The sequence below is a fragment of the Methylophilus sp. E2MeOHC9 genome (assembly GCF_058744375.1).
In genome coordinates, this window is the sequence record NZ_CP196024.1 from 2,240,144 (window position 1) to 2,355,486 (window position 115,343).

General features: G+C 49.2%; 96 protein-coding genes and 6 tRNA genes (1 of these 102 cut by a window edge). 63 read left to right on the plus strand and 39 right to left on the minus strand.

Annotation, left to right across the window (positions count from 1 at the left end):
- A protein-coding gene (tpx, locus tag ACSSVF_RS10865; RefSeq protein WP_442586541.1) for a thiol peroxidase crosses the window boundary here: on the minus strand, positions 1 to 210 show its start. 291 nt of this gene lie to the left of the window's left edge; 210 of the gene's 501 nt are visible here — the first part of the coding sequence; its start codon is at positions 208 to 210; the stop codon falls past the left edge of the window.
- 105 nt (positions 211 to 315) lie between these two features.
- Entirely contained in the window at positions 316 to 831 is a 516-nt protein-coding gene (gene tpx, locus ACSSVF_RS10870) for a thiol peroxidase (protein WP_442586540.1), read from the minus strand.
- A 180-nt stretch (positions 832 to 1,011) separates the two neighbouring features.
- On the opposite strand from tpx (ACSSVF_RS10870), the gene dnaE reads away from it, so the two are divergent.
- The 7 genes from dnaE (at position 1,012) to ACSSVF_RS10905 (ending at position 12,963) form a co-directional block, all read left to right on the plus strand.
- Positions 1,012 to 4,491: a DNA polymerase III subunit alpha gene (dnaE, locus tag ACSSVF_RS10875; RefSeq protein ID WP_492403481.1), complete on the plus strand. Its 3,480-nt coding sequence runs from the start codon at positions 1,012 to 1,014 to the stop codon at positions 4,489 to 4,491.
- Positions 4,492 to 4,514: 23 nt separating this feature from the next.
- On the plus strand, positions 4,515 to 5,510 hold the full coding sequence (locus ACSSVF_RS10880) for an acetyl-CoA carboxylase carboxyltransferase subunit alpha (protein ID WP_442586538.1): 996 nt from the start codon (positions 4,515 to 4,517) through the stop codon (positions 5,508 to 5,510).
- Complete coding sequence (gene tilS, locus ACSSVF_RS10885; RefSeq protein WP_492403483.1) at positions 5,500 to 6,969, plus strand: tRNA lysidine(34) synthetase TilS; 1,470 nt, start codon at positions 5,500 to 5,502, stop codon at positions 6,967 to 6,969. Before ACSSVF_RS10880 ends, tilS begins: the two co-directional genes overlap by 11 nt.
- 198 nt (positions 6,970 to 7,167) lie before the next feature.
- Entirely contained in the window at positions 7,168 to 9,678 is a 2,511-nt protein-coding gene (locus ACSSVF_RS10890; RefSeq protein ID WP_492403484.1) for a TonB-dependent receptor, read from the plus strand.
- A gap of 22 nt (positions 9,679 to 9,700) precedes the next feature.
- The gene (locus tag ACSSVF_RS10895) at positions 9,701 to 11,119 is read left to right on the plus strand and encodes a sigma-54-dependent transcriptional regulator (RefSeq protein ID WP_442586535.1); all 1,419 of its coding nucleotides are present in this window, start codon (positions 9,701 to 9,703) and stop codon (positions 11,117 to 11,119) included.
- 211 nt (positions 11,120 to 11,330) lie between these two features.
- Entirely contained in the window at positions 11,331 to 12,527 is a 1,197-nt protein-coding gene (gene purT / locus ACSSVF_RS10900; RefSeq protein WP_492403485.1) for a formate-dependent phosphoribosylglycinamide formyltransferase, read from the plus strand.
- 7 nt (positions 12,528 to 12,534) lie between these two features.
- Positions 12,535 to 12,963 (plus strand): group II truncated hemoglobin, encoded by a 429-nt coding sequence (locus tag ACSSVF_RS10905; RefSeq protein WP_492403486.1) that lies wholly within the window; start codon positions 12,535 to 12,537, stop codon positions 12,961 to 12,963.
- 50 nt (positions 12,964 to 13,013) lie between these two features.
- On the opposite strand, the gene ACSSVF_RS10910 is transcribed toward ACSSVF_RS10905, so the two are convergent.
- Both ACSSVF_RS10910 and ACSSVF_RS10915 read right to left on the minus strand, forming a co-directional pair.
- The gene (locus ACSSVF_RS10910) at positions 13,014 to 14,522 is read right to left on the minus strand and encodes a DEAD/DEAH box helicase (protein ID WP_492403487.1); all 1,509 of its coding nucleotides are present in this window, start codon (positions 14,520 to 14,522) and stop codon (positions 13,014 to 13,016) included.
- A 9-nt stretch (positions 14,523 to 14,531) separates the two neighbouring features.
- Positions 14,532 to 16,193: a DEAD/DEAH box helicase gene (locus tag ACSSVF_RS10915; RefSeq protein WP_442586958.1), complete on the minus strand. Its 1,662-nt coding sequence runs from the start codon at positions 16,191 to 16,193 to the stop codon at positions 14,532 to 14,534.
- A gap of 412 nt (positions 16,194 to 16,605) precedes the next feature.
- Between ACSSVF_RS10915 and typA the strand changes: the two genes are divergently transcribed.
- The 4 genes from typA (at position 16,606) to ACSSVF_RS10935 (ending at position 21,517) form a co-directional block, all read left to right on the plus strand.
- Positions 16,606 to 18,411, plus strand: a complete 1,806-nt coding sequence (gene typA / locus ACSSVF_RS10920) for a translational GTPase TypA (RefSeq protein WP_442586531.1) — start codon at positions 16,606 to 16,608, stop codon at positions 18,409 to 18,411.
- A 178-nt stretch (positions 18,412 to 18,589) separates the two neighbouring features.
- On the plus strand, positions 18,590 to 19,408 hold the full coding sequence (locus ACSSVF_RS10925) for a polyphosphate kinase 2 family protein (RefSeq protein ID WP_492403490.1): 819 nt from the start codon (positions 18,590 to 18,592) through the stop codon (positions 19,406 to 19,408).
- 141 nt (positions 19,409 to 19,549) lie between these two features.
- Positions 19,550 to 20,851: a HAMP domain-containing sensor histidine kinase gene (locus tag ACSSVF_RS10930; protein ID WP_492406349.1), complete on the plus strand. Its 1,302-nt coding sequence runs from the start codon at positions 19,550 to 19,552 to the stop codon at positions 20,849 to 20,851.
- Positions 20,852 to 20,875: 24 nt separating this feature from the next.
- Positions 20,876 to 21,517 (plus strand): response regulator, encoded by a 642-nt coding sequence (locus ACSSVF_RS10935; protein WP_379029576.1) that lies wholly within the window; start codon positions 20,876 to 20,878, stop codon positions 21,515 to 21,517.
- Here ACSSVF_RS10935 and ACSSVF_RS10940 read toward each other — a convergent pair.
- Entirely contained in the window at positions 21,514 to 22,371 is an 858-nt protein-coding gene (locus tag ACSSVF_RS10940) for a DMT family transporter (protein ID WP_492406350.1), read from the minus strand. The genes ACSSVF_RS10935 and ACSSVF_RS10940 overlap by 4 nt on opposite strands.
- Positions 22,372 to 22,455: 84 nt before the next feature.
- Positions 22,456 to 23,607, minus strand: a complete 1,152-nt coding sequence (locus ACSSVF_RS10945; RefSeq protein ID WP_492403492.1) for an aromatic ring-hydroxylating oxygenase subunit alpha — start codon at positions 23,605 to 23,607, stop codon at positions 22,456 to 22,458.
- Positions 23,608 to 23,879: 272 nt separating this feature from the next.
- On the opposite strand from ACSSVF_RS10945, the gene tal reads away from it, so the two are divergent.
- From tal to hxlB, 3 genes are all read left to right on the plus strand, one after another.
- Positions 23,880 to 24,833, plus strand: a complete 954-nt coding sequence (gene tal / locus ACSSVF_RS10950; RefSeq protein WP_442586527.1) for a transaldolase — start codon at positions 23,880 to 23,882, stop codon at positions 24,831 to 24,833.
- Positions 24,834 to 25,013: 180 nt separating this feature from the next.
- Positions 25,014 to 25,646 carry a 3-hexulose-6-phosphate synthase gene (hxlA, locus tag ACSSVF_RS10955; RefSeq protein WP_442586526.1) on the plus strand — a complete coding sequence of 211 codons (633 nt, stop codon included), beginning with the start codon at positions 25,014 to 25,016 and terminating at the stop codon, positions 25,644 to 25,646.
- A gap of 102 nt (positions 25,647 to 25,748) precedes the next feature.
- Complete coding sequence (gene hxlB / locus ACSSVF_RS10960) at positions 25,749 to 26,285, plus strand: 6-phospho-3-hexuloisomerase (protein ID WP_492403494.1); 537 nt, start codon at positions 25,749 to 25,751, stop codon at positions 26,283 to 26,285.
- A 42-nt stretch (positions 26,286 to 26,327) separates the two neighbouring features.
- Here the strand turns inward: hxlB and ACSSVF_RS10965 are convergent, their stop codons facing one another.
- Positions 26,328 to 27,032 carry a HisA/HisF-related TIM barrel protein gene (locus ACSSVF_RS10965; protein WP_492403495.1) on the minus strand — a complete coding sequence of 235 codons (705 nt, stop codon included), beginning with the start codon at positions 27,030 to 27,032 and terminating at the stop codon, positions 26,328 to 26,330.
- Here ACSSVF_RS10965 and ACSSVF_RS10970 point away from each other — a divergent pair.
- Genes ACSSVF_RS10970 through ACSSVF_RS10985 form a run of 4 tightly spaced genes read left to right on the plus strand, consistent with a single transcriptional unit; the run spans position 27,027 to position 31,253 of the window.
- Positions 27,027 to 28,106 carry an ATP-grasp domain-containing protein gene (locus tag ACSSVF_RS10970; protein ID WP_492403496.1) on the plus strand — a complete coding sequence of 360 codons (1,080 nt, stop codon included), beginning with the start codon at positions 27,027 to 27,029 and terminating at the stop codon, positions 28,104 to 28,106. The two genes, ACSSVF_RS10965 and ACSSVF_RS10970, sit on opposite strands and share 6 nt — an antisense overlap.
- Positions 28,103 to 29,155, plus strand: a complete 1,053-nt coding sequence (locus ACSSVF_RS10975) for a hydantoinase/oxoprolinase family protein (protein ID WP_492403498.1) — start codon at positions 28,103 to 28,105, stop codon at positions 29,153 to 29,155. The genes ACSSVF_RS10970 and ACSSVF_RS10975 overlap by 4 nt, the downstream gene beginning before the upstream one ends.
- Positions 29,146 to 30,573 carry an aminodeoxychorismate synthase component I gene (pabB, locus tag ACSSVF_RS10980; RefSeq protein WP_492403499.1) on the plus strand — a complete coding sequence of 476 codons (1,428 nt, stop codon included), beginning with the start codon at positions 29,146 to 29,148 and terminating at the stop codon, positions 30,571 to 30,573. Before ACSSVF_RS10975 ends, pabB begins: the two co-directional genes overlap by 10 nt.
- 17 nt (positions 30,574 to 30,590) lie before the next feature.
- Positions 30,591 to 31,253, plus strand: coding sequence for an amino acid kinase family protein (locus ACSSVF_RS10985; protein ID WP_492403501.1), 663 nt, complete (start codon positions 30,591 to 30,593; stop codon positions 31,251 to 31,253).
- Here ACSSVF_RS10985 and ACSSVF_RS10990 read toward each other — a convergent pair.
- The 4 genes from ACSSVF_RS10990 to ACSSVF_RS11005 form a co-directional block, all read right to left on the minus strand.
- Complete coding sequence (locus ACSSVF_RS10990; RefSeq protein WP_492403502.1) at positions 31,219 to 34,374, minus strand: efflux RND transporter permease subunit; 3,156 nt, start codon at positions 34,372 to 34,374, stop codon at positions 31,219 to 31,221. The two genes, ACSSVF_RS10985 and ACSSVF_RS10990, sit on opposite strands and share 35 nt — an antisense overlap.
- A 36-nt stretch (positions 34,375 to 34,410) precedes the next feature.
- Entirely contained in the window at positions 34,411 to 35,475 is a 1,065-nt protein-coding gene (locus ACSSVF_RS10995) for an efflux RND transporter periplasmic adaptor subunit (protein ID WP_492403504.1), read from the minus strand.
- Positions 35,472 to 36,890, minus strand: a complete 1,419-nt coding sequence (locus ACSSVF_RS11000) for a TolC family protein (RefSeq protein WP_492403506.1) — start codon at positions 36,888 to 36,890, stop codon at positions 35,472 to 35,474. The genes ACSSVF_RS10995 and ACSSVF_RS11000 overlap by 4 nt, the downstream gene beginning before the upstream one ends.
- Before the next feature lie 62 nt (positions 36,891 to 36,952).
- Positions 36,953 to 37,189, minus strand: coding sequence for a hypothetical protein (locus ACSSVF_RS11005; RefSeq protein ID WP_442586516.1), 237 nt, complete (start codon positions 37,187 to 37,189; stop codon positions 36,953 to 36,955).
- A 151-nt stretch (positions 37,190 to 37,340) separates the two neighbouring features.
- On the opposite strand from ACSSVF_RS11005, the gene ACSSVF_RS11010 reads away from it, so the two are divergent.
- From ACSSVF_RS11010 to ACSSVF_RS11055, 10 genes are all read left to right on the plus strand, one after another.
- Positions 37,341 to 37,425 (plus strand) — tRNA-Leu (locus ACSSVF_RS11010).
- Between the two features lie 166 nt (positions 37,426 to 37,591).
- Complete coding sequence (locus ACSSVF_RS11015; RefSeq protein ID WP_492403508.1) at positions 37,592 to 37,972, plus strand: RidA family protein; 381 nt, start codon at positions 37,592 to 37,594, stop codon at positions 37,970 to 37,972.
- A 274-nt stretch (positions 37,973 to 38,246) separates the two neighbouring features.
- Positions 38,247 to 39,554, plus strand: coding sequence for a trigger factor (tig, locus tag ACSSVF_RS11020; RefSeq protein WP_442586514.1), 1,308 nt, complete (start codon positions 38,247 to 38,249; stop codon positions 39,552 to 39,554).
- A 3-nt stretch (positions 39,555 to 39,557) separates the two neighbouring features.
- Positions 39,558 to 40,202: an ATP-dependent Clp endopeptidase proteolytic subunit ClpP gene (gene clpP, locus ACSSVF_RS11025; RefSeq protein ID WP_442586513.1), complete on the plus strand. Its 645-nt coding sequence runs from the start codon at positions 39,558 to 39,560 to the stop codon at positions 40,200 to 40,202.
- A 34-nt stretch (positions 40,203 to 40,236) separates the two neighbouring features.
- The gene (clpX, locus tag ACSSVF_RS11030) at positions 40,237 to 41,526 is read left to right on the plus strand and encodes an ATP-dependent Clp protease ATP-binding subunit ClpX (RefSeq protein WP_442586512.1); all 1,290 of its coding nucleotides are present in this window, start codon (positions 40,237 to 40,239) and stop codon (positions 41,524 to 41,526) included.
- 135 nt (positions 41,527 to 41,661) lie between these two features.
- The gene (gene lon, locus ACSSVF_RS11035; protein ID WP_442586511.1) at positions 41,662 to 44,097 is read left to right on the plus strand and encodes an endopeptidase La; all 2,436 of its coding nucleotides are present in this window, start codon (positions 41,662 to 41,664) and stop codon (positions 44,095 to 44,097) included.
- 117 nt (positions 44,098 to 44,214) lie between these two features.
- Positions 44,215 to 44,487 carry an HU family DNA-binding protein gene (locus ACSSVF_RS11040; RefSeq protein WP_055825077.1) on the plus strand — a complete coding sequence of 91 codons (273 nt, stop codon included), beginning with the start codon at positions 44,215 to 44,217 and terminating at the stop codon, positions 44,485 to 44,487.
- Positions 44,488 to 44,545: 58 nt separating this feature from the next.
- Positions 44,546 to 44,621, plus strand: a tRNA-Val gene (locus ACSSVF_RS11045).
- A gap of 166 nt (positions 44,622 to 44,787) precedes the next feature.
- A tRNA-Asp gene (locus ACSSVF_RS11050) sits at positions 44,788 to 44,864 on the plus strand.
- Positions 44,865 to 45,167: 303 nt separating this feature from the next.
- On the plus strand, positions 45,168 to 47,066 hold the full coding sequence (locus ACSSVF_RS11055) for a SurA N-terminal domain-containing protein (RefSeq protein WP_492403510.1): 1,899 nt from the start codon (positions 45,168 to 45,170) through the stop codon (positions 47,064 to 47,066).
- A 97-nt stretch (positions 47,067 to 47,163) separates the two neighbouring features.
- Here the strand turns inward: ACSSVF_RS11055 and ACSSVF_RS11060 are convergent, their stop codons facing one another.
- From ACSSVF_RS11060 to gloB, 8 genes are all read right to left on the minus strand, one after another.
- Positions 47,164 to 47,514: a YciI family protein gene (locus tag ACSSVF_RS11060; RefSeq protein WP_492403512.1), complete on the minus strand. Its 351-nt coding sequence runs from the start codon at positions 47,512 to 47,514 to the stop codon at positions 47,164 to 47,166.
- A gap of 91 nt (positions 47,515 to 47,605) precedes the next feature.
- Positions 47,606 to 48,619 (minus strand): acyltransferase family protein, encoded by a 1,014-nt coding sequence (locus tag ACSSVF_RS11065; protein ID WP_492403514.1) that lies wholly within the window; start codon positions 48,617 to 48,619, stop codon positions 47,606 to 47,608.
- Positions 48,620 to 48,944: 325 nt separating this feature from the next.
- Positions 48,945 to 49,730 carry an enoyl-ACP reductase FabI gene (locus ACSSVF_RS11070; protein WP_442586507.1) on the minus strand — a complete coding sequence of 262 codons (786 nt, stop codon included), beginning with the start codon at positions 49,728 to 49,730 and terminating at the stop codon, positions 48,945 to 48,947.
- Positions 49,731 to 49,761: 31 nt separating this feature from the next.
- The gene (locus tag ACSSVF_RS11075; protein ID WP_492403516.1) at positions 49,762 to 50,586 is read right to left on the minus strand and encodes an ABC transporter permease; all 825 of its coding nucleotides are present in this window, start codon (positions 50,584 to 50,586) and stop codon (positions 49,762 to 49,764) included.
- A 15-nt stretch (positions 50,587 to 50,601) separates the two neighbouring features.
- On the minus strand, positions 50,602 to 51,627 hold the full coding sequence (locus tag ACSSVF_RS11080) for an ABC transporter permease (protein WP_492403518.1): 1,026 nt from the start codon (positions 51,625 to 51,627) through the stop codon (positions 50,602 to 50,604).
- A gap of 2 nt (positions 51,628 to 51,629) precedes the next feature.
- Positions 51,630 to 53,276 (minus strand): peptide-binding protein, encoded by a 1,647-nt coding sequence (locus tag ACSSVF_RS11085; protein WP_492406351.1) that lies wholly within the window; start codon positions 53,274 to 53,276, stop codon positions 51,630 to 51,632.
- A gap of 66 nt (positions 53,277 to 53,342) precedes the next feature.
- Positions 53,343 to 54,896, minus strand: coding sequence for a transglycosylase SLT domain-containing protein (locus ACSSVF_RS11090; RefSeq protein WP_492403520.1), 1,554 nt, complete (start codon positions 54,894 to 54,896; stop codon positions 53,343 to 53,345).
- Positions 54,897 to 55,132: 236 nt separating this feature from the next.
- The gene (gloB, locus tag ACSSVF_RS11095) at positions 55,133 to 55,912 is read right to left on the minus strand and encodes a hydroxyacylglutathione hydrolase (RefSeq protein WP_442586503.1); all 780 of its coding nucleotides are present in this window, start codon (positions 55,910 to 55,912) and stop codon (positions 55,133 to 55,135) included.
- A gap of 177 nt (positions 55,913 to 56,089) precedes the next feature.
- Here gloB and ACSSVF_RS11100 point away from each other — a divergent pair, with 177 nt between their 5' ends.
- Genes ACSSVF_RS11100 through dnaQ form a run of 3 tightly spaced genes read left to right on the plus strand, consistent with a single transcriptional unit; the run spans position 56,090 to position 57,910 of the window.
- A complete protein-coding gene (locus ACSSVF_RS11100) occupies positions 56,090 to 56,770 on the plus strand; it encodes a class I SAM-dependent methyltransferase (RefSeq protein ID WP_492403521.1) in 681 nt (226 codons plus the stop codon).
- A gap of 1 nt (position 56,771) precedes the next feature.
- Positions 56,772 to 57,197 carry a ribonuclease HI gene (gene rnhA / locus ACSSVF_RS11105; RefSeq protein ID WP_492403523.1) on the plus strand — a complete coding sequence of 142 codons (426 nt, stop codon included), beginning with the start codon at positions 56,772 to 56,774 and terminating at the stop codon, positions 57,195 to 57,197.
- 32 nt (positions 57,198 to 57,229) lie between these two features.
- Positions 57,230 to 57,910 (plus strand): DNA polymerase III subunit epsilon, encoded by a 681-nt coding sequence (gene dnaQ / locus ACSSVF_RS11110; RefSeq protein ID WP_492403524.1) that lies wholly within the window; start codon positions 57,230 to 57,232, stop codon positions 57,908 to 57,910.
- Between the two features lie 48 nt (positions 57,911 to 57,958).
- Here dnaQ and queD read toward each other — a convergent pair whose 3' ends face one another.
- Both queD and ACSSVF_RS11120 read right to left on the minus strand, forming a co-directional pair.
- On the minus strand, positions 57,959 to 58,399 hold the full coding sequence (queD, locus tag ACSSVF_RS11115; protein ID WP_484180881.1) for a 6-carboxytetrahydropterin synthase QueD: 441 nt from the start codon (positions 58,397 to 58,399) through the stop codon (positions 57,959 to 57,961).
- 56 nt (positions 58,400 to 58,455) lie between these two features.
- Positions 58,456 to 58,629 carry a hypothetical protein gene (locus ACSSVF_RS11120; protein ID WP_200934417.1) on the minus strand — a complete coding sequence of 58 codons (174 nt, stop codon included), beginning with the start codon at positions 58,627 to 58,629 and terminating at the stop codon, positions 58,456 to 58,458.
- Positions 58,630 to 58,860: 231 nt separating this feature from the next.
- On the opposite strand from ACSSVF_RS11120, the gene ACSSVF_RS11125 reads away from it, so the two are divergent.
- A complete protein-coding gene (locus ACSSVF_RS11125; protein ID WP_442586498.1) occupies positions 58,861 to 59,391 on the plus strand; it encodes a glutathione peroxidase in 531 nt (176 codons plus the stop codon).
- 143 nt (positions 59,392 to 59,534) lie between these two features.
- Here the strand turns inward: ACSSVF_RS11125 and ACSSVF_RS11130 are convergent.
- The 3 genes from ACSSVF_RS11130 to queF form a co-directional block, all read right to left on the minus strand.
- Positions 59,535 to 59,610, minus strand: a tRNA-Glu gene (locus ACSSVF_RS11130).
- Positions 59,611 to 59,698: 88 nt separating this feature from the next.
- A tRNA-Ala gene (locus ACSSVF_RS11135) sits at positions 59,699 to 59,774 on the minus strand.
- A 157-nt stretch (positions 59,775 to 59,931) separates the two neighbouring features.
- On the minus strand, positions 59,932 to 60,378 hold the full coding sequence (gene queF, locus ACSSVF_RS11140; protein ID WP_442586487.1) for a preQ(1) synthase: 447 nt from the start codon (positions 60,376 to 60,378) through the stop codon (positions 59,932 to 59,934).
- A gap of 80 nt (positions 60,379 to 60,458) precedes the next feature.
- Between queF and smc the strand changes: the two genes are divergently transcribed.
- The 8 genes from smc (at position 60,459) to ACSSVF_RS11180 (ending at position 73,893) form a co-directional block, all read left to right on the plus strand.
- Positions 60,459 to 63,968 (plus strand): chromosome segregation protein SMC, encoded by a 3,510-nt coding sequence (smc, locus tag ACSSVF_RS11145; protein WP_492403527.1) that lies wholly within the window; start codon positions 60,459 to 60,461, stop codon positions 63,966 to 63,968.
- Positions 63,969 to 64,019: 51 nt separating this feature from the next.
- Entirely contained in the window at positions 64,020 to 65,459 is a 1,440-nt protein-coding gene (locus ACSSVF_RS11150; protein ID WP_492403529.1) for a cell division protein ZipA C-terminal FtsZ-binding domain-containing protein, read from the plus strand.
- Between the two features lie 2 nt (positions 65,460 to 65,461).
- Positions 65,462 to 67,528, plus strand: a complete 2,067-nt coding sequence (ligA, locus tag ACSSVF_RS11155; protein WP_492403530.1) for an NAD-dependent DNA ligase LigA — start codon at positions 65,462 to 65,464, stop codon at positions 67,526 to 67,528.
- A gap of 115 nt (positions 67,529 to 67,643) precedes the next feature.
- Complete coding sequence (locus tag ACSSVF_RS11160) at positions 67,644 to 68,420, plus strand: hypothetical protein (RefSeq protein ID WP_492403532.1); 777 nt, start codon at positions 67,644 to 67,646, stop codon at positions 68,418 to 68,420.
- Positions 68,421 to 68,698: 278 nt separating this feature from the next.
- A complete protein-coding gene (locus ACSSVF_RS11165) occupies positions 68,699 to 69,592 on the plus strand; it encodes a DUF4394 domain-containing protein (RefSeq protein ID WP_492403534.1) in 894 nt (297 codons plus the stop codon).
- 161 nt (positions 69,593 to 69,753) lie between these two features.
- Positions 69,754 to 70,704: a protein-methionine-sulfoxide reductase catalytic subunit MsrP gene (msrP, locus tag ACSSVF_RS11170; protein ID WP_492403535.1), complete on the plus strand. Its 951-nt coding sequence runs from the start codon at positions 69,754 to 69,756 to the stop codon at positions 70,702 to 70,704.
- A gap of 41 nt (positions 70,705 to 70,745) precedes the next feature.
- Positions 70,746 to 71,366, plus strand: coding sequence for a protein-methionine-sulfoxide reductase heme-binding subunit MsrQ (msrQ, locus tag ACSSVF_RS11175; protein WP_492403537.1), 621 nt, complete (start codon positions 70,746 to 70,748; stop codon positions 71,364 to 71,366).
- 250 nt (positions 71,367 to 71,616) lie between these two features.
- Entirely contained in the window at positions 71,617 to 73,893 is a 2,277-nt protein-coding gene (locus ACSSVF_RS11180; protein WP_492403538.1) for a putative bifunctional diguanylate cyclase/phosphodiesterase, read from the plus strand.
- Between the two features lie 8 nt (positions 73,894 to 73,901).
- Here ACSSVF_RS11180 and ACSSVF_RS11185 read toward each other — a convergent pair whose 3' ends face one another.
- Genes ACSSVF_RS11185 through flhB form a run of 7 tightly spaced genes read right to left on the minus strand, consistent with a single transcriptional unit; the run spans position 73,902 to position 81,746 of the window.
- A complete protein-coding gene (locus ACSSVF_RS11185; protein ID WP_492403539.1) occupies positions 73,902 to 74,792 on the minus strand; it encodes a flagellar motor protein MotB in 891 nt (296 codons plus the stop codon).
- Positions 74,792 to 75,544 (minus strand): flagellar motor protein, encoded by a 753-nt coding sequence (locus tag ACSSVF_RS11190; protein ID WP_492403540.1) that lies wholly within the window; start codon positions 75,542 to 75,544, stop codon positions 74,792 to 74,794. The genes ACSSVF_RS11185 and ACSSVF_RS11190 overlap by 1 nt, the downstream gene beginning before the upstream one ends.
- Positions 75,544 to 76,281: an RNA polymerase sigma factor FliA gene (locus ACSSVF_RS11195; protein WP_442586476.1), complete on the minus strand. Its 738-nt coding sequence runs from the start codon at positions 76,279 to 76,281 to the stop codon at positions 75,544 to 75,546. The genes ACSSVF_RS11190 and ACSSVF_RS11195 overlap by 1 nt, the downstream gene beginning before the upstream one ends.
- Positions 76,282 to 76,297: 16 nt before the next feature.
- The gene (locus tag ACSSVF_RS11200) at positions 76,298 to 77,107 is read right to left on the minus strand and encodes a MinD/ParA family ATP-binding protein (protein WP_492403543.1); all 810 of its coding nucleotides are present in this window, start codon (positions 77,105 to 77,107) and stop codon (positions 76,298 to 76,300) included.
- The gene (gene flhF / locus ACSSVF_RS11205; RefSeq protein ID WP_492403544.1) at positions 77,100 to 78,458 is read right to left on the minus strand and encodes a flagellar biosynthesis GTPase FlhF; all 1,359 of its coding nucleotides are present in this window, start codon (positions 78,456 to 78,458) and stop codon (positions 77,100 to 77,102) included. The genes ACSSVF_RS11200 and flhF overlap by 8 nt, the downstream gene beginning before the upstream one ends.
- Position 78,459: 1 nt before the next feature.
- A complete protein-coding gene (gene flhA, locus ACSSVF_RS11210; RefSeq protein ID WP_442586473.1) occupies positions 78,460 to 80,547 on the minus strand; it encodes a flagellar biosynthesis protein FlhA in 2,088 nt (695 codons plus the stop codon).
- A gap of 26 nt (positions 80,548 to 80,573) precedes the next feature.
- Positions 80,574 to 81,746 (minus strand): flagellar biosynthesis protein FlhB, encoded by a 1,173-nt coding sequence (gene flhB / locus ACSSVF_RS11215; protein WP_492403546.1) that lies wholly within the window; start codon positions 81,744 to 81,746, stop codon positions 80,574 to 80,576.
- 608 nt (positions 81,747 to 82,354) lie between these two features.
- On the opposite strand from flhB, the gene flhD reads away from it, so the two are divergent.
- The 20 genes from flhD (at position 82,355) to cheZ (ending at position 106,585) form a co-directional block, all read left to right on the plus strand.
- The gene (gene flhD, locus ACSSVF_RS11220) at positions 82,355 to 82,678 is read left to right on the plus strand and encodes a flagellar transcriptional regulator FlhD (RefSeq protein WP_379029762.1); all 324 of its coding nucleotides are present in this window, start codon (positions 82,355 to 82,357) and stop codon (positions 82,676 to 82,678) included.
- A 46-nt stretch (positions 82,679 to 82,724) separates the two neighbouring features.
- Complete coding sequence (gene flhC / locus ACSSVF_RS11225; RefSeq protein WP_442586471.1) at positions 82,725 to 83,291, plus strand: flagellar transcriptional regulator FlhC; 567 nt, start codon at positions 82,725 to 82,727, stop codon at positions 83,289 to 83,291.
- Positions 83,292 to 83,358: 67 nt separating this feature from the next.
- A complete protein-coding gene (locus tag ACSSVF_RS11230; protein WP_492403548.1) occupies positions 83,359 to 84,237 on the plus strand; it encodes a class I SAM-dependent methyltransferase in 879 nt (292 codons plus the stop codon).
- Between the two features lie 187 nt (positions 84,238 to 84,424).
- Positions 84,425 to 85,285 carry a flagellar motor stator protein MotA gene (gene motA, locus ACSSVF_RS11235; RefSeq protein ID WP_442586469.1) on the plus strand — a complete coding sequence of 287 codons (861 nt, stop codon included), beginning with the start codon at positions 84,425 to 84,427 and terminating at the stop codon, positions 85,283 to 85,285.
- 40 nt (positions 85,286 to 85,325) lie between these two features.
- Positions 85,326 to 86,276 (plus strand): flagellar motor protein MotB, encoded by a 951-nt coding sequence (gene motB, locus ACSSVF_RS11240; RefSeq protein ID WP_492403549.1) that lies wholly within the window; start codon positions 85,326 to 85,328, stop codon positions 86,274 to 86,276.
- 91 nt (positions 86,277 to 86,367) lie between these two features.
- Entirely contained in the window at positions 86,368 to 86,910 is a 543-nt protein-coding gene (locus tag ACSSVF_RS11245; RefSeq protein WP_442586467.1) for a chemotaxis protein, read from the plus strand.
- Positions 86,911 to 86,952: 42 nt separating this feature from the next.
- Positions 86,953 to 87,321, plus strand: coding sequence for a response regulator (locus ACSSVF_RS11250; RefSeq protein WP_379055762.1), 369 nt, complete (start codon positions 86,953 to 86,955; stop codon positions 87,319 to 87,321).
- Positions 87,322 to 87,350: 29 nt separating this feature from the next.
- Complete coding sequence (cheA, locus tag ACSSVF_RS11255; protein ID WP_492403551.1) at positions 87,351 to 89,705, plus strand: chemotaxis protein CheA; 2,355 nt, start codon at positions 87,351 to 87,353, stop codon at positions 89,703 to 89,705.
- A 12-nt stretch (positions 89,706 to 89,717) separates the two neighbouring features.
- Positions 89,718 to 90,230 carry a chemotaxis protein CheW gene (locus ACSSVF_RS11260; RefSeq protein ID WP_442586466.1) on the plus strand — a complete coding sequence of 171 codons (513 nt, stop codon included), beginning with the start codon at positions 89,718 to 89,720 and terminating at the stop codon, positions 90,228 to 90,230.
- 62 nt (positions 90,231 to 90,292) lie between these two features.
- The gene (locus ACSSVF_RS11265) at positions 90,293 to 92,911 is read left to right on the plus strand and encodes a methyl-accepting chemotaxis protein (RefSeq protein ID WP_492403553.1); all 2,619 of its coding nucleotides are present in this window, start codon (positions 90,293 to 90,295) and stop codon (positions 92,909 to 92,911) included.
- 530 nt (positions 92,912 to 93,441) lie between these two features.
- Positions 93,442 to 96,156, plus strand: coding sequence for a methyl-accepting chemotaxis protein (locus tag ACSSVF_RS11270; RefSeq protein ID WP_492403554.1), 2,715 nt, complete (start codon positions 93,442 to 93,444; stop codon positions 96,154 to 96,156).
- 265 nt (positions 96,157 to 96,421) lie between these two features.
- Positions 96,422 to 96,646 (plus strand): hypothetical protein, encoded by a 225-nt coding sequence (locus ACSSVF_RS11275; RefSeq protein ID WP_492403556.1) that lies wholly within the window; start codon positions 96,422 to 96,424, stop codon positions 96,644 to 96,646.
- Between the two features lie 217 nt (positions 96,647 to 96,863).
- Positions 96,864 to 99,524: a methyl-accepting chemotaxis protein gene (locus tag ACSSVF_RS11280; protein WP_492403557.1), complete on the plus strand. Its 2,661-nt coding sequence runs from the start codon at positions 96,864 to 96,866 to the stop codon at positions 99,522 to 99,524.
- A 336-nt stretch (positions 99,525 to 99,860) separates the two neighbouring features.
- On the plus strand, positions 99,861 to 101,972 hold the full coding sequence (locus ACSSVF_RS11285) for a methyl-accepting chemotaxis protein (RefSeq protein WP_492403559.1): 2,112 nt from the start codon (positions 99,861 to 99,863) through the stop codon (positions 101,970 to 101,972).
- 54 nt (positions 101,973 to 102,026) lie between these two features.
- On the plus strand, positions 102,027 to 102,734 hold the full coding sequence (gene fae, locus ACSSVF_RS11290) for a formaldehyde-activating enzyme (RefSeq protein WP_442586462.1): 708 nt from the start codon (positions 102,027 to 102,029) through the stop codon (positions 102,732 to 102,734).
- Between the two features lie 42 nt (positions 102,735 to 102,776).
- Positions 102,777 to 103,673: a CheR family methyltransferase gene (locus tag ACSSVF_RS11295; RefSeq protein WP_492403560.1), complete on the plus strand. Its 897-nt coding sequence runs from the start codon at positions 102,777 to 102,779 to the stop codon at positions 103,671 to 103,673.
- 2 nt (positions 103,674 to 103,675) lie between these two features.
- Complete coding sequence (gene cheD, locus ACSSVF_RS11300) at positions 103,676 to 104,284, plus strand: chemoreceptor glutamine deamidase CheD (protein ID WP_442586460.1); 609 nt, start codon at positions 103,676 to 103,678, stop codon at positions 104,282 to 104,284.
- 27 nt (positions 104,285 to 104,311) lie between these two features.
- Positions 104,312 to 105,385: a protein-glutamate methylesterase/protein-glutamine glutaminase gene (locus tag ACSSVF_RS11305; RefSeq protein ID WP_442586459.1), complete on the plus strand. Its 1,074-nt coding sequence runs from the start codon at positions 104,312 to 104,314 to the stop codon at positions 105,383 to 105,385.
- Between the two features lie 112 nt (positions 105,386 to 105,497).
- Positions 105,498 to 105,896 (plus strand): chemotaxis response regulator CheY, encoded by a 399-nt coding sequence (gene cheY, locus ACSSVF_RS11310; RefSeq protein ID WP_055831421.1) that lies wholly within the window; start codon positions 105,498 to 105,500, stop codon positions 105,894 to 105,896.
- Between the two features lie 2 nt (positions 105,897 to 105,898).
- Positions 105,899 to 106,585 carry a protein phosphatase CheZ gene (gene cheZ, locus ACSSVF_RS11315; RefSeq protein WP_492403562.1) on the plus strand — a complete coding sequence of 229 codons (687 nt, stop codon included), beginning with the start codon at positions 105,899 to 105,901 and terminating at the stop codon, positions 106,583 to 106,585.
- A 51-nt stretch (positions 106,586 to 106,636) separates the two neighbouring features.
- Here the strand turns inward: cheZ and ACSSVF_RS11320 are convergent, their stop codons facing one another.
- The gene (locus ACSSVF_RS11320) at positions 106,637 to 107,014 is read right to left on the minus strand and encodes a DUF779 domain-containing protein (protein WP_442586457.1); all 378 of its coding nucleotides are present in this window, start codon (positions 107,012 to 107,014) and stop codon (positions 106,637 to 106,639) included.
- 95 nt (positions 107,015 to 107,109) lie between these two features.
- Positions 107,110 to 108,630, minus strand: coding sequence for an acetaldehyde dehydrogenase ExaC (exaC, locus tag ACSSVF_RS11325; protein ID WP_492403564.1), 1,521 nt, complete (start codon positions 108,628 to 108,630; stop codon positions 107,110 to 107,112).
- Positions 108,631 to 108,978: 348 nt separating this feature from the next.
- Here exaC and ACSSVF_RS11330 point away from each other — a divergent pair.
- Positions 108,979 to 109,068, plus strand: a tRNA-Ser gene (locus ACSSVF_RS11330).
- 497 nt (positions 109,069 to 109,565) lie between these two features.
- Here ACSSVF_RS11330 and ACSSVF_RS11335 read toward each other — a convergent pair.
- Positions 109,566 to 109,949, minus strand: coding sequence for a DUF6232 family protein (locus tag ACSSVF_RS11335; RefSeq protein WP_492403566.1), 384 nt, complete (start codon positions 109,947 to 109,949; stop codon positions 109,566 to 109,568).
- A gap of 178 nt (positions 109,950 to 110,127) precedes the next feature.
- Between ACSSVF_RS11335 and ACSSVF_RS11340 the strand changes: the two genes are divergently transcribed.
- Both ACSSVF_RS11340 and ACSSVF_RS11345 read left to right on the plus strand, forming a co-directional pair.
- Positions 110,128 to 110,283, plus strand: coding sequence for a PEP-CTERM sorting domain-containing protein (locus tag ACSSVF_RS11340; RefSeq protein WP_492403567.1), 156 nt, complete (start codon positions 110,128 to 110,130; stop codon positions 110,281 to 110,283).
- Between the two features lie 194 nt (positions 110,284 to 110,477).
- Positions 110,478 to 110,732, plus strand: a complete 255-nt coding sequence (locus ACSSVF_RS11345) for a hypothetical protein (RefSeq protein ID WP_442586453.1) — start codon at positions 110,478 to 110,480, stop codon at positions 110,730 to 110,732.
- Positions 110,733 to 110,894: 162 nt separating this feature from the next.
- On the opposite strand, the gene ACSSVF_RS11350 is transcribed toward ACSSVF_RS11345, so the two are convergent.
- The 5 genes from ACSSVF_RS11350 to rpsA form a co-directional block, all read right to left on the minus strand.
- The gene (locus tag ACSSVF_RS11350; RefSeq protein WP_492403569.1) at positions 110,895 to 111,209 is read right to left on the minus strand and encodes a ComEA family DNA-binding protein; all 315 of its coding nucleotides are present in this window, start codon (positions 111,207 to 111,209) and stop codon (positions 110,895 to 110,897) included.
- Between the two features lie 111 nt (positions 111,210 to 111,320).
- Positions 111,321 to 112,016: an orotidine-5'-phosphate decarboxylase gene (gene pyrF, locus ACSSVF_RS11355; RefSeq protein ID WP_492403570.1), complete on the minus strand. Its 696-nt coding sequence runs from the start codon at positions 112,014 to 112,016 to the stop codon at positions 111,321 to 111,323.
- Positions 112,017 to 112,048: 32 nt separating this feature from the next.
- On the minus strand, positions 112,049 to 113,275 hold the full coding sequence (gene lapB / locus ACSSVF_RS11360; protein ID WP_492403572.1) for a lipopolysaccharide assembly protein LapB: 1,227 nt from the start codon (positions 113,273 to 113,275) through the stop codon (positions 112,049 to 112,051).
- Between the two features lie 170 nt (positions 113,276 to 113,445).
- The gene (locus ACSSVF_RS11365; protein WP_379029822.1) at positions 113,446 to 113,730 is read right to left on the minus strand and encodes an integration host factor subunit beta; all 285 of its coding nucleotides are present in this window, start codon (positions 113,728 to 113,730) and stop codon (positions 113,446 to 113,448) included.
- Positions 113,731 to 113,745: 15 nt separating this feature from the next.
- Positions 113,746 to 115,242: a 30S ribosomal protein S1 gene (gene rpsA / locus ACSSVF_RS11370; RefSeq protein WP_379055711.1), complete on the minus strand. Its 1,497-nt coding sequence runs from the start codon at positions 115,240 to 115,242 to the stop codon at positions 113,746 to 113,748.
- Between the last annotated feature and the right edge of the window lie 101 nt (positions 115,243 to 115,343).

Here is a 115,343-nt window from a genome sequence, read left to right on the forward strand (position 1 = left end):
TTCTTTATTGAAGGTGCGCACAGAAGTGGCACACGTAGGCGTATCAATACTAGGAAAAATGTTGAGCACTTTACGTTTGCCTGCGTAGGCATCCAGTCCTACCAGCGTGCGTTTGGCATCGGCCAGTTGAAAGTCAGGCGCTGTGTCACCCGCTGTTAAAAATTTTCCGCCAACAGCGACCGGGTTACCTTTAAGCGTTACGCTTGCCATAGTGTTCTCCAAAACGGGTTAAGTGATAAAAGTAGCTACTGTAGCGCTTCGCGGGTTGGCAATCAACCTTATAAAAAATAAGTTAATCAGGCCGCCAGTGATCAGTTAGTTGCCTGCCAGTGACTTGAGTGCTGCCTCAAAGTCTGGCTCACTGGTCAGGTCTTCTACTAATTGCACATGTAATACGGTGTCATTCTCGTCGGCGACCATCAGGGCGCGCGCAGGTAATCCGGCCAGTTTGCTCGACGTGATCAGCACCCCATAATTTTTAAACATGTCGCGACCACGCAGGGTGGACAGATTAATAGTATGCAGCAGATGTTCCGTTTCAGAGAAACGTGACATGGTAAACGGTAGGTCAGGGGAAATATTCAGGATGGCAGTGTTAGGCAGGGTTTGAGCCAGTGCGTCCAACCTGCGCACGCTGTCCGCGCTGGCAGGGGTATCTATACCAGGGAAGAAATGCAGAATCTTGCGCTTGCCCTGGAAGGATTCCAGGGTGATATCTTCCAGCGCATGGTTTACCAGCTGGAAAAAAGGCAGCACGTCGCCCACGCGCGGTAAGTTGTCTTCTACAAGGATAGGTTCATCAAGCAGTGAAATGGCGTGAGACATAATCATGAGTGCTCGGTTATCAATAAGCCTGACATCATAGTGCATATTAGCAGTCAGCTTAAGTGTTTTTTGCAACTGTTAAGGCAGCAGTTGATGCTTAGAGCGCGCGGTCATTTTAACCCTGTCAACCACATTATTTGCATCACAAGCCGTCACAAAAAAGGGGATGGCAGGTAAAATAACTGCATGGAAGCACCCCTCACACCAACCGTATCACCCGCATTTATTCATCTGCGTTGCCATAGTGAATATTCTATTGTGGATGGCACAGTGCGCATTGGCGATTATGTCAAAGCAGCCAAGCAAGATGGCATGCCTGCCCTTGCGCTGACTGACCTTGCCAACCTGTTTGGTGCAGTGAAGTTTTATAATGCCGCCCGTAGCAAAGGCCTTAAACCTGTATTGGGATGCGATGTGTGGGTGGAAAACACAGTGCAGCGGGACAAGCCGCAGCGCATGTTGTTGCTGGTGCAGACCGCGCAGGGCTATCGCCATCTGTGCGAGCTACTCAGTCGTGCCTACCTCGAAAACCAGTACCGCGAGCGGGCAGAAATAAAAGCCGAGTGGTTACAGGAGAAGAATGCAGGCTTGTTGATGTTATCCGGCTTTCTCGCGGGTGATGTCGGCCAGGCGTTGCAAGCCGGTAACCGGGCACAGGCGTTACAGTCAGCGCAACAATGGGCACACATATTCCAGGGTCGCTACTACCTGGAAGTGCAACGAGTGCATGAACCTGGCAGCCAGGAGTCACGCGCCCAGGAACAATGCATACAACAAACAGTGCTGATCGCGCAGCAACTCGATTTACCATTGGTGGCCACGCATCCCATCCAGTTCCAGACGCCTGATGATTTCATGGCGCATGAAGCGCGTACCTGCATCGCTGAAGGCTATGTGCTGGCAGACAAGCGCCGGCCTAAACGCTTCCTCGCCTCGCAGTATGTGAAAACCCAGGCAGAAATGCAGGCCTTGTTTGCCGATATGCCGATTGCTTTGCAAAATGCGGTAGAGATCGCTAAACGCTGTAATCTGGCACTCACGCTGGGTAAAAACTACCTGCCGGATTTTCCGACGCCGAATGGTGAGAGCCTGGATGCTTTCCTGATCGAACAATCAAAACAAGGGTTGGAGAAAAGACTTTCTTACCTTTACCCGGATGAAAGCAAGCGCGAGCAAAAGCGCACAGAATATGAAGACCGGCTGCAATTTGAGTGCGGCATCATTATCCAGATGGGATTTCCTGGCTACTTCCTGATCGTGGCCGACTTTATCAACTGGGCGAAAAATAATGGTGTACCGGTAGGGCCGGGCAGGGGTTCCGGTGCCGGGTCACTGGTGGCTTACAGCCTGGGCATTACCGATCTCGATCCGCTCAAATACAACTTGCTGTTTGAGCGTTTCCTCAACCCTGAGCGGGTATCCATGCCCGACTTCGATATTGACTTCTGCCAGGAAGGGCGTGATCGCGTCATTGATTACGTGAAAAACAAATACGGCCTGGCATCGGTATCTCAAATCGCCACCTTCGGTACCATGGCGGCCAAAGCGGTGATCCGCGATGTGGGCCGCGTACTAGATCTACCGTTTAACTTTGTGGATGGCATAGCCAAGCTGATACCTTTAGAGCTTGGCATCACGCTAGAGTCTGCGCTGGAAAAAGAACCCCAGTTGCAGGAGCGCCGTGAAAAAGAAGAAGAGGTCTCAGAATTACTTTCCCTGGCATTGCGGCTGGAAGGCCTGGTACGTAACATTGGTATGCATGCGGGCGGCGTATTGATCGCACCGGGCAAGATTTCAGATTTCTCGCCTATCTATTGCCAGCCCAATGGCGACAGCCTGGTCAGCCAGTATGACAAGGACGATGTTGAAGCAGTAGGCCTGGTCAAGTTCGACTTTTTGGGCCTGCGTACACTGACCATCCTCAATATGGCGTTGGAAAATGCCAACGCGCAACGCGCCCAGGAAGAACTGCCGCCGCTTAGTTTCGAGACCATCCCACTGGATGACAAGCGCAGTTACCACCTGCTGAAAACCGCCAATACCACCGCGGTATTCCAGCTGGAATCGCGCGGCATGAAGGACATGCTCAAGCAAGCCAAACCCGACTTGTTTGAAGATATTATCGCCCTGGTGGCGCTGTACCGTCCTGGCCCTATGGACCTGATTCCCGATTTCTGCCGACGCAAACACGGCACGCAGCGCGTGGAATATCCGCATGCCTCTACCGAGTCTATCCTGAAAGAAACCTATGGTATTGCGGTTTACCAGGAGCAGGTGATGCAGATTGCGCAGGTGGTGGCCGGGTTTAGCCTGGGCGGCGCCGACTTGCTGCGCCGCGCCATGGGTAAGAAAAAACCGGAAGAGATGGTCATACAGCGTGAAATCTTTAACGAGGGTGCGCTGAAAAATGGCCTGACATTACAGCAATCCAATGACCTGTTCGACTTGCTGGAAAAATTTGCCGGCTATGGTTTTAACAAATCGCACGCTGCGGCTTATGCGTTAGTGGCTTATCACACTGCCTTCCTGAAAGCGCATTATCCGGCTGCATTTTTGGCCGCCACCATGTCTGCCGATATGAACAACACCGACAACGTGCATACGTTCTTTGATGATTGTAGCGGTAACCATGTGGATGTATTGCCACCGGATGTGAACGCCAGTATTTTCCAATTCAAACCCATGAGTTCGCAGCAGATTTTATACGGCCTGGGTGCCATCAAAGGTACTGGTGGCGCGGCGATTGATCTGATCGTCGCCTCGCGCGAGGCTGAGGGGCCGTTCAAGGATATCTTCGATTTCTGTCAGCGCCTGGATTTACGTAAAGTGAACCGGCGTGTGATGGAATCGCTGATCCGGGCGGGCGCCTTTGATAAGCTAGAGCCAAACCGTGCCGCACTGCTGGCAGGCCTGGATGGTGCGATCAGTGCGGCTGAGCAAAGAGCCGCGCATGCCGGGCAGGATTGCCTGTTTGGCGGTGTTGTGGAGACAGAACATCAATTACCTGCGGTGATCGCATGGAGCCCTGAACAGGCCTTGCAAGAAGAAAAGTCAGCGCTTGGGTTTTACCTCAGCGGCCACCCATACCTGAGTTATAAGTCTCAGCTGGGGCCGTTTATTAAAGGCAACCTGAGTGATCTGGCGCCGCAAAACGAACCCAAATTGCTGGCAGGGGTGGTGATGAGTGTGCGCGTGCGCATGACGCAGCGCGGCAAAATGGCGATCGTCACACTCGATGATGCAGTGGGGCGGGCAGATGTGGTGATCGGTTCCGAATTGCTGCAGCAAAATGCACAGTGGATCAAGGAAGACCAGCTATTGATTGTAGAAGGCCGTATCTCAAATGACGATTTTTCCGGTGGTATCCGCGTCAGCGCCAGAAAATTGTATGACCTGACCGCCGTGCGTAACCGGTTTGCGCAGATGCTGACCCTGAGTTGTAACGGGCAATCTGACCTGCAGCGTTTAATGACGGTGTTAACGCCTTATCGCTACGCCAATGAGGAACAAAAGCGTTGCCCGATCAAAGTCGACTACCACAACCAGGCCGCGCAGGTCAGTTTAATGCTGGGCGAAGACTGGCAAGTGGTCTTGCATGATGACCTGCTGCTGAATTTACAGGGCTGGTTATCAAAAGAAAATGTCAAAATCCTTTATAATGCCTGAACTTTTTAACTAAAGAATTCATAATGAGTGCCAAACGTTTAACGCCTAGTAAACTGACTTATCTGGATTTCGAGCAAGCAATTGCCGGACTTGAAAAGCGTATTGAGGCTCTGCAATCATCTCACGACGAGCATGATTCACTGGATATCTCCAAAGAGCTGGATTTGTTACAAAAGAAGAATAGCAAGCTACTGCAAGACACCTACCAGAGCTTGACCGCCTGGCAAATCTCACAGGTCGCCCGCCATCCCCAGCGGCCTTACACCATGGATTACATCAACGCCTTGTTCACTGATTTCCAGGAACTGCATGGCGATCGCGCTTTTGCGGATGATCCGGCGATTGTCGGTGGCATTGCGCGTTTTAAAGGCATCCCGGTCATGGTCATGGGCCACCAAAAAGGCCGCGATATCAAAGAGCGCCAATACCGTAATTTTGGCATGCCGCGCCCTGAAGGCTACCGCAAGGCCTTGCGCCTGTTCCGCCTGGCAGAAAAATTCAATCTGCCTATCATCACGCTGATCGATACACCCGGGGCTTATCCAGGCATCGGTGCTGAAGAGCGGGGCCAGTCTGAGGCGATTGCACGTAACCTGTATGTGATGGCTGAATTGAAAACACCTATCATCGGCATCGTCATCGGTGAGGGTGGTTCAGGCGGTGCGCTTGCATTGGGCGTGGTTGATCACTTGAATATGCTGCAATACTCTACTTACTCTGTCATCTCGCCAGAAGGGTGTGCCTCCATTTTGTGGAAAAGCGCCAGCAAGGCATCGGATGCCGCAGAAACCCTGGGCATCACCGCAGATCGCTTGAAATCATTGGGGCTGATCGACACCATTATCAGCGAACCATTAGGCGGCGCGCACCGTAACTACGAAGAAGTGATGGAGCGCATTGGCCAGACCATTGCCCTGCAACTCAAGACATTACAATCCAAAAAAATACCGCAACTGCTGGAAACGCGCTATCAACGCCTGATGAGTTACGGTAAATTTAAAGCCACTAGTGACAAATAACAGCGTATTTTCTGCGCGGTTTGAGAAGGGCATTGCCTCTTTTTTGGCTGCGCAAAAGCCTCAAGCCTCACCTTTACACCTGCTGCTGGCCTTAAGTGGCGGTGTGGATTCCATAGTGCTGCTGCATGCCCTGTCACAGCTTTCCACACGCCTGCCATTTAAATTATCTGCCATGCATATCCACCATGGGCTGAGCCCGCATGCCGATGAATGGCTAAGCCTGTGCGAGCGCGTGTGCGTGGCGCAAGGCATCCCGTTTTATTCAGATAAAGTGCATGTCAATCTGCGCAGCGGACAAGGCATTGAAGCCACAGCGCGCGAGGCGCGCTATCAGTCACTTGAGCAGATGCGCCAGCAATTGGGTGCGCAGGCGATTGTCACCGCGCATCACATACAAGATCAAAGCGAAACCTTGCTTTTGCAGCTCATGCGAGGCGCAGGGGTGAAAGGCTTATCTGCCATGAGCGAATGGGATGCCGAGCGCAGCCTGTACCGGCCGCTGTTACAGGTAAGCAAAGCCGATATTTTGCAACAGGCAACCGACTTGCAGTACCAATGGGTAGAAGACGAAAGCAATACTGATATCAGTTATGACCGCAACTTCATGCGGCAGACGGTGATGCCTGTGATGCGTGAACGTTACTCGCAGCTCGATAACGCCCTGGCACGCAGTGCCGGCCATATGGCAGAAGCGCAATCCCTGCTTGATAGCCTGGCCAGCCAGGATGTGACCGCATGCGATGTGCGGGAAGAGTGGCTGGGGCAGTCGGTAGATATCCAGCGCTTGCGCGCGCTGGGTGACGCGCGTGCGAAAAACATGCTGCGCTACTGGTTTCAGCAACTTGATCTGCGCATGCCCAATACCGAACAGTTGCAAAATTACTGGCAACAATTATCAACAGTCAAACCGCACCGCTATCTGCACCTGCCGTTGCAAGGGCAGGCAGTCAAACGCCAGGCTTACCTGCATCATTACCAGCAACGGCTGTATTGCGTGGGTAAACCCGCAGCACTTCCAAAAACACCATTGATCTGGCAAGGCGGTAAAAGCCAGATCTGGGGTGACTGGCAAGTGCAGTTCAAAGTCAGCAAAGGCCACGGCATCGCCCTGGCTCGCCTGGGCGTGAATCCAGCCGCCATTACTTTACACAAGCGTTACGGGCAAGCCGTTCCATTAACTGATGGCTTAGAACTCATGTTGTTTGCAAGATCCGGTGGCGAGAGCCTGCAACCGGATGCCAAACGCCCGCGCCGTGAATTAAAAGTGATTTTCCAGATGCTGGCCATCCCGCCATGGCAGCGGGCATTCTACCCATTGGTCAATGTGGTCTCCTCACAACCTTCACCTACCCAAACCCTGGTTTCACTTGCCTCTCTTGCAATAGACGCCGCCTGGCGTCCTGGCCGTAATGCTTACGGCGTTGAGATTTTTCTGCAGCCCCTTTCAAACAACGCATAAATTGGTTGTCAACAACCAATTATAGCCATAAAATTGGCTGTAATTAGCCATATTTTGTGACTGTAGTCTTTCGCTGATTTTTAGCCTGTTGATTTAAAAAGTCTTTTTTCGCAATGCAGTTGAGGAACAGTAATTGCATAGTAGAGAATGCTTTATATAAGTTATTAACTAAACATTCTCGGGAAAAGGATCGTTTCTATGAACAAAAATGCTATTAAGCCTTTGCTGCTAGCGATTGTGTCTGCTTATTCAGCACAAGCATCACTAGTGGTTGCTGAAACCATTAATTTAGACAAGGTAGAAGTCATCAGTACAACTCCGTTGCAAAGCGTAGGTGTACCGATTGAACAAATACCATCCGCAGTGCAAACAGTTAAAGCCAAAGATATTGAAAAATCGCAGTCTTTAGATATCACTGACTATATGAACCGCAATATGGCAGGCGTGTATGTCAACGAGATACAAAACAACCCATTACAAGCTGATGTAAATTATCGTGGATTTACTGCCTCACCATTACTGGGTACACCGCAAGGCCTTTCCGTGTATATGGATGGTGTACGTATGAACCAGGCTTTTGGCGATATTGTTAGCTGGGATTTGATTCCGAAAATTGCAATACAAGGCATGCAAATTATGCCAGGCTCCAATCCATTGTTCGGCTTGAATACATTAGGTGGTGCTTTATCCATTCAAACCAAAGATGGTCGTACCGCTCCAGGTGGTGCAGTACAAGCTACGTTAGGTAGCTATGGTCGTAAGCTCGGTGAGTTTGAATATGGCGGAGTAGCGGACAGTATTGATTATTATGTAGCTGGTTCATTTTTTGATGAAAACGGATGGCGTGATAAGTCTGAATCTGATTACCAGCAGTTATTTGGGAAATTAGGCTGGCGCGGTGATAAAACAGATTTGAAACTGACTTATGCATATGCTAATACAGACTTAAACGGTAACGGCTTGGTACCGGAGAGTTTTGCGCGTCGTGATTACAGCAGTGTTTATACTTATCCAGACAATACCAAAAATGAATCGCATTTAGTCAATTTAAATTGGTCTCATTTCTTTACGGATAACGTGCAGTTGTCAGGTAATACTTATTATCGAAGAATCAAGTCCAGCACTTACAACGGCGATCTAAATGATGAGGCGTTGACTGAAGCTGTAGGAGGGGCTGGACAAAATATTCTGCTTGCTCCTGGAGGTGCATATACTTTAGCGGGCAACCAGGCTGCATGTGCTGCTGAGTTGAATCCGGGTGGCGAGCCTGGTGAAAAATGTACCGGCATTATCAATAGAACTAGAACCTTGACTGACAATATGGGTATTTTTGGTCAAGTCTCTGTAACAAATACACTTTTTGACAAAAACAATAAATTTGTTCTTGGTGGTGGTGTAGATCATAGCCGTATCAAGTTTGACCAAACTGCCGAGTATGGCTCGATTGATCTAAGCCGAGGGATTGTTGGCTCTGGCTTTTTTGCTAATGCTGCTACATTAGGTAATTTGGATGGTGAGTTGGATGATAGAAGTGCCAAACTAAAAAGCAATGTAACCACATATAGCCTGTTCGGTACTGACACATTGGCATTGCAAGACAATTTGCATCTGACTGTTTCTGGTCGGTATAACCAAACGCGTATTCGCAATAGAGATGGACAAACACATTTTGAATTAAATGGTGCAGGTAATGCTTTAACTAATGTGGTTGATGACGACGCGTCACTTGATGGCAGGCACAATTTCCAACGCTTTAATCCAGCGGTTGGTTTGACATTTAACCCAATCCCTAATTTGAATACTTATATTGGTTATAACGAAGGTAGCCGTGCACCTACGTCTATTGAATTAAGTTGTGCGAATGAAAATGCGCCATGTAGTTTGCCTAACTCTTTCGCAGGCGATCCTCCACTAAAACAAGTAGTATCAAAAACTTGGGAAGCTGGCTTGAGAGGACATGATTCAGGCTTTATATGGGCAGCGGGTGTGTTTAGAACTCGCAACGTTGATGATATCCTGTTCGTTGCTGCTAATGCATCACAAGGGTTTTTCCAGAACTTTGGTGAAACCTTACGTCAAGGCTTTGAGGGCTCGGTTGCGAAGAACTTTGGTGATTTTGGTTTGGGCGCAAATTATACTTTCATTGATGCTACGTATCGCAGTGCCGAGTCTGTTTTAGGCAATGCGAATAGCAGCCAAGATGCTAATAGCGAAATACAAATTAAATCTGGTGATCGCATCCCACTAATACCTCGAAATATTTTCAAAGTTTATGCCGATTACCGTGTTAATGATCGCTTAAGTTTTGGTGCAAATAGCTTATCTGTTTCTGGAACAAATATCCGCGGTAACGATAATGGAGATCAGCAAGCAGGGGGCAGTTATTTTGGCGATGGGAAAATTGCTGGTTACACCATTTTCAATGCGACTGTTGCGTACAAACTTCATCCTGAATGGTCGCTATTTGCTCGAGTTAACAATATATTTGATAAGGAATATGCGACGGCAGGCCAGTTAGGTCAAAACCCATTTAACGCAAATGGAGTGCTGCGTACAGATGGTGTTAACGGAGGTGGTGTTGCAAACGCACGAAGAAGTGCAACTGTTGGCGAGGACTTTATTGCCCCAGGTGCGCCAAGAATGGCTTGGGTTGGCGTTCGATACGAGTTTGGCGGCAAAAAATCTGCCGTTAATTACGACAAAGACTAAAGTAAAACAATAAGGAGGATGCGTGCTTTCACAACTTTCATCATCAACAGATAAATCGATCATTCCAGGCTTCAAAAAGAAAATTTTGTTGGTCGAAGATGAGGTGCTTTTTGCTCGGGCGGTAGTCAAGCGCTTGCAGAAAGCCGGTTTTGAGTGTGAGCACGCAGAATCTCTGCATGACGCCAGATTGCTGGTCAAGCAGTTTGAACCAGATATCGTGTTATTGGATATGCGTCTGCCTGATGGCAATGGCATTGATTTATTGCCTGAGTTTGTCGCTAAGAATATTAATACTATCGTCATGACCGCTTACGGCGATGTCACTGATGCGGTGAGCGCCATTAAATTGGGCGCCATCGATTACCTGAAAAAACCGATTGATCTCGAAGAGTTGTTGTTGATCATTCAAAAAAATGAAAAGACTACTGAACTACAGACCAGCCTGGATTACTCGCGGCAGCGGGATACGCTGGCAAATGAATCCATACAACTGATCGGCGAGAGTGCTGCCATGCAAAGCGTGCGCCAGCAAATCACGCGTATTGCACAACTGAGTTCACTCAGTGATGCGGCGCAGCCGACCGTGTTAATTACTGGTGAAACCGGTACCGGTAAAGATGTGGTTGCACGTTATCTGCACGCCAGTTGTGTTAATCACGACAAACCGTTCGTGCATGTGGATTGTGCCTCGCTACCGGCAGAGTTGATTGAAAGCGAGCTGTTTGGCAATGAGAAGGGTGCTTTTACCAATGCGGTTACTTCGCGCCCTGGCCTGATCGAATCTGCCGAAGATGGGACGCTGTTTCTGGATGAGATTGGTGAGTTGCCATTAGGGTTACAGGCCAAGTTGCTCAACGTGTTGGAAAGACGCATGGTGCGCCGCCTGGGCTCTACCAAGGAAAGGCCGGTGCATGCACGTATTATTGCTGCAACTAACCGTGATCTATACCAGATGTCTAACGAGGGCCGGTTTCGGTCAGATTTGTATTACCGCCTGAATGTGATCACCATGCAGATGCCGCCATTGCGCGATCGTAGTCAGGATGTGATGTTGCTTGCCAATTATTTTCGGCAAATGACTGAAAAACGGTATGCCTTACCGCACCATGAGTTCAGCCCGACTGCACTGATTGCCATACAGCAATACCGCTGGCCAGGAAACGTACGCGAAATGCGCCACCAGATCAGCCGTGCGGTACTAATGTGCACGCAGCCGGTGATTTCAGAGCATGATCTGGGTTTGCCACAAGTAGGCCATACCTCAGCCAGCGCAGCATTAGTCACGAATGATGCACAGTTAACGTTAGATGGTGCTGAAAAAGCCATGCTGTTAAATGCGCTGGAACAGGCACGGAATAATGTGTCTAAAGCGGCACGTACCTTGGGCATTACCCGCATGACTATGCGTTACCGTATGGATAAGCACGGGATAGCGGTTTAATGCCATGCGTTTAATCATCGAAGCTAGTGACTCTTCAATGACTTGAAAATGGATTTGTATAGAATGTCAAAAGACCTCGCAACTGCGGGGTCTTTTACTTTCCAGGTAGCAACGATTGTCTATGCCGCTTGCGTATGATTTAAATCAATGTTGACCAGCCGTCATACAAATGCCACATGGTAGAATTGCACTTTTACATCGGAGTGCAGCAATGATAGGGACCCCATTAAGCGCAAACGCGACCAAAGTCATGCTGCTGGGCAGCGGTGAACTCGGTAAAGAGGTGATTATTGCCTTGCAGCGTTTAGGGGTTGAAGTGATTGCCGTGGATCGCTATGCAAACGCACCCGGTCATCAGGTAGCACATCATGCGCATGTGATCGATATGACAGATGCCAATGCCCTGAAAGCATTAATCAACCAGGTCAAACCGCATTTTATCGTGCCAGAGATTGAAGCGCTGAATACAGATGCGCTGGCTGAAATCGAGGCTTCTGGCGTCACAGTCGTGCCAACCGTGCGTGCGGTACAGCTGACCATGAATCGTGAAGGCATACGCCGCCTGGCAGCTGAAGAGTTGGGTTTGCCCACTTCCCCTTATGCATTCGCGCGTTCAGAAGCCGAATTACAAGCTGCGATTGATGCGGGCATTGGCTATCCATGCTTTATCAAGCCGACCATGTCTTCCTCAGGCAAAGGCCAATCCCGTATTACCCAGGCATCTGAAGTGAAAACTGCCTGGGAGTATGCCGCCAGTGGTGGACGGGTTAACCAGGGTGTCGTCATTGTAGAAGGCCAGATTGATTTCGATTATGAGATCACCTTGCTGACCGTGCGTGCCAAAAATGCAACAGGGCAGGTCGACACCTATTTTTGTGCGCCGATTGGACATGTGCAAAAGCAGGGCGATTATGTAGAAAGCTGGCAGCCACAAGCCATGCATCCCAAAGCGTTGGAGAACGCTCAGGAAGTCGCCAGGAAAGTGACTGATGCGTTGGGTGGCCAGGGTTTGTTTGGTGTTGAATTGTTTGTGAAAGGCGAGCAGGTATGGTTCTCTGAAGTCAGCCCGCGTCCGCATGATACTGGCATGGTCACCATGTGTACCCAGCGTTTGAATGAGTTTGAATTGCATGCCAGGGCAATCCTGGGCTTGCCGGTAGATGTGACACAACGTGATGCCGGAGCGAGTGCCGTGATTTATGGTGGCGCCGATGCGACTACGCTGGCATACCACGGGCTGGAAGCGGCATTGTCAGTGCCTGACAGTGAAATCAGGCTGTTTGGCAAGCCGGAATCTTTTATCCGCCGCCGTATGGGTGTCGCGCTGGCAACGGCTGAGAGTGTTGAACTGGCACGTGAACGCGCCAAGCAGGCAGCATCGCTGGTCACGCCTAAAGTCTCAGGGTAGGTAAGGCATGGCTTTAACTGAAATCCAAGAGCCAAACTCACCTAAACAATCATTGTTTGAGTGGCTGGGCGGCGCGGAGAAGGGCACTGAGAATATCCGCCTGCTGGTGGAAACCTTTTACGACATCATGGATAGCGACCCGAAAGCGGCAGGGCTGCGTGCCATCCATCAGCCAGATTTAACCGAAACACGTGAAAAACTGTTTATGTTTTTTATGGGTTGGACAGGTGGTCCTCAGCTCTATATTGAGCGCTATGGTCATCCACGCTTGCGTGCACGCCATATGCCGTTCACGATTGGTGAGGCAGAGCGCGACCAATGGATGTATTGCATGATCAAGGCCATGCACCAATGCCAGTTTGAGGAAAGCCTGATACGTCATATGGCCAACCAGTTATATGGTGTGGCTGACTTTATGCGTAACCGTGAAGGTTAAACGCAGCTTCGCCAAGCATAAAAAAAGCCCCGTTTTCACGGGGCTTTTTATTAAGACTGCGAACTTTCGACTTCTGCTTCTGGTAACGCTGTTTGCTCTAAACCCTCTTTTTGACGGGTTTTAGCAGCATGCTGGCGTTTGCTTTCTGCAGGACGTCCTTTGGCTTTAGGGGTAGCCTTGAAGCCAAAACCACCGAGTAATGCAGCAACGACTTTACGCTTTGCCGCCGATGGCTTGGTCACAGGTACAACGACCGATTTAGTCGGCTCAACAAACCCGCTTGACTGGTAAGGTTGATAGAACCAGGCGTCATCTGCATTTTTAGATTTAGATGAACGTTGGCGTGGCGCGCGTTGACTTGCTGTATTGCCTGTATTCTGGCTACTTGAGTACTGACTTGGCGTACTGCTGGTAACAGCTTTCTCTTTAGGAATCTGCTTTTTAATCAGCTTTTCGATTTCATCAAAGTACTTGGTTTCTTCTTCATCAATCAAGGAAATCGCAATGCCTTTGGCGCCAGCACGGCCAGTACGGCCTATCCTGTGCACATAATCTTCAGGCGCTGTAGAAATTTCGTAATTAATGACTAAAGGCAAGTCGCTGATATCCAGGCCACGTGCAGCCACATCGGTGGCTACCAGGGCATGAATCGTACCGGCTTTGAATGCATCCAGCGCTTCAATCCGTTCTTTCTGTGATTTATCACCATGGATCGCGCTACACGGGACTTCAGCGCGTTCCAAAGCACGTGCCAGTTTGCTGGCAGACAGTTTGGTTTTGGTGAAAATAATCACTTGCTGGCTGGCATATTGTTTCAATAGCTGCACCAGGAAACGTTCTTTTTTGTCTGTATTCACCAGATAGGCTTTTTGCTCCACATTGTCGTTAGTGGCATTGCTGCGCGCCACTTCGATCAATGTTGGCTGGTTCAAAAAAGCATCGGCCAATTTTTTAATCTCATCCGAAAACGTGGCTGAGAACATCAGGTTCTGGCGTTGTTTAGGTAATAAAGCCAAGATACGCTTGAGATCAGGCATAAAGCCCATATCCAGCATACGGTCAGCTTCATCCAGCACCAGAAACTGCACTTGGCTCAAAGAAAGCGTTTTTTGTTCTACGTGGTCTAGCAGACGACCAGGCGTGGCGACCAAAATTTCAACACCGGTCTTCAAGATAGGTGTCTGTGTTTTGATATCTACGCCGCCGTACACCACCAGGCTACGCAAGGAGGTGTGTTTGGCGTAAGTTTTAATGTTGTCATACACCTGAATTGCCAACTCACGCGTTGGTGCCAGCACCAGCGCCCGGATCGGGTGTTTCGCCGGAGAGGTGCTGGTACTTGCGTGAGGGAGCAATGTGTGCAGAATCGGTAGCGAAAATGCAGCCGTTTTTCCTGTGCCAGTTTGTGCGCCGGCCATCAAATCTTTGCGCTCTAGCGCCAGCGGGATGGCTTTGGCCTGGATGGGCGTTGGTGTCGTATAGCCGGATTCTTCAATGGCTTTTAACAACGGCTCGGCCAGGCCTAGCGAACGAAAATCTACAGTAATTTGCTCTGACATAGTCTTGGCTTATGCAAATGAACGAGGGCGTTTGATACCACCGGCTTCACCGAATGGCTTGCCACCGGTGCGCGGTTTGTTTGCGCCACGAGTGTTGTTGCCGCCATTAGGGTTACCAAAGCGTTCTTGTGGTTTTGCCGATGGGTTGCCTGCAGAAGAACGCGGGCGACGTTGACCAAATTCTTCTGTCAATGCGCGCGCAAACTGGAAGTCGGTATCTTTGGTGTAGCTTTTGCTATTGCCATTGACTTCGCGGTCTGTCCTTTGCTCAGTATTGCGTGGTTCGCTGGCGCCGGTAGCTGCACGTGGTTCGCGCGGCTTGTTCGGCTGGCCTTCACGCATCACGCGGTCACCAAAAGAACTGTTCTCACGGTTGCCACGGAATTCGCGGTTCTCACGACCACCTTGGTTATCGCTGCGACCATCGCGGCTGTTACCACGGAAGCCACCTTTGTTTTGTGGGCGGCCATTGCTGCTGCCATGACGTTTGCCGCCATTGCCACGTTTGTCACCACCACCGTCATCCATGCGGATAGCGCGTTTAGGTTCAAAACCGGCAATCACCGCTGGCTGGAATTTATGGCCAGTGTATTGCTCGATTTTGCGCAACAGGTGACGGTCAGTATTAGAAGCAAAAGAAATCGCAATGCCGGAGTTGTTGGCACGGCCAGTACGACCGATACGGTGTACATAATCTTCAGCGAATTTTGGCAGGTCGTAGTTGATCACATGCGTAATACCATGCACATCAATACCACGTGCTGCAACGTCTGTCGCAACCAGTACTTTGACATCACCATGACGCAGTTTGGTCAGGGTACGGTTACGTGCGCCTTGTGTCATATCACCGTGCAGGGCAGCAGTGCTGTGACCAGCGGCATATAAATCTTCAGCCAGCAAATCGGCGTGACGTTTGGTGCTTGTGAAAATAATGGCCTGGTTCACGTCCGGGGCAATCAACAGATGCTCCAGCAGTTTGTTTTTGTGGTTCATGTCGTCCACAAAGTGCAGGCGTTGTTCGATATTGGCGTGTTGTTCTTTTTGACCAGCCACTTGAATCGTCAATGGGTTGTTCAGGAAACGTTTACCGATATCCATGATGCCATCTAAGGTGGCAGAGAACAGCAATGTTTGGCGTTCGGCCGGCAATGCAGCACAGATCTTCTCAACATCGGGCATAAAGCCCATGTCCAGCATGCGGTCAGCTTCGTCCAGTACCAGCATTTGCAAGCGGCTCAGATCAATACGACCACGCTCAAGGTGATCAATGAAACGGCCAGGTGTAGCAACCAGGATATCCAATGGTTGTGACAGCAGTTTATTTTGCAGTGGGTAAGGCATGCCACCGACAATGCTCACACAACGTGCGCGCAGGAATTTACCGTATTTACGGGCAGCTTCGTTGACCTGTGCTGCCAGTTCGCGGGTTGGGGTCAATACCAGGATACGCGGGCCACGGCTACGTACCGGATGTTGTGTTGCCAGTAAGTTTAATGCTGGTAATGTAAACGCGGCTGTTTTACCAGTGCCGGTTTGGGCTGAGGCCATGATGTCACGGCCTTGCAATGCTTCAGGAATAGATTGCGACTGAATTGGGGTTGGGTTCTCATAGCCTGCATCGGTTAATGCACGCAAAATGGATGGGTCTAGATTTAAATCTGCAAAAGACAAAGACAAGGATGTCCCTTTCGTATAACAATTAAAAAGGGCGCAAGTAAAGCAAATTAAAGCAAAGCAAAGAAGCAAAGCTAACCCATGACAGCACACAGAATTAAAAATCTAAGTGTGCTAACTCATTAAAGTAAGCCAAAGCAAATATGGAGATGAATCGCTTTTACCGGCGCTAGGCATAGCCACTAACCGATAAAAGAAGAGGTTGTCATAAAAACAACTTCTAAAGATGATAGCCTCAAAAGTTCACGAGTTATCGATGGGTCAGGGCGATGAATTTAAAACAGTCGGGCATCAATTTCAGCCCAGTGCGTTTTAAGTTGAGCGCAGTATAGCCATTTTATTTTAAAAGTCAAATATTTAACGTGATTTATGCTAAAATCGCGCCCTTTCCAAACAGATGGCAGTTCACATGGCACGCAACCTCAGAAATATCGCAATTATCGCCCACGTTGACCACGGTAAAACAACCATGGTTGATAAGTTACTTCAACAGTCAGGTACCTTTGCCACCCACCAGGCGGTCACTGAACGTGTGATGGATAGTAATGATATTGAAAAAGAGCGTGGCATTACTATTCTGGCCAAAAATACTGCCTTAACTTATGAAGGCACGCACATTAACATTGTCGATACACCGGGCCACGCCGACTTTGGCGGTGAAGTAGAGCGTGTGTTGGGTATGGTGGATGGCGTGTTGCTATTAGTAGATGCCGTTGACGGCCCTATGCCGCAAACGCGCTTCGTGACCAAGAAAGCCCTGGCGCTTGGTTTGAAACCGATTGTGGTGATTAATAAGGTTGACCGCCCGAGTGCGCGTCCTGACTGGGTGATTAACCATACCTTTGATTTGTTTGCCAACCTTGGCGCAACTGATGAACAATTAGATTTTCCAGTGGTATACGCGTCGGCATTAAATGGTTTTGCGACACTGGATATGAATGCACCTTCAGATAACATGAAGGCTTTGTTTGATACGATTTTAAGTCATGTTGAACCACCGAAAGGTGACAGCGATGCACCTTTGCAATTACAGATTTCAGCCTTAGATTACTCTACTTATACTGGTCGTCTAGGGGTTGGTCGTGTCACCAATGGCCGCATCAAACCAGGCCAGGTGGTCGCCGTGATGCGCGAAAACGAACAAGTAGCGCAAGGCCGTATCAATCAGGTCCTGGGTTTTAAAGGCCTGGAGCGCGTACCGGTTGAAGAGGCTGAAGCAGGTGACATCGTCATTATTTCGGGTATTGAAGAAATCGGTATTGGTTTTACCATCTGTGACCGCGACAAGCCAGTTGGCTTGCCACATCTGGGTGTAGATGAACCAACCCTGACCATGGACTTTATGGTGAACACTTCACCATTGGCCGGTACAGAAGGCAAATTCATTACTTCACGCCAGATCCGTGACCGTTTAACTAAAGAGTTATTGGTAAACGTGGCTTTGCGCGTTGAAGATACTGAAGATACCGATGTATTCCGCGTGTCTGGTCGTGGTGAATTGCACCTGACCATTCTGCTGGAAAACATGCGCCGCGAAGGCTTTGAAATCGCTGTGGGTAAACCTCGCGTGGTTTATAAAGAAGTGAATGGCGAAAAATGTGAGCCATACGAAATCCTGACCGTGGACCTGGAAGACGAAAACCAGGGCGCAGTCATGGAAGAGTTGGGTCGCCGCCGTGGTGAGATGTCAAATATGGAGTCTGACGGTAATGGTCGTACTCGATTAGAGTATCGTATTCCAGCCCGTGGCCTGATCGGCTTCCAGGGCGAGTTTTTGACATTGACCCGTGGTACCGGCTTGATGGCGCATATTTTTGATGAATACGCTCCGGTGAAAGCAGATATGCCTGGCCGTCGTAATGGTGTGCTGATTTCAGCGGAACAAGGCGAAGCAGTGGCTTATGCCCTGTGGAAGCTGCAAGACCGTGGCAAGATGTTCTCAAGTCCTGGTGACCGTTTGTACGAAGGCATGATTATCGGCATTCATAGCCGCGAAAATGACCTGGTGGTTAACCCGATCAAAGGTAAGCAATTAACCAACGTGCGTGCTTCCGGTACGGATGAAGCGGTGCGTTTGGTGCCACCTATCTCTATCAGCCTGGAAAGCGCTGTAGAGTTTATTGATGACGACGAATTGGTTGAAATCACGCCAAAAACGATTCGTCTGCGCAAGCGCTTCTTGTTAGAGCACGAGCGTAAACGGTCTTCCAAGTAATACTTGATTAAGCCCTCATGCAATGAGGGCTTTTTTTACGCCTATTGCTTTTAACCCTGGGCTTACAGCCAACATTTTTTGGCTTGGGAAGCTATCCTTTTGCTTGAAGGGTGGTGCCTGGCTGAATAAACTGCGATACACTGGGTTATATTCCCTCACAGTGAAGTTGGTATATTGCATGGATAAATTCAGTTTAAGCAGCTATCGCGTCAACCCGAAGAAGTTTGCACTAAAGCAGATTAAACCTGACGATAAGTCAGCAAGATCAGGCGATAAAGCGGAAGATGCTGCGATATTGTTGCAGCTGACGGAAGCCATCAATGAGCGGCAGGACATCCTGCATGCGCAGGCTGAGCATAAAGTGTTATTGATCCTGCAAGGCATGGATACCAGCGGCAAGGATGGTACCGTCAAGCAGGTATTTAGCGCCTGTGACCCATTAGGAATCCGTCTGGCGAGCTTTAAGGCGCCGAGTGAGGATGAGCTGGCACATGACTACTTATGGCGCGTGCACGCGCAGGTGCCACGCAAAGGCGAGCTGGTTATCTTCAATCGCAGCCATTACGAAGATGTGCTGATCGTCAAAGTGCATGACTGGATAGATGAAGCCGAGGCCGAACGCCGTTATCAGCAGATTAATGACTTTGAGCGCATGCTGAGTGAGTCGGGCACGACTATCATCAAGTGCTTTCTGCATATTTCTAAAGAAGAACAGCAAGAGCGTTTGCAGGAACGTCTCGACGACCCCACCAAGCACTGGAAATTTAATCCTAAAGATCTGGATGAGCGTGCGCTATGGGATAAATATATGCAGGCATATGAACGTGCTTTGCAAGAAACATCCACTGACTATGCGCCCTGGCATGTGATTCCCGCAGATTCAAAAACCAACCGTAACCTGCTGATTTCCCGCATTTTATTACAGGCACTCGAAGGGTTGCCATTGGCCTATCCCGAGAAACCAAAAGCCTGGAACAAGCTGGTCATCAAAGATTAGAAGCTCAAGAGTTAATTAATGATTTTACGCTGTCCAAAAACAGGCGAGCACGGTTAAATAGCGCCACTTACTACTTGACTTAGAAAATGTGCCTGCGCTGAAAAAATGAGTCTACGCTTTAGATTAAATCTTTTAGTCACCATGCTTTCACTGGCTTTTTTGCTGGCGGCAGGCATCGTGCTGGTACGGGATACCCGGGATAGTATCCGTGAGCGCGTTGAAGCTGCCATGCGCGTCACGGTCCAACTATTGGATACGGTGATTGTCAGCTCGGCCATGAACCCAAGTTTAGGCCCCACCCATTATGTATTGCAGGATTTCCTCAAGTCTTTAGGCTACGTGCGTAGCAGCCGTATCGAGCTGTATGATTATTCCAATACGCCTTTGTATATTTCGCCTAACTCGACTTTTAAATCAGAAATCGAACCGCCGAAATGGTTTGTGAAGCTGGTTTCTCCCAAAGAAGAAACAGTGACGCGCCGCGTGCGCTATGGCATTTTAATTATCAGTTCCAGCGCAGAAGGCTCTGTGCGGGAAGCATGGTCAGGTTTTCTGCAACTGATCGTCATGGGCACCGGCTTTTTCGTGTTGCTCAATCTGCTGGTATACGGGCTGTTAAGTCATGCCTTGCGTCCGGTGCATCATATTTTGCGTGCTATCAATCAGATAGAGCAGGGTGATCTGGCAACGCGGTTGCCCAAATTCCCGTTGCCGGAATTTGATCGCATCGGCGCCAGCCTCAACCAGATGGCGCTTTCACTGGATGCCGAGCGGCAACTGGAACAAAACCGTCAGCTGACACAGCTGATCCAGCAACATATTGAAGATGAGCGCCGCAGCCTGGCGCGCGAGTTGCATGATGAACTGGGCCAGTATGTGACCGCGATCAAAACCTTTGCGGTGGCGATCGTGAACAAAACCAGGGATAAAACGCCGGATATTGCCGCCAATGCACAAACCATCGTTGCCGCCGCCAATCATATTTACGACGGCATGCACAATATCATCCGCCAGTTAAGGCCAGCGGCCATGGATAATATGGGCCTGGTAGAGACCTTGCGTGATATGGTGGCAGGCTACCAGGCGCAGCATGCTGGCTTGAACATCCAGTTACAGGTCTCCGGCCAGTTTCAGCCCATGGGTGAAAACGTCAATATTAATTTGTACCGTATCGTGCAAGAAGCGATTAACAATGCCATCAAGCATGCGCATGCCCAATCCATCCATGTGCATATCGTATCGGCTGAGGATGGCCTGCAACTGACGATAAGCGATGATGGGGTAGGTATGCAAGTGGAAGCGGTGGACCAAACCCGGCATTTTGGCTTGCTGGGTATGCGTGAACGGGTGCAAGCCTTGCATGGACAGTTTAAAGTCGTTTCAGAGCCAAAAACCGGTGTGGGAACGACCCTGGAAATTCGATTGCCTATACAAGCGGCGTAAAACAACAGCGTTAAAATAAGAGGAATGAAAAGTATGATTAGCGTGATGCTAGTAGATGACCATGCAGTTGTCAGGATGGGGTTTAAAATGCTGCTCGAGTCCGATCAGGATATCAAGGTCATTGCTGAGGCCGAAAGTGGGGAGGCAGCGATTCGTGCCTATGTAGAACATCATCCGCAAGTGGTAGTGATGGATATCACCATGCCCGGCATAGGCGGTATGGAAGCCATAGAACGTATTCTGGCCAAGGACAATCACGCGCGTATCCTGGTCCTGTCAGCGCATGAGGATTCGGTGCACCCTAAACGTGTGCTGAATGCCGGGGCGATGGGCTACGTGACCAAGCGCAGCGCTGCTGAAGAACTGATTAAGGCGATTCGCAGTGTGGCTAATGGCAAAAAATACATCGAAGCCAGCGTAGCGCAACAAATGGCCATTCAGCAGTTGTCGGGTGAGCAGAACCCGGTCGATGTCTTGAGCGAGCGCGAGTTTGAAGTGTTTATGTCGCTGGCGCGCGGCAAGTCGACCAATGAGATCGCAGAAACCCTGTTCCTGAGCCCACGCACGGTCGGTACACATTTATACAATATCAAGCAAAAACTCAATGCGCAGAACTCGGCAGAAATCGCACTGATAGCCATGCGCTGTGGCCTGCTAGAACCCTAGCGAGTATTGGTAACGCGGGCACTGCTGGCGCGGGAACTGACGATCCCGCTCAGCATGATCAGCAGCATGCCGAGGTACTCCATCCAGGAGAGATGCTCTCCCCACCAGAACACGCCTATCAGCGTTGCAAATACCACGGTGCTATAAGCCAGGCTGGCTACTGTCAAGGTGCGGCCGGTACGATAGGCGCGCGTCATGGCGAGCTGGCTGATAGTGGCTGAGATGCCCAGCCCCAGTAAAAATGGCAAATCTTGCCAGTGCAAAGGCGTGATTTCGGTATTCAGCATCAGGCCGCCACTGGCGACACTGCATACCAGGGTGAAGTAAAACACAGTCCGCCAGTCCGGCTCACCTCTCACCCCTAACTGTTTCACATGCACATATGCCAGGGCAGCACCAACGCCCGACAGCAAGCCGATACCCGCAGCGATCCATAAGTCAGGTTCCCACCTGGGCTGCAGCAAGAAGGTGACGCCAATAAAACCTGCAATCACGCATATATTCAATGTACTTTGCTGCCGGCGCGACAAGGGTTGTTCCGCCGTGAGTAGCCAGGGTGAGAATAAAGCCAGGAACATGGGCGAGGTGTAATTGAGCGTAATGGCTGTTGCCAGCGGCAAATGCGCAATGGCATAAAAGAACAGCAGCAGGGCGATAAAGCCGGTCAATGCGCGACCCATTTGTTTGCCCAGCAGCGGGGTTGTGAGTGGCTTGCCCTGCCAGTAGACCATGGCGGCGATGGTGATAAAGCCGAATATCGAGCGATAAAACACTAATTCTGTGCTGCTGAAACGTTGGGCGCCGGTTTTCACAAAGGCACCCATCACGGCGAAGCCCAGCCCGGCAACCAGCATCCACAGGCTGCCGAGTTGCCAATGTCTGGGATGCGTCCAGCGCCTGGGGTGAAATAAGGACAAAATGTGCCGGATAGTCTTGGGCTAGCGCACAGAATGTGCGGAGAGGTGAGGTTCTATTTGTGAACGATACCAGTGGTGGAAGTGTTCCAGCCCGGTTTCCATCGGGTGCTGATAAGGGCCGCGTTCATCTTTGCCGGTCAGGTAGAGTGCTTTGCGGCCTTCTTGCATACGTTGGCAGATTTCGTTGTCTTCAATGGCTGTCTCGAAATAGGCGGCCTGCTGCGCTTTGACGTATTCGCGCTCAAACAGGGCGATATCTTCCGGGTAGTAAAATTCCACTACGTTTTTGCAGGACTCGACGCCAGTCGGGATGATATGCGAGACCACCAGGACATTGGGATACCATTCAATCATCAGTAAAGGATACAGCACAAACCAGATCGCGCCATATTTCGGCTCCTTGCCGTCCTGATAATTTGTCACCGCCTGTTGCCAGGCTTTATAAGTGGGAGACAAACTGTAATCCGGTAACGGTTTATAACCCACGGTTTGTACGCTGTAGTGCTCGCCGAATTCCCAGTTTAACTCGCCGCAATCGACAAATTGATTCAAGCCGGGGTGGAAAGGGCCTACGTGATAATCTTCAAGGTAGACTTCAATAAAGGTTTTCCAGTTGAAGTCATAGTGATCAACAATGGCCTGGTCAAAATAGTAACCGGTGAAGTCAAAATCCTGTTTGCATCCTAATTGCTTCAATGTTTCCGCAATGTGCAATGGCTTGGCTTTGCCTGGTGTGGCAGATGATTGAAACAATAGTCCTTGCCAGTCAATCAGCGGCTGTTTTTCCAGGTGTAAGCACGGGTTTTGTTCAAAGTGAGGGGCGCCAAGCAGTTGCCCATTCAAATCGTAAGTCCAGCGATGCAGCGGGCAGACGATATGCTGGGTATTACCTTGCCCACTGAGCATAGCAGCTTGCCGATGGCGGCAGATGTTGCTGACCAGTTGGTGTTCGCCCTGGTGGTTCACCAGCGCCATGGCATTATGTTTCCATTCCAGCACGCGGAAATCGCCTGCATTGGGTGTCATGCGCGCATGCCCGACATACTGTGGCTGCAGCGAGAACAAGTGCGCCTGCTCTAATGCATAAATTTCCGGATTGAGGTACCAGTCAACAGGTAATTGTGCGAAGCGAGTCTTGTTTTGTTCTTTATTTAAAGAGGTGACAGAACCCATATTTCAAACTGATCGAACACGTGCAAAAAAGAATAATTGTGCCCGAAAAGGGCCTGAATGAAAAGCCAGAATAGGCACAATGACCGCCTGTATCCGTCACAATCAGTCGATTCAAACGCACGTAAGGTGGTTGCCATAACCCTGTTTTAAGCAGCATGTATAAAGGCAGTAATTGCAACAGGCCTTAACTAAGTCAATTAAATTCAGTTATAATATTAGAGGTTTCTATGTATAACTATACGTAACGATAATTGCATTTTAGGAGCAAGCGAATGGCAAATTTATTAGATCAGTTGAAAGCAATCACCACTATTGTGGCTGACACAGGTGATGTTGAAGCGATTAAAAGCGTTAAACCGGTAGACGCAACTACCAACCCATCCCTGGTATTAAAAGCGAGTCAGATTCCTGAGTACGCACCTCTGATCGAGACAGCAATTGCCTATGCAAAAGCACAAGGCGGTTCAAAAGAGCAACAAATTGAAAATGCAGCTGACAAACTGGCTGTGTTGATTGGTGCTGAAATCACTAAAGTGGTTCCAGGCCGTATCTCTACAGAAGTAGATGCACGTTTGTCTTTCAATATCGATGCGATGATTGCCAAAGGCCGCAAACTGATCAAACTGTACGAAGACTCAGGTATTTCTAAAGAGCGCGTACTGATCAAACTGGCTTCTACCTGGGAAGGCATCAAAGCCGGTGAGCAACTGGAAAAAGAAGGCATCCAGTGTAACCTGACATTGTTGTTCGGTTTTGGTCAGGCACGTGCTTGTGCTGAAGCTGGCGTATTCCTGATTTCCCCATTCGTTGGTCGTATCCTTGACTGGTACAAAGCGAAAAACCCAAGCACAGAATACACACAGGAAACTGACCCAGGTGTTGTTTCAGTACGTGCGATCTATCAGTACTACAAAGAACACGGTTACAAAACTGTTGTGATGGGTGCTTCATTCCGTAACACTGGCGAACTGATCGCCCTGGCTGGTTGTGACCGTCTGACGGTTTCTCCTAACCTGTTGCAAGATCTGGCAGCGACTGAAGGTACTTTGGTACAAGTGCTTAAAGATGGCGGCAAAACCAAAGAAGCACCAGCTAAGTTGACTGAGGAAGAGTTCCGCTTTGAACTTAACCAGGATCCAATGGCCACAGAAAAGCTGGCTGAAGGTATCCGTGGTTTCGTTGCTGACCAGAACAAGCTGGAAACAGCATTAGCCGCAAAACTGTAATATCTCTGTGACATCATAAGAGAACGGGCAGGGACCTGCCCGTTTTTGATTTTACACTCAGGCATAATTTGGCCTGTTACATTGACTTATTTTGGCTGCCAGCTTACTATTAGCGACCAGCTTGAATTGGTAGTACGCTAGAAATAGCATTTAGAAACTTATTAATATTTGGAGAAAAACATGGCATTAACTCAAATGGCATTAGACTCATTGGATTTTGACGCAACTATCGCTTTGGCAGAAAAAGTTGCTCCGCACGTTGACATTCTGGAAATCGGTACACCATGCATCAAGCACAACGGTATCAAATTGCTGGAAACTCTGCGCGCTAAATTCCCAAACAACAAAATCCTGGTTGACTTGAAAACTATGGATGCTGGTGAGTACGAGTCTGAGCCATTCTACAAAGCTGGTGCTGACATCGCTGTTGTATTGGGCGTATCTGACATCGGTACAATCAAAGGCGTAATCAAAGCTGCAAACAAATACGGCAAAAAAGCGCAAGTTGACCTGATCAGCGTTGAAGACAAAGTTGCTAAAACTAAAGAAGTTGTTGCTGCTGGTGCTCACATCATCGGTATCCACACTGGTTTGGATCAACAAGCTGCTGGTCAAACTCCTTTTGCTGACTTGGCTGCTATCGCTGCTTTGAATCTGGGCGTTGACATCTCTGTTGCTGGTGGCGTTAAAGCTGCTACAGCTGCTCAAGTACGTGACGCTGGCGCGACTATCATCGTTGCTGGTGCTGCTATCTACGGCGCTGCTGATCCAGCTGCTTCTGCTGCTGAAATCACTGCTATCGCTCACGGTTAATTTTTAACTATCAATAAGTAATTATTGATCAGCGATAATAAAACCCGACTCAGCAATGTGTCGGGTTTTTTATTTGATATTTTGAATACACAGGACAAAAACATGGATCATCAACAGTTTATTTTAGACAATTTGAAACGTATTTTAGACGTGACTGATAAGTCAAAAGCGGCTGAATTATTGAAATTGGTTAACGAAGCAGGCTCAACATTTATTGGTGGCGCAGGTCGCTCACTGTTGGTCTCACGCTTCTTTGCAATGCGCTTGGTGCATTCCGGCTACAGCGTGTTCATGATTGGCGAAGTTGTTACTCCTGCCATCAAAAAAGGTGACTTGCTGATCCTGGTTTCAGGTTCCGGCGGCACAGCGACCTTGTTGCCATTTGTGAAAAAAGCCAAAGAAGTGGGCGCTAAATTAGTGGTCATTTCCATGAAGAAAACATCTGCCATGGCAGACGTCGCTGACCTGGTTGTTCAAGTCGGTCAGGATGACAGCTTCCCATTGGTAAAAGGCATGCCTATGGGCGGTCAATTCGAATTGTCTACCCTGGTGTTCCTGGAAGGCGCTATTTCTGAGCTGATCCACGCCAAAGGCCTGACTGAAGAGGGTATGCGCGCATTACACGCAAACCTGGAATAAACTTTATTCCTGCAATAAAAAACCGGCTGCATGGCCGGTTTTTTATTGGGCAAAGCCGAGCAAGTCTGCAGCTGTGATTTTCTTCTGGTGCAATGCGCTGGCAATCAATACGCCGTCAGCACCTGTTTGAGTGAGCGCTCGGATATCTTCAATATCTCTGACGCCGCCTGCAGCATAGAGTTTTTGCGGTGTTTTTTGTTTCATGACATGCAGTTTTTCAACATCGGGGCCTTGATTCGCACCTACCTTGGGTAAGCTCATGACGATGGTAGGTTGCGTCCAGTGTATCTGAGATGTTTGCAGGCTTTCTGGGCCATGAAACCCATCCTGAAAATAATCCAGGGAAAGAATGCTGTTTTCAGCTGCATGGCGCAGTTGCTGGTAGGTGGGCAAATCGGGCAGGGATTCACTGGCGATCACAGGCCTGATGTTATTATCCAGCCAGGGTGTCAGCGCCGCAACACTCGTCAGCCCAGCGTCTACCCACCACTGGATGTGTGGGAATGCCTGGATCGCCTCGGCAATATGGGCGCGGTGGTTGGGCAATAAGGTATCGCCGGTAATGGCATTTAAATCGGCAATATACACACAGTCAAATGGATAAACTTGTAAAATAGCAGCCACGACATCGAGCAGCTGATGGCTTGCCGTTAATTGCGATTGTATCGCGCGGTAAGACTGGCGTTGCCCCTGTATGGCTTGAACAACCTGACCATGCATCAAATCGATGACGGGAATAATATGCAAAATAAATCTCGTTTAAAAATCTGGGTGTGTGAGTATGTCAGTGCCGGTGGCCTGGCATCTGAATCATTGCCTGCCAGTCTCCTGCAAGAGGGCTTGCTGATGCGGGATGCCTTGCTGGCTGACTTGTCTCAACTGGATGTGGATTGTATCACCAGCCATGATGCGCGGGTGATAGCTCCACAAGGTGTAGCCAGTGTAGCGATACAGCCTGATGACGATGCGTTTGCAATCTGGCAGCAGCAATTATCTGCAGATGATATAGATGCCTGTTGGGTGATTGCGCCGGAAACGGATGGGGTACTTGAGCGCATGTGCCAGCTGGTGCATAAAGCCGGTAAACGCTGGCTAGGCTGTAGTGAAGCCGCTATCAGGCAAACAAGCTCTAAATCATGGATGGCGGATCTTTGTTCTCAGGCGGGTATATCCACGATCCCACATTGTTATTTGCACGAAGCCGTGGCACTGCCATCGCTACCGCAGCACGAAGTTTCACCTGCCGGCTGGGTGATAAAACCGGATGATGGGGCAGGGTGTGAGTATACCTATCACTTTAAAAATGACTTGGAAGTATATGAATTTAATAATAAAATAAAATCAAATCCTGCGATTCCTTATCAGAAGTTACTATTGCAGCCATATCTGCCCGGCATTGCATTAAGTATGTCTGTGATTGCGAGTAAGCAGCAGGTAAAAGTCATTGCCGGACACCAGCAATGGGTGAGTGTGGACAATGGCCGGTTCCGTTTTCAAGGGGCGGGAGTGAATCAGGCAGCGCAATACTTACCCCTTATGCAGGCGATGGCGGAAAAGATATATCAGGCGATTCCCGGGCTTAGCGGTTACTGGGGCGCTGACCTGATACTGAATGAGGACAACCTTCTGACCCTGGTTGAAATTAATCCGCGCCTGACCACCCCTTACATAGGATTATCGAAAGTGTTACAAGAAAATCCAGCCAAACTGGTATTAGATGCTGTTTTGCATAACCACTTAACCGCGCGGGCGGCAGCCTCCTCAGTGTCCATCACTTTGCCAACTGCCGGATCTGCGGCGATTGAGCGCCTGACCTCATGAGTAAATCTGTGATTGGCTGGGACATCGGCGGGGCACATGTAAAAGCGGTGCTGCTCAATGCTGAAGGACATATTGTGCAAGTATCGCAACAGGCATGCGCTTTGTGGAAAGGCTTGCATCTGCTTGAAGCTACCTTACAAACGACTCTGCAAGCCTGGGCGATTGAAGCAGATCAATGCCTGCACGCCGTCACCATGACCGGGGAACTGGTCGATTTATTTGAAAATCGGGCACAGGGTGTGCGCGAGATTGCACAAACAGTAAAAAAGCAGTTACCGCAGGCCATGTTTTATATGGCTGGCATGGATCAAGCAGCCTTATTCACCGAGACCGTCGATGGGCTTGAATCTTATATCGCCTCCATGAACTGGCACGCATCGGCACAGTGCCTGGCTGAAGCCAGTGATGCTTCATGCATGCTTATTGTGGATATTGGGAGCACCACCAGTGATATCACGCTGTGCCATGCGAAGAAGGTCATTGCCAATGGCTGGACGGACGCTGAGCGCATGGAGAGGCATGGATTGTTATATTCAGGAGTGGTGCGCTCGCCATTGATGGCATTTGGCCCTTATATCGCGTGGCATCGGCAAACGCGTCACATCACTGCTGAATATTTCGCGACCACTGCTGATGTTTACCGTGTGCTAGGTGAATTAGATCCGGAACATGATCTAGCGGACACTGCCGATGGACAAGGCCGTTCTGTGTCTGCCAGTATGCGCCGCTTGGCACGTATGGTCGGGCATGATCTGGAGGATGCTGAAACCAGTGATTGGCATTCGCTGGCGCAGGCATTCAAAGATCAGCAGTTGTCCAGCCTGCTGCATGCCATTCAATCCTGCATTGAGCAAGCTACGCTACAACCTCAGGCCTTAACAGGCTTGGGAGCTGGCAGTTTCCTGTTACCGGAGATCGCGCAACGGTTGAACCTGACTTATACGCCGGCATCAACCTGGATGTCGGCTGACAACTCCACATTAAAAAGCCATGCAGAAGTATGTTTCCCTGCTTATGCCGTGGCAAGGTTATGGCAAGCATGGCATTGATACAACTTGATTTACCTTATGCCGAAGGCGCTTATTGGCTGACACAGGTCAGGCATTTGCCCTGGCCGATGTTACTTGAGAGTGGACGGGTGGAAACTGCAGCACAGCAGTCTTCGGTAGATGAAGAGGTCAGCCTGGGGGCGAGGTTCGATATCGTCGTTGCTGATCCAGTGGCAAAGATTATCCATCGCCGACCTTACACCGTAGTGCATAGCCATCATGACGTTGAGCGTTTTGAGGATGACCCTTTTGCTATCGTCAAACGCTGGTTGCAGCCACACCAGGTCGCACGCGTAGCTGAGGTGCCTTTTGCCGGTGGTGCACTAGGCTATTTTTCCTATGATCTGGGGCGCAGTATTGAACCCATGCCAGAGCTGGCCGCACAGGATATGCCTCTGCCAGAGTTACTGATAGGTATTTATGATTGGGCGATTGTGGTCGACCATCATTTGCGGCGTTGTACATTGGTATCACACACCAGGTTTATTACGCAGGCAGCACTCACAGTGTTGCATCAAACTTTGCTGCAACCACGTGAACAATCAGAGACGCCAGCATTTAGCGTGGTTGGCGATATTTCGCACAACATGCACAAAGCAGCCTACACAGCGGCTTTTCACAAAGTCAAAAATTACATACGCGCCGGGGATTGTTACCAGATTAACCTGGCCCAGCGGCTGGCGGTGCAGGTGAGCGGTGATGCCTGGCAAGCTTATGACCAGTTCCGGCAACTGAGTAAAGCGCCTTTTATGGCTTATCTACAGGTGGATGACGGGCAGGGCCTATCGTTTTCCGTGTTATCAATGTCACCAGAGCGGTTTCTGCAAGTGACTGAAAATAAAGTAGAAACACGGCCGATTAAAGGCACCAGGCCCCGGCATGCGGATGCAATACGCGACCAGCAAGAGGCCGAGGCGCTGGCAAACAGCATCAAGGACAGGGCAGAGAACCTGATGATTGTGGATCTGTTACGCAATGATATTGGCAAGGTATGCGAAATAGGCTCGGTCAAGGTCGATGCCTTGTTCCGTTTGCAGCGCTTTACCAATGTGCATCACTTAGTGAGCATCGTGCGTGGCGTACTGGCAAACGGCTATCATGCATTAGACCTGTTGCGTGGCTGTTTTCCAGGCGGATCCATCACCGGCGCACCCAAACTGCGTGCCATGGAGATCATTGAAGAGTTAGAGCCACACCGGCGCGGCATTTATTGTGGCAGCATAGGCTATATCGGTTTTGATGGCAGTATGGATACCAATATCGCTATCCGCACTGCAGTGATCTGCAAGCAGACCATGACTTTTTACGCCGGTGGCGGGGTGGTGGCAGATTCAGATTGTGACAAGGAATACCAGGAAACCTTAGATAAAGCTTCCCAGTTTTTAAAACTGGTTGCACAATTCAAAACACCAACTTAATAGCCGGGGAAAATACCATGTGGGTGATCAAGCTGGGAGGTAGCGTGACACACCATGACAGCCTGCTCAAATGGCTGCAACTGGTGGTCCGTTGGGGCGATGGCAAAGTGATTATCGTGCCTGGTGGCGGAGTGTATGCCGACGCGGTGCGTGAATTCCAGCAGATACGCGAACGTTTGCCAGATGGACATATCACCGATGTGCATGCACATGCGCTCGCTATTTATGCCATGGACCAGATGGCACGCAGCCTGGTTGCCATGGTGCCCGAGCTGACGCTGGTGCGTAACCCCCTGGAGATTGCCGAGCGCGGCTGGCAGCACCGCGGGCTGGTCTGGTTGCCCAGTGAAATGGCTTTAAATCCCGAGTTATGGGCAGAGATGGCGCTGCCGGAAAACTGGGAAATCACCTCTGACAGTTTAGCTGCCTGGCTGGCCTGCCAGCTTGAAGCCAGTCATTTGCTACTGGTGAAATCCGAGGATAGTCTATTACAACAAAAGCCTACCTTAGACCTGGCTGCCTTGCAGGCGCAGGGCATTGTCGATGCAGGATTATCCAGCATCCTGCCAAAGGCGACATTTCAAACCTGGGTCATGCATCAAAGCCATGTGAAGCTGTTTGAACAAGGGCTGGCTGTGCAAGCCCTTAGCGGGAAACTGGTTCATCTACCTCAAACATAGCTGTTTTTTCAAACCGGCCAAAATGCAGCATGATGGTCGGCAGGATCAGCAAGTTGAGGATAGTGGAAGAAATCAATCCGCCAACGATAATAGTGGCCATCGGCCCTTCGATCTCGCGACCAGGCTCACCACTGCCTATGGCCAGTGGCAATAAGCCCAGTGCCGTAACCAAGGCCGTCATCAATACCGATGGCAAGCGTTCAGAAGCGCCACGTATGCAGGTTTCCAGGTTCCATTCGCAACCTTCTTTATCTACCAGGTGCTGGAAATGCGACACCATCATAATGGAGTTGCGCAAAGTGATACCAAACAGCGTCACAAAGCCCACCAGCGTACCTACCGATATCCAGCCGCCGGCAAAGAAGGTGGCGACAACGCCGCCAATCAGCGCGAAGGGCAGGTTGGCAAAGGTGAGCAACAGATTGCGCAAACTGCCAAAAGCGATATAAAGCATCAGGAAGATGGCAGCCCCGGCTACCAGCGAATGTATGATCAGATCGCGGCGGGATTCGGCGTTAGCTTCTGCTTCACCAGAAAACTCCATGTAGTTTCCAGTGTGCAGGGTGAGTTTCTGGCGCAATGCTTTCTGTATCTCATCCATAACCAGTGCTTGGTCACGCCCGGCAAGATTGGCGGTGATGGTTTGAATGCGCTTGGCCCCCGAGTGTAATATCTTGGAGCGGCCGCCTTCCTGTGCAATATAAGCGACATCTGACAGTTTCAGCATCTGGCCTTCGGGGTTGAATATGGGGATATTACGCATATCGGCAATATCGTCCCTGTTGCTGTCGTTGAGCAACACACTGACGCCTATGGAGCGATTGCCCATGAATACATGGTTGACCGGCACGCCTTCATAGCTGGCTTTGACCGTATCCAGTACATCCACAGGTTGTAGCCCCCACAATGACAGTTTTTCTTGTTTGAGCCGAATAGCGATTTCCGGTGTTTCGGGCGGTGATTGCACCATGACATCCCTGACGCCGCGGATGCCGCCCAGGATATTGGCGATTTTTTGTGCATCCCGGTCCAGCGCGTCCAGGTCATGACCATAAATATTGACCACCAGGCCAGCGGCATAGCCGGAAATCGTCTCTTCTATGCGTTCGCTCAAAAAAGTATTAATGGCAAAGTTGGCGCCGATAAACCCTAATTCGACTTTGCCATCATCGTCGTCATCTTCCGATTCGCCGGCCAGTTCTTCACGGATGCTGCGATAAATCCTTTCCTGCTCTGCGCCGGAAACGGTGCCGGTTTCTACTTCAAATTCACTGTAATGCGTGCCAAACGTATCAGCGGCATTCGGTGCGCGGCCTACCCATTGCGCCACGCTTTTCACCCCAGGGATATCCAGCAGCACTTTAGTTACCTGGTTGCCGAGTTTCAGCGATTGCACCTCAGAAGTCCCCGGCACCGTGGTCATATGCAGGATGTAATGCCCCTCATGCAGCACCGGAATAAACTGGCTCCTGAACAGTGGCAGTAACACCAGGCCTAGCGCAATACACACAAAGCTGCTCACAAGGATGATCTGGTAACGGTGCTCGATATGGTGCAGCACTTTCACGTATCTGTGCTTCAGCCAGCGTAGCAAGGGGGATTCCTGGTTATCCAGCCGCGCTTTACCCAGCAGGGCGTAACAGAGCGCCGGTGTCAGTGTCAGTGCGACCACCAGTGACGCCAGAATGGCTGAAATGTATGCGTAAGCAAGCGGCGCAAATAGTTTGCCTGCCACGCCGGAGAGTGTAATGAGCGGTAAAAATACCAGCGCCACGATGATGGTGGCGTAGAAAACAGAACCACGGACTTCCATAGACGCCTGGAAGACCACTTGCCGGATAGGCAAAGGTTGCGCAAGTTGCCGGTTTTCACGCAAGCGTCGGAAGATATTCTCGGTATCGATAATGGCATCATCCACCACTTCGCCCAAAGCGATGGCAAGGCCGCCCAGCACCATGATATTCAGCCCCACACCATACTGGTGTAACACGACGATGGCAGATAGCAACGAAAGCGGAATGGCGGTGGCTGAAATGACTGCCGTGCGCACGTTGAACAAAAACACGAACAACACCGCGATCACCAGGGTTGAGCCGATCAGGATATCGGAACGCAGGCTGTTGATCGCGGTTTCGATAAAGTTAGCCGGGCGAAACAAGCCTTCATGCAGAGTCACTTGCTGGCTGGTCAGGCTGGGTTTGATATCCGCCAGCTTTTTTTCCAGCAACTGGGTCAGCGCATAAGTATTGGCACCCAGCTGGCCTTGCACCGAAAGGTAAACAGCTGGCTTGCCGTTAATGGCTGCGGCGCTAATGGAAGGCGCCGCGCCTTCAGCGACCTCGGCGACATCCCGGATGCGTATGGTGCGGCCTAGCTTGCGGACCAGTGTGATATTGCTTAATTGTTGCGGCGTAGTGGTCTGGCCCTGGCTATTCAGGATAATGCGCTGATTATCATTCTGGATGTAACCGGCTCCGCGTACACCAGTGCCGCGGCTGGCGGCAGCCACCACATCCTGGATGTTCAACTGGTACAACATCAGTTTGCGTGGATCTATCTTGATCTGGAATTGGCGGACTTCACCGCCAAATACATTGATATCTGCTACGCCAGGAATCGACATCAGATGCGGCGTCAAATGCCAGTCTACCAATGTGCGTAACTGCATCATGGTCAGTTTGTCTGAAGTGACACCCAGACCAAGAACCGTGCTGGCCGAAGAGGTGAGCGGGGTGATATTGGGAATAATCCCTGGCGGCAACTGGTTTCCCAGCATGTTCAGGTGTTCGGCAATGATTTGCCGATTGCGGTAAATATCTGATTTATCCTGAAAAATAACCGTGATCACCGACAGCCCGGGAATGGATTGCGAACGCAGGCTTTTAATGCCTATGGCACCGGCAATGATATTTTCAATCGGCTGGGTGACCAGTTTTTCGACTAGGCTGGCTGAAAGGCCGGGCGATTCGGTTTGAATGACGATCTGTGTCGGTGCAAACTCTGGGAAGACATTCAAGTCGCTTTGGGTCAGGCTATAGGTGCCATACACCAGAATCAGCACGGCCAGCCCGATAATGACGCCATAAAAGCGAATGGCGAACCTGACTAAAGCCGACATCATGGCCGTTGTGCTTTCCGGATGCTTGTTAAGTGCGGCTTAGTCGTCATTCTCATTTTTAATCTGGAATTTAAACTCTTCCGAGAGCAATAGTTGCGCGCCATGAATGACGACTTCAGTCCCCGCGCGCAGGTTATTATCAAACCAGCCATTGTCCAGCTCGACATCGGAAGCCACCGGTTTACGCAGAAAGGTATCCTGCTTGGTTTTGACATAAATCCAGGCCATGCCGCCATGCCAGACGATGGCATGGTTGGGCACGATCACGCCCTTGATCATGGCTGATGATGATTGCGCAGGAACCACATTGACACGCATGCCTACGCGCAGGAAATCGGCCGGCGCACTATAGAAATAGGTTTTTCCGATATTGCTGATATCAGTCTGGATGGATTGCGACACATATTCTGCCCGAATCGGTTTGACTTCATCTTGAATCGGGGAAACATAAATCGCTGAATTTGACTCTGGTTCCTTGAAGTTCAGTGGAAAACTTGCCTGGATCAACACTTTCTTTTGCGTGATCAGATCATGCATGGGCCCTGATGAGGGGTTTTGGGTAATCAAAGTGGCCAATGGTTTTCCCCATTGCGCTACGATGGTATCTGACAACGCTTTTAATTGTGCCTGAGTGGATTTGATCTGCGTCTGGTCATTGATAACGAGTGTCTGGGCTTCCTGCACCGCTTTATCAGAAACATTCTTGTCGTCTTCATTTAACTGTTTATAGCGTTGATACTGTAGCTGGTGATTGGGCAATATGCTCTCTGCAACTGCCAGCTGGGTTTTTAGCGCCTGATACTGGCTGTTGTAATCCACCAGCGTCTGGATTGAGACTATGGTGCCTAGCACCTTGATATTGCCATGATAATCATAGGGTTGCAGGGCTTGTACACTGATGCCGCTATTTTGCTGGGTTGCCAGGTTCAGTTGCACGACCTGCAGGCCGTTTTGCTCAACCACATGCACCGGCCCGTCAATTTCTTCCTCGTCATCATTCTGCATCGTTTCATATTCATCGCGGCCGACCAGCACGACGACCCAGATCAGGAGAATGATCAATGCAATCTGAGCCCCGATAATCCAGAGTGCTTTTTTATTCATTTGACTGGCGCCTCTTGCGTTTGAAGGGTAAAAGTTGCTGTTTGTTGTGAGAGCAATAATGGTTTCTGCATCACGTTTTCAATTTCCTGTAATGCACGCATGACGTTTGCCTGCTGCGTCACCAGCCGTTGCTGTGCGGCATAAAACTGGATTTCCATCTGCAAGTACTCCGTCTTGTCGATCAAGCCCTGGCGCCATTGATTTTCAAGCTGCTGTTTGCGTTGTGATTGCTGGGCATATTCTTGCGTCATGGTGATCAGCAGGTTAGCGGCATCACGGTATTTTAAATAGCTTTGCTCGGATAACTGAATAATATGATGTTGCAAGGCATAAAAGCGCGTCGCTTCATTTTGGCGGAGTTGCTCGGCGTGCGCCCACAGGTCTGAGGATTTATTGAGTAGATTCAGCATGCCTCCAATCCCCAGTGCCCATATTCTGTCCCCATACTCATAGAGAATGCCCGGGCTGAGCGAGAGGTCCGGGTAACGTTTCGCCATCTCCAGCCGTAATTGCGATTCTGCCTTGGCGTATTGCGCCAGCCCGCGCTGGATATCCATGCGGTTGGTCAGGGCGTAATGCTGGATAGTCTTGGCGTCCTGGTAAGCTTGTGGCTGGTCGAATCTGGCTTTGAGTATCTGTGAAATATTCACCGCGCCAATATTAAGAGCGACGTTATTCTGGTCAGTCAGGCCGGCATCATGCATGATCTTTTGTTCTGTTTGCCTGATTTGCAGGCTCAGTTGCTGTAACTGCCAGGCAGACTGATCATGCTGCAAGCGGATAGGTAATACATCGGATTTGCCTGCGACGCCGATATCCAGCCTTTTCTGGTAAGCACTTAACAGGCTGGCTTGCGATTTTTGCAGTTTTGCCAGGCTGCCGTGCAGCGCCTGCTGTTCTGCCAGCAGGATCAGGTCCAGGCTCAATTGCTGCCTGAGCATCCACGCAGTTTCTGAAATCAGTATTTTGGCAATATCTGCCTGATATTGCGCGATGTCGATACTGATCTGACGTTTGTTGGCGGTGATGACAGGGATATCTACCTGCAAGCCATAAGCCCAGGGACTGATATCCCCATTGGCCTGGTTACTATGAGAGAGTTGCCCGTTAAGGCCCACCAATGGACGCAGGCCGGCACTGGTGATACCGGCCAGTGCTACCGCGTAATCTGACTTCGCGACTTTAAGGGTAGGGTGAAAGTACAAGGCCGAGAGTGTGAGCCTGTCTATATCCCACGCTGTGATTGGCCATTCGGTTTGAGGGTATTGCGTCTGTACAAACTGCCTGAAGCCTGCTTGCGTAGGCGTCGCCTGCTGTATGCTCTCGATATTTTCTTGCTGCTGGATAGGTTTTGCCTGGTAGGCGATGCCGCAAGCAGCGAGCAGTAGCGGGCATAAGCAGACGAGAGTGCGCATGGAATCAACAGTACTGCAGGGCAGCGCGTTGAATAATGATGAAATGCATCAACGCCAACAAATTACTCAACAATAGTCGCGTTGACGGCATCCAACGCATCTTGCAACAAGTCTTCTGGTAGCTGGTTAATGCTGGTCGCCAGTAAATCAGCGGCTTCTACGGTACGAATAGGGAGGTCAGCCGAATTCAACTCTGCGATTAATCCTGCTGCAACACCCGCAATCTTTAGCAGCACTTCGCGGTCTCTCATTAAAAGCTCTAGTTCTGCTCTGAGCATATTTTCTTCAGCTGAATACATATCCCGTCCTGACACTCACTATTACAAAATCAATTCCGTATCTTGCAGTTGAATGCCCGGCTTGTCAATGTGATGTCAGGCAGATTGTGAGCGCAGCGTGAATGCGCTATAATAACGAAGTCGGTCCTGCATCAAATGCCGGACTGGTTTTGCGAAAGTGGCGGAATTGGTAGACGCACTGGATTTAGGTTCCAGCGCCGCGAGGCGTGAGAGTTCGAGTCTCTCCTTTCGCACCATACATTTAAAGCCATACAAGATGTATGGTGCGAATTTTAAAATCCAAAGTTTTAAAATTAAAAATTTAAAGTGTATTGCAATCAATGAGGCTTCCTTCACAGGAGGCCTTTGTTGTTTGGGCAAGCCCTTATCAGGTGAACTGACTTAGACAGGATGGAATAAATCATGAAAATAGTACAAACTCCACAGGCACCAGCAGCGATTGGTCCCTATGCGCAAGGCGTTATCGTCGGTAATATACTGTATACCTCTGGCCAAATTGCGTTGCGCCCTGATGGCAGCCTGAATGACGGCGATGTCGTGGCACAAACCCAGCAGGTGCTGGCAAATCTGCAAGCGATCATTGAAGCGGCGGGTGGCAATTTACACCAGGTCGTTAAAACGACCGTGTTTTTAAAAAACCTGGATGACTTTGTGGCAATGAATCAGGTGTATGGTGAGGCTTTTGGCACCCACACACCTGCGCGCTCTACAGTTCAAGTGGCAAAATTGCCGCGTGACGTACTGGTTGAAATTGAAGCGATTGTTGCGTTAGGTGAGATTTAAGGTTTTAAATTGAATTAGCCATCGCATGTGTATTGTTTTATCCACACTAAACAGGCAACATCCTATCTGTTAGATGCATCTGTGCTGGGTGCTGTTTTGAAGTTTATTTCAATTGCGACTTGTGTTATATTTTTATGCTCTTTTTTCATGATTTGATCACTTTGTAAAGCTTATAAAGTATGGTCAGGTTATGCTAAACATTCATTGAGGCGTGCAGTGGCGCGCCCATTCACATAACCCATCGTTATCAAACGATTTTTACAGGAAGTGCAGCATGGCAGCAGTATCTGTTGAAACAGTCAGCAACTTGGAACGTCGCATGACAATTAAAGTCCCTTTGGCTCCTCTGGAAGGGCAAATCAGGCAACGTTTGCAACAAATTTCGCGCACCGCCAAATTTTCAGGTTTCCGCCCAGGCAAAGCGCCTGTGGGTCTGGTGAACCAGCACTATGGTAATCAGGTGCGTGATGAAGTGTATTCCAAAGCGGTTGAAACCAGCTTTGGTGACGCTGTTGAACAAAACAAACTGCGTGTTGCAGGCTTTCCTAACATTGAGCATCTTCCATTTAAAGAAGCTGCCGAAGAATTGGAATATGTCGCTACTTTCGAGATTTTCCCTGAAGTCGCTATCGGCGATTTGAGCAAAGTGAAAATCGAACGTCCGGCACTGGAAGTGACTGATGCTGATGTTGAAAAAACATTGGACGTATTAGTCAAACAGCGCGTGAGCTACGAGCCAGTGAAACGTGCATCCAAAAAAGCCGATCGCATTAACATCACATTGACTGCTTCTATCGATGGTCAACAGGTGGAAAGCACTGGCGATCGTGGCATTGACCTGGTGATTGGTGAGCCTGGTCGTGTGGCTGAGTTTGATGATGCACTGGTTGGTGGTAAAACCGGTTCTGAAAAGAGCTTTGATATCACTTATCCTGCAGACCACAATCCTGCCCAGCTCGCTGGTAAAACAGTGACTTATGCGGTGAAATTTATTTCTGTTTCACAACCTGTTTATCCAGCGATAGATGCAGAATTCGCCAAAAACCTGGGTGTCGAAGATGGCAACCTGGATACGATGAAGTCTGAAATCAAGCAAAGCCTTGAACAAGAGGTTGCAAAGCGCATTACAGCGCGTTTGAAAGAGGGCGTGTTTGAGGCGCTGGTGAACGAAAGCACTTTCGAACTGCCAAAAGCGATTGTAGCGGCTGAAACTAACCGCCTGATGCAAGTGGCTGCGCAAAACCTGCGTGAACGCGGCGTAGACCCGCAAACTGTGCCTATGGAGCCTTCTGTGTTTGAAGCCCAGGCGCAGCGTAATGCCAAATTGCGCCTGATCCTGACTGAAGTGGTCAACAGCAATGATTTGCAGGCCAATGCCGACCAGGTACGCGCCATGGTAGATACCTTTGCACTTAGTTTTGAGAAACCTGCAGAGCTGGTGAGTTGGTACTACGCCGACGTAAAACGCCTGGACGAACCAGCCGCTTTGGCAACTGAAGAAAATGTCGTGGCTTGGGTGCTTGAGAAAGCCAAAGTTACTAACAAAAAAGTTAAATTTGATGAATTGATGATGGGTGCTTAAACCATGAATTATATGAACGCAAGCGAAGGCATGATGCAAGAAAGAATGGAGCCGCAAGGCCTTGGGTATATCCCAATGGTGATTGAGCAAAGTGGTAGAGGTGAGCGTTCATATGACATCTACTCACGCCTACTGAAAGAGCGCGTTATTTTCCTGATTGGCCCAGTGAATGATATGACGGCCAACCTGGTGGTTGCGCAGCTCTTGTTCCTGGAAGCGGAAAATCCTGACAAAGATATTTCTTTGTACATCAACTCGCCAGGCGGCTCTGTGACTGCGGGCATGTCTATTTATGACACCATGCAGTTCATCAAGCCGGATGTCAGCACTTTATGTATTGGCCAGGCGGCAAGCATGGGCGCGTTCCTGTTAACTGCAGGCGCTAAAGGCAAGCGTTTCAGCCTGCCTAACTCACGCGTGATGATTCACCAGCCATTGGGCGGTTTCCAAGGCCAGGCGTCTGATATTGCGATTCATGCCAAAGAAATTTTGTATTTAAAAGACAAACTGAATGGCATCATGGCACATCACACTGGGCAGCCAATTGACAGAATCGCTACCGATACTGACCGTGATAACTTTATGAGTGCAGATGCTGCCAAGGATTACGGCCTGGTAGATCAAGTGATTGCCACACGCGCTGTTTAATATTTGGTGAAATGAGACTAGCAGGGGAATAAATATGGCCAATAAGTCAGATAGCGAAAAGCTTTTGTATTGCTCGTTTTGTGGCAAGAGTCAGCATGAAGTCAAAAAGCTGATTGCAGGCCCGTCCGTATTTATTTGCGATGAATGCGTTGATTTATGTAATGACATTATTCGTGAAGAAATCCAGAGCCTGAACGAGATCAAGTCCGCAGATAAAAAACTGCCGACACCTCAGGAAATTTGTTCTATTCTGGATCAATATGTCATTGGTCAGGTGCAAGCCAAAAAGAATTTATCTGTAGCGGTTTACAACCACTATAAGCGCTTGGGTTACAACCCGCTTTCTGAAGGTGCTCAGGCGCCTAAAGACGATGTTGAGGTCCAGAAAAGCAACATTTTGCTCATTGGCCCTACAGGCTCAGGTAAAACATTGTTGGCGCAATCATTGGCACGTATGCTGGATGTGCCATTTGTCATGGCGGATGCAACCACTTTGACAGAAGCCGGCTATGTCGGTGAAGACGTGGAAAACATCATGCAGAAATTGCTGCAAAAGTGTGATTACGACGTTGAAAAAGCACAGCGCGGCATTGTATATATCGATGAAGTCGACAAGATTTCACGTAAATCTGACAATCCATCCATTACCCGTGACGTATCGGGTGAGGGCGTGCAGCAGGCTTTGCTTAAGCTGATCGAAGGTACGATTGCTTCTGTGCCTCCGCAAGGCGGCCGCAAGCATCCGAACCAGGAGTTCGTCCAGCTGGATACCACCAACATTCTGTTTATTTGCGGTGGTGCGTTTGATGGCCTGGAAAAAGTGATTCGCCATCGCTCTGAAAAAGGCGGTATCGGCTTTGGTGCCGAGGTGAAGAGCAAAGAAGATATCCGTGCGGTAGGTGAAGTTTTGCGTGATGTCGAGCCAGAAGATCTGATCAAGTTTGGCCTGATTCCAGAGTTCATTGGTCGTTTGCCTGTGGTGGCCACGCTTGAGTCTCTGGATGAGGCTGCTTTGATGACCATCCTGATCGAGCCAAGAAATGCATTGACCAAGCAATATATGAAACTATTCAAGATGGAAGGCGTGGAACTGGAGTTTGAAGACTCTGCCCTGCGTTTGATCGCCAAAAAGGCCTTGGAAAGAAAAACTGGTGCCCGTGGCCTTCGTTCTATCATGGAGCATGCATTGCTTGATTTGATGTATGAATTGCCATCGTTAAAAGATTTGTCCAAAGTCATCGTAGATGCTGGTGCCATTGAGCATACCTCTGAGCCTATCCTGATTTACCAGGATGCCCAAAAACGCGTCGAAAACGCCAGTTAAATCATGCTTGCAATAGCCTCCGGGCTATTGCAAGATACCATCTATGACTCTTGAGAGTCTGTTCTCTTGAATTTTCAAAGTACGTTCCCATCTAAATGCAAAGGCACATGCCTTTGACACTTTTTGAAAGAAGCTATGACCGAACACACTTTGTTTGACGCCGAGACTCCGGAAGAAACCACCTTGATCCCTCTGCTGCCATTGCGCGACGTTGTGGTATACCCGCATTTAGTCATTCCGCTGTTTGTAGGCCGCACCAAGTCAGTAAAAGCCCTAGAACGTGCTTCTGAAGGTGATAAAAAGATATTGCTGGTTGCCCAGAAGTCTGCAAATAAAGACGACCCTGTTGCGGAAGACCTGTACGAGATCGGTACTCTAGCCACTGTATTGCAAATGCTGAAACTACCGGATGGCACTGTGAAAGTGCTGGTAGAAGGCCTGCATCGTGTGCGCGTGACCGATTTCACTGAAACCGATGAATGCTTTATGGCATTGGGTGAAGAAATCGAACAAACCGACCAGAACGATAAAGAGGCTGAAGCCTTGATGCGTACTGTCATGACCCAATTTGACCAGTACGTCAAATTGAACAAGAAGATCCCACCGGAAATCTTAACGTCACTGGCCACCATTAATGAGCCTGGTCGCCTGGCAGACACCATTTCTGCACATCTGACGCTCAAGCTGGAAGAAAAGCAGAAAGTACTGGAAATGCTCAGTGTGATTGAGCGTCTAGAGCATTTGCTCTACCTGATGGAGTCAGAAATCGACATCCTGCAGGTTGAAAAACGCATCCGTGGCCGTGTCAAACGCCAGATGGAGAAGAGCCAGCGCGAGTATTACCTGAATGAGCAAGTAAAAGCCATCCAGAAAGAGCTGGGCGAGCAGGACGAAAACGCCGAGATGGAGGAGCTTGAGCAACGCATTAAAAATGCGGCTATGCCTAAAGAGGCCCTCACTAAAGTCACGGCAGAATTCAAAAAACTTAAATTGATGTCGCCGATGTCGGCAGAGGCGTCGGTTGTCCGCAATTACATCGATACTTTACTCAATTTGCCATGGAAGAAAAAAACCAAGATCAGCAAAGATCTGCAAGCCGCGGAAGATATCCTGGATGCAGATCATTATGGCTTGGATAAGGTCAAAGAGCGTATCGTTGAATATCTTGCAGTGCAGCAGCGTGTCGGTAAGCTGAAGGCGCCTATTTTGTGCCTGGTAGGCCCTCCAGGCGTCGGTAAAACGTCGCTGGGACAAAGTATTGCCAAAGCGGTTAATCGCAAGTTTGTGCGTATGGCTTTGGGTGGTGTGCGTGACGAAGCAGAAATCCGTGGTCACCGTCGTACCTATATCGGCTCCATGCCAGGCAAAGTATTGCAAAGCATGGCCAAAGTGGGAGTGAAAAACCCATTGTTTCTGCTGGATGAAGTCGACAAAATGGGCCAGGACATGCGCGGAGACCCATCTTCAGCCTTGCTGGAAGTGCTTGACCCTGAGCAAAACCACACATTTGCCGATCACTATGTCGAAGTCGACTATGATTTGAGCGATGTCATGTTTGTGGCCACGGCTAACAGCATGAATATTCCTGAGCCATTATTGGATCGTATGGAAATCATTCGTCTTGCGGGTTATACCGAAGATGAAAAGATCAATATTGCTCAGCGTTATCTATTGCCCAAGCAACTGAAAGCGCACGCACTGAAAACGACAGATATTTCCGTGGCAGAAACCGTGTTGCGCGATATTGTGCGCTACTACACGCGTGAGGCGGGTGTGCGTCGCCTGGAGCAAGAAATCGCGAAAATTTGCCGTAAAGCAGTGAAAGAACAATTGCTGGCCAAAGGCAAAACCAAAACAGTTAAGAAAGTGAACATCAACAGTAAAAACCTTGAGCAGTACCTGGGCGTCAGACGCTATGACTTTGGTGTTGCTGCCAAGGAAAACCAGGTAGGGCAGGTGACTGGCCTGGCATGGACATCTGTGGGTGGTGAATTGCTGACGATTGAAGCGGTTACCTTGCTGGGTAAGGGTAAGACTATCACCACTGGTAAATTGGGTGATGTGATGCAGGAATCAGTATCTGCTGCGATGAGTGTAGTGCGTAGCCGTGCCGAAGGTTTAGGTATCAGTCCAGATTTTTACGAGAAAAAGGATATCCATATCCACTTGCCCGAAGGCGCTACGCCAAAAGATGGCCCAAGTGCCGGCATTGCATTAACGACAGCACTAGTTTCTGTGCTGACAGGTATTCCTGCGCGTGCTGATGTGGCGATGACAGGTGAAATCACTTTGCGTGGTGAAGTGTTACCGATTGGTGGCTTGAAAGAGAAACTGCTGGCAGCCCATCGTGGTGGGATCAAAACAGTATTAATTCCGTCTGCCAATGAAAAAGATCTGGTCGATATTCCTGCAAATATCAAAAAAGATCTGGAAATTCACCCGGTAAAATGGATAGATCAGGTGCTCGATTTAGCACTTGAAACGGCACCACAGCCACTTTCTGTCAAAACGCCTGAAGTCGAAATTGTGGCCTCAGAAGACGGAAATTCCGAGCAGGCGGTCACGCATTAGTTAAATTGATGCGAATTATTGTCAAAACGCTGGATTAGCGCTTGACAGCTCGTTTTGCGGCTTGATATAAAGGCAATACAGGATGTACCTGTTTTTTTAACTAGATAGGGGAAACACGTGAATAAATCAGAATTGATAGATCATATTGCTAATGCAGCCGGTATTTCGAAAGCCGCAGCCGCTCGTGCTCTGGATGCAACGACAGAAGCAATCTCTGGTGCACTGAAAAAAGGTGATTTGGTAACATTGATTGGTTTTGGTACATTCTATGTAGGTGAGCGTTCTGCCCGTTCCGGCCGCAATCCTCGTACTGGTGCAACAATTAACATCAAAGCCGCTAAATCTCCTAAATTTAGGGCTGGCAAAGGTTTGAAAGATGCTGTAAACTAGCGTGCTTTGGTTGAGCGCTAACATGCTCGGCCAGCTGTAGCAACACTTGGGTTGTTACGGGTGCTTAGCTCAGTTGGTAGAGCGTCGCCCTTACAAGGCGAATGTCAGCGGTTCGACCCCGTTAGCACCCACCAGACAATTTGAAAATCAAGAGTGCGAAGTCTGCGCTCTTAATTTTTTAAGTCTTGCCATACTTAATAAATTACATTAAAAAGTAACTCTAAGTAGCGGTAAATAGTTAGAAAATAGTTGTTGAAATTATAAAAAAGATCGTGTTATAATTTCGCTTTAACGATTACTGGAGCGGTAGTTCAGTTGGTTAGAATACCGGCCTGTCACGCCGGGGGTCGCGGGTTCGAGTCCCGTCCGCTCCGCCAACATAAAAACGAGTTAGGTTCATACCTAACTCGTTTTTTTTCGTCTATATTCCAAACGTTGGGTCATGATTTTATTTAACGGCTTGGTCGTAAGTATTTCACGCCTGCCGCCATGTTTCTTTCAATACTTTCTGTTGCATGTGCCGGGATATTTTCCTTCCCTTTATTCTTACTCCACAGATATGCCGACTTTGGCGCTTGCAGTGCTTTCAAAAGCAAGCAGCGCTGGCTGTAAACAGGCGATTTTGATGTGTTTATGGTATAGTTTGCTGTTGCAAAAAATCAGGTAATGGAAACTAAAAAATGTTAGAAGCATTAAGAAAACATACACAAGGATGGATGGCGAAAATCATTTTGGCACTGATTGTGGTGCCGTTCGCTTTGTTCGGGATAGATTCATATCTCAATCAGGCCGGTGGCCAGGTGGCTGTAGCAAAAGTGGATGGCCAGAAGATTTCACTGCAGGAATACTCCAATGCAGTTGAAAATGCGCGTAACTACATGCAATCCCAAGGCCAGAAAGTCGACACTGCCTTATTGGAAAGCCCGGCTTTCAAGCAGTCGGTATTGGATAGCATTATTACGCGCCGCTTAATGGAAGGCGCGATCCAGGATTATCGTTTCAAGATCAGTGATGACCAGCTGAGCCAGCATGTAATTGGTATGCCTGAATTCCAGAGCAATGGTAAGTTTTCTGAGGAAACCTATAACCAGTTGCTGACACAGAATAAACTGACGCCTGCCAAATTCGAGCAAAATATCCGCAAGGATTTAGCCGTGCAGCAGGTACGTGATGGTTTGTCTAATCTGGTATTCATGCCGCAAAAAGTTGCTGAACAGTCGCTGATGTCAGAATTCGAGCAACGCGAAGTGTCTGTCGTTGATGTGAAGGTGCGTGACTACGTGAGTCAGGTGACCGTGTCGCCAGACCAGGTGCAAGCCTATTACAACCAGCACAAAACAAAGTTTATCGCGCCTGCCAAAGTTAAACTGCAGTTTACTTTATTGTCTGCAGCTGGCCTGGTAGGGCAGGTGGCCGTGAGTGATGAAGAAGTGAAGCAGGATTATGAGGAAAATGCGGCTAAATACCAGGGTAATGAGCAGCGTCAGGCCAGCCATATCCTGATTGGCTTCAATAGCAACGCCAGCGCAGCAGAGAAGGACGCGGCCAAGGAAAAAGCAGCGTCTATCCTGGCGCAGGTGAAAGCCAACCCTAAAAGCTTTGAAAAGCTGGCGATCGAGTTTTCACAAGACACAGGTTCTGCCGGTAAAGGTGGAGATCTAGGTAGTTTTGGCCGTGGTGCCATGGTGAAACCATTTGAAAACGCGGCTTTCTCGATGAAGGTCGGTGATATCAGCGATCTGGTTGAGTCTGAATTCGGCTACCACATCATCAAGTTAACAGGCATTACAGGTGAGTCTGCAGATTTTGAGTCTATGAAGCTTAAGATCAAGGCTGAGTTGCTGTTCCAGAAAGCACAAGCCAAATATGCTGAATTGGCCGATGACTTTGGTAATACGGTTTATGAACAATCAGGCAGTCTGGAGCCAGTTGCCAAGAAGTTTGATCTGCAAGTGCAAACTTCCCCGGCCATGACTAAAGATGAAATTGCCAAATTCTTCAAGAGTGAGCGTCTGGCCAGCATGGTGTTTTCAGATGAAGTGCTGAAAGAAAAACGCAATACTGAAGCGGTAGAGATTTCCCCGAACAATCTGGTGGCTGCCAGGACGGTGGAGTACACGCCAGAAGCGCCACGCAGCTTTGATGAGGTGAAAGGCGGCATCGAGTTGTTATTGAAGGGTGAAGCGGCTACCAAGCTGGCGCAACAAAAAGGCGAGGCATTGCTGGCCGATTTAAAAGCCGGTAAAGCTGCGAATGCAGACTGGATAACCCCTGTGACGGTTGATCGTAGAAACGCACAAGGCTTGTCAGATGCTGTCATGAGAAACGTGTTCAAGGTCAACACACATACCTTGCCAGCCTATTATGGCTTTAACGAAGCGAATCAGGGCTATACCGTGATTAAAGTGATCGCGGTGAGTCAGAAGCTTAAAGATAGCCCTGAAGTGGCTGACAGAGCTTATAAAGCCTATCAGCAGGCATTGGGTGCTGAAATGTCACATGCTTATGTGGCATCACTGAGAGCTAAGAAGGATATCAAGCTGAATGTGAAGGCTTTGATGTCTAGTAATAACAACTAGTGTCCAGTAATAACAACTAGTTTTATGCACTAAACTAAAAAAGGAGGGCTTAGCCCTCCTTTTTTATTGGTATTTTATGACGCGAGTAATTGGCCGGCTAGGTTCTGGAATGAAACGGTCGTACTTCCACCGCTGCCCGGCAAGCAATCGCGGCTTTTTTACCCCAGTTTAAGGCGTCATCCAGGTTTAAGGTTTCTACTACCCAAAAGCCTCCCACATATTCGTCGTTGTCTAAATATAACCCTTTTTTGATGAGCGCCTCGCCATCTGGCTGCATTTGTATTGATCTGGCACTACCCGGTGATTGCAATCCGCCTACGAATACAATGACGCCGGCAGTTCGCATAGCCTTATTTAGGTCAGCGATCTCTTGTGTCATCAGTGCGTCTTCTGCAACGAGAGGGTCATAGTGTTGCTGGCGGTGAATAGCGATTAGAAACTGTGGCATATTTTCTGTCCTTGAATCCCTTATTACAACGGTTGCCGACGTACTAGCCAACATGCATCTGCGACGGTGAAAGCAGGCTGATCGTCATACCTCAGCCAGTGAATACCATTTTTATATTTTTTCTCCATGGTTCACTTTGGATACGGTTTAACAAATGACCAATCATCCAGATTTGCATATAGGTCAACATCACTGCCACGCTAAATGCGATTAAATATTTCAGAAGATAATGCGTATGGATGGTTTTGATTAAAGGGATGTGCCACAGATAAACCCAGATGGAGTTTCTAGCAACAAATAGTACTAGAGGTTTTAACTTGAATTTTTCAATGGTGTGATCAACTAACCCGCTATGTATCCACAGCAGGCTTGAAATAAATAGTGCATAGGAAAAATAGTAGATTGACGGCGGATATTTTAGCGACTGGGTAGGTACGACTTCATCATAAACAAGGAATAGCCATACGCCTGCAAATATCAATATCGCCAGGCTCATGAATGCGATGGCGTACACTTGCCTGGTGTTGAGCTGAGGCATGCGTAAGCCTAAGGCAAACAGGATGCCGTAAGGGATGACATACAGGACAACTGCTGAAACTAACTCGCCAGCGCCTGGTTGGATATAGGGCAGTGAAAAATAACGTACCAACTCATATGCCAGAAAGCTGAGCGCAAGCATCCCAAAATACTGGCGGTTGCGGGGCGTCTTTTGATGCCAGCTATACAGGTATGGGGAGACGAGCGCGACTAACAGAAACACGCGAATGATCCAAACGTAACCTATCCCTTCAAGCAAGGTGTAAGAGGTGAGGACAGTGGTGGAATCCAGCTCGTCGCTGCCGGGGTTAAAGATATAAATTGTGAGGAAGTAAGTCGTTAAGAATGCCCAGACCGGGAACACCAGCCTCTTTATTCTTTTCCATACATAACTGGGGTAGGGTTCATTTGCTTTGTAGCTTAAGCCGAATGACATCGCAGAGACTAATATCATCAAGGGCACATCAAAGTTTCTGAGCTGAAACAGTAATCCCGGTGGGTCCACATGCGCAAGAATGATCATGGACAGACCAATAAACCTTAAAATGTCTATTCTATCGTCTCGCACAGAAGCTCCTTTTAAGATAAAAAACTTAAACAGATATGACTGAATAATTTTTATTATGGTTATCTTATAAATTTAATTATTTTTATATTTTTTTAATAAATTCATTTATTAACTATTATTTAGTACACCTTTTTTAAAATTTTAATTATTTTTTATAAGACTTTAAATCATCCGTTTTTCTTATGAAAAAGATTCGAATGGGACTCAATGATTTCATCGTCCATTACAAAAAGTCTATCTTTGAAAGTGCAATCCTGAAAATGAAAAACAATAAAAAACGCCTGACTTTTTAAAGTTCAGGCGTTTTATCTGGCTTAGCGTTGGATCAATCGATTTGACCTGCGGCTGTGATATTCATACCACCATCGACATAAGTGATTTCACCGGTGACGCCGGATGCCAAATCACTGGCCAGGAAAGCGGCAACGTTGCCGACTTCGTCTATCGTCACGTTACGGCGTAAAGCCGCGTGTTTCTCGTTAAAGCCTATCATTTTGTCAAAGTCGGCAATGCCTGAAGCTGCCAGCGTTTTGATAGGGCCGGCAGAGATGGCGTTGACGCGAATGCCGCGTGGGCCCAGGCTTTGCGCCAGGTAGCGCACGTTGGCTTCCAGGCTGGCTTTGGCTACGCCCATGACATTGTAGTTAGGCATGGTGCGCTCAGCGCCCAGATAGCTGAGTGTCAGCAGGCTACCGTTACGGCCTTGCATCATCGGATAAGCCGCTTTTGCCATGGCAGAGAAGCTATATGAGCTGATATCGTGCGCGATATGAAAGTATTCACGGCTGATGTTATCCAGGTAGTCACCAGCAAGCGCGACTTTAGGCACGAAGGCGATGGAATGCACTAACCCATCCAGGCCATCCCAGACTTTTGCCAGTTCTACGAACAGGTTGTCGATTTGCGCATCTTCGGCGACATCACAGGGTAATACCACGGTAGACTCAAAGTCTGCTGCGAGATCACGGACGCGAGTTTCGTGTTTGTCGACTTGATAGGTAAAGGCCAGTTCAGCCCCTTGACGTTTCATAGCGGCTGCAATGCCGTATGCGATTGAGCGGTTGCTGAGCAAACCGGCGATCAGAATTTTTTTTCCAGCAAGAAATGCCATGCTTGATCCTGTTTGGTAGTTTATTAAACGGTTAACGGGCGGTATTTGACCTGGGGTCAAACACGTCACGCAAACCTTCACCGAGCAGATTATACCCTAACACCGTCAATAAGATGGCAAGTCCGGGGTAGAGCGAAAGCCACCAGGCGAATTGAATATACTCTTTGCCATCGGTCAGGATATTGCCCCAGGAGGCTTGCGGCGCTTGCACGCCCAGCCCGAGAAAACTGAGGCCGGATTCCAGCAACACGGCGCTGGCGATGCCTAATACCACGCTCACCAACACCGGTGTCAGGCTATTGGGCAGGCAATGCTTGAATATCACCCGCCAATCCTGCGCACCAAGTGCGGTTGAAGCGGTGACGAATTCGCGCTGGGTGAGGCTGAGGAACTCTGCCCGCACCAAGCGCGTGACACTCATCCACGAGGTGAGGCCGATCACTATCATCACATTGGTGATAGAAGGGCTTAAAAAGGCAATCACGGCCAGGATCAGGAAAAAGCTGGGGATAGACAACATGATATCGACCAGGCGCATGATAATGGTATCTGTCCAGCCGCGGTAATAACCAGCAATGGCACCAAGGATCACGCCAATCACGGTAGAAATACCGACTGCTACCAGCCCGACCAGTAACGAAACCCTGCCGCCAAACAGCATGCGGCTCCATACATCGCGCCCGAGGCCATCGGTACCCATCCAGTGCTGCCAGGAGGGTGCCAAAAGGATTTGTTTGACATGGATTTCATCCGGGTCATACGGTGCCAGCCACGGGGCGAGTAAAGCCAGCAGCAGAATCACGCTGATCATGCATAAACCGGCAAGTGCCAATGGATTGTGTAGGATTTTTTTCATGGTTAAATTGTGCGTCTATCGGCCTGGCATCACGCCTTTACGCAAGCGAGGGTCAGCCCAGGCATAGGCCAGATCCGCTAGTAGATTGCCGAGTAATGTCAGCGCTGAGCCTATGGTCAATATGCCCATCACCACCGGGAAATCGCGCATCATGACTGCCTCATAGAATAGTTTGCCCATGCCGGGAATCGCAAAAATAGTTTCGGCAATCACCGAGCCGCCAATCAGGCCAGGCAAAGACAAGCCAATCAGCGTGATCAATGGCAATAACGCATTGCGCAAAGCATGGCGGTAGGTCACGGTATGGTCACTCAGGCCTTTGGCGCGCGCGGTGGTGACGTAATCCTGGCTTAATACATCCAGCATGCCATTTTTAACAAACAGGGTAATGCCCGCCAGGCCGGTGATTGATGGAATCACGACGGGCAGGAACAAATGCATAAACAAATCCTGGCCTTTTTGCCAGAAATCCAGTTGATCGTAATTCAGGCTATGCATGCCGGAGATGGGGAACCAGGGGTGAATGACGCCCAGCCAGTACATCAATAATAGTGAAAGCCAGAAACCTGGAATAGAAAAGCCGATAAAGTTGAACAGGGTAATGGTGCGGTCCGGCCATTGGCCATAGCGTTTGGCAGCCCATACACCGAGTGGAATGCCTAGCGATAAGGTAATCAGTAGGCCGGCAATGTTCATGAGCAAAGTAATCGGTAAGGCCTCTTGGATCATGCCAGGTGTGACGTTACCTTCTTTATCTTTTTCTGCCCAGAATACCGGTTTTTGATGACTGGCAAAGGAATGCCCGAAATCCAGGTGCACCATGCGTTGCATCCACAGACCATACTGCACGATGACTGGTTTGTCCAGGTTATAAAGCTCACGCAATTTTTGCCTTGATTCTTCAGATGACTTGGGGTCAAAAGCGGCTTCAGTGCTGGTAATATCACCCGGTGCCAGATGCATGATGAAGAACGAAATCAGGCTGATGCCAAACAGCATAGGGATCAGCCAGAATAATCTTTTCAGCAGGTAACGTAACATGGTTATTGCGCCTGCATCTGGGTACGTCTCAGTGACATCGGGATAAACCATTTTTGTGAATCGTAGCCCACTCCCGCTGGCGGCACCGGATCCATGATGCCTCGTACACGCTTGTGTATAGCCGTCAAATTATAGCCAGCGGACAAATATACGATAGGGCTGTCGTCGTACAACACTTCAGCGAACTGGTGGTAAAGGTGCATGCGTTTATCCGGGTCAAATTCGCGCCGCGCCTGTTCCAATAGTTTATCGACCTGGGGGTTGCTGTAGCCGATAAAATTGAATTGCCCAGGCTTTTGCTGGCTTGAATGCCAAATCCCGAACTGGTCCGGTTCCAGCCCTAATTGCCAGCCCATTAAAACCGCATCAAAATCGCCGGTTTTGATAAAGCGCGTGATAAAGCTAGCCCATTCAATAGAGCGGATATGGATATCGATACCGACTTCTTTCAGGCGGCGTTGAATAATGACGGCTGATTTTTCACGCTCTTTGTTGCCGTGATTGGTTAACACCTCAAACGAAAGTTTCTTGCCATTTTTTTCTACAATACCGTCACCATCCGTGTCTTTGTAACCGGCCTCGGCCAGTAAACTGCGGGCTTGTTGCGGATCGAACGGGTAGGGCTTTAATGTAGGATGGCTCCAGCGCGTGCCCGGTTTGTATGGTGAGGCGACTTGTTCACCCAGTCCGAGATAGACGCCATCGATGATTTCCTGCTTATCAATCGCAAGATTAATTGCTTTACGGAGACGCACGTCGGTGAATGGCTGGCGTTTGAGATTAAAACCCAGGTAGGTATAAGTGTTGCCTAGCGATTTATATTGATTCAGCCTGGCTTGCAGTTCAGGCCTGGCAGGGATGATGCGCGCATAAGTGATCGGGTCCATGCTCAGGCTGTCAATATTGTCCGCCATCAGTTCCAGAAATTGGGCACCCGGGTCCGGGATGATGCGCTCCACCAGGTGATCGATATTGGCAGGCCCCAATACAGATTTGGGGTTTTTCTCGAGCTTGATATATTCCCCATGTCGCCATTCTTTGAGCTGATAGTAATGGCTGCCCATAGGCTTTTGCGCAAAACTGGTCGTATGCAGATCCTGCCCCGCCAGTTTATGCTTAGGCAATATTTGCAAGCCCGCCCAACTATCCAGTGCCGGAGAAAAGGCTTCATCATAGTGGGCAACGAAAGTGAGCTTGTCTGGCGTTTCAGCTTTGGTCACTAACTGAAAATCTGAAGCATAGGGGCTGCGCGTTTTTTCATCAATGATCGCCTGCCAGGTGAAAAGCACATCGGCGCTAGTCAAAGGCTTGCCATCCGCCCAGACCAAGCCTGGTTTCAAGTGGAAAGTCAGCGTTTTTTGATCTGCAGATACTTGCCAGGACTCTGCCAGTTCTCCAGCCAGATCCAGGTCTTGATTGTAGGTCAGCAGGCTGTTAAATAAATGGGCAGTAATATTACTGGACGCTGACTCCCCAGCTACCATGAAAATCAGGCTACTTGGGTCAGAGGGCATGGCACCCATTAACGTGCCACCGGTTTGCGGCGGGTAAGGCTGGTTTAGTAAGGAGGAGGCTTGCTCAGGTTTATCCACGCCACAGGCCACAAGCAGGCTACATATAAGGAAAGTAATTAAATGACGCTGGCGCATGGGCAGTTTTTTGAGCTTTGCGAAAAAGTGAATGTCACGCTGATCACCCATCATATACAAATTCTATTATTTATGACTGCTTTTGGTTTTTTTTACATGTGAAGCCGTGGTTTTCTTCGCAGAAGAGGACGTGCTTTTTGAGCGCGACTTGCTGGTGGATGGTGTTTTCTTGTTGCTGCTTTTAGAGCTAGCCGTACTGTTGCTTTTTTTGCCAGAAACACTGGTCATGCTTTCCTGCTGTTCAAATTGCAGTGTTTGGCCAACGGCTAAGTTTTTGCTCTTTAAATGGTTCTGCTGCATGATTTGCTTGGAGCTCACACCATAACGTTTTGCCAGTTTAGACAGTGTGTCGCCTTGTTTCACTTTATGTGAAATGGCCGTGTATTTATTGCCAGAAGCTTTTTCAACTGCGACTTCAATCGGGATCTGCGCCATGGCGACTGCGTCAATCGGTTTCGTCAATGTCGAATGATTGCCAGCGGGCACCAGCAACGTTCTGCGCACCACCAGGTTACGGTTTGGTTTCAGGTTGTTGGTGGCGCTTAACTCATACAGGCTGATATCAAAACGATTGGCAATATCGCCCAAGCGCTCGCCACGCTTGGGGTGATAGCTATGCCAGTTGGATAATGGGCGCGTATAACCATTTAAATTATTGGTGAAATTGCTGGCAGCCCAGGTTGGCAATAACAGTTTCTGGTAGCTGTTTTCGGTGATCAGCACCGGGCGGGTAAAGCTGGGGTTTAACGCGGTGAATTCTTCCAGTGAGATCCCCGCCAGTTCTGCCGCCAGTTTGGCGTCGATTTTATTCGGCGCCTGCACCGTGGTGAAATAAGGCTTGTTCGGGATTTCATTCAAGGTCAGCCCATATTGCTCTGGCCGGAAAACAATGTTTTTAATTGCCTGTAGCTTGGGCACGTAGTTACGTGTTTCGTCAGGCAATGACAAATGCTGGTAATCGGTAGGCAGGCCCAACTGGCGGTTGCGTTCAATGGCGCGCGCAACTGTGCCTTCACCGGCGTTGTAAGCCGCCAGCGCCAGGTCCCAGGCGCCAAACATGGTGTATAGCTTTTGCAGGTAATTGAGTGCCGCTTGTGTGGCAGCAGTGACGTCTTTACGTGAGTCTTTCCAGTAGTTTTGCTTGAGCCCGAAATCTTTACCGGTAGACGGGATGAACTGCCAGATACCAGATGCCTTGCTGGTAGATAGCGCTTTAGGGTTAAAGCCGCTTTCAATCATGGGCAGCAGTGCGATTTCAGTCGGCATGCCGCGTTTTTCAACTTCCACCACGATGTGGTAAAGGTATTTTTTACTGCGTTCCAGCATGCGCGACACGTAATCGGGGCGTGAGGCATACCATTGCTCATGCTTATTGGTATAGGTCGAATCAATATCCGGCATGTTGAAGCCGTCCCGCACGCGGTCCCACAAGCTCTCTTGCAGTGTCAGCGCATCTTCAAACTGGTAGCTGGAACTGTAAGTTTCAGTGTCGGTTTCGCCAAAGCTTTCATCATAACTGCCATTGTCAGTCGACATGGTCGCTGGTTCTACGTACTCAGCCATCACCAACATAGGAAAGGCTGAAAAAGTGATACATAGCAGTAATTCATTAAAACGCATGACGGTGTTTCTAAATCCTGAGACTGATGCAAAAGGCCGTGCCCGAAAACTGATTATCCGGGCATGAAAGCGTATGCATGCATTGATCAAACCTGAGTGGCCGTTGAGCCGTGTCAGACAGCATGTGAGTGACGTAACGTATACGAGCGCTTAAAGGAGGACATCATTCTACGTTAATTTCAATGTGAGACAAGCCCTTGCACAGCGGCTGACTTTGTGCGTGCGCATGAGTGACGCTAGAACACATTTCGCCGTGCACGCAGCTCGGTAAACACATCTAGCGGCTGCCAGTCATAAAAGGCGGGTTGTTGGGCAAGTGACTGGCAACGTAAAAAAGGATTAGTGGCTTTTTCCAGTGCCAATGTCGTCGGCAGCGTGGGCTGCTGGTGTTCGCGTAGCAAAGCAGTATTGCGCGCGCGTTGCTGCAAGGTTGTATTTTCTGGTTCAACCGTCAGCGCAAATGCAATGTTGTGCGCGGTATATTCATGGGCCGGGTAAATCAACGTTTCAGAGGGCAGTGCCGCTATACGTTGCAGCGAGGCATACATTTGTGGCGGGGTGCCTTCAAATAAACGCCCGCATCCGGCGCCAAACATAACATCACCACTGAATAGATGCTGTTGGTTGAGGTAAAAAGCGAGATGATCCAGGGTGTGGCCAGGCAACGATAAAACTTCGCATGACAAATCTGGTAACGCTGAAAATGTGATCTGGTCGCCTTCTTTTACTCTAAAAGCATTGAGTTCACGGTAGGCTGCATGGTCATTGTCAGGCGCATAGACCGGGCAATGCCAGTGTTGCTGCAAAGCTAAAGCGCCGCCCGTGTGATCGGCATGATGATGGGTTAGTAAAATGCCATCCAGCTGGTAACCGCCAGCCTCTAGCGCCTGTTCAACCACAGCGGCATCGCCGGGATCAACCACCAATGCGTGCTTGCCAGCATGAATTAACCATAGATAGTTATCGTTAAATGCGGGCAGGGCAGTGATTTGTATACTTGCAGAAGTTTCTTGCATCACGCATCATTGAGAAAACGCTCACTGTTGTCAAGAACGGGAATGACTTCACCCTCTTGATCACCATAAATTCTTTTACCGGAGCTTATATTGCAGTCTACTCAGCCAACCACTTTTGATGCAACCGCGCTAGGAAGCTATATTGCACGGTGTGAGACTGCAGTTTATGGGCAGGCAGTGTCAAATGTCTTCGGCTTTCATGCCTTGCAGTTAGGATGGCCTGGAGATGATTTGCTGGCGCAGAGCCGCATTCCATATAAACATTATTTGCACGAGCACGTCCAGAAAGAAAGTGCCTTGCTTTGTGAGGCCGAATTTTTACCGCTGGCTGAAAACTCTGTCGATCTGATATGCATGCCGCATGTGCTCGAGCAATGTCACGATCCGCGACAGGCATTAAGGGAAGCTTTTCGCGTCCTGGTGCCGGAAGGTACGTTGATTTTAACCGGTGTGACACCATTCAGCTTCCTGGGATTGCGGGCAAGGGTAGGCTGGTTCAAGCAGGCTGGTGCCTTCAAACGTTTGTTTACTGCCCGTCGCATCAGGGATTGGCTAAATGTGTTGGGGTTTGAAATCGTGCAAAGTGAGTACCTGATGCATGCACTACCTATCAATGACCTCAACTGGTTACAACGACAGGCAAGGCTGGAAAAGTGGGGGGCTTGCACCTTTGGTATGACGGGTGGTGTTTATTTCCTGGTGGCCAAAAAACGTGTGCTGAACGTGCGCCTGCTTAAGCCCGACTGGAAAAAGTCTCCCTTGAACCAGGCCTTGCAAGCGCAAAAAAGCCGTACGCGTATTCAAAACAAAGTGCAAAAACAGTTAAAATGCGCGGATGTCGACACAAAGCTGGATTGAAATGTACGCGGATGGGGCCTGCAAAGGTAACCCTGGGGTAGGTGGTTGGGGCGTTTGGCTGAAAGCCGGGCTGCATGAAAAGGAATTGTTTGGCGGGGAGCTGCTCACCACTAACAACCGCATGGAGTTAATGGCGGTGATCCAGGGTCTGCAAGCATTGAAAAAGCCTGCGCATATTAAAATCTATACCGATTCCAGCTACGTGCAAAAAGGCATGACCGAGTGGATCAAAGGCTGGAAGCTAAAGCAATGGCGGACGGCGGATAAAAAGCCTGTGAAAAATGCAGATCTATGGCAAATGCTGGATGAGCTGGCCAACCCGCATACCATAGACTGGATCTGGGTGAGAGGGCATGCCGGCAACCTGGGTAACGAACGCGCGGATGTGCTGGCAAACCAGGGCGTATTAACCGTCGCCAAATCATAAATCATCAAATAGATACTTAAAAAAGCGCAGCCATGAGACAAATTTTCCTGGATACCGAAACCACTGGTTTATACCCCGACCAGGGGCACCGGATTATCGAAATTGCCGCGGTAGAGATTTTTAACCGCAGGCCGACGCAGCGCCATTTCCATGTCTATATCAATCCTGAGCGCGAGATTGATGCCGGTGCGCAAGAAGTGCACGGTATCTCGCTGGAATTTTTGCAGGATAAGCCTTTATTTGCCCAAGTAGCAGCAGAGTTTATTGAGTTCGTCCGCGGTGCAGAACTCATCATTCACAATGCCCCGTTCGATATGGGGTTCCTGAACATGGAATTGGCCAGGCTGGGCCTGGATAAACTGGAAACGGCTGTCAGCGGTATTATCGATACGCTGAAAATGGCCAAAGAATCGCGCCCCGGGCAGCGTAACAACCTGGATGCGTTATGCCGTCATTTTGGGATTGATAACTCCAAGCGGACCCTGCACGGCGCTTTGCTGGATGCGGAGTTGCTGGGTGAAGTCTATATCGCGATGACGCGCGGTCAGGAAAGCCTGTTGATGGAATTATCCAATACGGTGGAGCAGGTATCCCATGACAGCATTGCCGTTGATCTGAATAGCATAAAACTACTCACGGCAGATACAGACGAAATCGCTGCACATGCCCAATATATTGAAGGCCTCGCCAAGGCTGGCGCAACGCCTTGGTAATCTGCTTGATTAAATGCTGGTGTAAGTTAAATCGGGATTAACAACGCACTAGGCAAATGCATCTGTCCAGCTGTTAGGCGTTTCATACAGCCTGACTTTGATCAGTTGCAGATGGTTATCAAAGGTGCCGTGATATTGCGCTTTAAGCAATTTAAAGGCTTCGGCAGCCATATTTTCTGCAGTAGGGATAGTCGGGAAGATCACCGTCTTGTGATTGGGCAGGCTGTTTAAAAAGTCCAGCACAGCGGTATCACCCTGATAGACCAGAAAGGCATGGTCCCAGCGATCAACAATGGTTTCTCTGGCAATGCGCTTAACGTCGGCAAAGTCCATCACCATTCCGTTTTCTGAAGCGTGTTCCGCCTGAATAATGTCACCCGATAAGGTAATCTCTATCGCGTAGCGGTGACCGTGTAAATTGCGGCATTGACTTTTGTGATCAGGAATACGATGTCCGGCATCGAACTCCAAGCGTGTAGTAATTTCCATGACGATATTATATCAGTAACCATGCAGCACACTCTGCACGAAAACCAATCACTGCATTAATATAGGTCGTCGATATCCATCAATGCATCTTCGTCAGCCGAATAGTGTTTGTGACTTTTTTCATAGCTACCATAGCTAGTGTCAAAATCATCCACTTCATCGCCGGCAAAGTCTTCCAGCATCTGGTCAATACGTTTAAATTTATCGGTAGGTCCTGCTTTTTGCAACATAATCCACTCCTTAAATGCTAGTTGATATTGCTCAAACATGTCAGTCATGACATTCTTACCGTAATCATTAGCATAGACTGTGCCAAAGCAGGGTTTAGTTCCTGTGTTTAACCCAGTGATGAAGTGTCAAAAATAAAAAAATGCTGCATCATTGATAGAACAATTACGCTAACTAATTGTCTATAAAAGAATTAATATAAATATATTAGCTAAATTAACAGGAGAAAAGTAATGCGTGGATTGTTCATCGCGTTGTGCACTTTAGGAATTTCTACGATGGCCAATGCTGAGTGTTTACCTTTCTATCAACATCAGTTCAAAACCCTGCAAGGGCAAACTGTCGATTTTTGTCAATTTCAGGATAAACCTATTTTGATTGTGAACACGGCCAGTAAATGTGGCTTCACGCCACAATTTGAAGCGCTGGAGTCAATTTATGAACAATATAAGGACAAGGGCCTGATTGTGATTGGATTCCCATCCAACGACTTCAAGCAGGAACCAGGAAATAATAAGCAGGTAGGGGACTTTTGCAAGCTGACATATTCTGTCAAGTTCCCCATGGTGGAGAAAACCAGCGTCACCGGCGCCACTGCCAATCCGCTCTATCAGCAATTGATCAAACAAACCGGCAAAGCACCACAATGGAATTTCTATAAATATGTCATTCTGCCTGGCGGCCAGAAAGTATATTCATTTAATAGTATGACGCGCCCGGATAGCGAAGACATCCTGGAGAAAATAAAACCGTACTTGAAATAATGGTGTTCAAATACTCCTATGCAAAATAGGAGTCATTTAAGAACTGAAGATTTGCTTGCTCGTGGAAATGCCCGCGGGCAAAGCGAATGGTGTTTACTTTAAAGCTTAAGTGAATTTTGAAGCAGAAACACATTCAAGTGTTTTGGCGTCCCCACGGGGATTCGAACCCCGGTCGCCTCCGTGAAAGGGAGGTGTCCTAGGCCTCTAGACGATGGGGACCTAAGAAATTTTACAACGTGTGCAGTATACCATTGTTTCAAGAAATCAAAAAATATTTTTTACAAAAAACTCAATATTTTCAATCACTTGGTGGAGATAAGCGGGATCGAACCGCTGACCTCTTGCATGCCATGCAAGCGCTCTCCCAGCTGAGCTATACCCCCTAATCCTGGTACTGCATTTCTTCGCTTTGCGCTGCAAATCAAAGAAGGCGCCATATTAATGACGGGCACTTATCTTGTCAACGATTTTTCGCAGGATTATGGAAAAAACTGCGATTGCCGGTCATTCAGCGCGAGTGCTTCTTGAGACACGCGCTTTTTAGCCGCGGATATTACTTTGTGCGCTGAACTGGGAAAGCTCTACGTACGGTTGTGGTTGCCAGCCAGTCGCGCGATGTTCAGCGACCACGTTGGTGAAAATGCCGCCGCGTACATAAAACTTGGCAGTGACGCGCATGAACTTGGGATCAATGGCGCTGACCAGGTCATCTAGGATCTGGTTGGTCACCGCTTCGTGGAAACAGCCTTCATCGCGGAAGGCCCACATATAGAGTTTCAGGCTCTTTAATTCCACACACAGTTTGTTAGGAATATAGTCCAGGTAAATCACCGCAAAATCCGGCTGGCCGGTTTTCGGGCACAGGCAGGTGAATTCCGGAATTTCCATATGAATATGAAAATCGCGGGTTGGATTTGGATTGTCAAAAGTTTCCAGGGTCTTGGCGGGTGCAGCCGTTGGTTTGCCACCGAGTAAATGTTCGTTCATTGCAGGCTATGTTTCTTGATAAAAGTGGGTATTATAACGCTTAAGCAATCATTCAAATTCTTATAAGCGTTTTTCTTACTTTGCGTCTCACTCATCTAAAACTTGCTGGTTTCAAGTCTTTTGTCGATCCGACTACCATTCATTTGCACGGGCAGCGTGTGGGCGTGGTCGGGCCGAACGGCTGTGGCAAGTCCAATGTGATGGAGTCGGTGCGTTGGGTGCTGGGAGAATCTTCCGCCAGGGAAATGCGTGCCGATGCCATGGATGCCGTGATTTTTAATGGTTCTGGCAATCGCAAACCTATTTCACGTGCCAGTGTGGAACTGGTATTTGATAACAGCTTGGGCGGGGCCAGCGGCGAGTGGAATCAATACGCTGAAATCTCGGTCAAGCGCGTGATTGAGCGAGATAAAGGCTCTACTTACTATATCAACAATACTGCGGTGCGCCGCCGGGATGTGGCTGATCTGTTCCTTGGTACTGGCCTGGGTGGTCGCGCCTATGCCATTATTGGCCAGAATACGATTTCGCGCATTGTAGAGGCCAGGCCGGAAGAGCTACGGGTATTTCTGGAAGAAGCGGCAGGCATCAGCAAATATAAAGAGCGTCGTCGCGAGACGGAATTACGCTTACGCGATACGCGCGAAAATCTGGAGCGGGTAGAGGATATCTCGCGTGAGATGAACAAGCAGATCATCAAGCTGGAAGCGCAGGCCGTCGTCACGCAAAAGTTTCATGCCTTGCAGGAATCGCACAAACTCGCTGAGGCGCAATGGTGGTGGCTACGCAAACGCGATGCGGTGCTGGAGCATGAAGCCGCCTCGCAGGCGGTTGAGCAGGCGGTCAATGCGCTGGAAGCGCAAATGGCCGATTTACGCAGCAATGAGCTGCAACTTGAGCAATCGCGCCAGCAGCACCAGGAGGCCTCTGGCCAATTACATACGGCGCAGGCGGCTTTTTATGAGGCGAATTCACAGGTCTCTAATCTCGGGTTGCAGGTAAAGCAATCTGAAGAGGCACGTGATCGCCTGTTGCAGGAACAGCAGCAACTACAAAGGCAGATGGAGCACAGGGCGCAACAGCAACAACAATTACAGACGCAATTAGCTGATAAAACGGCAGCCCTGGCAATGGCTGAAGGTTCAGTCGCGCAGCATGCGCTCAATCTGCAAACCATGCAGCAGGATTTGCCAGCGCAATCAGCGCAACTGCAAGCAGTACAACAAACCGCCAACCAGGCACAGCAGGCCGTGCAACAAAGCCGCCAGCAAATGCAATTGGAACAGAATAACGCCAACTTTATCCAGCGCAACCTGGCTGAAGTAGGGCAACGGCTGCAGCAATTGCAACATGAGTTAGGGCAGTGGGCACTGCCGGATACGCAGGCTTTGGGGCAGCTTCAGCAAACACTGATAGAACAGCAGTCTGCCTTGCAACATGAAGAGCAGCAGCTGGCACAGTGTCGTGCAGACGAAAACACACAGCAGCAGGCGTTGCAGCAGGCTCGCAGTGATTGGCAGCAGGCCCAGCGCGCGTTGCATCAATTAGAGGCTGAGATCCAGTCATTGCAAAAATTGCAGCAAAGCATGAAGCAGGACCAGCAATTAGGGCCATGGCTGCAAAAAACAGGGCTGCAATCGGCGCCGCGTCTATGGCAAGCCATTCAGGTAGATGCCGAATGGCAAGCGGCATTGGAAGCATTCCTTGGCAGTAAGCTAAACGCCTTATTGCCCGCAAACCTGCCGGATTGGTCGCAACTGCCACATCCACAGGCAGCGTTGGCCATTGCCAGGGCAGGGTCAGCCGCCGAGACACCACCAGAACAATGGCAGGGCTTAAGCAGTCTGTTCAGTTTATTGACGATCAAGCAGCCTGAAGTGGCCGCGGCATTGCAGTATTGGCTGGCCGGCATATATGTGCTGGATAATGTACAGCAGCTTGCGCATTATCAGCTTCAGTTAACCGCTGGCCTGAGTCTGCTGACTAAAAGTGGGGATGTTTACCAACGATATAGTGCGGTATTTCATGGCCGGCAAAACCAGATGCAAGGTGTGCTTGAGCGGCAGCAGCAGTTAGACCAGCTACAATCAGGCCTGGGCCAGGCGCAGCAAGCCGTGACGCTCACCCAGCAACAGGCACAATCATTAGAATCCGCGCTGCAAAATACGCGTCAGCTACAACAGCAAAGCCATCTGCGAATTAAAGAATTGACCTCAGGCACGCATGATACACAGATGCAGATATCACGCTTGCAGCAGGCGCACGATAATGCAGTGCGTCGTCAGGCGGGGTTGCAGGGTGAAATCACGCAGGCCGAAAGTCGCCAAAATGGTTTAAATGCAGAAAGCATAGCAGCGCTAGCTAGTATTACCCATCATCAAGCGCAATTTGCCGGCCTGGAGCAAACGGCACGTGACACGCAAGCGCAAAAGCAACAGGCAGAACAGGCGTATTTCAATTTACGTGATACCGTGCAGCAGGCTGAAAAAGCGCATCAGTCACAAGTGTTTGAGCAGACATTGCTCACAAATGCCGTCAACGATTTGCAGCAACGACTCACCAATAATGAGCAGGAAAGCCAGAACTTGCAACATCGCCTGCTCGAGACTGAGCAAACACTGGCGATCAGCAATATGGAAACGCTCAAGGCTAATCTGGCACACGCTTTAACCCAACAGCATGACTGCGAACAGGCGCTTGCGCTGGCGAGAAACCAGCTTGCCGAACAGGAAAGCGCCTTGCAAACACAAGAGCGCAACCGCATGCAGGTAGAGCAGCAGTTACACCCCTTAAGAGATGCCGTAGAGCAGCGACGCCTTAAACAGCAGGAGTGCCGCTTGCAAGTAGAGCAATGCCAGGCGGCACTGGCAGACGCCGGCCTGGAGGAAGCTGTTATCCAGCAAGGATTGTCTTTGGAAAGTAAAGTGCAGGTGCTGGCTCAAACCACACAAAAACTGCAATTGCAGATGCAACAGTTGGGGCCGGTCAATATGGCGGCCATTGAAGAGTTATCGGTTGAAAAAGAGCGTAAGGGCTATCTGGATAGCCAGCTGAAGGATTTGCTGACCGCCAGTGAAACACTGGAAGAGGCGATCCAGAAGATAGACCGTGAGACACGTGGCAAGCTGCGGGCGACGTTTGAAGAGGCCAATCGTAATTTTGGCGAGTTGTTCCAAACCTTGTTCAATGGTGGGCAGGCCAAGCTGGAACTGCTGGGGGATGAGATCCTGGATACGGGTGTGCAGGTGTTCGCACAACCACCCGGCAAGAAAAACACCACCATACAATTGCTTTCTGGCGGTGAAAAAGCCTTGACGGCGATGGCACTGGTATTTGCGCTGTTCCGCCTGAATCCGGCGCCATTCTGCTTGATGGATGAAGTCGATGCGCCGTTGGATGACAGCAATACCGAGCGTTTTTGCCAGTTGGTACGGGTGATGTCAGAAAAAACACAATTTTTGTTTGTTTCGCACAACAAAATCACAATGGAAATGTCTCAACAACTAATAGGCGTTACCATGCAGGAATCCGGCGTGTCGCGGATTGTAGATGTTGATATTGATGAGGCGATACGCATGCATGCGGCGTAATGCGTGTTTTGTTGTATCATATCGCGGAGTTTTAAGGGATAGTAACCATACATGTCTGATTTGTGGATGATTTTGGTATTGCTGGGGGTCAGCATTGTACTGGCAGTGGTAGTTTTTAACTGGTGGCAAGAAAAAAAGTACCGTAAAGATGTGGAATATCGCTTCAGCCATACGCGTACAGATGTACTCGACGGTGAGGTTGCTGGCGGCCAAAAGACGGATACTGCCCAAAAAACGTCAGGCGCTGGCAACAATGCCGTGCCTGAAGATGTAGAAGGATGGATGTCGGAGCCTCGTGTCCGTCAGTCGGCAAAATTCGAACCGGAATTCACAGTCGGGGATGGTCAAAAAACCAAACCAACGACTACGCAAAACCCGGTCAGCACTCCCCAGAATAAACCAGCCAATGACACACGCCCTGTAGTAGCTAAAAATCAACCTGCTCCCTTCAAGGCCGACCTCAAACAAGAACCATCCATTTCTGCGTTACAACCACAAGCCGCGCAAGAAACCTCAAGTAGTTTATCTGAACCGCGATCGCCAGCATCTGACCAGCAAGCACCAGCTTATCCTGAAGTGTTGCATGATGAAGCTGAATCAACGCCTGTGGCTGTGGATACGCCAGAAGATCAAACTGTTACAGCGATCACATTACCTCCGGTATTGCACACGGCAATGGATTGGGTAGGTGTGATTGATGCGCCGTTAGGCGTGATGCTGGTTGAACTGGAAGATTTGCAGGCAGAAGCAAGAACATTCCCGCATCACGCAACGTTGTGGGGGCAAAGTACTTCAGCTGCTAGCTGGCTGGATGTGCTGGCTATGGATGCCGCTGCGATGCAGAATAAAGTACCGCTCAGCCAGGTGGTGTGCAGCTTGCAACTGGCTGACCGCGGTGGCCCGGTAGATCAGGAAACCCTGAAGCGTTTCCAAAAGTCTATGGAAACGCTGACGCGCGCACTGGGGCTGACGATACACTGGCAAGGCGGCTATGAGCCATCACAGCAAGCGCAGGCCATTGATACTTTCTGTATCGAGGTCGATAAAGCCGTCGAATTTCATGTGCTGGCGAATCAAGGTATGTTTCATGCCACCAAGCTACGCGGTTTAGCCGAAGCCTGCGGCATGCAACTCAGTGCCGAAGGCCGCTTTGAGCTGTTCAATAACGAAGGCGAACTGGAATTTTCGGTGCGTAATTATGAAGGTAAACCTTTCTCTGGCGAGATGCTAAAAACTGCCGTGATGACAGGTGTGACATTCCAGTTGGATATTCCTACCACATCTGACAGCTTGCAGGTGTTTGACCGCATGGTGGAACTGGCGCGCAATATGTCGGGCAGCCTGACAGCTAGCCTGATTGATGTGAATCGCAAGCCGATTGGTGATCCGCAACTCGATAAGATCCGTCAGCAGTTAAAAAATATTTCTAATGCCATGGCAGCGCAGGGGATTGCACCCGGTAGCAGTCATGCCAAACGCCTGTTCTCTTAATCATGTCTGCCAATGAGGCTGCGCTGGTTTTACAACAGCTCAAGCAGCGTATCGCCGAGTACGACTACCACTATTACGTACTTGATGCACCCTTGGTCAGTGACAATGAATATGACGGGGTTTATCGTGAACTGGTAGAGATTGAGCAACAATATCCTGAACTCATCACTGTAGATTCCCCCAGCCAGCGTGTTGGCGGGCTAGCCTCAGCCGCTTTTGAGAGCGTGCAACACCGGCAAGCCATGCTTTCACTGAATAATGCGTTTAGCGAACAAGAGCTGGAAGCCTTTGACCGCCGTGTACGCGAAGCCACGGATGAAACCGTGGTTGAGTATGCGGTAGAGCCAAAATTCGATGGCCTGGCGATTACCCTGACCTATGAGCATGGCGTATTTGTGCAGGGGGCGACCCGTGGCGATGGCTACACCGGTGAGAATGTCACCCATAACCTGAAAACCATACGCGCCATACCCACCCGGCTGACATCAGCACAACCACCGGCTTTGCTCGAAGTACGTGGCGAAGTGCTGATGCTGAAGAAAGACTTTGAAAAACTAAATCAGCAACAAGCCGCCGTCGGTGGAAAATTATTTGCAAACCCGCGCAACGCGGCCGCAGGTAGTCTTCGTCAGCTGGATTCCAATATTACCGCAAAACGCCCACTGCACTTTTTTGCCTATGGCCTGGGGGCGAGCGAAGGTATTCCTGATCTGCAATCGCATGCTGAAGCCATGCAATACCTGGCTGATTTGCGCTTTCCGGTCACATCGTTGCGCACAGTAAAAACAGGGGCGCAGGGGTTGCGTGATTATTATGCAGAGATTGGTACGCAACGCAGCAGCCTGCCGTTTGACATTGATGGCGTGGTGTACAAGGTCAATGATTTTGATTTACAGCGCACTCTGGGGTTTGTCTCACGTGCGCCGCGCTGGGCCGTGGCACACAAGTTTGCCGCTGAAGAGGCGGTGACGCTGGTGGAAGATATCACCGTGCAGGTCGGCCGCACAGGCGCCATTACGCCAGTTGCCAGGCTGAAGCCGGTGTTTGTGGGTGGCGTTACCGTCACCAACGCCACGCTGCATAACGAGGATGAATTACGCCGCAAAGATATCCATATTGGCGACACAGTGATCGTCAGGCGGGCAGGGGATGTGATTCCTGAGGTTGTCTCGGCAAAACCGGAGCTGCGACCTGCCGATGCACAAGCCTTTGTCATGCCGACCACGTGCCCTGAGTGCGGTTCGCATGTGGTGCGCCTGCAGGATGAAGCCATCGCGCGTTGTACGGGTGGTTTGATCTGCCCGGCGCAGCGTAAGCAGGCGGTGACGCATTTTGCTTCGCGTCGCGCGATGGATATAGAAGGCCTGGGTGAAAAACTGGTGGATCAACTGGTAGCGCGTAACCTGGTCAACCATCTGGATGATGTTTACCGTCTTGACCTGCCCATGTTATCCGGCCTGGACCGCATGGCGGAAAAATCAGCACAGAATGTGCTGGATGCGATTAATAAGAGCAAGCAAGCGAGTTTGCCGCGTTTTATTTACGCGCTTGGCATCCGCAATGTCGGTGAGGCAACGGCCAAAGACCTGGCGCAGCATTATGGCGACCTGGACACATTGATGCAGGCCGATATTGAAAGCTTGATGCAGGTGAATGATGTGGGCCCTATCGTGGCCGATGCCGTCTATCAGTTTTTCCTGGAGCCGCACAACCGCGAGGTGATTGCCGCCATGCGTGAATTAGGCGTGCATTGGGCAGATATTCCCAGAAAAATTCAATCGGCTGCGTTTGCAGGTAAAACGTTCGTACTGACCGGTACCTTGCCGACGCTGAAACGCGATCAGGCGCAAGCCATGATAGAAGCGGTGGGCGGTAAAGTGAGTGGCAGTGTTTCAGCGAAAACCAGTTATGTGGTCGCTGGGGCAGAAGCAGGCAGCAAGCTGGAAAAAGCACAGCAATTAAACGTCGCTATTCTGGATGAATCTGCGTTACTGGCCATGTTGCAATTGCCACCAGCAGCTCCTGAAAACGCGTTGGAAAACACTCAAAAACAACCGGATCTATTTTGAAATGTATTCAAAATTTACTTTAATACTATTATTTAATGTATTGATTTTAAATAATGTATTAGCAAGAGATGCTGCGCTTGATGCTTGTGATGCTGCTGTCTACAGGCAACAATATGTGCAAGCGATCAAAATGGCCGAGCAGCATGCAAACCAGCCGGAGTTCTGGTTATGCAAAGGCCGTGCGCAAGCGGCTTTAACCCAACATGCGGGCGCAGAAGAAAGCTTTAAACAAGCCATTACGCTCAAGCCGCAAGGCCTGGATCTAGTGTCTGCCTATATGTTACTTGGCCATGCGCAACAGGCCTCTAAAAATACGGCAGGCGCGCTTGAGAGTTATCAGCAGGCCTTGAAATCGAGTGAGCAGCAAAACATGCGTCGTTATGTGCGTATTGCGCATAATCTGATCGGTGAGGCTTACTATGGCAATAGCCAGTATGCCGAAGCGCTGCAGGCTTTTCAGTCAGGTGAGAAGCTGGCTTTAAATGATGATGAGCGTGCAGATAGCTATGTGCATGAAGCCTTGGCTTACCAACAATTACAGCAATTTGACCATGCCATCGAATACCAGTTAAAAGGCGTGATGATGTTGCGTAAATCTGCAGCACCAGAACAATACGCTGAAGCTAGCCTGGAGCTGGCCAAACTTTTTGTCGCGAAAAAAGACTTTGTCGGTGCCGAAAGAACTTATCAACGCCTGATGGAATATGCGCAAGAAAATGGCGGCAGCTTTTATGAGGCCAAAACCGCCATCCACTGGGCTGAGGTCAAACGCGCGCAGGGAGATGCAGCTGGCGCCGAAACATTGCTGGCCCAGGCAGAGAATATCAGCCGCAAAATCCAGGATGATGAATTAACGGATCTGTTGGCCCAAGCCCGTGCGGCAAAACCGTAATCATCCTTTAAACCCAGCAGTTACTATCCTCTGTCGATCAAAACGAGTGGCACTGATATTCCGGCTGCCGCTTATTTTTTGAATACGCCTATGCAGTAAATACACCTGGTTAACTGCCTTACCGGCCAGCTTTTCTCGTTACTAAATGTATTGATATTTAATAATTACTACCGCAATAGTGGTTGAGAATAATTATTAACTTAATAATTATTTATCGTGATATAGTTTATCGGGGTGTCTCAGAATTTTATATAAAAATGATTTATGAGAGGTTAACCATGGATATTCGCTTTTTTCACAAGGCAATGCTTGCAACGGTCATGCTGGCTGGTGCTTTCCAGGCAACTGCTGACACGTTATACACGTTTAATAGTAATCAACTGGCAGTCATAGATACCCTTAATCTAGGGGCTGTTTCCTATATCAACATTTCTGGTTTGTCACAGGGCGAGCGCCTGCTAGGGGTGGATCTGCGGCCAACGGACGGCCTGATATACGGTGTCACTAGCGCCAATAATCTGTATACCTTCAATACCACCACTGGCGCTGCGACGCTAAAAACCAGTTTAAGTGGCGCATCATTAGCTAATCAATCTGTTGGCATAGACTTCAATCCTTCAGCCGATTTTGCTGGCAATGCCTCATTGCGTGTCGTCACTGGGGCAGGGAATAACTATGCTGTGAATGCAGATACTGGCGTCATAGGCAACACAACCAATAACATCGGCAATGGCTACACTGCGGTGGCGTATACCAACTCTAATCCCGGTGTAAGCCCTGGTGCAGGCGATACGACTGATTTGTATTACATCAATACGACCAGTAATAGCCTGCATTTCCTGAATACCGGGTTTAACAGCCCGGCCACCAATGGCGGGATTCAGACAGTAGGATCACTGGGGGTGAGTCCTTTATTTGCCAATGGCTTTGATATCCTGGGTAACGGTAAAGCCTATGCACTGCTGAATTTTAATGACGGCACCCTGGATTCACAGTTGTTTTCTATCAATCTGAGTAATGGCTCAGCGACATATGTCACCACACTGAATGGCACCTTCAATGGCCTGACAGGTGTGGCTGCTGTGCCTGAGCCAGCAACCTATGCCATGCTACTAGCAGGTTTGGGGATGATTGCAGGCATTGCATTGAGAAAATCCAGCCAGCGCGGTTAAACTGCTGGTAAGCTTAAAGGGCTAAAGTCTATCTCTGACTTTAGCCCTTTTGCTTATGTCGCTTTCACCATCGATATCGTTAGCTATTTGGAATTCTTTTGCCAGTTTCAAGGTCGAAACTGATACACGCGTCATCCAGTTGAACCACCCGAGGAGCCAGTATGTTGTTGGATAACAATCGCCGTAACCCCAGTGACATCAAGCCTTCTGAAATCACCCCCGTCGAAGTATTCAAACAGCGGCGTATCCTTCTTAAAGCGGCAGGTGTAATGACCACCGGCTTGTTACTACCACTGCATGCCAAAGCCGCTTCAGCCACGCTAGCTGCGCAAAAAACTGCTTATGGCCAGGAAGAAAAACTGACCAGCTATGAGGATGTCACTAGTTATAACAACTACTATGAATTTGGCACTGGTAAAGAAGACCCGGCGCGCGAGGCCGTGCTGTTTAAGCCTTCGCCTTGGACCATGAAAATTGAAGGCGCAATCAAACAACCGAAAACACTCAGTATTGAACAACTACTCAAATTAGCCCCTCTGGAAGAACGTATATACCGCATGCGTTGCGTAGAGGGCTGGTCTATGGTCATTCCCTGGGTAGGCTTGCCACTCAAAGCGTTGATTGACTGGGCCCAGCCCACCGGCAATGCCAAATACATCGAATTTGTTTCTTATAATGACCCGCGCCAGATGCCTGGCGCACGCGTACCTGTGCTTGACTGGCCGTATATTGAAGGCTTGCGCATGGATGAAGCGCTGCAGCCGTTGGCGATTCTGGCAGTGGGTTTGTATGGCAAAGTGTTGCCTAACCAGAATGGTGCGCCTGTGCGCCTGGTAGTGCCGTGGAAATATGGTTTCAAGGGTGCCAAGGCCATTAGCACTATCCGCTTTGTCGAAAAAATGCCGACTACCACTTGGGTGAAGGCCGGTCCCCGTGAATATGGCTTTTATGCGAACGTGAACCCGCAGGTCGATCACCCACGCTGGACGCAGTCTTCAGAAAAGCGCATAGGGGCAGGTTTGTTTGCCGGGCGGATTAAAACCAGGATGTTCAACGGTTATGATGAAGTAGGGCAGTTATACGCCGGTATGGATTTAAAAAAGAATTTTTAAGGCTTTGATCTCGCGGCAGGCTATATTGCATCACCTTTTTAATGACGCCCTCAACCTCACACTTGTTCAATAGCCCTGCGGACAAGATCCGCGCATTGAAAGTGCTGATCTGGCTATGTGCCTGCCTGCCGCTATTACGCTTGCTGATCCTGGGGCTGACAGATGGTCTGGGTGCAAATCCGGTAGAGTTTATCGAACGTTCCACCGGCACCTGGGCTCTGGTGTTTTTGCTGCTCTCTTTAAGTATCACGCCCTTGCGCCAGTGGACCCAGCAATCCTGGGTGATCGCTGTGCGCCGCCTGCTAGGCTTATGGATGTTTGCCTATGCCTGTGTGCATGTCCTGGGTTATCTGTGGCTGGACTATAGCTTTGACTGGTCAGATATAGGCAAAGATATAGTCAAGCACCCCTATGTGCTGGTAGGCGCGTCTGCTTTCCTGTTGACTTTACCGCTGGCTGCCACCTCTAATCAGCGAGCGATCCGCGCTCTCAAACAGCGCTGGAAAAGCCTGCACAAGCTGGTCTATGTGATCGCGGTGCTGGCTTTGTTGCATTTCTGGTGGCTGGTCAAAAAAGATGTGACTGAGCCTGTCATCTATAGCGTGCTGTTTGCCGGGTTAATGGCGGCGCGCTGGCAGCTGGCGTTGAATCAGCGACGGTAACGCTAGGCCGCACATGCTGATTCAAAGGATTTAAACGCTTGTGTGACTGCCATCACAGTCATTTTCTTCTCTATTCGTGCTTGACATCACTAGCGCTTTTAGCCACATTATCGTAAATATAAAGAGAGCCATGCTTTATGGGGGACTCTCACTAATAATTCTTTGGGGTGTGTGATTTTAACGACCGACAAGTAGCGGGTTGCTTGGTTGCCGGCTGTTGGATTTTACACTGCGGTTGTGAAGGTATGTGATGTCAAAAGTAATACTCGAGCCCAGCGCATTCGTTCTGGCGAATCAGGCGCTCGCCAGCACGTTTGAAAGATGGCAATCCACGGCGGACCCCTCTGATTTTGGGTTAGCAGCAGAAACCGATCAGCAGGGGAAATGTGTAGCCCTATTGTTTTTTAATCGGGCCGATATTCCTGTGCCTGAATTTGCGCCTGAGCTCACAGTCCAGGCCATCACCTCGGTATGGCAGTGTTTACCTCCCATCACGCATGCGCCTTTGCAAGGCATGCTCGCGCAGCCTTTGCCTGGTATTAGCCAGCGCACCATACAGCTCGCATTACAAGACAAGCAGAATCGCTGGCTGGAATGTGTCACGCATGATTTTTCCGATCATGCAGGTAAGCAGCGGTCTTTATTGCTGGTACGCGAGATTACCCATGAACACCAGGCAGTGCAGGCATCGCAACAAGAAAAACTGCGCGCGATCGCTTACGAGCGCTTTCAGTTCTCTATGCTGGAACTGGTTCTTAAAGAGCCGGATGCAACGCGGGCGCTGGAAACCATTGCGCGTGATATCGAAACCCTGCATACGGATATGTATTGCGCCATTGTGCTGACGCAGAACCTGGGCAAACTAGTGCAAACAGTGATTGCACCTACCTTGCCGCAGACCATGCTCGAAACTTTGCGGCAGCTACAGCTGGAAACAGATCATGGGTCACTGGCGACTTCAATCGCCATGAAACAACGCGTGATTGTCGACGATGTGATGACGCATCCTTACTGGGTGAATCACCGCGAGACCGCGCTAGCCTCCGGCATTCATGCAGGCTGGGCCGAACCGTTGCTGACTGCCGATGGTGACATTCTCGGTGCACTTGCCATTTATTACCGCCAGCCGCAAACGCCGACTGCCATTGAGCAATCCATGATTGAACAGGCTGCCAAGTTAATCAGCATTGTGGTCGATCGACACCTGTCACAGGACACCATGGAAGCCCTGGCTTACCTTGAGCCGGTGACCGGCTTACCTAACCGCAGAAAAGCCTATGAAGTGTTGCAACGGGTGCAATTACAGCCGGCGACAGGCCAGCACTGGGGTTTGATCTATCTCGATATAGATCACTTCAAATGGATCAATGAGGCGCACGGTCATGCCTTGGGCAATCGCTTGCTACAGCAGGTCGCCGAGCGGCTGCAAAAAGTGGCTAAACCCCATTTTTTGGCGTGTATGGGAGGCGATGAGTTCCTGATCCTGCTGTCTGGCCTTGCCAGTGAAGCCGATAAAGCCATGCAACAAGTGTGGGTGCTGCAGCGAAAACTGCAAAAGATATTTGAACGTGCGTTTAAAGTGGATAGCCAGAAGCTGCAAATCACCTCCAGCATGGGTTTATCCAGCTTTAACAGTGTAGATGCACGTGACACCGACTTTGTGAAAGCGGTAGATATCGCCATGCACAGAGCCAAGCAGGCAGGGCGCAATACCGTGTGTGTGTATGAACCCGGCATGCAAACAGAAATCGCCACCCAGGTGATGCTAGAAGCCGACTTGCGGCTGGCGATCGAACAGCAGCAACTGGCGTTGCATTACCAGGTACAGGTTGACCATACAGGCAGGCCGTTCGGCGCTGAGGCATTATTGCGCTGGCAGCATCCTGCGCGGGGCTTTATTTCACCATTGCAGTTTATCCCAGTAGCAGAATCCAGCGGGCTCATTATTGATATCGGTATGTGGGTGCTTGATCAGGCCTGCGCCCAGATTGCAAAGTGGCAGCATGCCCGCAAAACCAGTGACCTAAGCTTATCGGTGAACATCAGTGCCAGGCAGTTCAGGCAGGCCAATTTTATTTCGATGGTCAAAGCCTGCATCCAGAAACACCAGATCAATCCGAATGCGTTGCGCCTGGAACTCACAGAAAGCCTGTTGCTAGAAAACGTGGATGACGCCGTGAGTATCATGACCGAGCTTAGCCATATCGGCATCCAGTTTTCACTGGATGACTTTGGCACCGGCTATTCTTCGTTGCAATATCTCAAAAAATTACCTTTATACCAGCTCAAGATCGACCGTTCATTCGTCAATGATATCGTCACAGACAGCCATGACCGCACCATCGTACGGACGATTATCGCCATGGCACAAAGCATGTATCTCAGCGTGATTGCCGAAGGGGTAGAAACGCAGGAACAGATGGAGTTGTTATTGAATAATGGCTGCCGCCGTTATCAAGGATATTTGTTTGGCAAACCCATGCCTATTGCGCAGTTTGAAGCTTGCCTGGAGCAAGTGCCACAGTAAGCAGGGGGTTATGGGTTGGTGGAGACGACAGCAGGAGCAGGCGTTTCTGCCAGTGGTGCATTCACTGGTGCCTCCAATGCCTCAACCGCTTTTGGCAGAATCTCAAGCTGTGTCGTATTGGTGTTGTTAGCTGCCTGTTGCGCATTGCTTTCAGCCGTCAGAATACGGATGATGATGCGGTTATTCACGGTTTGCGCCAAATTGTTTTCACTGCTGGAAGCAGGTTTGGTATCGGCCAGGCCGATTGCGGATAAGCGTTTGCTACTCACGCCACGTATGCCAAGGATGGCTGCTACACGCGCAGCCTGAGTGGCGGTTGTTTCCCAGCGTCTGGCTTCAGGGTTAGCGTCATCGCTATACATGTGGCGATCAATATGACCTTCCACCTGCACAGTACGATATTCGTCTTTTAATTGCTCGCCAATCAGTTTGATCACATAAGGGCCTTCATCAGAAAGCGTGGATTGATCAGCCTTGAACAATAAGCCACTTTGCAAAGTGATATCGATGCCAAATTCACCCTGGTGGATAGAAAGTTTTTTTTGTTCTATCCATAGTGAAAGTATATTAGCCAGCTGTTGACCAATGGCGCGCATCTTATCCAGGTCACGCTGCTTTTTTTCCTGGTATAGATAATTGAGTGGCAGTGGTTTAAGTTTCGCACTCTGGTTTTGTAACGAAGCAGGCGTATCGGTACTCATGGTAGGCGTTTGGCCGGGTTTACCCTGAAAAGCCGTGACCACTGAACTGGAGAGCGCCTGGTATTTATTCAGGTTGATGCTGGAGGTGGCGTACATGACCACAAAAAAAGCGAATAACAGGGTGATGAAATCCGCATAGGAAATCAGCCACCTGTCGTGGCTGTCATCGTCATCATCGTGGATCTTGCGCCGGTACATTACGACTCCCTGAGGCGCAGATAGGCTTCCAGGCGTTCACTGACCAGTTTGGGGTTATCGCCCCTGGCGATAGAGACCCAGGCATTCAGCAGCATTTCACGACGTGAAATTTCATGCTGTATATGTCCCTTTAATTTATTGGCAATCGGCAGAAAAACCAGGTTGGCCAGCGCAACGCCATAGATAGTGGCAACGAAAGCCACTGCGATGCCGCTACCGATTTTGGCCGGGTCCGACAAGTTTTCCATGACATGGATCAGGCCGAGTACCGCGCCGATAATGCCCACAGTTGGCGCATAGCCACCGGCAGCAGACCAGATCTTGGCTGCATCACGTTCCTGTACTTCAAAGTAATACATATCAATGGCACATACTTCGCGGATGCGGTCGGCAGGGGTGCCATCGACTAATAACTGCAAGCCTTTGCGCACAAAGGGGTCTTGCTCGCGCTTGATCTGGCTTTCCAGCGATAACACACTTTCTTTACGTGCTTGCTGGCTCCACTGGTTGATACGCTGGGCCAGTTTATGACGGTCATCTTCAGGATGCACGAATACCCAGCGCAACATGCGCAGGCCTTTGAGAAATGTCTTGAGTTCGCTTTGCAGCAATACCGCGCCGGTGGTGCCAAACATCACCACCATAAAAGCGGCTGGCTGCATCAGTGATTTAAGGTGGCCACCCTCTAAGGTTTGCCCCAGCACCAGGCCAGCGAGCGCAATGATCAGCCCTGCCAGGCTGCCCCAATCCATTACGATACCCCGGTCCAGGATTTGTCACGCATGGACGCACGTAAGCGGGCCACGGCCTGGCTATGCAGCTGGCATACACGCGATTCCGAGACATTCATGATGGCGCCTATCTCTTTCAGGTTCAGTTCCTGTTCGTAGTACAGGCCCATCAGCATTTTTTCGCGTTCCGGCAGATGGTCAATCGAGTCAATCAATGCCTCACGGAAATCGCTTTCCAGCAGGGATTTGACCGGGTCATTGCTATCATCATCAACAAAACGGTCCAGGAAGTGTTCGCCACCGCCATCATCGTCATGAAAGTCTTCGTAATAAATGAGCTGGTGACCCTGACAGTCGCTCAACACATCATAGTAGTCTTCAAGACTGAAGTTCATGTGTTTAGCGATTTCAGATTCGGTAGGCGGGCGGCCTAATTTTTGTTCAAGCTGTTGCACCGCCACTTCGATATCGCGCATGTTTTTGCGGATACCGCGTGGCAGCCAGTCGGCGCCACGTAACTCGTCCAGCATGGCACCACGTACCCGCTGTGACGCGTAGGTTTCAAATTGTGCGCCATGCGTATCTTCATAACGCTGGATCGCGTCCATCAGGCCTATCATGCCGGCCTGTACCAAGTCATCGACTTCCACGCAGGAGGGCAATTTGGACTTCAGCTGGTAGGCCATTCTTTTGACCAGGCCACTATGCTGCTTCAGCATCTGGTCGGTATTGTTGGTTTTGCCTTTAGCGGTATACATGTTTTCCCTCTTTACTCTAGGCAGCAGCCAGTGACGACGTGGTTAAACGTTGTTGATCCAGGCTTCTGGCAACCGCTTTAAATGCCATGGCAGATTGCGTTGCCGGGGTTGATTCCACTGCAAGACGGTTTTTTAAACCATAGGCTGGCTTGGCCTGGGCTTGTTGCATCAGTTTGCTATCGGGAATGGCGCCAAGAAAACTCAGCGAAACGCCCAGAAACTGCTGGCAGACCTGGTTCAAGCGCATAAAGTATTGCTGGCCTTGCTCATGATTGGCATCCGTGACCACAACGCTTAAAGGCATCTGGCCATGCTGCTGGCAAATACGCTTGATCGTTGTATAGGCTGATTTAATGGCGACATCATGGCGTTCCATCTGGATCACCAAGGTATGCTGGGCCATCACGGGCAGGGCTAATGTCTGGTCACTCGGGTCTAATAATGCTTCAATCATCACGGTATCGTAGTCATACGCAAGTTGGTTCACTATACCGTCGAGCTCTGTTTTTAAATCGCCGGATAAGGGCGATGTTAATACGTTAGTTTCAGTCAGGCTCGCCAGGTCGTAACCTTGCGGATGTTTGACCACAGCACGGCTGAGAATGCTTTTGCGTTGTGCGACTGCTTGCAAGGTGTATTTAGTCATTGGCCGCTGGTTAGCCTGGATCAGCAATAGTCGCTTGCCGGGGCTGACCATGCTGGCGGCCAATTGGCTGAGCCAGTGATCAGCAGGCTGGCCATTTGCCGCCATGACACTGATGATGCGTGCGGATGACCTGGCCATGATACGGCGCAGGCCATCGGCCTGGTCATGGTAATTAAACATGATGCTGCTCTCCCTGCGCCTGCATCATGCTCGAAATCACCAGTGGTAATTCTTCATCCAGGTATTGGTAAGGCAAGCTGGCTTGATGCGGCGTTAACACTCTTTCAACCAGGGCGTGTTTATTCGCTACTTCAATATCTTCCGGCACACGTTGGCCGCCAGTGGTGTAGTACAGGCGCATGCGCTCACGGATCAACACATCCAGCACGTTGCCAATGGCAGCGGCTTCATCGAGTTTGGTCACAATGCAACCTGCCATGTCATGCTTTTTATAACTGCGCATCACATCGGTCAATGTTTCACCGGTAGAGGTCGCGTTCAGGCACAATAATTTCTGGATAGGCGTTTCAGCGCGGCTCAACATGGAAAGCTGTTCAGTCACTGCCTGATCACGCTGGCTGACACCGACAGTGTCAATCAGGATCATGTGTTTGCCTTTTAACTCATTGAGTGCGATTTTCAGGTCTTCTTCATCTTTCACTGCATGCACCATCACACCCAGGATCTTGCCGTAGATACGTAATTGTTCGTAGCCGCCAATACGGTAGCTGTCAGTGGTGATCAGGCCCAGGTTCTGTGTGCCGTGTTTCATCACATAACGTGCCGCCAGTTTGGCTGTGGTCGTTGTTTTGCCTACACCCGTAGGGCCAACCAGGGCATACACACCGCCTTTGTCCAGCAATGCATCTTCATCATCCAGCGTATGTAAGTTGCGGCTGATGACTTCTTTCGCCCACATTGGTGCCTTGTGCACATCAATATGCTGAGGCATTTTTTCTGCGATCTGGCGTGACAGCGCGGCGCTAAAGCTGGCAGAGAGCAGGGTGCTCAATACTTTTGATTTAGCCGGACTGTGTTGCAAATGATGCTGCCAGGTCATGGCACTCATCTGCGTTTCAAAGTTACTGCGCATATGACGCATTTCCTGCATCATGGTGAGCATTTTTTCTTCCAGCGTTTGCGTGGCAACCTGGTAGGCTTGCTCCTGCTGCTCGCTATGCTGTTTAAACATATCCATCATCATGTGATCAGTGCTCGCAGTTTCTTCTACCACAGGCTGAGCCATCATCGGTTTGGCAACAGGCGCTGGTTCGGGCATACGCGGCTGGGCTCTGGCAGGCGTGACGCCTTGGCCATTGACATAATCCAGCAGGCTGCGCGCAGCCTCATTCGGAGAATCAGAGGACTGCTTGTTACCGGTGTTTTCAATATCAGTTTCAAGCATGGCCATGATCTCAGTGCCGCCATTGACGCTGCGGTTCGCAACGATAATCGCGTCTTCACCTAAGGCCTGTTTCACTTGAGCCAATGCTTCACGTGCATTCTTGCCAAAAAATCTTCTGATATTCATATTATTGCGCTCCGATTAAGCTGGTCACTCGTATTGATTTGTTGTCTGGCAACTCGTCGTGCGACAGCACTCTGAGATGCGGGACAGTCCTTCTTAAAAACCTTGATAAAGCCTGGCGCAGTGGGGCGGCGACCAGTAATACCGGTGTCAGTCCCATTTGCTCCTGTTGTCTGGCAGCCACTTCTGTCTGTTGAGACAGTTTTTCAGCGATGCCAGGTTCAATCACGCTTTGTGCGGATTGATTGTTTTGTAATGCTTGCAGCAGTAAGCGTTCCAGTTGGCCATCCAGCGTCATGGCAGTCACTTCGTCACTGTAAGGGAACAAGTCCTGTACGATGGCACGCCCAAGTTTGACACGCACCATCGCAGTAAGATCATTCGCATCCTGACTATATTGCGCATGGTCTGCCAGGGTTTCCAAAATAGTGCGCATATCGCGGATGTGTACACCTTCGTTCAATAAATTCTGTAATACTTTTTGCAGCGAAGACAACGTGATCAGCTTAGGCACGATCTCTTCAATCAGTTTGCTGGATTCTTTACCCAGGTGATCCAGCAGTTGCTGTACTTCCTGGCGGCCCAGCAGTTCACCGGCATTCAGTGAAATCACATGGTTGAGGTGGGTGGCAATCACGGTACCTGCATCCACCACGGTATAGCCTAAGCTTTGTGCATACTCTTTACGCTCTGATTCTATCCAAACTGCTGGCAAACCAAATGCAGGATCAGTGGTTTTTGTACCATCCAGTTCGCCAGTTACTGCGCCCGGGTCAATTGCCAGCATCTGGTTAAAGTTGGATTCACCACTCGCCATCTCTACACCTTTCATGGTGATGCGATAGGCATTCGGTTTTAATGTCAGGTTGTCACGGATATGCACGGTCGGTGCCAAAAAGCCGATTTCCTGTGCGAATTTCTTGCGGATACCTTTAATACGTTTCAGCAGTTCACCGCCTTGTGCTTTGTCCACTAGCGGGATCAGGCGGTAGCCTACTTCCAGGCCGACAGTATCCACTGGCAATACATCGTTCCAGGTGGCTTCTTCTGCTTCGCTGGCAGGGGCCAGTTTATCTTCCGGTTGTGGTTCAAGAATGGCTTGCTGTTTGGCTTTTTCCTGCTTTTGTTTCACTGAGTAAGCTAGGCCGCCCAGCAAAGCGCCCAATCCCAGGAAGGCCAGATGTGGCATGCCAGGAATCAGGCCGATACCGCCGACAATGCCAGCGGTTACGCTCAGTACGCGTGGATCCTCAAACAACTGGGTGATCAATTGGCCACCGATGTCTTCGTTGTTGGCCACGCGCGAAACCACCACACCGGCTGCGACAGAGATGACCAGTGAAGGGATCTGTGCCACCAGGCCATCACCAATCGCCAGCAAGGTATAGTTTTTAACGGCATCGCCAAAGCTCAGGTCATGTTGCACCATGCCGACGATCAGGCCACCGACGATGTTGATGATGATGACCAGGATGCCGGCAATCGCATCACCACGTACATATTTACTGGCACCGTCCATCGCGCCGTAGAATTCTGATTCCTGGCTGACTTCTTTACGGCGGCGGCGGGCTTCGTCCTCACCAATCAGGCCGGCGTTGAGGTCAGCATCGATCGCCATTTGTTTACCTGGCATCGCATCCAGGGTAAACCGTGCGCCGACTTCAGCAATACGGCCAGCACCTTTGGTGATCACCGTGAAGTTGATAATGGTCAGGATCACAAACACCACGATACCCACGGCGTAATTACCGCCGATCAGGAAGTGGCCAAATGCCTCGATCACTTTACCGGCTGCATCCGGGCCGGCATGGCCTTCAGTCAGCACTACGCGGGTAGAAGCCACGTTGAGCGCCAGGCGCAACATGGTGGTCATCAGCAATACGGTAGGGAAGGCGATAAAGTCGAGCGCTTTAGTCGTTTGCAGGCCTATCATCAGCACCAGGATAGACAATGCGATATTAAAGGTGAAAAACACATCGAGCACGATGGCCGGCAGCGGCAGTATCATCATTGCCAGCAGCAATACAACAATGAGTGGTGCGGCGACTGCGCGACCGTCCAGTTTTCCCATCATTTGTTGCCAGTTGTTCATCTATAAGCTCCTTAAACCTGCTTTAATTACTCAATATCTGTTGCGCTAGGCGGCGTTGCCACCAGTGCATGTGGGTCCAGCGCATCCGGCACCGGCACATTGTCTGGCATAGCAGGGCGTACGCCACCATGTTGCTTGAATACCCGCAGCTGAAACACATAAGCCAGGATCTCGGCCACTGCTGCATATAAGGCTTGCGGTATTTCACTTTCCAGTTCTGTATGCGCATGTAAAGCACGGGCCAGCTTGGGAGATTCCATCGTCATGACGTTGTGCTCTGCTGCAATCTCTCTGATCTTCAAGGCGATGGCATCCATGCCCTTGGCGACGACGATAGGTGCACCGGTTTCGCCTTCTTTATATCTGATAGCCACTGCATAGTGCGTCGGGTTGGTGATCACGACATCGGCAGTCGGGATATTGCTCATCATTCTTCTGCGGGCCATTTCGCGTTGTTGCTGACGGATGCGGCCTTTGACTTCCGGGCTACCTTCCGCTTCCTTGGCTTCGTCCTTCAATTCCTGCTTGGTCATCTTATGCTTTTGCGCATATTGATAAAGCTGGTAGGGCACATCGATCACCGCGATCAGCACTAGCGCAGAGGCAATGGTCAAAAAACCAGTCACCATATAATCGCTCACAGCACTGATGCCGGATTCAAGTGGCATTTCAGACAAGCCCAGCATAGGCTGCAAATCTTTTTTCACGATGGAGTAGCCAACAGAGGCCACCAGGATGGTTTTCGCCAGCGACTTCACCAGCTCAACAACAGAGTTTTTGGAAAACATGTTGCTGATGCCTTTAATAGGATTCAGCTTGCCAAAATTAGGCATAAGTGATTTTTGCGACATCACCCAGCCACCTACCAGAATCGGTGAAGCGATAGCCACAGCCACCATGATCAGTGCCAACGGCAGGAAAGCCCACATCACTTGTTCGATTACTTTAAGCAGGTGTGTGATGAGCAGTGCCGGTTCAAACGCCAGCGCCCGGTCAAATCTCAATCCTTTTCTCAACACGTTTTTCAATGCTTCACCCATAGGGCGGCCAAGCATCATGATGGCCATACCGGTCGTGAACAATACTGCACAGGCAGCCAGTTCACGTGAGCGGGGAATGTCGCCGTCTTCGCGTGCCTTCTCCAATCGCTTGGGGGACGCGTCCTCGGTTTTCTCCATATCGCTGTCATCAGCTGCCATATCACTCACTTGTGGGGTTCAGGAACACGACGTGCGTTCCGTGACATGAGTGATTATTCAGCAGTACCCCTCTTTTTTATAGTTCGAATAAAGGGACTTATTGACCGCAATCCAATCATTATGAATTCTGTTTTGTTAATAAGTGCAAATATTTAAATTATTTTCAATTTAAAAACAATGACTTATAAAATAAATGAATTATTTTTAAACGAAACCCTAAAGTTTTAGTACAGGCCGCCGTAAACGAGTTATGACAAAAAGTGCCCGTGTATTTGATTTCATGCAGCCAGAACAGGCAAAAAACGGCTGTTAACGGAATACAACGGGAAAACTTTAATTATTTATTGAATTGAAAGGAGCAGGCGACTGCGAGAATAGCCATATATTTATTCTAGTTAAACATTAAATAAATATCATAACCATTTGTTTTATATGGTTGTGTGTTGTGCCATGCCGGGTTTTGTAAGACAAACACCTACATGGCTGTTTTCGTCCGTCTTACAAAATTAACCGACAAACCCTGATTGTTGGTATCCATGAATGCGCGCAAAGTACGCCTAACGCAAATGCGTACTTAAATTGAACCGCAAATAAATGGAGAAAAGATCATGAATGTCATGCAAAACGATTTACTCGCTGAAATCAAAGATGCCAATCTGAACTACCTGATGCTGGCACAACAACTGATCCGCTCTGACAAGGCCACTGCAATTTTCCGTTTAGGTATCAACAAGGAAATTGCTGACCTGCTGGAAAACCTGACCAATCTGCAACTTCTCAAACTGTGTAACACAAACATGCTGCTGACACGCTTCCGTTTTGACGACAGCGAAATCCTGGGCATGTTGACTAGCTACACTAAAGATCCTGCGCAAGCACACTTGCACACAGCGGTACTGATGTCCGCCCAAGCAGCTGAATCTAACGTATAAGTAGTCATTCCCATCTGGCGATAAAGAATAGAAAAGAGGGTTTATCATGCAAAAGAAGAGTGTAGTTAACGAAGCAGAACAAATTAAACTGGCCATGCAAATGATCGAGCTGGGCGCACGGTTACAATTACTGGAATCACAAACTACTTTATCTCGTGAGCGTTTGATCAAGCTCTACAAAGAGATGAAAGGTGTTTCACCTCCTAAAGGTATGTTGCCATTCTCTACTGACTGGTTCCTGACCTGGCAGCCAAATATTCACTCTTCGATTTTCTATAATATCTATCGTTTCATGGTGGATTACGCAGGGGTTGAAGGCATACACGCGATCATCAAAGCCTACACACTGTATATGCAACAAGTGCAAAACCCGGATGGTGGCCAGATTGAAGAGCCTATCTTGTCCCTGACCCGTGCCTGGACGCTGGTACGCTTCATTGAAAGCAAAATGCTGACGACTAAAGTCTGTCATTGCTGCGGCGGCCAATATATCGTCAACAGCTACGATCTGAACCAGAACTATGTGTGCAACCTGTGTCACGTACCTTCACGTGCCGGTAAAACCAAAAAAGCCAAAGAACTCAGCTACAAACTGGTTTCAATGTCAGCTTAATGGTTGAATAAATTAGTGACTGGCAGGTTGGAACTAGTACAACCTGGTATTTAAAGAAAGACTCATCATGCGTTCTAACAAACTTTCGGCAGGGGCGTTGCAGCAATATGTAATGGAACAACGTCTCCTGTCCCCTAAGTTATGGATGCAGAAAATAATGCCGCGCAAATTATGGTGCCAGGCATTGCTGATACAGTGTTTGAGTCTGCTGTTGATTGCGGGCGTCGCGCCTGGCGTAATCAACAGCGTATTCGCTTTTGAGTTACGCAATGTGGGCCTGCCACTGGATACCATCTGGTTCTGGCTGTTTCCGCATGCATTGCTGGTCAGCATCATGGCCAGGGCTATCCGGATGCCGGTCTGGTGGCGGTGGATCCATGTGGTTTTCCCACTCGCTGTGATCTGTATGCAGCAAATTGCACTACCCGCTATCGTTTACCTGGCCGGTTTCGTCATCACCCTGGCGCTATACTGGTCAGTGCACAATACCCGTGTACCTTTTTACCCGTCTTTCCCCGCAACCTGGCGTGCCATGCACAATATCCTTGAGCAACATGCTGGCGAACAGCCCTTGCGTGTGCTCGATATTGGTAGTGGCCTCGGCGATGTTTCCCTGTTTTTATCCAAACAACGTACGCAAGACCAGATAGACGGGATTGAAATTGCGCCTTTGCCATGGCTGGTCAGCGTGATCCATGCGACTTTCACTGGCAGCCGTGCCAAATTCGCGCTGGGCGATTACCGCCAGACTGACTTCGCAGTACTGGATGTCGTCTTCGCTTATCTATCACCAGCCGTGATGGCGGATGTCTGGCAAAAAGTACAGCAGGAAATGCGCCCGGGCAGCCTGTTCATCAGTTCCGAATTCCCGGTGGTTGATGTCACCGCTGCGCGTATTATCTACCCTTCACCAAGCTCCCCCGCACTTTACGTATACACTTTGTAACACTGCATATATGCAGTGGCATATGCCCGCCCTCAGGCATCTGGCGATAGTTCATACCTCGCTCAACCGCATTAGCCAGTTTGGCACTGCAAGCTAATTAGCCTGCTAAATCCCTTTTATTTGCAACATTGAAACGGGGTGGCGATTGTTATGCTATCCATATTCAATGCTAAAAGTGGAGTAGGGCATGTTCGTTATTATTGGGTATGTAGTCGTTTGCGGCATGATTTTCGGCGGTTATGCGCTGGCAGGCGGTCATTTGGGCGCGCTGTGGCAGCCACTGGAAGTCATGATGATTTTTGGTGGTGCGTTTGGTGCGTTTATTGTCGGTAACGATAGTAAAGCCATCAAGGCCACTGTCAAAGCTTTGCCGACCTTGTTCAAAGGCTCCAAATACTCCAAGCAGCTGTATATGGATCTGCTGGCCTTGCTGTTTGAGATACTGACCAAAATCCGCAAGGATGGTTTGATGGCGATTGAAAAAGACATCGAAGACCCTGAGTCCAGTGCTTTGTTCAGCAAATATCCCAATATCCTGCATGACCATCATCTGGTCGAATTCATCACTGATTACCTGCGTTTAATGGTGTCCGGCAATATGGATGCCTTCCAGGTAGAAAACCTGATGGATAACGAAATCGAGACCCACCATATGGAAGGCCATGTGCCAGCCCATTGTATCGCCAAACTGGGTGATGGCTTGCCAGCGTTTGGTATCGTGGCAGCGGTGATGGGCGTGGTGCATACCATGGAAAACGTGGCATTGCCTCCGGCTGAGCTGGGTATCCTGATTGCGCATGCCCTGGTGGGTACTTTCCTCGGCATTCTGCTGGCCTACGGTTTTGTGGGCCCGCTTTCCGGCCTGCTGGAACAGAAACTGGAAGAATCCAGCAAAAGCTTTCAAACCGTCAAAGTGGTATTGCTTGCCAGCCTGAACGGTTACGCCCCGCCGATCGCCGTGGAATTTGGTCGTAAAGTCTTGTACTCCACCGAACGTCCTGGTTTCACCGAGCTTGAAGAGCACGTGAAACAGGCTAAGTCGAAATAATTAACGCAGTTATTGAATCAGCGTATCGCTGGAGAACCTCATGGCAGAAGATCGTGTTGCCCCGATTATTGTAAAAAAGATCAAAAAAAGCGGCGGCGGCCATCATGGTGGCGCCTGGAAAATCGCCTATGCTGACTTCGTGACAGCGATGATGGCGTTTTTCCTGCTGATGTGGTTGCTAGGCTCCACCTCGAAAGCGCAAAAAGAAGGCATTTCAGAATATTTCCAGACGCCATTGCACGTGGTGTTGATGGGCCCATCCGTCGGGCAAAGTGATTCAGCCCTGAAAAATACCGGTGGCAAGGACGTGACCAAGAAACAAGGGCAGGTGAAACCAGTGGATGGTGACCCCGGCAAGCTGAAAATGGTCAAGATCGAAGATGTGAAAGAGGCTTTGAAAAAGGCTGAGAAGATCAAACTGGAATCGCTGAAAGCCAAAATCGAACAGGCGATTGAAGAAAACCCGACCTTAAAACAATTCAAGTCACAGCTGAAACTGGATATCACCAGTGAAGGCTTGCGCATCCAGATCATTGATGAACAGAACCGCCCGATGTTTGAGAACGCCAAAGCGGAGTTGCAGCCTTACGCCAAACTGATTTTGCGTGAAATCGGTAAAACACTGAATGGCGTTGATAACAAAATCAGTTTATCCGGCCACACCGATGCGGCTGGTTATGCCAATGGCGATCATGGTTACAGTAACTGGGAGTTATCGTCAGACCGTGCCAATGCCTCACGCCGTGAGCTTATTTCCGGCGGTATGGATGAAACCAAGTTGATGCGGGTGGTAGGCCTGGGTTCGGCCATCATGATGGATAAGGAAAATCCGTTTAACCCGATCAACCGCCGTATCAGCCTGATCGTGATGAATAAGGAAACCGAAGAAGAGCTGTTGAAAGACAACGACCAGATTTCTGCCAGTGAAAATGACTTGTCGCAGGTGAAATCGTTACAGAATAATCAGGAAAAAGCAGTCGAAGAGAAATAAACGTTGTATCAAGAAGCCCAAGAAATAAGCGATGTTTATGATGCTTATTTCTTGATTGGAAAGCAGGGGAATCAGGCAAGATAGGACCACTATGAAAACATTGCCCATCGAAGAGTTAAGGGAGTTATTGGCTGCAGTTTCTCGCCATGGTGACCGGCATTTACTGGAAATCGAAACCGATTTACAACAAACCACCTTTTTGCTGAATGAAGCGATTGAAAAACTCAGCACCAGTTTCATGAACGTGCATGCCCAATTAACGGAGCAGCAAGCCGTGATCAAGTTACTGGCTGAATCTGGCAAGTTACACCCTGATGTGGTGCAACAGCTGCAGGTGTTTGAGGACAACATTGGCAATGAGGTGAATAAAGTTGTGACCGGCATGCAGTTCCAGGACATGACCAACCAGCTATTGCAACGCACGATCAATCGTGTCAATGGCTTGAAAACATTATTGCAAGAATTATCCAGCCACCAGTTTCCGATGGCAGCGGATAACGAGCATGAGGAAATCAGACGTTTCATCATGCAACTAAACCAGAATTTTGACCAGGGTAGCCACCACCTGACTGGCAACTTACGCAAGTCAGTGAATCAGCAAGACCTGGCGACCGGTGATATCGATTTATTCTAATCACAGCACGTTTAACATATTGAGTGAAAAAGGCGAGTGAAAATGGCGAAGACAATTTTAACAGTAGACGATTCAGGTTCTTTGCGTCAAATGGTAGCGTTCAGTTTGAAAGCTGCTGGCTATGATGTGGTGCAGGCCGTGGATGGACAGGATGGCTTGAACCGGGCCAAGGAAAAGACCGTTGACCTGGTATTGACTGACCAGAACATGCCGGTGATGGATGGCCTGACGCTGATCTCCAATCTTCGTAACCTGGCCTCTTACCAAAAAGTACCTATCCTGATGCTCACTACCGAGTCATCAGATGAAATGAAAGCAAAAGGTAAAGCGGCTGGTGCCAATGGCTGGCTGGTGAAACCTTTTGATCCTAAACGTTTAATCGAAGTCGTACAAAAAGTGATCGGTGCTTAAGTGCCCTGGTTAAGGGACTGGAGAAAATAATGACAGTGGATATGAGCCAGTTTTATGAGGTGTTCTTTGACGAGGCTGAGGAGTTACTCGCCGAAGCAGAGCGCCTGTTGCTTGAAATCAATGTGGATTCACCGGATATCGAGGAGCTGAATGCTATTTTTAGGGCAGCCCACTCAATAAAAGGTGGCGCGGCGACCTTTGGTTTTATGGACATGACAGAAATCACCCATGTGCTGGAAAACCTGCTCGATAAAATTCGCAAGCAAGAAATGGCACTGACCGTTGAGCATGTGGATGCTTTCCTGGCTGCTAAAGATGTGATCAAAATGCAGGTGGATGGCCACCGTAATGGCTCAGATGTAGACCCTGAGCAAGTGAGTGATGTCTCTGCCAGATTGAAATCATTGTCTGAAGGCACCGCAGTGGCTGCACCAGCAGCAGCTACAGCGCCGGAACCAGTGGCCGCATCTGTGAACCAGCCAACACTGGCATTAACGCTCTCAGCAGAAGAACAAGCGCAAGGCCTGCAGTTATATGACGTTGGTTTGCCAGACGTGACTGAAAAAGATTTAGGCAACCTGAAAGATGAATTGGAATTGCTGGGTGAAGTGGCTGTGTATCAGCGTGCCGACAATCGCCATGCCTTACTGATCAAAACAGATTCCAGCACCGATGATATCGTGTCTATTTGCTCATTCATCGTTGACCCGGATGCGTTGGTGATTCAAGTCGCAGGCGCAACGGCAGCTGCAGAAACGCCAGCGGCGCCAGTGGCAGAAGCAGCTGTGGCAGAAGCAGAACCCGCAGACCCTGGATATGGCTTTTTTACCAACGATGCAGCTACACCGGCACAACCCGCGACAAAGGATGGCAAGATCGCCGTCGCTGAAGAAGTGGGTTATGGCCTGTTTAGCAATAATGGTGAAGAGACTCAGGAAGAAGGTTACGGTTTCTTTGCGCCGTTCAAACCACATCCGGATGCACCAAAAGCACAAATGATTGGTGATGATAATGCTGCTGCGGCATTGGCAAAAGCCTCTGCCGAAGCTGAAAGCACTGCCGTCGCCAATGCACCAGCGCCTGAAGTCAAAGACGAACGTCGTGCGCAAGCGCGTCGTGAATCCGACAAACCAGCGGCACAGAGTGCTGAAACCAGTTCGATTCGTGTTGGCATTGAAAAAGTGGACCAGCTGATCAACCTGGTGGGCGAGCTTGTGATCACACAAGCCATGATTGAACAACGTGTGAATGCACTGGACCCGGCCGATAACGAAGGCCTGATTAATAGTGTCACCCAATTAACCCGTAATACGCGTGACCTGCAGGAATCCGTCATGTCTATCCGTATGATGCCTATGGACTTCGTGTTCTCGCGCTTCCCGCGTATGGTGCGTGACCTGGCAGGTAAATTAGGCAAAAAAGTGGAATTTGTCACCAATGGTGCCACCACCGAGCTTGATAAGAGCCTGATTGAACGTATCGTAGATCCGTTGACCCATCTGGTGCGTAACAGTGTAGACCATGGCATTGAAAAACCGGAAACCCGTCGTGAGATGGGTAAATCTGAAATTGGTGTCTTGACCTTATCTGCAGCGCATAAAGGCGGCAGCATCGTCATTGAAGTCACCGATGATGGCGGCGGTTTGAACCGTGACCGTATCCTGGCCAAAGCCGCTTCAAATGGCTTGCCAGTGAACGAAAGCATGAGCGATAGCGAAGTCTATAGCCTTATTTTTGCACCTGGCTTTTCAACCGCTGAAGTGGTCACAGATGTCTCAGGCCGCGGCGTCGGCATGGACGTGGTCAAACGTAACATCAGCGCCATGGGCGGCAATATCGAAATCCGTTCGGCACTGGGTTATGGCACAACGATTTCCATTTCGTTGCCGCTGACCCTGGCGATCCTGGATGGTATGTCCGTCTCATTGGACAAGAGCCTGTATGTGGTGCCACTGAACCTGATTGTCGAAACCTTGCAACCACGCGCCGAAGACCTGAAAACCGTCACTGGCGAAGGTTTGATGGTGCATGTGCGGGGCGAATACCTGCCTATCATTGCATTGCATGCATTGTTTAACCATCCTACCGAGATCACAGACCCGACTGAAGGCGTACTGCTGATCCTGGAAGCGGATGGCAAGAAATCTGCATTATTTGTCGACCGCCTGGTAGGGCAGCAACAAGTCGTGATCAAGAGCCTGGAGACGAACTTTAAACGCATTCCAGGCGTATCCGGCGCCACCATCATGGGCGATGGCTCAGTGGCCTTGATCCTTGATGTGCCAGCGATCACCCAGATGGGGCAAACAACGAATTATGTAACAGGCGGTCGGTCATTTGCCGACCAGGATTATTCCAATTTAAAAAATCACATCAATGCATAAGGAGCATATGCAATGACTACAACAGAAATGACTAACAATCACGGTGCGGGCAACGCTGGCAGTATCAGAACAGCTGCTGGCGAATACCTGACCTTTGTATTGGGCAATGAACAATACGGCATCGAGATCCTCAAGGTTCAGGAGATCCGTGGCTATGATGCAGTGACACAGATAGCCAATATGCCTCCTTTTATTAAAGGCGTGATCAATCTGCGCGGCAAAATCGTACCGATTGTCGATTTACGCATTAAATTCAAGCTGGGCAAGGTGGAGTACAACGAATTTACCGTTGTCATCATCCTCAATTTAAACGGCCGCATCGTCGGTATCGTGGTGGATGGTGTGTCTGACGTCCGCGAATTACGCGACGAGCATTTGCGCGAAGTACCATCGCTGGTCACCCGCATCGATACTAAATATATCGTTGGCTTAGCCACCATTGAGCAGGAAATGCTGATCCTGGTGGATATCGAGAAATTGATGACGAGCAACGAAATGGAATTGATGGACGCTGCGGTGCATTAACGGCACTTTTCAAATAACAAAATAGCGACATCGGAACAGGCACTTCTTGCTAAGGGGCGATTATGTTTGCAACAGTTTTAAATAAATTGGCAGCAGGGACTAAACAGTATCAGCATATTCTGGATGAATCTGCCGAATTCTCAGCACTCAAAACTGAGATCAACAAGGCTAGGGCCGTCATTGAATTAAATGCTGAGGGCAATATCAGCCATGCAAATGAGAATTTGTGTGCAGCACTCGGTTACAGCGCCAATGAATTGATTGGGCAACCTCATCGCAAACTACTGTCTGCTGAAGATGCAGCCAAGCCAGAATACCAGAGCTTCTGGAAAGATCTGGGTGCAGGGAAATCAAGCGTTGGTGCTTTCAAACTGATCAATAAATCAGGCAACGAAACCTGGTTTCAAGGCTATTACGCACCCGTATTGGACAAATCATCCAAACTGCGCAAAACGGTCGCCTACCTGACGGATATTACACAAGATAAACAGCAAAACATCGCTCTGCAGGAAAACGGCCAGGCACTGAACCAATCCTTTGGCGTGATGGAATGTGACGCGCAAGGCACGATCTTGAATTGTAACGAGCTGTTGGTGGCACCTTTAGGCTACACTCGCGAAGAGGTGGTCGGCAAAAATGTCAGCTTCCTGCTCAAAGCACATTCAGCCCAAAGCGCAGAATACAAGCAGTTATGGGAAAAACTCGCCAGAGGTGAAAACGGCAAACAGGAAGTCTGCCGCGTTTCAAAAACAGGGAATGAATACTGGTTTAGCGCCAACTATATCCCTGTCCTGAACGATGACAAAACCCTGGCAAAAATCAAGATTTTCTCTTTCTGTATCACTGCAGAAAAACAACTTGAACTGGACTATCAAGGCAAGGTTCAAGCCATCGCAAAAGTACAAGCAGTGATCGAGTTTGACCTCAGCGGAAACATCATCACTGCCAACCAGAATTTCCTGGCGGTCACTGGTTATACTCTGGAAGAGGTGGCAGGCAAGCATCACAGCACTTTTGTGAGCGAGCGACTTAAAGCCAGCCCGGAATACCAGGAATTCTGGGCCAAATTGAATCGTGGTGAGCCTGACGAGAGTGTGTATCATCGTTATGGCAAGAACCAGAAAGACATCTGGTTACAGGCTTCTTACAACCCGATTATCGGGCTGGATGGTAAACCGGTGAAGGTCGTGCAATATGCGACAGATATCACTAAAGCGGTGCTGGCAGATAAGGAACAGGCGATTAAATCGGCTGAAGCCTTTATGATACAAACCACGCTGGATTCTGCCTCAACCAATATGATGATGGCAGACAACGACGGTATCATCCGCTACATGAATGCTTCTACCGAGCGCCTGATGCGCAGCTCGGAATCCAATTTCCGCCAGGTATTGCCAAACTTTGATGCCGACAAAATCGTCGGCCAGAATTTCGATATCTTCCACAAGAATCCGGCGCATCAACGCGGTTTGCTTGCTTCTTTAACCAAGGAGCATGTGGTAGAAATGCCTTTGGGCGACATGTTTGTCCGCCTGAAAGCCATGCCTATTTTTGATAAAGCCGGTGTTCGCTCTGGTACTTCACTGGAATGGGTGGATATCACACAGGAACGTCGCGTCAGCGATCAGATCTCATCCATCATTGCCAATGCGGCAGACGGTGATTTAACCGATCGTATTGATTTGTCCGATAAAACCGGGCCGACTGCTGATATCTGTAAAGGCGTGAATAACCTGCTGGAAAACATGACAGAGTTATTGATGCAGATTCGTGAAGCAGGCGAAACCATCAATACCGCTGCCCAGGAAATCGCCAGCGGTAATAATGACCTCTCCAGCCGCACTGAACAGCAGGCATCCAGCCTGGAAGAAACCGCTTCCAGCATGGAAGAACTGGCTTCTACCGTGAAACAGAACGCCGACAATGCACGCCAGGCGAACCAAATGGCTGAAGCCGCTTCACAGGTGGCAGTACGTGGCGGTGAAGTGGTGGGTAATGTCGTGACCACCATGAGTGCGATTAATGAAAGTGCACGCAAGATCGAAGACATCATCACTGTGATTGATGGCATCGCTTTCCAGACGAATATCCTTGCCTTGAACGCAGCAGTTGAAGCGGCCAGGGCAGGTGAACAGGGCAGGGGCTTTGCAGTGGTGGCAGGTGAAGTACGTAACCTGGCACAACGCTCAGCCAGTGCCGCCAAAGAAATTAAAGAACTGATCACCGACTCTGTCAGCAAAACGACTGAAGGCACCAAACTGGTACAAAACGCCGGTGAAACCATGCATGAGATCGTTACTTCTGTGCAACGTGTGACAGATATCATGGGCGAAATCACAGCTGCTTCTGCCGAGCAAAGCTCAGGTATTGATCAAGTCAATAAATCTGTGACCGAAATGGATGAAACCACCCAGCAAAATGCTGCTTTGGTTGAAGAAGCCGCTGCCGCCGCTGAATCGCTGGTTGAGCAGGCTGCTACATTGATGGATTCCGTCAATAAATACAGGCTGCATAACGCAAGTCCGGCCAAACGAACCAGTGTTGCACCTGCGAAAAAAACAGCACCAGTGCCATTTGTTAGCAAAGCCAAACCAGCCGCTCCAAGTCATTCCAGCGCTCAGGAACAACCTGCCAGGTTGGCAAAAACCGGGACTGATAATAGCGATTGGGAAGAGTTTTAAGCTGCCATTGAAGACGATGGTGGCATTACAGGAAAGCAGCACAAAACACTGAATTTAAGGTTTGCAGCTTTCCCGGGTTACACCGCTGTCATCCTCATTGATCTCTTCTAAAAAGACCGGATTTATCCGGTCTTTTTTTCATCCATCTTTCAATCTATTCACGTAAAAGTAGCCCTTGATTTTTTCCTGGTTTTTTACTTTTCGTTCGCGACGAAATCACCCTTCATCAAAAAAATATTTTTTGCAAAGTAATTGAATTTATTGAATAAATTTACATTTAATTGCTATCAAGTTTTCTGATGCTTATACGATATTAATGATAAGGAATGGTTAAGTTTATGACACGTGGATTGAAGTCAAAACGGTCGTGGCTGACACCTGTGGTGCGAGTGGCTTAAAAGTGTCGAACAGTATGCTGATTTGGCGGGTAAAAACCCTTCTAATGAACGCATGTGAGCGACTGTATTTTTGCAATAATCGTGCGAGAAATAAGTATTTATACAATTTAATTTGATGGTTAGGGATTTGTGATGACAATAGCGAAACGTATGTATCTGTTGATCGCCTCTTGCGCGATTGCAATGGTGATCCTGATCGGATTTACCTTAACTCAGGTCGTCAAGGTATATGAATATACCAATCAGGCCAATGCGAATAGCATTCCCAGCATTCTGGAGCTTTCCAAAGCTGAGAACTTCTATCAGAGATTGCGCTTGAACCTGTTGCGACATGTGTCTGCAACGGCGCCGGCAGAGAAAGCAAAGCTAGCCGCGCAAATCCAGGAGCGCCGTAAAGTGGTCGAAGAGGCCATGAATAGCTACAAGGACCTGACGACTGATAGCACTGACAAGGAAATGTTCACGCAAGAACAGAATATGCTTGCTGGTTATTTTGATCAGATGACACGTGTACTTGCCTTGTCCGATGCAGGCTCACCTGAAGCCGCCATCCTTTTGCAGCAAGCCGACAAAGTCGCAGTTGAACTGGCGAACAAACTGGATGATCATATGGTGTACAACCAGAAGACCAGCCTGATCCATGCTGATAATGCCGCATCGATCAAAGAAAAAGCATTGTGGCAATCTTCTGCTATCGCCTTGTTATGCCTGACTGTGATTGTGGTGACCGGCGTGTTGATTACCAGACGTTTGCGTGCTCAATTAGGCATGGAACCTGCTGAACTGACTGTGATTGCCCGTAACTTCGGTGAAGGTAACCTGAACCAGAAAATAGATTTGCCGGCAAATGATAAAACCAGCGTGGCTTATTCTATCCGCGTCTTGCAAAAGACCCTGGATGGCTTGGTGCAATCCCTCAACTACGTCAGCCAACAGCATGACGAAGGTGATATCGATTGCACAGTGGACGAGACCCGCTTTAAAGGTGGCTATGGCGAAATGGCCGCCGGTATCAATAAAATGGTCGCTGGCCACATTGCCATGAACCAGGAAGCGATCGAAGTGGTTAAAGCCTTCGGTGAAGGTAACCTGGACGCACCATTGAAGCAGTTCCCGGGTAAAAAAGCGTTTGTGAACGAAGCAATCGAACAGGTGCGCGGCAACATCAAACGCCTGGTCAGTGACGCAGATGAGCTTGCGCATGCCGCCGTTGAAGGTCGCTTGAGCGCAAGGGTAGATGCAAGCAAGCACCAGGGTGACTTCCGCATGATCGTAGAAGGCCTGAACAATACTTTAGATGCCATCGTGAAGCCATTGAGTGTCACTTCCGGCTATCTGGATAACATTGCCAAAGGCAATATCCCGGCGCGTATCACTGAGCAATACCAGGGCGATTACAGCCTGATCATCAACAACCTGAACACCTGTATCGATGCAGTGAATGCATTGGTGGCCGATGCGAATGAATTGGCACTGGCTGCACAAAACGGCGCCTTGTCTACCCGCGCTGACGCCAGCAAACACAATGGCGATTTCCGCAAGGTCATTGACGGCGTTAACGGCACACTGGATGCAGTGGTGAAACCATTAACCATCACCTCCGAGTACCTGGACAACATCGCGAGAGGCAATATTCCAGCCAAGATCACCGACCATTACCCAGGTGATTACAGCCAGATGATAGAGAACCTCAATACCAGCATCGAAGCTGTCAACAACCTGGTCGCAGACACCAACCTGCTGGCCGAGGCTGCCGGTGAAGGCCGTATTACCGTACGTGCTGACGCTGACAAACACCAGGGCGACTTCCGCAAGATCATCGAAGGTGTCAACAGCACCCTGGATATGGTGGTAGACCCAATCATTGCCGTAACAGAAGCCGTAGAAACCATTACCACGGCTGCCAACGAGATCTCCAGCGGTAACGCTGACCTGTCAGCACGTACAGAACAGCAAGCATCCAGCCTGGAAGAAACAGCTGCCAGCATGGAAGAATTGGCTTCAACCGTGAAACAGAACGCCGAGAACGCCAAACAGGCTAACCAGCTGGCATTGACAGCGTCTGACGTCGCCGTCAAAGGTGGTGCCGTGGTCAACGAAGTGGTCGCGACCATGAGTGCCATCAACGAAAGTGCTAAAAAGATCGAAGATATTATCTCCGTGATTGACGGTATCGCCTTCCAGACCAACATCCTGGCCCTGAACGCAGCGGTAGAAGCGGCAAGGGCAGGCGAGCAGGGCAGAGGCTTTGCCGTGGTGGCAGGTGAAGTGCGCAACCTGGCACAACGCTCAGCCAGTGCAGCCAAGGAAATCAAAGAACTGATCACTGACTCCGTCAACAAAACCACCGAAGGTACCCGCCTGGTAGAGAATGCCGGTAACACCATGGAAGACGTTGTGTCATCTGTACAACGTGTGGCTGACATCATCAGTGAGATCTCAGCGGCTTCTGCCGAGCAGACCACGGGTATTGACCAGGTCAACCAGGCCGTGACCAGCATGGATGAAACCACGCAGCAGAATGCGGCATTAGTTGAAGAAGCTGCAGCAGCGGCAGAATCATTGGTCGACCAGGCCAATCAGCTGGCAGATGCCATCAGCCAGTTCAAACTGGAAGGCAAGAGCTTTGGTGGCGGACATGCGGTAACGCAAAAACCAGTAGTAAGACCAACACCGGTGAAAACGGCTGCGTATGCATCAAGTTCGCACAATAGTAGTTCATCCAGGTCAGGGTCAGAGAGTGGATATGGTAAGTCGGCATCCGGTGGCAGTAGTAGCCCACCGCTGATCAAACCTAGCGCCCCTAAACGGACAGGGACTGACGACAGTGATTGGGAAGAGTTTTAACTCGTCCACCATGTTTAGCTAGTCTTTAAGTTTCGCTAGTGATTCAATCATAAAAAGCCGACCTCATATGGTCGGCTTTTTTCTTTGCTGTCTTGCGTGATGGATCTATTGTTTAAATGCAAGCAAAAGTGTCATAAATGTTGCAATAAATATATTTTGTAACAGAGTTGTAAGTTCTCTCAAGTTTCTCTCAAAGCATACGTAAACCAGGTTAAGTGGTAACAAATAACCACTACAACAAGACTTAACCTTTAATGGAGACTTTATGAAACACACGTTTAAAACTGCCATCGCTTTGTGCGCATTATCTGTATTGTCTGCCCAGGCACAGGCTGCCGAAGTTTGCACAGTATCAATGATGGGTCGCGTATGCTACGAAGAAGGCAGCCCTGAATTAACTGCTACGCATATGAAAGGTGATGCAGTGGCCGAATCGTCAAATGCCAAGAAAAAAACAGATCTTGCAGATGCATCGAAAGTGAAAAAGTAAGCTCACGATCGTCATGAGAGAAAACCCCTTGTAGTGAGGGGTTTTTTAATGCTCGTGTTTCCAGAAAGTAAAGCTTGAGCCTGAAAAGAAGTCATAAAACGCATTTTATTGGCTGATAGGAAACTACTGGCGCGTAAGAACATAGTATGCAAGCCAGGCTCTGGCTAAAAATAATTAACGGATTTGGAGTATAAAAATTATGAGCGTCGCAAAAAGAATGACCATTCTGATTGTAGTGGCAGCTTTGGGGTTATTTGCATTGGCTGGTATCAGTTATTTTCAGACTGAACGGATATATGGCTATACCAATTATGCGAATGAAACAGCTGCACCCAGCATTGAAGTATTAGATGAAACACTGGCAGAGTTTGAGAAATTGAATAGCCTGATTTGGCAGCATATGCTCAATACAGAAAATGCCAAGATGCAGACCATTGAAAAGCAGGTTGCCGAAACGCATGGCAAACTCATGGCTGCACTTAAAAAATACGACCGTTTTGTGAGTTCTGCAGAAGATAAATCCTTGCTCGCAAAAGATTTGGCATCGATTACTGCCTATGATGGTTTGGGTAGTAATGCCCTGACATTGTCGCTTTCTAACAAAAAGGAAGAAGCGCGTGATGTGCTGCTTTCCAATCAATCCATTATTGCGAATGTGCAAAATGCGATCAGCCAGCACCGTCAGTTTAATAATGATGTCGCGCGGGCCAATGCTAGCCAAGCATTAAGCATTAAAAATCAGGCCATTGTGTTGCTGTTTGCGATTGCATTGGTGGCACTTGCCCTGGTCGTGACGATAGGCCTGCTGATCAAGCGCAATATGTTCAAACAGTTAGGTATGGAACCTGCTGAACTGACAGTGATTGCCCGTAACTTCGGTGAAGGCAACCTGAAGCAGAAGATAGACTTGCCAGCAGATGATAAAACCAGCGTGGCCTATTCTATCCGCGTCTTGCAAAAGACCCTGGATGGCCTGGTGCAATCCCTGAACTACGTCAGCCAACAGCATGATGAAGGTGATATCGATTGCACAGTGGACGAGACCCGCTTTAAAGGTGGCTATGGCGAAATGGCCGCCGGTATCAATAAAATGGTCGCTGGCCACATTGCCATGAACCAGGAAGCGATCGAAGTGGTTAAAGCCTTCGGTGAAGGTAACCTTGACGCACCATTGAAGCAGTTCCCAGGTAAAAAGGCCTTTGTGAACGAAGCGATCGAACAGGTGCGTGGCAATATCAAGCGTTTGGTGAGCGATGCCGACGAATTGGCGCACGCCGCCGTGCAAGGCCGTTTATCAACCCGCGCTGACGCTTCCCGTCACCAGGGTGACTTCCGCATGATTGTAGAAGGCCTGAACAATACTTTAGATGCCATCGTGAAGCCATTGAGTGTCACTTCCGGCTATCTGGATAACATTGCCAAAGGCAATATCCCGGCGCGTATCACTGAGCAATACCAGGGCGATTACAGCCTGATCATCAACAACCTGAACACCTGTATCGATGCAGTGAATGCATTGGTGGCCGATGCGAATGAACTGGCACTGGCTGCACAAAACGGCGCCTTGTCTACCCGCGCTGACGCCAGCAAACACAATGGCGATTTCCGCAAGGTCATTGACGGCGTTAACGGCACACTGGATGCAGTGGTGAAACCATTAACCATCACCTCCGAGTACCTGGACAACATCGCGAGAGGCAATATTCCAGCCAAGATCACCGACCATTACCCAGGTGATTACAGCCAGATGATAGAGAACCTCAATACCAGCATCGAAGCTGTCAACAACCTGGTCGCAGACACCAACCTGCTGGCCGAGGCTGCCGGTGAAGGCCGTATTACCGTACGTGCTGACGCTGACAAACACCAGGGCGACTTCCGCAAGATCATCGAAGGTGTCAACAGCACCCTGGATATGGTGGTAGACCCAATCATTGCCGTAACAGAAGCCGTAGAAACCATTACCACGGCTGCCAACGAGATCTCCAGCGGTAACGCTGACCTGTCAGCACGTACAGAACAGCAAGCATCCAGCCTGGAAGAAACAGCTGCCAGCATGGAAGAATTGGCTTCAACCGTGAAACAGAACGCCGAGAACGCCAAACAGGCTAACCAGCTGGCATTGACAGCGTCTGACGTCGCCGTCAAAGGTGGTGCCGTGGTCAACGAAGTGGTCGCGACCATGAGTGCCATCAACGAAAGTGCTAAAAAGATCGAAGATATTATCTCCGTGATTGACGGTATCGCCTTCCAGACCAACATCCTGGCCCTGAACGCAGCGGTAGAAGCGGCAAGGGCAGGCGAGCAGGGCAGAGGCTTTGCCGTGGTGGCAGGTGAAGTGCGCAACCTGGCACAACGCTCAGCCAGTGCAGCCAAGGAAATCAAAGAACTGATCACTGACTCCGTCAACAAAACCACCGAAGGTACCCGCCTGGTAGAGAATGCCGGTAACACCATGGAAGACGTTGTGTCATCTGTACAACGTGTGGCTGACATCATCAGTGAGATATCAGCGGCTTCTGCCGAGCAGACCACGGGTATTGACCAAGTCAACCAGGCCGTGACCAGCATGGATGAAACCACGCAGCAGAATGCGGCATTAGTTGAAGAAGCAGCAGCTGCGGCAGAATCATTGGTAGACCAGGCCAATCAGCTGGCGGATGCCATCAGCCAGTTCAAACTGGAAGGCAAGAGCTTTGGGGGCGGGCATGCAGTGAAGCAAACAGCCGCGCCACAACACACCTTTACTAAGAGCGCTGTTTCACATTTCAGTCAACAAAAAGGTAGCAGGCCACAGGCTAGCGCCAGTGCACCTGCGCAGTCGCCCGGGACTTCGCGAAGAACCGGCACTGACGATGAAAGTTGGGCAGAATTTTAGCTGAGTCATTGTTTCACTCACAGCCGACTGCAATTGTGGTCGGCTTTTTTTATGTTTGATTTTTATACGCTGATGATTTGATCACGACTTGCTGCCAGGCTTTTTCTGCACGAAGCAAAAAGTCTTTAAAGGCTGGCGCATGATTTTCTGCCGCAGCTGAATCCTGCCTTTTTGATTTCTTTAGGTTTGCAATTACCAAAATAGAGCTAAGTTTCCCCTTTTTTCACACCATTCAAAACCTGTGGTGGTATTGAATAATGGCCAATATATAGCGATAAATAGTACAAAAAACCATATCACAGGGTTTTGGAAATTAAAAAAACAAGGAGTGACGACATGTTGTCAGGTCAATCGGGTGTGTTTGCAAGTGGGTTTGGACGTCTCAAGGTATCGTATCAGTTAGGCTTGCTATTAGTGGTATCAGGCGCAGGCATCGCCATCAGTTTTATTCACGCGGCTTTGGGGGCAGGGGTAATAGCCTGTGCAACAGGGCTGGCTGCACTATTTATTTTAAGCGCTAAAAACCAGCTGGGTGGCAACGCTACTGAGGCCATTGCAGTCGCACAACATATTGCTGAAGGCGATTTTGGCGATGCAGGCGGTTTAACCTCTACAGATGATATCAGTCTGCTAAATGCATTAAATCAGGCAAAAAGCACTTTGGCAAAACTCAGCCAGCAAATCGCCTACATTGCTACCGAACATGCGAATGGCAACTTTAATGCCGCGATCGATCTCACCCAGTTTCATGGCGAATATCGTCATATGGCAGCAGGCATTAACCAAACGTTAGCCTTGCCTGCCGATATCCTGCAAAAAACAAGTGACGCCATGCTGGCACTAGGCCAAGGCGATTTCGATGCCCAGCTACAACCATTGCCAGGTGATCTTTCAGTATTGAATGCACACTTTGATGGCCTGAAAACCAATATCAATGCCCTGATTTCAGATTTAGCCAATATGAGCGGCGCACATGCACAGGGCGAGTACGATACGCTGCTTGAGCTAACCAGGTTTGATGGCAACTTTAAACAAGTTGCGCAAAATATCAACACCATGGTGTCTGGCTACGTTGGTGATAGCGAAAAATTCATCGCCGTGATGGACAGTATTGGCCGCGGTGACCTCACTGCACAGCTGGAGCCTCTGCCAGGCAAAAAAGCCGCCATGAACAAGAGTGTTGATCGCATTCGCGGCAACCTGAAAGGCATCGTCGATTCAGTGAACTGGGTCAATAGCGAGCATGAAAAAGGCAATATCGATATGACCTTGCGTGCCGATATGTTTAAAGGCCAATTCTCAGTGCTGGCAGATGCGATCAACAAGATTGTTGCCGGCCACATCGAATTGAATCAAAAAGCCATGGCCTGCGTCAAAGCGTTTGGTGATGGTAATTTTGATGCGCCTTTAGAGCAGTTCCCTGGCCAGAAAGCCGAAATCAACCAGACCATCGAAAAAGTACGCAGCAACCTGAAAGCATTGAATCATGATGCCGAAATGCTGGCCGAAGCAGCAAAAGCAGGGCGCGTCACTGTGCGTGCCGATGCCAGCCGCCATCCAGGCGATTACCGCAGGATTGTTGAAGGCATGAACAACACGCTGGATATGATTGTAGAACCGGTATTAACGGTGAAGGCCGCTGCTGAATCTATCAATATCGCAGCGAAAGAAATCGCCCAGGGCAACGCAGATTTAAGCCGTCGTACCGAAGACCAGGCCGCTAACCTTGAGAAAACAGCCTCCAGCATGGATGAATTGTCCTCAACGGTGAAACAGAATGCCGAAAACGCAAAACAAGCCAATGAACTGGCAGCCCAGGCTTCGCAAGTGGCTGTCAAAGGTGGCGATGTGGTCAACGCCGTGGTACACACCATGAGCGACATTAATGAAAGCGCACGCAAGATTGAAGACATTATTTCTGTCATCGACGGCATTGCCTTCCAGACCAATATCCTGGCGCTGAACGCCGCGGTTGAAGCTGCGCGTGCCGGTGAACAGGGCCGCGGTTTTGCGGTGGTGGCTGCCGAGGTGGGTAACCTTGCCCAGCGTTCTTCCGTAGCTGCGCGCGAAATTAAAGAATTAATTAATGACTCGGTCAACAAGACTGCAGAAGGTAGCCGCCAGGTTGAAGAAGCCGGCAAAACCATGCATGAGATTGTGAGCTCGGTCAAACGCGTCAGCATCATTATCGGCGAGATCGCCTCGGCTTCTAACGAGCAGAGTGCTGGTATTGCCCTGGTCAATGATGCGGTGATCCGTATGGATGATGTGACACAGCAAAACACCGCCCTGGTTGAGGAAGCGGCTGCGGCTGCCGAATCACTGATGGATCACTCGAATGAGCTGGCAACAGCGGTGAGTGTATTTATTGTAGAAGGCAATGCGAAGAGTTCGCGTCACGAGAATGCAGGCTGGACGGAAGATTACCGTCAAGTCAGTAATGGATAGGGCACGCTGTAAGCCCTTTATAAAGTAGTACTTTTAATTAACAGGAGCATAAAAATGGCAGTGATTGATAGAGTATTGATTGGTGAAGGCTTGGTGATTGAGGACCGTCCTGAAGGTGGTCTGGATTTGAAAAATGTGGCCCACATTGACTTGATCTTAGGACCACGCGGTAGCGCTGCAGAAGACGCATTTTGTCGTACGCTCACCGATCAAAAACAAGGAGTAAACGGTTTATTGGCGATTGCAGCGCCAAACATGATGGTAAAGCCAAACACCGTAATGTTTAACAAAGTAACAATTAAAGATGGTCGCCAGGCGACTCAGATGTTTGGCCCGGCACAGCGTGGCGTAGCCATGGCGGTGATGGATTGCGTCGCTGATGGCACGATTCCTCTGGAAGAAGCCGATGATGTATTTATTTGCGTAGGCGTGTTCATCGACAGCAAAGCAGATATGGATGACCGTATCCAGGACTGGAACTACCGCGCGACAAAAATCGCACTGAAAGCCGCGATCAACCGCGAGCCTAAAGCGGCTGATGTAGTGAAACAATACAAAGAAGCCTTGCACCCGTTTGCGGCACAAACACCAGAAGCACAGAACCGTCGTGCTGATGACACCGCAGCTGCTTTGGCCATCACTCAAATGCAAGAGCGTAGCAAGTATGCACGCACCAGTGCTGAAGCAAAAGCACGCGAAGAGAAACAAGTTGAATTAGCGATCGATCAAATGAAAGAGCGCATCAACACTACAAAGGCTTAATTTAAGCCAATGGAACCCAACGGATTTGCATAGGATAACGAAGTGGCTGCCTTGAAAAAACAAGAACAAGAAGATCGCGAGTTTTTGTTTACGCGCGATGATTTCGTCAGAATTAAAAGTCTGATTTATCGCCATGCAGGCATTTCATTGTCCGATGCAAAGACGGATATGGTGTACAGCCGAATCGGCAGACGTTTACGTGCACTTGATATGCAAAGCTTCAAGCTGTATCTGGATAAGCTTGAACAACACCAGAACTCAGACGAATGGCAGGCATTTACCAATGCATTGACCACCAACCTGACTTCTTTTTTCAGGGAAGAGCATCATTTTCCCATCTTGGCAGAACATCTGACCAAGCTTGCTTCTTTAAACAAGCATTCAAAACCAATCCGTATCTGGTGTTCTGCGGCTTCGACCGGCGAAGAGCCTTATTCCATTGCCATCACCGCGTGTGAGGCATTTAATTCGCTCAAACCTCCGGTAGAAATCATCGCGACTGACATCGATACCAATGTATTAGCGACTGCGAGTGCGGGTGTATACCCGATAGACCGCATTAAAAAAATGGATGAATCCAGGCTGCGCAAGTTCTTTGAAAAAGGCACTGCCAAGCATGAGGGATTAGTCAGAGTCAAAAAATCGGTACGCGATTTGATTCACTTTCACCAGCTCAACCTGCTGGATCAGCAATGGCCGTTTCGTGACGGCTATGATGTGATTTTCTGTCGCAATGTCATGATCTATTTTGACAAGCCCACACAAAGCAAAATCATTGAAAAATTTATTACACTAATGAATGAAGACAGCTTGCTGCTGGCAGGGCATTCAGAGAATTTCCTCTATGTTTCCAACCAATTGCAATTGCTGGGTAAAACCGTTTACAAACTAAAAACTAATGGCGCGGCTCGTTCCAGCCTGTTAATGAATCGGAAATAGTCATGAGTGTTTCACAAGAAGATATTGCAAACACCCTCTACTTTGACAGAACATTTAATTGCGATGCAGCCAAGATCTCTCCTGGAGAATATTACTATACCGATAAGGATATGCTGATTGTCACGGTGCTTGGCTCATGCGTATCTGCCTGTATCCGCGATACCAGGTCTGGCATTGGCGGCATGAATCACTTCATGCTGCCTGAGAGTGGCAGCGCAGATCGCGATAGCCCTGTTTCAGAATCCATGCGCTATGGCACTTATGCCATGGAAGTACTGATCAACCAGTTGTTGAGGAATGGCGCCAAGCGTGAGAATCTCGAAGCCAAGATTTTTGGCGGGGGCAATGTTTTGCGTAGTTTCACAACCAATAACGTCGGTGATCGCAATGCAGAGTTCGTTAAAAAATACCTCAAAGATGAAGGTATTAAAGTGACCGGGGAAGACCTGCTGGATATTTATCCACGTAAAGTCTATTATTTTCCCAAAACCGGTAAAGTGCTAGTGAAAAAACTGAAACAACTGAACAACTACACCTTGGTCAAACGCGAGCAGGCTTACTCCAGCAAGCTGAAAACCAACGATGTGGGCGGCGATATCGATTTGTTTTGATAATAATAATTATAAAAAGGAAATCATATGAAAACCAAAGTATTAGTCATTGATGATTCGGCGCTGATCCGCAGCTTGCTGACAGGTCTGATCAATGATACCAAAGACCTGGAAGTGGTAGGCGCCGCGCCTGACCCTTTGGTCGCGCGTGAAATGATCAAGCAATTGAACCCGGATGTGCTGACGCTAGATGTGGAAATGCCGAGGATGGACGGGCTGGATTTTCTGGAAAAACTCATGCGCCTGCGGCCTATGCCGGTAGTGATGGTTTCTACGCTGACAGAAAAGGGTTCTGAAATCACCTTGCGTGCGCTGGAACTGGGCGCCACGGATTTCGTGACCAAACCCAAAATGGGTATCTCGCAGGGCATGCAGCAATATGCCGATGAAATTACCGATAAGATCCGCACGGCTGCCAAAGCCAAAGTCAGCACGTTGCAAAGCATAGCCAAAGCGTCAGCTGCTGGTGGCCAGGTGCAAAATGCCATCCGTAACCCTTTGATCAGTAGTGAAAAATTGCTGATCATCGGCGCCTCTACCGGTGGTACCGAAGCCATCAAGGCCTTTTTAATGCAAATGCCTTCAGACTGTCCTGGTGTGTTAATCACGCAACATATGCCGGCAGGGTTTACCAAATCCTTTGCTGACCGTTTGGACAGCCTGTGCAAGATCTCAGTCAAAGAAGCCGTGGATAATGAGCGGATCTTGCCAGGCCATGCCTACATTGCGCCAGGTGACAAGCACTTACTGTTGGCCAGAAGTGGTGCCAACTATGTCACTCGCCTGTCTGATAGCGAGCCGGTGAATAGACACAAGCCTTCTGTAGATGTATTGTTTGATTCTGCAGCGACGCACGCCGGTAAAAATGCCATAGGCATTATCATGACCGGCATGGGTAAAGATGGCGCGGTGGGCATGTTGCAAATGAAAGAAGCCGGGGCTTACAACTTTGCGCAAAATGAAGATAGCTGCGTTGTCTACGGCATGCCTCGTGAAGCGGTTGCACATGGTGGCGTGCATGAGATCGGGCATTTAAAAGACCTGCCAAGGCTAGTGTTGCATTACCTGGCAACCAATAGTGAACGCGCGATGCGCGTTTAAACCTGGTAAAGAACAAACAGGCAATTCAGCGCTTTATTGGCGCTAGCATTGATACCATCCCGGTTGATAATGCTGACTATAAAATATGTCACTAATGATAGCGGAGTAACAAATGGGCAATCCGAATACTAAATTTCTGGTGGTTGATGATTTTTCCACCATGCGCAGAATTGTGCGTAACCTGCTCAAAGAGCTGGGCTACAACAATGTCGAGGAGGCAGAGGATGGTGCCGATGCATTGAGCAAATTACGCAGTGGTGATTTCGAATTTGTGGTGTCTGACTGGAACATGCCAAATATGGATGGGCTGACCATGCTGCAAAATATCCGTGCAGATGCGAAACTATCCAAATTGCCAGTGTTGATGGTGACGGCGGAAGCCAAAAAAGAAAACATCATTGCAGCCGCACAAGCAAAAGCAAACGGTTACGTGGTGAAGCCTTTTACTGCGGCAACGCTGGAAGAAAAATTATCTAAAATCTTTGAGAAACTGGAAAAAGGCGAGGCGTAACCATGACCGAAGCTGTCAATCCGAATCAAGACAATGCAATGGTAGATATGGCTTCTGCCTTGATGCATAACCTGAACGATAACCAACAAGAAGATATGATCAGCCGGATTGGCCACATGACACGCACGCTGCACGACAGCTTGAGTGCATTGGGTTATGACAAGGTGCTGGAACAAGTGGCGCAGGAAATCCCCGATGCGCGTGATCGCTTGAATTATGTTGCCAAAATGACCGAGCAGGCCGCTGAACGTGTATTGAATGCCACTGATCTGGCCACGCCATTGCAGTCTGAGCTCGCTGACAGGGCCAGTATTTTAAAAGCCCGCTGGCAAGAGGTGATGGCGAGTTCGGCACTCAAATCCGAATATGATTCTGTGGTGCATGAAACGCTGGAATACCTGTCTCTGGCAGATAAAAATACGGCAACCACTAAATCGTTGCTGATGGATATCATGATGGCGCAGGATTTCCAGGACCTGACCGGGCAAGTGATCAAGAAAATCACTACCTTGGTACAAGAGCTGGAGAGACAGCTGGTGCAAGTGCTGGTGGACTTTTCGCCCGGTGCCAAAAAAGAAGAGCCTTCAGATTCATTGCTGAATGGCCCGCAAATCAACCCGCACAATACAGTGGATGTGGTTTCTAACCAGGAGCAGGTTGACGATTTGCTGGATAGTTTAGGATTTTAAAAACTGACTTTTCAAGCAAAATAACAAAAAGGGCCCGTTGGCCCTTTTTGCTTATGCATAACCGACACGCTCCTCCACCGGCAATGCCGCTAACTCATCATCAGTGTAGACACGGCCACGCGTGATAAAAGCAAAGCCGCTGCCACAATCGAGTGAAAATGAGCCACTGGAGCCGGGCACTGCATCGAGGATGGTATGCGTATTCGCCATAAAGCTGAAATGGCTGTCGCCCATATAAAAAATCGCGCCCGCCAGTACACCTAGTTTCACATCCGACGGGCTGGGCCTGAACTCGGCGGCGGGCATGCACATGGGGCCGCTGCCTTCACAACAGCCGCCAGATTGCAGGAACACTATCGGGCCGTGCTGCTGGGTGAGCTGTTCAATCAATGTGAGCGCACTGGGTGTTGCAGAAAGTCTTTCAGCCATGGTTTTTCCTCAATATTTATCTTATAGACAAAAAAGGGGCGAAAAATTCGCCCCTTTTTAAACTACTTTAGATCAAGTGATGATTCACCCTGCGCTTAGAAGAAACCCAGTTTTTTCGGGCTGTAGCTGACCAGCAGGTTTTTAGTTTGCTGGTAGTGGTCCAGCATCATTTTGTGCGTCTCGCGACCAATGCCTGATTCTTTATAACCACCAAACGCCGCGTGAGCAGGGTAGGCGTGATAACAGTTGGTCCAGACACGGCCAGCTTTGATACCGCGGCCCATACGGTAAGCACGGCTACCATCGCGTGACCAGACGCCAGAACCCAGGCCAAAGATCGTGTCATTGGCAATGCTCAAGGCTTCTGCTTCATCTTTAAAGGTAGTCACTGCCAATACCGGTCCAAAAATCTCTTCCTGGAAGATACGCATTTTATTGTGGCCTTTAAACAACGTTGGTTTCACATAATAGCCATCTGCCAGATCACCACCCAGGACATTACGCTCGCCACCACACAGCAGTTGCGCACCTTCCTGTTGACCAATATCCATGTAAGACAGGATCTTGTTGATCTGGTCTTGTGAGGCTTGCGCACCTATCATGGTGTTAGGGTCCAGCGGGTTGCCTTGTTTGATCGCAGCGACACGCGGCAATACACGCTCCATGAATTTGTCGTAAATGGATTCCTGAATCAGTGCACGTGATGGACAGGTACAGACTTCACCCTGGTTAAACGCAAACAGCACCAGGCCTTCGACCGCTTTGTCGAGGAAGTCATCGTCGGCAGACATGATATCTTCAAAGAAAATGTTAGGCGATTTGCCGCCCAGTTCCAGCGTTGCCGGAATCAGGTTGTTGGCCGCCGCCTGGGCAATAAAACGACCAGTGGCTGTTGAGCCGGTAAAGGCGATTTTATTGATACGTTTGCTGTTAGAGAGCGGGGCGCCCACTTCACGGCCATAACCGTTCACGATGTTCATCACACCAGGCGGTAATATGTCCCCAATCACTTCCATCAATATCAGGATGCTGATAGGCGTGAATTCCGCTGGTTTCATCACGACACAGTTACCTGCAGCAACGGCTGGTGCCAGTTTCCAGGCAGCCATCAAGATAGGGAAGTTCCAGGGAATAATCTGGCCGATCACGCCTAGTGGTTCATGGAAATGATAAGCCACAGTGGTCTCATCCAACTCGCTCAGGCTGCCTTCCTGCGCACGTAACGCACCGGCAAAATACCTGAAATGGTCGGCAGCCAGTGGGATATCTGCATTCATTGTTTCACGGATAGGTTTACCGTTATCGACGGTTTCAGCGGTGGCGATCAGTTCAAGATTCTGTTCGATACGATCTGCAATTTTCAGCAATAAATTAGAGCGTTCTGCCGCAGAAGTTTTCGCCCATTTATCAGCTGCTGCGTGCGCGGCATCCAGCGCCAGCTCGACATCCTCAGCACTGGAGCGGGCAGCCTGCGTATATGGCTTACCAGTAATGGGGGAAATCACATCAAAATACTCACCCTTTACTGGCGCGACCCACTTGCCACCAATAAAGTTGTCATATTTTGCCTTGTAAGGGACTTTTACTCCCATGGCTTTCAATAGATCCAAACTCATAATCACTCCTGTACTTTTTGTATAGATGTTATAGCAGAACTGCTCTCCAAACCGCCATATTGAACGTGAGTTCAATAATCTGAAAAATCATCTGTAAAGCCGCTTAAAATAAGGCTTTTTAAGATGATTAACGGGATAAACATTAACCCTTAAAACCCACAAAATCAAGCGTTTTTGCTGTGTTTCTAATGATTTATAAGATAACTGAGTTAGTTGCTTTAATCCTGAAAAGTTCAATCGCTTACACGTGTGGCGCTGGCGTTAAATCGCGCTATTTTGCAATCTGATTGTTCCGCTATAAATCATTTGGCGCGTTATGTGGAATCAGCTATAATCGCGCCTTCTTTCGGAGAGATGGATGAGCGGTTTAAGTCACCACCCTGGAAAGGTGGCATAGGGGCAACTCTATCGAGGGTTCGAATCCCTCTCTCTCCGCCAGCAGTACAGTGAAGCCTGTTTTCTGTGACTAATCAATAAGTGACAGACCGCAGGCTTTTTCTTTTTAGCAGCATGATTGCGTGATGCTCTCTGAATCGTTGGCAAACAGTCTTCTCGAGAAATCATCATTAGCCTGATGACTGGAAGAAGCTGGGGTCAGCATGAATTTAAATAAAGCCTTATGGTGCTGAGTCTCAAAAGAAAAAGGCACCCTTAAGGGATGCCTTATAAACACTCGGAGATACCCATACAGTCTGACGAATTAGGGTGGGGCTGATTTACCCAGCTTGAAACAAGTTGCCTCATCTCAAACTGTCCTAGTGGCAAATAAGCCCTTAACTAGAATGCAAGGAATCATTCGGTATGCCAATAGGAGTTATTCCTGAGTTTATTCCTTGTGGGTTTTACCTGCGAAATTAGTGAGGTTTAAGCGTATTCAAGCAAAAAAAAACCTCTCGGCTGTGCAAGAGGGAGGAGGGTTTGCTTAAATGGATTTCTTAATCTTGCGCTGATGATCCTCTTAAGGCGATAGCGACATTAAATGCCGTTAAGACACTTTCAACGTCGAGGATGTTCTCACCTATGAATGCCTGAATGTCTCCGGCCAGGGTATGGATAACCACTGCGTATTTGGGCGTGGCCAGAAACCACAGCATGCCGCCATAGATCATTGAAAAGAGGCCGATGTAGGGCAGGTTGCCATTGCCAAAGAGAAGTGCCAGGCCGCCAAACAAGCACACCCTGGCAAAATTAAGTGGAGGTTTAAGTGTTTTGGATTCAACCGTAGTCACATTCTTAATGGCGATAGCCTTGCCGTTGACAATGAATCGCGTATTACTGACGCTGATCCCTTGATAGCTAAAGTAAATGGATTCTTCCATAAATCACCTCCGTAATGTCATCAAGATGTGTTAACATTATATTACTATAAATTAACCAATAATAACAATATATCTAGTCCTTTAGTCTTAGCCAAAGCGGGTCATTGTTGTTGCTTTGCGCGCCTCATAGAATATCCCTGGCGTTACCCCTAACAAAAAATAAAAAGAGAATCGTAATATGTTGCATAAATTGATTTTACTCACCGGCTTGATTGCTTCCATTGGCGCGCATGCCGCCACATCTACCAACTCACCTGTGCCAGAGCCTGAGAGCATGAGTTTGATGCTGCTTGGATTGGGACTTATCGGCGTAATTGTGTTTCGCCAGAAGTAGGCTGATGATTTCCTGATAGTTGAATCAGCTCTCACCTCAATCACACTCAATGTTGTTTTGGGAGAAACAAGTACTTCTGGGTTACGCCCTCGCTACTTAAAATTTCACTGGCTTAACGCATTAATGTGGTACAAGTGTCCTAGTGTTTTACTCCCGCTACCTCTGTAGCCACCACAAATAATGAAGGACACAAAATGAAAAAACTATTAGTCAATGTACAACTGGAGATGGACGTTCCTGACGCTTGGGATTTAGTTGAACATCCGGACGACGTTCAAGCGATCAAACTTGAGGATGGTCGATTTATGTACATGAGTTTCTTGCCGATGTTTACTGAAGATCCTAAAGCGGGTGCTGAATGGAGCAGTGAATGCACGGAAGAGTTGAGTGATGAAATCCTGGATATGGTGGCCGATGAAGAAGTGCTGATGAAGTTTGAGACTGAATAATTAAAGCACTTAGAGTAGATAGCACTCCTGAACTGGCTCTACTCATTTCACTCAGTTAATGAAAAAACACCTCACGAGGTGTTTTTTCATTTTATTCAATAAGTGGTTTTAACGCATTCAAGCTGCAGACTACATGCGATTGAAGCCTTATTGATTTAAGTTTTATGGTTTCTTTTTCTCTGTTGTTTTGTCACTTTTTACAGCGTCTGCCGGGGATGCTTTTTTGGCGCCTACGCTAATATCTTTCTTCAGGTTGTTGAGGGTTGCCTGGCCTATCCCAGGTACCTGGTCTATTTCTTCTACAGTTTTGAAACCGCCATTCTTTTTCCTGTATTCAATAATAGCCTGAGCCTTTGCCGGGCCTATGCCATTCAGGCTCTCCAGTTCAGCCTGGCTGGCGGTATTGATATCCACTGCGGCATAAGCAAATGGGGATGAAAGTAACAACATTAAAGTCACTAAAAATGTGTATCTCATAGCTTCTCCTGATCGTAAAAAAATAAAAGCAGGCCAATAGTTAGCCTGCTTTTATTCTAATAGTGAGGAGCCCGCTGTCACGGGCCGCTGCTTTTAATTTGTTAATTAATGTTAAATATTTTTAATAATTGTGTTTAATGCAACAATGGGATCAGCTGCTTGTGTAATTGGGCGGCCAATGACCAGATAGTGAGAACCCAGCGACATCGCTTCCTTAGGTGTCACAATCCGGGTTTGGTCGTCCTGGCTCGCATCCGCCGGACGAATTCCCGGGGTCACCAGGCAGAATGCTGGGCCAAGTGCCTGTTTGAGCATGGCAGCTTCTTGGGCGGAGCAGACAACTCCGTTTAGCCCGGCATCTTTAGTCAGGCGAGCTAGTGCCAATACGTGATCACTTAAAGAGCGCTGGATACCCAGGCTATGCAGGGTTGGTTCATCCATACTGGTGAGTACAGTCACAGCAATCAGCAAAGGTGCTTTTGAACCAAATGCTTTATCCAAACCTTCACGTGCCGCTTGCATCATAGGCAGGCCGCCACTGGCGTGTACATTCAGCATCCATACGCCAAGATTAGCCGCGGCCTGGCAGGCCTTGGCTACGGTGTTGGGGATATCATGAAACTTCAGGTCAAGAAACACATCATAGTGCTGTTTTACAAGCGATTCGACAAAGGCAGGGCCTGCAGCGGTAAACAGTTCTTTGCCGACTTTTAATTTGCACAGGGCAGGGTCCAGGCGAGCAACCAGTGCTTGCGCAGAGGCCGCATCGGCGTAGTCGAGGGCAACAATAATTTTGCTATCAGTCATGAGTGCTCAGTACAAAAACAGTGAAAGAACGATTATTTGCGTTTAAGCAACTTGATGTCACGGATGGTGGCTTCAGTCGGCTCGGCGGGGAGAGACTCCCAGGCATTGCAGGCTGGGCATTGCCAGTGGTATTGCTTGGCGCGGAAACCACATTGGTCACAGTAATAGGCCGCGCGGTCGCCGATGGCATTACGTACGGTTTGCTGCATAAGCTGTAAATCATGCTGTTCATCTTCCAGCATGGCACGAGCCTGCAGCAATTGGTCCAGTGATTTTAAACTCGGTTTGCGTATCAGTTCATTCCGCGCCAGTTTGGCTGCTGTATCGGCGCCCTCAGCCTGCAACGTGGCCTCGTATAACACTGACATCATGCTGCTTAACTGGTAGGACTCAAGGTATTGACTCAACTGGGCCAGGCCTTCTTTTAAGCCTTTGGATGCGTTGCCGGCCGTCGCCTCACCTTCGCGTAAAGCGGCGTAGCTTTTCAGCATTTTTTGTGCGACCAGGCCCAGGTATTCCGGATCCTGCATTTCGATTCTTTTCCAGAAGGCGATCGCCGCTGCGTGATCTTCTTGCTGTGCCGCCATATCGCCTAGCAGCACATTGGCGCGTACACAGTTTTTGTTTGCATCCAGGGCTTGCACCAGCAGGTCGGTAGCATGTTGCCAGTCTTGCTGGATAATGGCGTTGACGGCCAGCTCGCAGTAATATTGGGCGACTTCTTTGCGATAAGAAATACCGGATGAGCCTTCTAACTCAATTGCCATGGCAATCGCTTGCGACCACTCCCGCTCTTTCACATATATTTCAAGCAAATGGCGTAATGCGGCCTGTTCATAACGTGTATGACGTAAAGTTAAAAATAATTCTTCCGCGCGGTCATATAATCCGGCTTTAAAGTAATCCTGTGCCAGTTCCACTTTAATCGAAGTCGACTGTTGCTCAGTCAACTCATAGTTTTCCAGCAGATTCATATGCAGGTGGATAGCGCGGTCAGTTTCGCCGGTGCGACGGAACAGGCTGCCCAATACAAAATGCAACTCAAGCGAATCCTTATTCAGGTAGAGCGCTTCACTGAAGGCATCTACCGCTTTGTGGTACTGGTCCGCAATCAGCAGGTTCAGGCCTTTAAAATAAGTAGCGGGCAGGGAGGTCGATTCTGCGATCAACTGCTTGATATCCACGCGGGCGGCGATCCAGCCCAGCGTGAAAAACAGTGGCAAAATCAATAACCACCAATATTCAAATTCAACCAGCATACAAGGTCTCTTTTTTAGATAGCGCCTATTTTACCTTAAGCGCCTGAGGTGTTGGCATGAATATGGCGATGCCATGAATTTAGTAAAGCGATGGCGATGCCATTCAGGCAAAGCACGGCGAAAAAAAACGGCATCTCATTGAGATGCCGTTTTTGTCAGCAAAGGCTGATTTACTCCATAGCGTCTACGCGGTCGCGCAGTTCCTTACCTGCCTTGAAATGAGGCACATACTTGGCTGGCACCTGTACTTTGGTGCCAGTTTTAGGATTGCGTCCCAAACGAGGCGGGCGGTAGTTCAAACTGAAACTACCAAAACCGCGGATTTCAATACGCTCGCCAGTCGCCAGGTTCTCTGTCATCGCATCGAGGATGGTTTTAACAGATAACTCGGCATCTTTCAGCACTAATTGCGGAAAGCGCTGTGCAAGTAAATCGATAAGTTCAGATCTAGTCATGACCTAAAGCCTTTATTATTTTTTGCTGTCCAATTTAGCTTTCAACAAAGCACCCAGGTTAGTGGTACCCGCTGAAGCTTCATCGATAAGGACATCATCTGTTTTTGCTTTTTTGGCTTTTGGTTTGCCGCCTTTGTCGTCACCAATTGGCGCACTGTTGCCGCTTGGATCTTCAGTCAGCTGCTTCACGCCCAGAGAAATACGCTCTTTCTCAACATCAATTGCCAGGATAACGGCTTGCAGCTCGTCACCTTTCTTGAAGTTGCGGATCGCTTCTTCGCCAGACTGTGTCCATGACAGGTCAGACAAGTGAACCAGGCCATCAATGCCGCCTGGCAGACCGATAAACACACCAAAGTCAGTGATAGATTTGATTTGGCCAGATACTTTGTCGCCTTTAGCGTGCGTTGCAGCGAAATCATCCCATGGGTTTGGTTTGCACTGTTTCATACCCAGTGACAAACGACGACGGTCTTCGTCGATTTCCAGGATCATTACTTCAACTTCGTCGCCCAATTGAGCGATTTTGCCCGGATGGATGTTCTTGTTAGTCCAATCCATTTCAGACACGTGTACCAAACCTTCAATACCCGGCTCTACTTCAACAAACGCGCCGTAGTCAGTCAGGTTAGACACTTTACCGAACAGGCGTGTGCCTACTGGGTAACGGCGGCTCAATGCCACCCATGGGTCGTCGCCCAATTGTTTGATGCCCAGAGAAACACGGTTTTTCTCTTGATCGAATTTCAGGATCTTGGCTTCAACTTCTTCACCAACGGTCAGCACTTCAGATGGGTGCTTCACACGGCGCCATGCCAGGTCAGTGATGTGCAACAGGCCATCGATACCACCCAGATCCACGAACGCGCCGTAGTCAGTGATGTTTTTAACGATACCTTTGATTACAGCACCTTCAGTCAGGCTGCCCAGCAATGCTTCACGGTCAGCACCCAGGGTGTCTTCCATGACTGCGCGGCGTGAAACAACGATGTTGTTACGCTTGCGGTCCAGTTTGATGACTTTGAAGTCCCACTCTTTGTTTTCGTAAGGAGTCGTGTCTTTCACCGGGCGGATGTCTACCAGTGAACCAGGCAAGAATGCCATGATGCCGCTGACAGAAACGCGCAGGCCACCTTTAACACGGCTGCTGACAAAGCCTTTAACAACACGGCCTTCGTTCATGGCTTCTTCCAGATCCAGCCATGCTTGCATTTTCTTCGCTTTTTCGCGAGACAGTTGTGTAGAACCAAAACCATCTTCCAGCTTTTCAATCGCCACTTTGACGAAGTCGCCTACAGCAACTTCAAGTTCGCCCTGGGCATTTTTGAACTCACCGGCATTAATCACGCTTTCGGATTTAAGGCCAGCGTTAACAATCACGAAATCATTGTCTACAGAGACTACTTCGGCGGTGATCACTTCACCAGCGCGCATTTCCTGGCGGGCCAGGCTTTCTTCGAAGAGGGCTGCAAAAGATTCGTTAGAAGAGGTTGAATTAGAAATAGAAGCCATTAAAAAATTGTCCAAATTTACACGTAAAACAACACATGCCGTTATACGCGCCATTGCTACTCAAGATAAGCAGGCAACGGATAAAGTTAATATATGTCACA

Excerpts from the sequence above, each read along its gene's own strand:
- ACSSVF_RS10940 (WP_492406350.1), bottom strand. The coding sequence starts at position 22,371 with ATGCTGGTTGCCGGGCTGGGCTTCGCCGTGATGGGTGCCTTTGTGAAA.
- pyrF (WP_492403570.1), bottom strand. The coding sequence starts at position 112,016 with ATGACTGATAGCAAAATTATTGTTGCCCTCGACTACGCCGATGCGGCC.
- ACSSVF_RS11005 (WP_442586516.1), bottom strand. The coding sequence starts at position 37,189 with ATGTATTCAGCTGAAGAAAATATGCTCAGAGCAGAACTAGAGCTTTTA.
- flhB (WP_492403546.1), bottom strand. The coding sequence starts at position 81,746 with ATGGCAGCTGATGACAGCGATATGGAGAAAACCGAGGACGCGTCCCCC.
- flhA (WP_442586473.1), bottom strand. The coding sequence starts at position 80,547 with ATGAACAACTGGCAACAAATGATGGGAAAACTGGACGGTCGCGCAGTC.
- msrP (WP_492403535.1), top strand. The coding sequence starts at position 69,754 with ATGTTGTTGGATAACAATCGCCGTAACCCCAGTGACATCAAGCCTTCT.
- ACSSVF_RS10935 (WP_379029576.1), top strand. The coding sequence starts at position 20,876 with ATGAAAAGTATGATTAGCGTGATGCTAGTAGATGACCATGCAGTTGTC.
- exaC (WP_492403564.1), bottom strand. The coding sequence starts at position 108,630 with ATGAGTTTGGATCTATTGAAAGCCATGGGAGTAAAAGTCCCTTACAAG.
- ACSSVF_RS11250 (WP_379055762.1), top strand. The coding sequence starts at position 86,953 with ATGGCGAAGACAATTTTAACAGTAGACGATTCAGGTTCTTTGCGTCAA.
- ACSSVF_RS11055 (WP_492403510.1), top strand. The coding sequence starts at position 45,168 with ATGTTAGAAGCATTAAGAAAACATACACAAGGATGGATGGCGAAAATC.
- cheZ (WP_492403562.1), top strand. The coding sequence starts at position 105,899 with ATGACCGAAGCTGTCAATCCGAATCAAGACAATGCAATGGTAGATATG.
- ACSSVF_RS11270 (WP_492403554.1), top strand. The coding sequence starts at position 93,442 with ATGACAATAGCGAAACGTATGTATCTGTTGATCGCCTCTTGCGCGATT.
- cheA (WP_492403551.1), top strand. The coding sequence starts at position 87,351 with ATGACAGTGGATATGAGCCAGTTTTATGAGGTGTTCTTTGACGAGGCT.
- queD (WP_484180881.1), bottom strand. The coding sequence starts at position 58,399 with ATGGAAATTACTACACGCTTGGAGTTCGATGCCGGACATCGTATTCCT.
- rpsA (WP_379055711.1), bottom strand. The coding sequence starts at position 115,242 with ATGGCTTCTATTTCTAATTCAACCTCTTCTAACGAATCTTTTGCAGCC.
- clpX (WP_442586512.1), top strand. The coding sequence starts at position 40,237 with ATGGCCAATAAGTCAGATAGCGAAAAGCTTTTGTATTGCTCGTTTTGT.
- ACSSVF_RS11000 (WP_492403506.1), bottom strand. The coding sequence starts at position 36,890 with ATGCGCACTCTCGTCTGCTTATGCCCGCTACTGCTCGCTGCTTGCGGC.
- flhC (WP_442586471.1), top strand. The coding sequence starts at position 82,725 with ATGCAAAAGAAGAGTGTAGTTAACGAAGCAGAACAAATTAAACTGGCC.
- ACSSVF_RS11165 (WP_492403534.1), top strand. The coding sequence starts at position 68,699 with ATGGATATTCGCTTTTTTCACAAGGCAATGCTTGCAACGGTCATGCTG.
- ACSSVF_RS10890 (WP_492403484.1), top strand. The coding sequence starts at position 7,168 with ATGAACAAAAATGCTATTAAGCCTTTGCTGCTAGCGATTGTGTCTGCT.
- ACSSVF_RS10990 (WP_492403502.1), bottom strand. The coding sequence starts at position 34,374 with ATGATGTCGGCTTTAGTCAGGTTCGCCATTCGCTTTTATGGCGTCATT.
- ACSSVF_RS11150 (WP_492403529.1), top strand. The coding sequence starts at position 64,020 with ATGTCTGATTTGTGGATGATTTTGGTATTGCTGGGGGTCAGCATTGTA.
- ACSSVF_RS10945 (WP_492403492.1), bottom strand. The coding sequence starts at position 23,607 with ATGGGTTCTGTCACCTCTTTAAATAAAGAACAAAACAAGACTCGCTTC.
- ACSSVF_RS11075 (WP_492403516.1), bottom strand. The coding sequence starts at position 50,586 with ATGAAAAAAATCCTACACAATCCATTGGCACTTGCCGGTTTATGCATG.
- ACSSVF_RS11245 (WP_442586467.1), top strand. The coding sequence starts at position 86,368 with ATGAAAACATTGCCCATCGAAGAGTTAAGGGAGTTATTGGCTGCAGTT.
- ACSSVF_RS11185 (WP_492403539.1), bottom strand. The coding sequence starts at position 74,792 with ATGTACCGGCGCAAGATCCACGATGATGACGATGACAGCCACGACAGG.
- rnhA (WP_492403523.1), top strand. The coding sequence starts at position 56,772 with ATGTACGCGGATGGGGCCTGCAAAGGTAACCCTGGGGTAGGTGGTTGG.
- ACSSVF_RS11285 (WP_492403559.1), top strand. The coding sequence starts at position 99,861 with ATGTTGTCAGGTCAATCGGGTGTGTTTGCAAGTGGGTTTGGACGTCTC.
- ACSSVF_RS10930 (WP_492406349.1), top strand. The coding sequence starts at position 19,550 with ATGCTTTCACTGGCTTTTTTGCTGGCGGCAGGCATCGTGCTGGTACGG.
- purT (WP_492403485.1), top strand. The coding sequence starts at position 11,331 with ATGATAGGGACCCCATTAAGCGCAAACGCGACCAAAGTCATGCTGCTG.
- hxlB (WP_492403494.1), top strand. The coding sequence starts at position 25,749 with ATGGATCATCAACAGTTTATTTTAGACAATTTGAAACGTATTTTAGAC.
- clpP (WP_442586513.1), top strand. The coding sequence starts at position 39,558 with ATGAATTATATGAACGCAAGCGAAGGCATGATGCAAGAAAGAATGGAG.
- ACSSVF_RS11180 (WP_492403538.1), top strand. The coding sequence starts at position 71,617 with ATGTCAAAAGTAATACTCGAGCCCAGCGCATTCGTTCTGGCGAATCAG.
- motB (WP_492403549.1), top strand. The coding sequence starts at position 85,326 with ATGGCAGAAGATCGTGTTGCCCCGATTATTGTAAAAAAGATCAAAAAA.
- ACSSVF_RS11015 (WP_492403508.1), top strand. The coding sequence starts at position 37,592 with ATGAAAATAGTACAAACTCCACAGGCACCAGCAGCGATTGGTCCCTAT.
- ACSSVF_RS11060 (WP_492403512.1), bottom strand. The coding sequence starts at position 47,514 with ATGCCACAGTTTCTAATCGCTATTCACCGCCAGCAACACTATGACCCT.
- ACSSVF_RS10910 (WP_492403487.1), bottom strand. The coding sequence starts at position 14,522 with ATGTCAGAGCAAATTACTGTAGATTTTCGTTCGCTAGGCCTGGCCGAG.
- ACSSVF_RS11195 (WP_442586476.1), bottom strand. The coding sequence starts at position 76,281 with ATGTATACCGCTAAAGGCAAAACCAACAATACCGACCAGATGCTGAAG.
- ACSSVF_RS11280 (WP_492403557.1), top strand. The coding sequence starts at position 96,864 with ATGACCATTCTGATTGTAGTGGCAGCTTTGGGGTTATTTGCATTGGCT.
- ligA (WP_492403530.1), top strand. The coding sequence starts at position 65,462 with ATGTCTGCCAATGAGGCTGCGCTGGTTTTACAACAGCTCAAGCAGCGT.
- ACSSVF_RS11090 (WP_492403520.1), bottom strand. The coding sequence starts at position 54,896 with ATGCGTTTTAATGAATTACTGCTATGTATCACTTTTTCAGCCTTTCCT.
- ACSSVF_RS11350 (WP_492403569.1), bottom strand. The coding sequence starts at position 111,209 with ATGAGATACACATTTTTAGTGACTTTAATGTTGTTACTTTCATCCCCA.
- ACSSVF_RS11305 (WP_442586459.1), top strand. The coding sequence starts at position 104,312 with ATGAAAACCAAAGTATTAGTCATTGATGATTCGGCGCTGATCCGCAGC.
- ACSSVF_RS11125 (WP_442586498.1), top strand. The coding sequence starts at position 58,861 with ATGCGTGGATTGTTCATCGCGTTGTGCACTTTAGGAATTTCTACGATG.
- tal (WP_442586527.1), top strand. The coding sequence starts at position 23,880 with ATGGCAAATTTATTAGATCAGTTGAAAGCAATCACCACTATTGTGGCT.
- pabB (WP_492403499.1), top strand. The coding sequence starts at position 29,146 with ATGGCATTGATACAACTTGATTTACCTTATGCCGAAGGCGCTTATTGG.
- ACSSVF_RS11260 (WP_442586466.1), top strand. The coding sequence starts at position 89,718 with ATGACTACAACAGAAATGACTAACAATCACGGTGCGGGCAACGCTGGC.
- ACSSVF_RS11265 (WP_492403553.1), top strand. The coding sequence starts at position 90,293 with ATGTTTGCAACAGTTTTAAATAAATTGGCAGCAGGGACTAAACAGTAT.
- flhF (WP_492403544.1), bottom strand. The coding sequence starts at position 78,458 with ATGAATATCAGAAGATTTTTTGGCAAGAATGCACGTGAAGCATTGGCT.
- lapB (WP_492403572.1), bottom strand. The coding sequence starts at position 113,275 with ATGCTGGTTGAATTTGAATATTGGTGGTTATTGATTTTGCCACTGTTT.
- ACSSVF_RS11345 (WP_442586453.1), top strand. The coding sequence starts at position 110,478 with ATGAAAAAACTATTAGTCAATGTACAACTGGAGATGGACGTTCCTGAC.
- ACSSVF_RS10880 (WP_442586538.1), top strand. The coding sequence starts at position 4,515 with ATGAGTGCCAAACGTTTAACGCCTAGTAAACTGACTTATCTGGATTTC.
- ACSSVF_RS11320 (WP_442586457.1), bottom strand. The coding sequence starts at position 107,014 with ATGGCTGAAAGACTTTCTGCAACACCCAGTGCGCTCACATTGATTGAA.
- ACSSVF_RS10995 (WP_492403504.1), bottom strand. The coding sequence starts at position 35,475 with ATGAATAAAAAAGCACTCTGGATTATCGGGGCTCAGATTGCATTGATC.
- ACSSVF_RS11230 (WP_492403548.1), top strand. The coding sequence starts at position 83,359 with ATGCGTTCTAACAAACTTTCGGCAGGGGCGTTGCAGCAATATGTAATG.
- tig (WP_442586514.1), top strand. The coding sequence starts at position 38,247 with ATGGCAGCAGTATCTGTTGAAACAGTCAGCAACTTGGAACGTCGCATG.
- ACSSVF_RS11275 (WP_492403556.1), top strand. The coding sequence starts at position 96,422 with ATGAAACACACGTTTAAAACTGCCATCGCTTTGTGCGCATTATCTGTA.
- typA (WP_442586531.1), top strand. The coding sequence starts at position 16,606 with ATGGCACGCAACCTCAGAAATATCGCAATTATCGCCCACGTTGACCAC.
- cheY (WP_055831421.1), top strand. The coding sequence starts at position 105,498 with ATGGGCAATCCGAATACTAAATTTCTGGTGGTTGATGATTTTTCCACC.
- motA (WP_442586469.1), top strand. The coding sequence starts at position 84,425 with ATGTTCGTTATTATTGGGTATGTAGTCGTTTGCGGCATGATTTTCGGC.
- ACSSVF_RS11335 (WP_492403566.1), bottom strand. The coding sequence starts at position 109,949 with ATGGAAGAATCCATTTACTTTAGCTATCAAGGGATCAGCGTCAGTAAT.
- ACSSVF_RS11085 (WP_492406351.1), bottom strand. The coding sequence starts at position 53,276 with ATGCGCCAGCGTCATTTAATTACTTTCCTTATATGTAGCCTGCTTGTG.
- ACSSVF_RS10925 (WP_492403490.1), top strand. The coding sequence starts at position 18,590 with ATGGATAAATTCAGTTTAAGCAGCTATCGCGTCAACCCGAAGAAGTTT.
- flhD (WP_379029762.1), top strand. The coding sequence starts at position 82,355 with ATGAATGTCATGCAAAACGATTTACTCGCTGAAATCAAAGATGCCAAT.
- ACSSVF_RS10975 (WP_492403498.1), top strand. The coding sequence starts at position 28,103 with ATGAGTAAATCTGTGATTGGCTGGGACATCGGCGGGGCACATGTAAAA.
- gloB (WP_442586503.1), bottom strand. The coding sequence starts at position 55,912 with ATGCAAGAAACTTCTGCAAGTATACAAATCACTGCCCTGCCCGCATTT.
- dnaQ (WP_492403524.1), top strand. The coding sequence starts at position 57,230 with ATGAGACAAATTTTCCTGGATACCGAAACCACTGGTTTATACCCCGAC.
- lon (WP_442586511.1), top strand. The coding sequence starts at position 41,662 with ATGACCGAACACACTTTGTTTGACGCCGAGACTCCGGAAGAAACCACC.
- ACSSVF_RS11190 (WP_492403540.1), bottom strand. The coding sequence starts at position 75,544 with ATGGATTGGGGCAGCCTGGCAGGGCTGATCATTGCGCTCGCTGGCCTG.
- ACSSVF_RS11340 (WP_492403567.1), top strand. The coding sequence starts at position 110,128 with ATGTTGCATAAATTGATTTTACTCACCGGCTTGATTGCTTCCATTGGC.
- ACSSVF_RS11365 (WP_379029822.1), bottom strand. The coding sequence starts at position 113,730 with ATGACTAGATCTGAACTTATCGATTTACTTGCACAGCGCTTTCCGCAA.
- ACSSVF_RS10970 (WP_492403496.1), top strand. The coding sequence starts at position 27,027 with ATGCAAAATAAATCTCGTTTAAAAATCTGGGTGTGTGAGTATGTCAGT.
- msrQ (WP_492403537.1), top strand. The coding sequence starts at position 70,746 with ATGACGCCCTCAACCTCACACTTGTTCAATAGCCCTGCGGACAAGATC.
- fae (WP_442586462.1), top strand. The coding sequence starts at position 102,027 with ATGGCAGTGATTGATAGAGTATTGATTGGTGAAGGCTTGGTGATTGAG.
- queF (WP_442586487.1), bottom strand. The coding sequence starts at position 60,378 with ATGAACGAACATTTACTCGGTGGCAAACCAACGGCTGCACCCGCCAAG.
- cheD (WP_442586460.1), top strand. The coding sequence starts at position 103,676 with ATGAGTGTTTCACAAGAAGATATTGCAAACACCCTCTACTTTGACAGA.
- ACSSVF_RS11200 (WP_492403543.1), bottom strand. The coding sequence starts at position 77,107 with ATGTTTAATTACCATGACCAGGCCGATGGCCTGCGCCGTATCATGGCC.
- ACSSVF_RS11070 (WP_442586507.1), bottom strand. The coding sequence starts at position 49,730 with ATGGCATTTCTTGCTGGAAAAAAAATTCTGATCGCCGGTTTGCTCAGC.
- ACSSVF_RS11080 (WP_492403518.1), bottom strand. The coding sequence starts at position 51,627 with ATGTTACGTTACCTGCTGAAAAGATTATTCTGGCTGATCCCTATGCTG.
- ACSSVF_RS10905 (WP_492403486.1), top strand. The coding sequence starts at position 12,535 with ATGGCTTTAACTGAAATCCAAGAGCCAAACTCACCTAAACAATCATTG.
- hxlA (WP_442586526.1), top strand. The coding sequence starts at position 25,014 with ATGGCATTAACTCAAATGGCATTAGACTCATTGGATTTTGACGCAACT.
- ACSSVF_RS10985 (WP_492403501.1), top strand. The coding sequence starts at position 30,591 with ATGTGGGTGATCAAGCTGGGAGGTAGCGTGACACACCATGACAGCCTG.
- tpx (WP_442586540.1), bottom strand. The coding sequence starts at position 831 with ATGATTATGTCTCACGCCATTTCACTGCTTGATGAACCTATCCTTGTA.
- ACSSVF_RS11120 (WP_200934417.1), bottom strand. The coding sequence starts at position 58,629 with ATGTTGCAAAAAGCAGGACCTACCGATAAATTTAAACGTATTGACCAG.
- dnaE (WP_492403481.1), top strand. The coding sequence starts at position 1,012 with ATGGAAGCACCCCTCACACCAACCGTATCACCCGCATTTATTCATCTG.